The following is an 86,162-nucleotide window of genomic DNA, read 5'->3' on the forward strand; positions in this document are numbered from 1 at the left end:
CTGCCTCGTGCTGACGCGCGACATGCGCATCCTCAAAAAACAACGCTCGATGGCAAACTCCTGACAACACGCTAGAGGCAATCTGCGCGTCTGACCGCTTTGGGAGATGTTGGCGTGAGACTGAGCGTCCGGCTCACTTGCCCGGCGCGGTGTCGGTATCGAATGACTGTGCGATGGCGCCGCTGATCGGCCCGATTTGGGCACTACGATGGACGTACAGTGTGACTTTGCGTTCGAATCGCAGCGGACCGTCGATTACCGCATGTGGCCCAACGATGACGCGTGGTGTGCGTGTCGGGTTGAATGACATGCTGAAGCTTGGCTTGTTGATCGTGATCCCGCCGCCCAGATGCGCGTCATGGCCCACGGTAACGTCGCCGTTGACCGTCTCGATGCCGCGATCCAACTGCATGGCGATCACGCCGATACTGCCGTTGACGCTCTCGATCGCGCCAACGATGCGTCCGCCGCGATTGACGAAGATACCGCCGTTGACTGTTTTGATCGAGCCATCGATCTGCGCGCGTTCGTCAATGTTGATGTTGCCGTTGACTGTGGACAAGCCGTTGGTCTGGGCATTGTCGGCGACTCTGATATTGCCGTTGACCGTCTCCACGCTGCCCACGCGTGCGCCGGACTCGACACTGATGTTGCCGTTGACGATGTTTAGGTTTCCATATTGCTTGCCGGCAATGGCCTTGATGCTGCCGTTGACCTTGCTGATGTCCTCGGCCGCCAGCGCGGAATCGGCGGTGAGGGCAATGACCAACAGCACGGCCAGATGCATCGGTTTCATTATTTTCCACCTCCCCTAACACCGGCCATCCGGTTGCGATTCATCGTGGGGCGATCACAACACGCTTCGCTACAATCCACACCTGCCTGAAGTCATTGGATCCGCCCTTGTCCGCTGCCAGCTCCGTTCTCTCGCGTTCCGCCCTGTCTGGCGCGACGCATCGGTGTGTCTGGCTGCAGTCACGCAAGTTCATGCCTGTCGTGGCGATGGCGCTGCTGTGGCTGGCGACAGGCCTGGCTGCCGCACAGAACCCGCGTGACGCCGAGCGTCGCTTGGAGAAAGTGCGTGGCGAGCTGAAGAGCGTAGCCGAGGAGCGTCATCAGTTGGAGGGCAAGCGCGGCGACGCCGCGCGACAATTGCGCGATGCCGACGAAAAGGTCGCCGCTACCGGACGCAGCCTGGCACAGACCCAGCAGGCACTGCGTCAGCATCAGCAGACCCTGGCCGAACTGGAGCACAAACGCGATGCATTGCGCGCCAGATTGACCCGCCAGCACGCCGAATTGGCGCAATGGCTACGGGCCGCCTATGCCATCGGTGACAATGCACCTTTGAAACTCTTGCTGGCGCAGGATCGCGTGGCCGATGCCAACCGGCTACTGACCTATCACCGTTATCTGCAGCGCGAACGCGCGCAACGCATCGCCAGCTTGACCCACGAACTGCAGGCCCTCGAACAGGTACAGCGCGATGTCGCGCAGCAGCGGCAGCAGTTGAGCCAAGCGCAGCGTCGTCAGCAAGAGCAGGCGGCCGCATTGCAGCGTGACCGCAAGCAGCGCGCCAGCGTGGTGTTGGAACTTGATCAGCGGTATCAGGATCGCAGCGAACGCGAGAAAGCGCTTGGTCAGGACGCGAAGGCCCTGGAAACCTTGTTAGCCAATCTGCGCGCGGCTGCCGCCCGTGCCGAGGCCGAGCGGCGTGCCGCGGCCAAACGTGCCGCCGCCGAACAGGCCGCGCAGGCCAGGGCCGGCAATAACCCACACGCTGGCGGCAAGGTCCCACCTAAGGTGATGGCCTCGGGACCACCGTTGAAGGTTGGCGGGCTCGGCTGGCCGTTGTCTGGCGATTTACTCGCGCGTTACGGCGGCAGGTTGCCAGATGGGCGTACCAGCAACGGCGTGCTGATCGCCGCGCCAGCCGGCAGTACCATCACTGCGGTGGCCGACGGGACGGTGGTGTTCTCCGAGTGGATGACCGGTTACGGCATGATCCTGATCGTGGACCATGGTAACGGCTACATGAGCCTATACGCGCACAACGATACCTTGTTGCGCGATGCGGGCGACCGGGTCAAACGCGGGGATCCGGTGGCCAAGGTCGGTAACTCCGGCGGTCAGGGCCGCCCGGCGTTGTACTTCGAATTGCGTCACAACGGCCAGCCGGTGGATCCGGCGTCGTGGCTGCAGCGACGCTGAATACAGCATCGCAGTGCGGTCAACGCGTGTTTAGGGTGATTTCGCGCATAATCGTGCCCACTGTGTCATCGATGGCGCAGGCCTTCCCCAATCGGAGTGCTTCATGCGCGTAGTCCTGTCCGTTGCCTTGTTGCTTGCGCTGGCGCCGCTGCCACTGATGGCGCAGCATGCCGCCACGCAGACATCCACGGCACCTGCGGCCAGCGCCGATGATCCGGATGCAACCGAGTCGGCCACGTCGAAAGTGCCGCTGGACGAAATCCGTCGCTATGTCGCGGTCTATAACGCGGTGAAGGAAGCCTACGTCGATCCTGTCGACGACAAGAAACTGATGCAGTCTGCGATCCGTGGCCTGTTGCTCGATCTCGATCCGCACAGTACCTATTTCAGCAAGGAAGACGCCGAAGCCTTCGATGAGCAGACCAGCGGTGCCTACGATGGCATTGGCGTGGAATTGCTGCAGTTGCCGGACAACACCCTCAAGGTCGTGTCGCCGATCGATGACACCCCGGCCGCGCGTGCAGGCCTGCGCTCGGGCGATATCATCATCGCCATCGACGGCAAGCCGATCAGTGCGGTCAAGGCGATGGAACCGCTGCGTGGCAAGCCAGGTAGCAAGGTCGTGTTGACCATCGAACGCGACAAGATCGATAAACCCTTCGACGTCACGTTGACCCGGCAGACCATCCGTGTGGCCAGTGTACGTAGCCGCATGCTGGAGCCTGGCTACGGCTACATCCGCATCAGCACCTTCCAGGCCGATACCGGCGCGGATTTTCGCAAGCAGTTGCAGCAGTTGCTTGCGAAGGCCGGCGGCAAGCTGCGCGGCCTGGTGCTTGATCTGCGCAGCAATCCCGGCGGATTGCTGACCGCGGCGGTGCAGGTGGCCGACGATCTGCTCGACAAAGGGAACATCGTCAGCACACGCGGGCGTATCTCGGTCAGCGATTCCAAGTTCGATGCCACCCCAGGCGATTTGCTCAACGGCGCGCCGATGGTGGTGCTGGTGGATGCTGGATCGGCGAGCGCCTCTGAAGTGCTCGCTGGCGCGCTGCGCGACAACAAGCGCGCGCGTATCGTCGGCAGCCGTACCTTCGGCAAGGGCTCGGTACAGACTGTGTTGCCGCTGGACAACGGCGATTCGGTCAAGCTGACCACGGCGCGCTATTACACGCCCAGCGGCAAGTCGATCCAGGCCAGCGGCATCGTCCCCGACGTGGTGTTGCACCCTGAGGGCGAGGCGGAGGATGCGGACAAGCCAGCGGCGATTGCGGACTACAGCGAAGCCACATTGCCGGGTCATCTACGCGGCGACGACGAGGGGGCCGAGGGGTACAGCGCCGGCGACCCGCTGCCGGGCGATGCGCCGATCGCGCAGGCACTTGCCGAACTGAAACAGCCTGGTGCGGTGGCCAGGGCCGCCGCCGCCAAGCCGGTCAAGCCGAAAGCCAAGCCGACCGCAGTACCGATGCACAAACCGGGTACACCCTCGACCAAGTCGGCGCCGCAGACGCCTGCGCCCGGCAAGACCAAACCGGAAAAACCTGAGCCGGCAGCGGCGACGCCCGGTTCCTGAGCCAGCGGCGCTGCGTAGCCATCCCGCTGGCGTCGGTGTCTGTGCCGAATTTAGCCCAGCGTCAGCACCTCGGGATTGGCCAGATGCTGTGGCGTGCCGGCGGCGAAGGCCAGCACGTTGTCGAAGGCAGCGCCGAAGTACAGTTCGTAGCTGGCCTGCTCGACGTAGCCCAGGTGCGGTGTCGCCAGTACCTGCGGATGCCGTAGCAGCGGGTGCTGCGGGTCCAGCAGCGGCTCCTGTTCGAATACGTCCAGCGCCGCCTGGCCGGGACGTCCGGCAGCCAGCGCCGTTTGCAGTGCGCCGGGGGCGAGCAGCTCGGCACGGCTGGTATTGACCAACAGCGCATCGGGCTTCATGCGCAGCAGATCGTCCAGCACGATTTGGTGGCGGGTGGCCGCGACCAGGCGACGGTGCAGGCTGAGCACGTCGCTGTCGGCGAACAGCGCGGCGCGGCTGGCGGCGATCTCGAAACCGTCGGCGCGTGCATGCGCGCAGGTCTCCTCGCTACCCCAGACCTGCACGCGCATGCCGAATGCGCGGCCATAAGCGGCGACGCGTCGCCCGATCTTGCCGTAGCTCCACACGCCCAGGGTCAGTCCTTCCAGGCGGCGACCCAGTTCCGCAGTGCCGGTGGCCTGCCAGTGCCCAGTCAGCAACGCGTCGCGGTATGCCGGTAGGCGCCGGCTGGCCGCCATCAGGAGTGCCCAGGTCAGCTCTGCCGGCGCCACCGGTGAACCGACACTTTCGGCCACAGCGACGCCGCGTGTGGTGCACGCGGCCAAGTCGATGTGCTCGCCGATCCTGCCGGTCTGGCTGATCAGGCGCAGCGCCGGCAACCGCGCCAGCAGCGTGGCATCGATGTGGGTGCGCTCGCGGATCAGCACCAGCACCTCGGCCTCGGCAGCGTGGTGAATGAGGGTCTCTGGATCGGGCGACGGCGCGGTCAGTACCTGCACGCGATGCCCTTGCAGCCGACGGAAGCAGGGCAGGTGTCTTACCGCATCCTGATAATCGTCGGCGATCAGGATGCGCATCGGCTCAGCGGGGTTTGCCGGGCATCGGGAATGGTGTGACCACCTTCTCGCCGGTGGCAGCCTCGCGGATCGCCGACGGGCCCTTCTTTTCCACCTGTTCGATCCGCACGATGCTCTGCATCGGCAGGTGCAACGTTTGGGTGTTGCCGAACTCTTCGCGCAGGCGTTCCTCGGTGGGATCGATCACCACGCCATCGTGCAGATCGAACACCAGCGCGCCGATCTCGGTGAATCCCCACAGATGGCTGCTGCCGACGTGTTGCGCATACAGTTCGTAGACCTTGCCGTGGTTGAGGAAGATCACTTTGTAGAGATGTTTGAACATGCTCGAAGTATAAGACGCGCTGTCGTCGGACGTGGCTCAGAATCAAACGACGTTGCGCCTATCCAGGCGTAGCGCGCACGTACAACCCGTAACCGATGCCGAAGGCGAAGCCGGTCAAGTGCGCCGACCACGCCACCATGCCGAATGCTGGGCCGATGTAGGCGAACACGACCTGCAATGCGACCCAGGTGCCGATCAGTAACGCTGCCGGAGCACGGACGAACTCCAGGAACAGCCCCAGAGGCAGGACCACGCCGAGCTTGGCGCGCGGGAACAGTGCCAGATAGGTGCCGATCAAGGCCGAGACCGCGCCGCTGGCACCGATGATGACGCGATCGGGGGTGTCGATCGCGAACACGGCGGCCAGGTTGGAGATCGCACCGCCGCTCAGGAACAGCAGCAGGAAGCGCCACGGGCCCAGCACACGTTCGGCGGGCAGGCCGAAGATCAGCAGGAACACCAAGTTGCCGAGCAGGTGCGACCAATCGGCATGCAGAAACAGTGCGGTGAACAGGCGCAGCACGCTGCCGTCATGCAGGGGCGCAAGCCAATCGCGTGGGCTTGTGCCGACCGACAACGCCCCCCAGTCCAACCACAACGTGGCGCGGGTTTCATTGGGGAGATTGGTGGACCACAGGAAGGCGAGCCATATCGCTGCCAACAGCAACGGCGCGGCCCAGCGCAGCTTGGCCCGTTCGCGGGTGGGGATGGAGACGAACATGCGAATACCGGAAAGCCTCGGATGGCAAAGATACCGGCTTCATGCGGCAGGACCTAGGCGCGCTCCATACGAACCTGAACGCAGCAAATTGTTTATGCTGAATATTGTTATAGTTGAGTTAACGCAAGACGTCATACCGCATGCCGCGCCGTATGTCCGGACAGGATTCCGGGATACATCTTCGACTTCTCAGGCCGGCAATGTGCAGGTGCGAACACCGATGTCCCTTTGTCCGGAGAGAAGAACCATGCAAAACGCAACCCAGTTCGTCCGTTTCACGGCCCTGGCCGCGGCTATCGTCGGTGCACTGACCATGGGTCAGGCGCATGGCGCCGCCTTCCAACTCAAGGAAAACAGTGCAAAGGGACTTGGTCGTGCCTTCGCCGGTGCTGGGAGTGCACCGGGCGACGCTTCCATCATCGCCGTCAATCCGGCGGGCATGCGCCAACTCGATGGCACGGTGTTCCAGGCCGATATCAGCGCGATTCAATTTTCCGCCAAGTACCGTGGCAACGGCGCGACCTATGCCAACGGCGCGCCGATCTCCGGTGGTAACGGCGGCGACGCCGGCATGATCGCGCCGGTCCCGGCGGTCTACTTCCACATGCCGTTCGGCGCAGATAACAACATGCATTTCGGCGCATCGCTGACTGCGCCATTCGGTTTCAAGACCCAGTACGACCGCGATTGGTTTGGCCGCTACAACGGCGTCAAGACCGAAATGCGCACGATCGACTTGAACGCCGCCTTCTCCTACGACGTCAATCCATATGTCTCCTTCGGCGCCTCTGTGTTTGCCGAGCGCCTGAATATGGAACTGAGCAATGCGGTCGATTTCGGCAGCATCTTAGCCGCACGCCGCGTGCCGGGTTTCGCGCCAGGCAGCGCCGACGGCTTCTCGCGTATCAAGGGCGATAACACTGCGGCCGGCTTCACCCTGGGTGGCTTGTTCAGCGTCGATGAGAACACCCATATCGGCTTCAGCTATCGGTCGCAGGTAGAGCACAAGATCACCAATGGTGACGTCGATTTCACCGTCTGGGGCAGTGCCGCCACTGTGCTGGCCGTTGCCGCGCCGGGTACCTTCGTCGACACCAAGGGCCGCGCCACGGTCAAGCTGCCTGCCAGTGCCACCGCCAGCTTCACCCACAACTTCAACGAGCAGTGGACGGTGATGGCCGATGTCACCCGCACCGCCTGGAAAAAGTTCGACAAGATCACGGTCGACTTCGCTTCCAATCAGCCCGCAAACACGCTGACGTTCGGCTACCGCGATACCACCGCTGTCTCGCTTGGTACCGAATACCGCATGAGCGACACATTGACCTTGCGCGGTGGCGTGGCTTACGACGAAACCCCGACCACCGATCAGCACCGCGATGTGCGCGTGCCGGATGCAAGCCGCAAGTGGGCTTCGCTGGGTCTGAGCTGGAGGCCGTTCGAGCATGTGGAGTACAGCGTTGGCTATACCCATCTGTTCATCAACGATCCGAAAATCGCCACCACCAGTGCGACAGGGAATACGCTGGTCGGCCATTACGACGTGAACGCCAACGTGCTGGCGGCCTCGTTCAACTATAAGTTCTGATCGCAACTGTTACAGCAACGATGAAAAAGCCCCGCTCATGCGGGNCGCCGTGTGTAAGACCGATGGCGAGGGCTCAGACGCAGGCTCCGGTTGGTTGATGCGCTGCGTGATCAGTGCTGCTCGCACAGCATTCAATCGCCCAGTGTCAGCAGCGAGGCATTGCCGCCAGCGGCGGTGGTGTTGACGGTGACGACCTTCTCGGTCGCAAAGCGCAGCAAGTAATGCGGGCCGCCGGCTTTGGGACCGGTGCCGGATAAGCCCTGGCCACCGAAGGGTTGCACTCCGACCACGGCGCCGATCTGGTTGCGGTTGATGTAGACGTTGCCGACCGCCACGCGCGCGGCAATGCGCTCGATGGTTTCGTCGATGCGCGAGTGCACGCCGAGAGTCAGACCGTAGCCGGTGGCGTTGATCTGGTCGATCACCGCGTCGAGCTGGTCGGCTTTCCAGCGGATCACGTGCAGCACGGGGCCAAAGACCTCGCGCTGTAATTGCGCCAGCGATTGCAATTCGTAGGCGCGCGGAGCAAAGAAGTTACCGTGCGCGGTACTGTCATCGGTGCCAGCCACGGCAATCAGACGCGCCTCGCGGTCCATGCGTGCGGTGTGCTCGGTGAGCAGTTGCAGCGCATCGGCGTCGATGACCGGGCCGACATCGGTGGAGAGCAGGCCCGGATCGCCGATCTTCAATTCGGCCATCGCGCCCGCCAGCATGGTCATCACCTTGTCGGCAATGTCGTCCTGCACGAACAGCACGCGCGCGGCAGAACAGCGCTGGCCGGCGGAAATGAACGCGCTGGCGATCGCATCTTTGACCACCGCTTCCGGCAACGACGAGGAATCGGCGATGAACGCGTTCTGGCCGCCGGTCTCGGCGATCAGCACGCCGATGGCGGTCTCGCGCGCGGCCAGCGCACGGTTGATCGCGCGGGCTGTCTCGGTGGAGCCGGTGAAGGCGACCCCGGCCACACGCGGATCGCGAGTCAGCGCGGCACCGACGGTCGCACCATCGCCGGGCAGGAATTGCACCACGGCCTCCGGCACCCCGGCTTCGTGCAGCAACTTCACCGCCGCATGCCCGACGAGATTGGTCTGCTCGGCGGGCTTGGCGATGACGCTGTTGCCAGCGGCCAACGCCGCAGCGACCTGGCCGAGGAAGATCGCCAAGGGGAAGTTCCACGGACTGATGCACACGAACACGCCACGACCGTGCAACTGCAGTTCGTTGGATTCGCCGGTCGGCCCGGGCAGCCGCTCGGGCGCGCCGAACTGGGCGCGTGCCTGGCCAGCGTAGTAGCGCAGGAAATCCACCGCCTCGCGTACTTCGGCCACGCCATCGGGCAAGGTCTTGCCGGCTTCCTTGACGCACAGCGCCATGAACTCGGGCATGCGCGCTTCCAGCAAGTCGGCGGCGTGTTCGAGGATCGTGGCGCGGCTGGCGGCGGGAGTGCGGTTCCAGGCCGGTTGTGCGTTGACGGCATTGGCGAGCGCTTTTTCCACGCTGGCCGCATCGGCTGGCTGCCAGCGGCCGACGACCTCGCGGCGGTTGGCGGGGTTGGTCACGGGCAACGCTTCGCTGGCGATCACCGTGCCGGGCACCAGCGGCGCGGCGTGCCAGGGTTTGAGCGCGGCGTTGAGTTGATCGGCCAGTACACGCAGGTCGTTGTCGTTGGCGAGGTTGGCGCCCATGGAATTTTTCCTGTTGTGATGCTGGCTGCGCAGCAGGTCCACTGGCAGCGGAATTTTCGGATGCGGGATGGAGGCGAACGCAGACACGGCCTCGAGCGGATCGCGGATCAGATCCTCGATGGCCACGTTCTCGTCGGTAATGCGGTTGACGAAGCTGGAATTGGCGCCGTTTTCGAGCAGGCGCCGCACCAGGTACGGCAACAAATCCTCGTGCGAGCCGACCGGCGCGTACACCCGGCAGGGCACGCCCAGGCGGCCGGCGGGAATGACCTCGGCGTAGAGATCGTCGCCCATGCCATGCAGCTTCTGGTGTTCGTAGTCCCTGCCGTTGGCGATGGCGCGCACCGCCGCGATGGTCTGCGCGTTGTGCGTGGCGAACATCGGGTACAGCGCGTCGCTGTGCGCGAACAATCGCTTGGCGCAAGCCAGATAGGACACGTCGGTGTTTTGCTTGCGGGTGAACACCGGATAGCCGGGATGGCCCTCGACCTGGGCGCGCTTGATCTCCGCGTCCCAGTAAGCGCCCTTGACCAGGCGCACCGGAATACGACGACCGACGCGGCGCGCCAGATCGGCAAGGAAATCGATCGTGTACGGCGTGCGTTTCTGATACGCCTGTACCGCCAGGCCGTAGCCTTCCCAGCCGTCCAGCGAGGGATCGGAGAAGGTGGCCTCGATGAGATCCAGCGACAATTCCAGACGGTCGGCTTCTTCGGCATCGACGGTGTAGCCGATGCCGTAGGACTTTGCCAGCTGCGCCAGCTCCAGCACGCCTGGTGCCAGTTCGGCCATCACCCGTGCGCGCTTGGCGTGCTCGTAGCGAGGGTACAGCGCGGAGAGTTTGATCGAGATGCTGGGCGCGGCGAAGACCGCGTCCTTGCCGCTATCGCGCTGGGGTTGCTTGGCGAAATGCGTGCCGATGGCGTGGATTGCCTGACGATAGGCGTCCAGGTAGCGCCGCGCGTCGCGCATGGTCAGCGCGCCTTCGCCGAGCATGTCGAAGGAATAGCGGTAGTACGCGTTGTCGCCCTTCTTCGAGCGCGCCAGCGCCTCGCCGATGGTGCGACCCATGACGAATTGATGGCCCATGATCTTCATCGCCTGACGTACCGCCAGCCGGATCACCGGCTCGCCGACGCGGCCGATCAGGCGTTTGAATGCGCCAGACACGTCGGCACGTGTGAGGTCGTTGATCTGCACCAGCTTGCCGGTGAGCATCAGGCCCCAGGTGGATGCATTGACGAGGATCGAATCGCTCTCGCCCATGTGCTTTTTCCAGTCCGCATCGCCGAGTTTGTCGCGGATCAGCTTGTCGGCGGTGTCCTGATCGGGGATGCGCAGCAGCGCCTCGGCCACGCACATCAGCAGCACACCTTCCTCGCTGCCCAGATCGTATTGGCGCATGAACGCTTCGATCGCACCCTGATTCTGCGCACGCGCACGCACGCGGGTGACCAGATCGGCGGCCAGCGCCTGTACCTTGGCCTGCTCGGCGGTCGGCAGGCGTGCGTGTTCGAGCAGTTCGCGCACGTGCTCGGTTTCGTCCTTCAGCCAGGCGGCGGTGATCGCGGCGCGCAGGGCGTGCGCGGCGGGCGGAAGTTCGGGGACGAGCAGCGGCGAAGGCGAGGCCGATGGAATCGGCGAGGCAGAGCCGGCGCCAGACAGAGCGTTCATGCGGGAAAGGCCAGGGATGGAAGCGATCATTTTATGTCAGCGCCCGCGCGGGCTGCGCGGGTCCGGCGGCGTCGACGGCTGCGATGCCGCGTCGATCTGGTTGCATTGCAGCATTTTTTGTGATGTACCCGTGCTTGCCGCGGGGCAGGCCCAGGGCTACCATCCGGACGTACTCGCGACTTAAAGGCGAGGCGGTTCGGAAGCGCGGTTCGACATGATCGAAATGTTTCCGTTTTCTCCGGAGGGGTCGGGTGCGCAGCTGCGGCTGCGCCCGCCACGGGCGCTCAACGCCCGACAGTTCGTCTTGTTGTTCGCCGCGCTCGCCGGGGCGATGTGGGCCGTGGCAGGAGTTGGATGGCTCGCAGGCAATGTGTTCGCGCCTGTATTCGCCTTGTTGCACAGCATGATGGTGGCGCTTGCACTGCGCTGGTTATGGCGGGTGGGCGAGCGCGAAGAGGAGATCCGGGTGGGTCCGGCCTGCGTGGAAGTGACCCATCCAGATGCAGAAACGCCAGCGTTCCGCGCTCATCCGCATTGGGTGCGGTTGCGGATCGAAGGCGACGACAGGGTGGTGCTGGCTTCCAGCGGCAAGCAGGTTCGGGTAGGCGAGTTCCTCGGTCCCGACGAGCGCCGCGAACTGGCGCAGACCCTGCAAGGCTTGCTGGCGGCCACGACTGGCCGCAACCGATGACACGCTAAGGGGTCTAGGCAATGAAGCAATGCGGCAGATGGGTGCAACAGACAGTTAAGGCTGGAATGACACTGGCGGCGGCAGTGGCTGCGCCTCTGGCGTGGGCGCAAGCGGCCGATCCGAAGCCGTGGCAACTCAACATGGGCCGTGGCGTCACCCAGAGCGCACACAATGCCTACGATGCCCACATGCTCGCATTGTGGGTGTGCGTGGTCATTGGCGTGCTGGTGTTCGGCGCGATGGCGTATGCGCTGTTCACCTTCCGCAAGTCCAAGGGCGCGGTGCCGGCGCAGTTCACCCACAACACCAAGGCCGAGATCGTATGGACGGTGATTCCGGTGTTGATCCTGATCGTCATGGCCTGGCCGGCCACGGCCAAGCTGATCGCGATGTACGACACCCGCGATGCCGAAATGACGGTGAAGATCACCGGCTATCAGTGGATGTGGCGGTACGAATACTTGGGTGAGAACGTGTCCTTCACCAGTCGTTTGGCGCGCAGTTCCGACCGCATGCGCCAGAGCGGCGCGGTGCCGACCGTCGAACACGATCCGCACTATCTGCTGGATGTGGATAACCGCCTGGTGCTGCCAGTGAACACCAAGGTCCGTTTCCTGATTACCGCCGATGACGTGATCCACGCCTGGTGGGTGCCAGCGCTGGGCTGGAAGCAGGACGCCATTCCTGGAATCGTCAACGAGGCCTGGACCAGTATCGATACACCCGGGGTGTATCGCGGTCAGTGCGCCGTCCTCTGCGGCAAGGACCACGGCTTCATGCCAATCGTGGTCGAGGCGATGAGCAAGCAGGATTTCCGCAAGTGGCTGGCATCGCGCAAGCCGGCGCCCGCGGTTGCAGCGCCCGCGTCCGCGCCGGTGGCCGCTCCAGCAGCTGCGCCGACGGCGGCGTCCGCTCCGGACAACACGGCGGCGCCCACGGTGCCACCGCAGGCGCAACAATCGCGCCCGCGTCCTCGTCCCGGTTCGCACCTGACCGTGCAAGCCACCTGATGTCCAGCCTTCCCTTTCTGAGGTAGCCGCCATGGCCCATTCCGCAGTCGATCACCACGACGAGCACGGGCATTCGCAGAGCTTCGTCGCGCGTTGGTTGTTCTCCACCAATCACAAAGACATCGGCACGCTGTATTTGCTCTTCAGCTTCACCATGTTCGTCATCGGTGCGGCGATGAGCGTGGTGATTCGTGCCGAGTTGGCGCAGCCGGGGCTGCAGTTCGTCAAGCCCGAGTTCTTCAACCAGATGACCACCGTGCATGCGCTGGTGATGATTTTCGGCGGGGTGATGCCGGCCTTCGTCGGCCTGGCTAATTGGATGATTCCGCTGCAGATCGGTGCGCCGGACATGGCCTTGCCGCGCATGAACAATTGGTCGTTCTGGCTGTTGCCGGTGGCGTTCACCTTGCTGCTGCTGACCCTGTTCCTGCCCGGTGGCGCGCCGGCCGCCGGCTGGGCGATGTACCCGCCGTTGATGCTGCAGGGTGGTTACAACGTCGCCTTCTCGGTGTTCGCCATCCATGTGGCCGGCATCAGTTCGATCATGGGGGCGATCAACATCATCGCCACCGTGCTCAACATGCGCGCGCCGGGCATCTATCTGCTGAAGATGCCGATCTTCTGCTGGGCATGGCTGATCACCGCGTTCCTGCTGATCGCGGTGATGCCGGTGCTGGCCGGCGCGGTGACCATGCTGCTGACCGACAAGTTCTTCGGCACCTCGTTCTTCAACGCCGCCGGCGGTGGCGACCCGGTGATGTACCAGCATATTTTCTGGTTCTTCGGGCATCCGGAGGTCTACATCATGATCCTGCCGGCATTCGGCGTGATCAGCGAGATCATTCCGACTTTCAGCCGCAAGCCGCTGTTCGGCTACCAGGCGATGGTCTATGCGATTGCGGCGATCGCCTTCCTGAGTTTCATCGTCTGGGCCCACCACATGTTCACCGTGGGCATGCCGCTGGGCGGTGAGATCTACTTCATGTTCGCCACCATGCTGATCTCCATTCCCACCGGGGTGAAGGTATTCAACTGGATCAGCACCATGTGGCGAGGCTCGATGAGCTTTGAGTCGCCGATGCTGTGGGCGGTGGCGTTCGTCATCCTGTTCACCATCGGTGGTTTTTCCGGGTTGATGCTGGCAATCGTGCCGGCCGACTTCCAGTACCACGACACGTATTTCGTGGTGGCGCATTTCCACTATGTGTTGGTCACTGGCGCGGTGTTCGCGCTGATCGCGGCGGTGTACTACTGGTGGCCGAAATGGACCGGGCACATGTACAACGAGCGCTGGGCCAAGTTCCATTTCTGGTGGACGATGCTGTTCGTCAATCTGCTGTTTTTCCCGCAGCATTTCCTTGGCCTGGCCGGTATGCCTCGGCGTATTCCGGATTACAACGTGGTGTTCGCGGATTGGAACCTGGTCAGTTCGATTGGTGCCTTCGGCATGTTCGTCACCCCGTTTTTGATGGCCTCGATCCTGCTGGCGTCGCTACGCAACGGCGCCCAGGCGCATGCGCGGGTGTGGGAAGGTGCGCGTGGCCTGGAGTGGACGGTGCCATCGCCGGCCCCGGCGCATACCTTCACCCTGCCGCCGGTGCTCAAGCCTGGCGATTTGGCCCACGACGACATCGGCCACTGATGACTGCGCAACCGCCGCTCGATGAGTTGGTCCTGCGCCGCAAACGTGCGGCGCGTACCGCCTTGGTGGCCGGCTTGGTCGCGCTGGCGATCTACGTCGGCTTCATCCTCTCCGGGGTGCTGGGGCGATGAGTGCGCCGTCACCGCATGTGCCCAGTAGTGCCGGACTGTTCAAGCTGGTCGGTGTGGCGCTGGCGGTGTTCGTGCTGACTTTCTCGCTGGTGCCGTTGTACCGCATCGCCTGCGAAAAGGTGTTCGGCATTCGCCTGGAGCGCGGTCCGGGCGACGGCTCGCAGGCGAGCACGTCGCTGGTCGGCAAGCGCACGGTCAAGGTGCAGTTCGATGGCGGGGTGAATTCCAAACTGCCATGGTCGTTCCATCCGGAGCAGCTCACCATGGAGGTGGTCCCCGGCCAGCTCAATCAAGCGCTGTACTACGCGCGCAACGAGAGCGGTCATGCCATCGTCGGCAGCGCGGTGCCGTCGGTGGCGCCGGCACGCGCTTCTGGTTACTTCACCAAGACCGAGTGCTTCTGCTTCACCGCGCAGACCTTGCAGGCCGGAGAGAAGCGCGACATGCCGGTGCGCTTCATCGTCGATCCCAACCTGCCGCGCGACATCACCACCATTACCCTGTCCTACACCTTCTACAAGAACGATGCGCTGAGCGCGGAACTGGAATCGCCGAAACTGGCCGGTTCCCCGCGCGCAGCGCTCTGACTCCCGACCGGAATGCCTGCCATGGCCCAGCCCAGCACCGACGCCACCGCCTATTACGTGCCTAGCCAGAGCCGTTGGCCGTTCATCGGTTCCATCGCGATGTTCGTGACGATGATTGGCGTGGCCAGTTGGCTCAACGACGCGGCCTGGGGCATGTGGACGTTCTTCGCCGGCATCGCGATGTTGCTGGCGACGCTGTTCATGTGGTTCGGCGATGTCATCCGCGAATCCATCGCCGGACACTACAACCGCCAGGTCGACGTGTCGTTCCGGATGGGGATGGTCTGGTTCATCTTTTCCGAAGTGATGTTCTTTGGCGCGTTCTTCGGCGCGCTGTTCTATACCCGGACTTTCATCCTGCCGACGCTGGGCGGGGAAAGCTATCGCGTGATGACCAACGCGCTGCTGTGGGATGGGTATTCCGCGGCGTGGCCGACCAACGGGCCAGGGGCGATCGGTGGGCACTTCCAGACCATCGAGGCCTGGGGATTGCCATTGATCAACACGCTGATCCTGCTCAGCTCCGGGGTGACGCTGACCATTGCCCACCATGCGCTCAAGGCGGGGCAGCGCACGCGTCTTCTCGTGTTCCAGGCGTTCACCGTGTTGCTGGGGTGTACGTTCTTGTACTGCCAGGGCAAGGAATACATCCACGCCTACAAAGAGCTCAATCTCACCTTGGGGTCGGGCATCTATGGCTCCACGTTCTTCATGCTCACCGGCTTCCACGGCGCGCACGTGCTGTTGGGCACGATCATGCTGCTGGTGATGTGGCTGCGCGCGGCGCGCGGACACTTCAGTCGCGATCATCATTTCGCTTTCGAAGCCGCCGCTTGGTATTGGCACTTTGTCGATGTGGTGTGGTTGGCGCTGTTCTTGTTCGTCTATGTGCTTTGATCGCGCGCGCCGCTTTCCGTGATCTTGCGCGCATGTGCGCCATGCCGACGTTCCGGATGTTCTAGCGACTTGGGTTTGCCCAATGGCGATGCCTCGTGGCTGCACACCATTGCGAAACGGCCGTTACGGCACGGTGGTTTTGTTTGCCACATGCGTTCCTTTTTCCATCGCATCGCGTCATCGCGATGGGGTGTCGCACGGCATGGCCGCTGTTGGGCCTCTTAATTGCCCCAGCCCGTGTGGCTTGATCGCACCGGTATAGATGCCCAAGATCACCAATACGATCAGACAAACCGACAAGCCGATGCGCCAGGTCAATGCGTTCACCGTGCGCTTGCTTTGGCCGCGGTCCACCAGCAAGTAGTACAGACCGGCGCCGAGGTTCCATAGGATGACCAGCAGGAACGCGACGATCAGCAGGGTTTTCAGCGAGTCGTTCATGGGCATCTCGGCGCATGGTGTGTCCGCATTATGACTCTCGTCGCTGCCTCGCGTGCGAGTGGGCATCGGCGTATGCCGTGGTGGCTTGGCTGGAGTATTGCGCTGGTGTTGGCGTTGGGGTTTTGTGTCCTGGGGCGTTGGCAGGTGCAGCGCATGTATGAGAAGCAGGCGCTGCTCGCGCAGGCGGCGCATGTGCGTGATCGTCCGCAGGCGCTGGCCGATGCGCTACGCACAGGACGAGCTGGACGGCTGGCCTGGGTGCACGGCGCGGGCCGTTTCCTGCCTGGGCAGATTCTGCTCGACAACCAGATACGCCAGGGCCGTAGCGGGGTGAAGGTATATCAGCCGTTCTTGCCCGATGGCGTGTCGGGCCCGGTGCTGGTGGAACTGGGCTGGTTGCCGCTGCCTGCTGATCGTGCTCTGCCGAGTCCGGTACCGTTGCAAGGCCGCTACGTGCTGGCCGGCCTGCTCGGGCCGCCACCGTCGCATGGGCTGGCATTGGGCCCGGCGCTGGTCGCCGCGCCATCGCCGCAGCGTTGGTTGGCGATGCGGATCGAGCCGGCGGCGATTGGCCTGGCGCTCGGCCGCCGCGACATTTTGTCGCAGGTACTGCGTCTGGATCCGGCCCTGCCGCTGGGCTATCCGCGCGATCTGGACCTGTTGCCGAACACGCTGCCGCCCGAGCGCCACTTGGCTTACGCGGTGCAGTGGTTCGGTCTGGCGCTGCTGGTGCTGGTCACGACCGCGTTGCTCAGTTGGCGGGCATACAGGGGACGGGGCGGGCGCTGAGTGCGCGCGCATGAGAAAATCCCCGGCATGACTGCTTCCCCTCCGATTCCGCGTGAGGCGGCCGCGCGCGGCCGCTGGCCGTTGATCGCGCTGTTCGTGCTGTTTTTCGGCTCGATGCTGGCCGCTGGTGTGTTGCGCTTTTCCGGCTGGCAGCCGCCGGCGCGCCGCAATCATGGAGAACTGCTGACGCCACCGGCCGACCTGCGCGCGCTGCAACCTCGGCTGGCCGATGGCAGCCTCTATGCCTGGCGGCCGCAGCAGCGTCTGTGGCGCATCGCGCTGGCGCCGCCGGCGGAGTGTGCCAGTGTCTGCGACGCGTTGGCGCGCGAGCTGGACAAGGTCTGGCAATTGTTCGGCCACGACGCCGATCACGTGCAGATCCTGTGGATCGGCACGCCTTCGCCATGGATCCGTGCGCTACCGCCGGTACGCGTGCTGCGCGCGGACCCGGCGCTGTTGGCCGCGCTGCCGCGAGCACATGAGGCCGCAGGGGTGCCGGTCTACGTCATCGATCCGAATGGCTTCGTCGTGCTGCGCTATGCCCCCGGTTTCGACCCGGCTGGCTTGCGTAGCGATCTGGCGAAACTGTTGAAACTTCTGTGAGCCACCTGCCTATGAGCTTGTTCGCGCCGCCGGCGCTGTTCCGTCACTTCCACCGCATGGCTTGGTTGGCGGCGCTGTTCACCGCCAGCACCATCATGTTCGGCGCGTTCGTGCGCCTGTCCGATGCGGGCATGAGCTGCCCGGACTGGCCGACCTGCTACGGTCGGGTGACTTGGCCGCAGACCAGTGCCGAAGCCAACACCCACACGGCCAGCAAGATCCGTCCGCTGGAGACGCGCAAAGTCTGGCGTGAGCAGGTACACCGTTTTCTCGCCGGTGCGCTGGGGGTGGAGGTGTTGGTGTTGTCGCTGCTGGCGGCGCGTCGGCGTCGGCAGGGGATTGCCCGGATCCTCGCTGCGGCGCTGCTGGTAGCGCTGTCGATCCCGTTGTATATGTCCGGCTGGCCGGCACTGGCGATGCTCTTGGCGGTGAGCGCGGAGGGGATGCTGTTGCTGGCAGCGTGGCGCTGGTCCAATGCCGATCTCGCCCGTGTGGCGGTGCTGGCCCTGACGGTGGTGATTTTCCAGGCGTTGCTGGGCATGTGGACAGTCACCATGCTGCTCAAGCCGATCGTGGTGATGGGGCATTTGCTGGGCGCGTTGACGCTTTTTTCGTTGCTGGTGTGGATGGCCTGGCGTGCCACGCACTTGCCGATCACCTTGGCCGATGCGACCCAGTTGCAGTGGTTGTTGCGTATTGGTGTGGCGCTGTTGCTGGCGCAGATCGCGCTGGGCGGCTGGGTCAGCGCCAACTACGCGGCATTGGCCTGCGGTGGCGGTAGTTGGTCGCCAGACAATTTTCCGCGCTGCGTCAGCCAGTGGTGGCCGCCGCACGATTTCCGCGCCGGTTTCACCTTGTGGCGCGCCATCGGCGTGGACTACGAAGGCGGTGTACTCGACGGCGCGGCGCGCATCGCGATCCAGATGGCGCACCGGATGATGGCGATGGGCGTCGCCGCTTATCTGGTCTGGCTGGGCTGGCGCTTGAGCCGCTCGCCGGGCATGCGCAGCTGGGTGGTGGCGCTGCTGGCGTTGTTGGTTGCTCAGATCGGTCTTGGCATTGTCAACGTCAAGTTGGCGTTGCCGTTGCCGGTGGCGGTGTTGCACAACGCCGGGGCGGTGGCGTTGTTGTTCGTGCTGGTGTCGTTGCTGGCACGGCTGCGAGCGCCGCAATGAGTGCGCGTGGCGTCTACTGGCGCGATTACTGGGATCTGACCAAACCCAAGGTGGTGGCGCTGATCGTGTTCACCGCGCTGGTCGGTATGTGTCTGGCGATCCCGGGTCTGCCGACCTGGGCGCAGGTACGCACCGGGTTACTCGGTTTCTTTGGTATCTGGTTGGCTGCTTCGGCGGCAGCGGCAATCAACCAGTTGTTGGATGCGCGCATCGATGCGCAGATGGCCCGCACTTCCTGGCGTCCGTTGGTGGTGGGCAAGGTGTTGCCGTGGCAGGTGCTGTTGTTCGCCACGTTGCTCACCACGCTGTCGATGACGGTATTGGTGGTATGGGTCAACGTCATCACCGCGGTATTGACCTTCGCTTCGTTGATTGGCTATGCGGTGGTCTATACGGTGTTCCTGAAGCGCACCACGCCGCAGAACATCGTCATCGGCGGCCTGGCCGGCGCGGCGCCGCCGTTGCTGGGCTGGGCCGCGATCACAGGCATGCAGGGGCAGTGGGACTGGGCCTACGCCTCGTTGCTGGTGTTGATCATCTTCGTATGGACGCCGCCGCATTTCTGGGCGTTGGCGATCTTCCGTCGCGCCGATTACGCCAAGGCGGCGATTCCGATGTTGCCTATCACCCACGGTGTGGCGCACACGCGCAAGCAGATTCTGCTGTACACGCTGCTGCTGGTCGTGGCGACGTTGCTGCCGGTGGTCGTGGGGATGAGTGGTGTGTTTTATCTCGGCGGCACCCTGGTGCTGGATACGGTGTTTCTCTGGTACGCCTGGCGCATGCTCGACCCGCCAGACGAAATGTTTTCGATGCGCATGTTTGGCTATTCCATCGTGTACCTGATGGCGTTGTTTGCATTCTTGCTGGTCGATCACTGGGTGTTGCCGGCTTAGGAGGCGGCGCCGTCGGCGCCGCGTCCATCGCGACTTGCGGCTCAGCTCAGCCAGTGTTGGCAATTATCGTGGTCCTGGCGGCTGCAGTTTTGCTGCATTTTCTGCTGCAGGCGTGCCAGCACGGCGTTGCCGTTGTGTTCCTTGCTCCAGTCCTTCAGCTTCTTGCCCAAGGTGTCGAAGCGTTGCCGGTGGCGCTGAAGGTAGTCGTCGGGCTGGTGAGCCAGTTCGGCGATCATCTGCGCTGTTGCGTTCTCGATGGCGGCTGCGTTGTCCGGTTGCAGGCGGATCAGGTCATTGACGTAACGTGCATCGGAACTCAAGCGCAGGGATGGACTCTGGACGCTGTCGCGTGCCTTTTTCAGCCAATAAAGCGCGGTTTGCTTGTCGCCGCGCTCCTCGGCCAGACCGGCCAATTCGGGCATGTAGTAGTAAGGCGTCTTGCTGCGCCCGAGTTCGGCTAGCAGCAACTGTTCGCTGCCGGCTTTGTCGCCGATGGTATCGAGCAGGTCGGCGACCATGCTGATCGTGGACTGGCGTTCGGCATCGCTGTGTGCGGCCTGTTCGGCCCAGTGCACGCGTTGCCGTATTTTTTCCACCACGGCAGCCGGCAGTGCCGGAGGAGCAGGCGCCGTCGGGCCTGGGTCCGCCGGCTGCCCCTGTGCCAGCCGCGCCAGTGCGATGTCGGCATAGACAGTTTCCAGGCGATCACTGATCGGTAAGCGACTGTCGGTGTAGACCTTGTCCAGTGCCTGTGTCAGCGCGCTTGACAACGTGGCGCGCTCGGTTGCATTCGCCGCTCCGGCTTGTACCAGTTCGTGTGCCGATTCGGTCAGTGTGCTGAGGTTGGCGCGGACTTCGGCAGGATCGGACACGACGGCCTGCAGTAGGGCGCGATTGGTCGCGCGCTGTTTGGGGGTCGGCGAGGTGTCGGTTGCGTTCATGCTCAGCGCCAACAACGCGAAGCGGCGTTGCAGTGCAGGCTGTGGCGCGGCGGCAGCCAGGCGTGCGAGCACGTCAGCGGTGTGTTCGGACTTGATCAAATGCGCGCCATCTAGGCTCCACTCGTATTGGCTGAGTATGGTCCAGTCGTCGTTGCTGAGCGTGGCTGGTTCTTTCAGGGCTTGCTGCAGTAATTGCGCCGAGCTGGAAGTGCGGTTTGCGGCCACGCGCAGCGCTTCGGCCAGATGGGCGGTGTCGCTGTCGCCGGCCAGACGAGTGATTTCGCTACGGTCCGGACCCAGCACGATGATGGTCGGATAGCCCTTGATACCGAAGCGCTCGCCCCAGGCTTGCGCACTTTCCAAGTCGCCATCCAGATGCACTGCGACGAAGGCGCGAGTACGTGCGATGAATGCCGGGTCCTTGAACAGCGTGGCCTTGAGCCGATTGCAGGGTGGGCACCACACCGCGCCCCAGTAGAGCAGCAGCGGTTTGTTTTGTTCACGGGCTTCGGCGAAGGCATCGTCGAGGTCGCCTTCGCGCCATGCGATGCCGGTATTGTCTTTTGCGGGGGCTGGCGTGGCGGCCTTGGGTGTGGCGGGAGCGGGCGGTTTTTCGCAGGCGCTCAAGGCAAACAGCGTGGCCAGACTGGTGGAAAGCATGGCGGAACGGCGGAGCATACGGCTCATATGGGGCACCGGTAAGGGGAGGGAGACGCGACTGGGGCGGCCTCCTACTTTACCCAGTGACCGCTGCTGTGGCACATCACGTTTGCGTATGTGTTGATTCCACTTTGGTTGTGCTCGCGATCACGATATCGTTGACTGTGCGCCCCATTGGCTGGATCCGCGCCACGGATGCGGCGCATCCGGTTAGTGCGTGCGTGCCATCTTTGCCGCGTGTGCATAGCGTTGCGCGATCACCGCGCAGACGATCAACTGGATCTGGTGGTAAAGCATCACCGGCAGCACGATCGCGCCGAGGCTGCCACTGGCGAACAGCACCTTGGCCATCGGCACGCCAGTGGCCAGACTCTTCGCAGGCGCTCAAGGCAAACAGCGTGGCCAGACTGGTGGAAAGCATGGCGGAACGGCGGAGCATACGGCTCATATGGGGCACCGGTAAGGGGAGGGAGACGCGACTGGGGCGGCCTCCTACTTTACCCAGTGACCGCTGCTGTGGCACATCACGTTTGCGTATGTGTTGATTCCACTTTGGTTGTGCTCGCGATCACGATATCGTTGACTGTGCGCCCCATTGGCTGGATCCGCGCCACGGATGCGGCGCATCCGGTTAGTGCGTGCGTGCCATCTTTGCCGCGTGTGCATAGCGTTGCGCGATCACCGCGCAGACGATCAACTGGATCTGGTGGTAAAGCATCACCGGCAGCACGATCGCGCCGAGGCTGCCACTGGCGAACAGCACCTTGGCCATCGGCACGCCAGTGGCCAGACTCTTCTTGGAGCCGCAGAACACGATCGAAATTTCGTCCTCGCGGGAAAAACCCAGTCGCCGCGCAGCGAATGTGATCAGCAACATCGCCAGCGCCAGCAATAAGGCTCCGGTGACCGCCACACCGAGCAGTGCCGGCAGCGGCGTTTTACGCCACAAACCTTCGATCACCGCCGCACTGAATGCGGTGTACACCACCAGCAGAATCGTACCCTGGTCGGTGTAGCGCAGCAGCGCGCGGCGGCGATCGACCCAGGTGCCGATCCATGGCCGCAACAGATGACCGGCGACGAACGGCACCAATAACTGCAGCATGATCTTGCCCATCGCTTCCAGCGGATTGGCCATGGTGCTCTGTGCACCGGCCAGCATGCCCATCAGCAATGGGGTCAGAAACACGCCAAGCAGGCTCGACAGCGAGGCGCTGCACACGGCGGCCGATACGTTGCCGCCAGCCATCGATGTGAACGCGATCGACGACTGTACCGTGGATGGCAGCGCACACAGGAACAGCGCGCCAATGTACAACTCCGGGGTCAACAGTACGTGCGACAGGGGTTTGAACAGCAAGCCCAGCAGCGGAAATAGAATGAAGGTGGCGGCGAAGATGGTCAGATGCAGGCGCCAGTGCAGTGCGCCTGCCAGGATGGCCTCACGCGACAGCCGTGCACCGTGCAGGAAGAACAGTGCGGCGATGGCCAGGTCGGTGACCACGTCCATGACCCCCGCCGCAGGCCCGTACACCGGTAGCAGCGAGGCGAGCGACACCGTGCACAACAGTGCCAGGGTAAAGGGTTCGATGCGCAGGCGGGCGAGCCAGGAGCTGATCATGCGATGGGATGGTGCTATGCAGTCTGTATTGTAGGAAATGCAGTTGGTGCAGACCAATCCGGACGTGCGGCGTTGGCAACGAGCAAATGTATCGTTGCAACGCTTTTTCGGTCCAATTCACCGAGTGAAGGTGTCGGCAATGTTCGGTGAGACACTGTCATGACCTTGGCGATGCAGGCTTGTTGCAATGGCTTGTTTCAATCCATTGCAACTGGTTTTGCGCGCACTTCAACGTGCGTCGTGCGTCGATCGGATGCGCCAATCCGGATTTCGCATCCTCTGGCTCGGCTTTGCGCATCCGCAGGGTAGCGCTCAGCGCAACGTCGCAAGCACCTTCAGGAGTTCGCGCAGTTCGTACTTATCGGTCTCGTCCAGTCCTTGCGCGCGTTGTTTGGCTTGTAGTTCGTCCAGGCGTTGTTGCAAAGTCTGTTTCTCTAGTTGCGCCATGACGTCGAGTAACTCTTGACGCCAGCTCGCGCTATCGCCGGGAATCTCCTGCACCACCAGTTTCTGCAGTGCGGCCAGTTCCTCGCGTTCGTGGAAGTGTTCCAGTAGCGCGCCAGTGGTGATTTCTGGCCGCGTATGTACGATCTGCAATAGTTCGATGAGTAATTCGATGCCGGGTAGGCGCAGGCCGGCGAACGGATAGGGCGGCGGCAACTCCAGCGCCAGCGCCGGCATTTGCAGCAAACGTGCGATCGCCTCGCGGACCAGGCTGCGTTTGTGCGCCGACTGCACGGGCCTCACTGGGCTTCTGTTCGCTGATGTGGTGACGGCTGCGGCCGCGCCGATGCCGGTGAGTTCGGTCAGGCGCTGGCGCATCAGGTCGCCGAACGCGCCGTCGGGAATCTGCGCCAGCATCGGTCGCGCGCGCTCGGCCAGACGCGCCTTGCCGTCGAGTGTGCTCAGGTTGATCTCGCGGGAAAGTTCGTCGAAGAAGAATTGCGACAGCGGCGTGGCCTGAGCAAGGCGGGTGTCGAATGCCGCCGCGCCTTCCTTGCGCACGATGGTGTCCGGGTCCTCGCCGTCGGGCAGGAACAGGAAAAATGCCTGGCGTCCGTCCTTCATTCGCGGCAGGACCGATTCCAGCGCCTTCCAGCCGGCGCGGCGCCCGGCGGCGTCGCCGTCGAAGCAGAAGAACACGTCCGGCGCATTGCGGAACAGCAGTTCGGCATGCTCCGGCGTGGTGGCCGTGCCCAGTGTCGCCACCGCTTGGGTCACGCCGAACTGGAACAGCGAGACGACATCCATGTAACCCTCGACCACGATCAGCCGCTCGATCTTCTGGTTGCTTTGGCGCACCTGCCACAGCCCGTACAGCTCGCGTCCCTTGTGGAATAGCGCGGTCTCCGGCGAGTTCAGGTATTTGGGGCCATCGTCCTTGTCCAGAACGCGGCCGCCGAAGGCGATTACCCGTCCACGGCGGTCGAAGATCGGGAACATCACCCGGTCGCGGAACTTGTCGTAGATGTGGCCGCGGTCGTTCTTGGAGAACAGTCCGGCGCGGTCGAGCAACTTATGCCGACGCTCGTCGGTGCCTAGCGCATCCTTGAGCGCGCTGTAGCCGTCTGGCGCATAGCCGATCTGGAAGCGTGCGCGGTTCTCCGCGTCCACGCCACGACCATCCAGATAGCTGCGTGCTTTGTCGCTGGTGTCGAGCTGGCGTTGGAAGAATTTCGCCGCCGCTTCCAGCGCCGAGTACAGGTCGCGATGGTCTTCGCCAGCCGCTTGTGCGGCGCCGCGTTGTTGCGCGTCGCGCGGCACTTCCATTCCGGCGCGCTTTGCCAGCTCGTCCACCGCGTCGAGAAATTCGAGGCGGTCGTAGTTGATCAGGAAGCTGATCGCGGTGCCGTGCGCACCGCAGCCGAAGCAGTGATAGAACTGTTTGGTCGGGGAGACCGTGAACGAGGCCGAGCGCTCGTCGTGGAACGGGCAGCGCGCCGCGTACTCCTTGCCTTGGCGCTTCAGTGGCACGCGGGTGCCGATCACCTCGACGATGTCGGTGCGTGCGAGCAGATCGTCGATGAATGCGTCGGGGATGCGGGCCATCGGCATAGGATGCCACGCGTGTGTGTCCTCGCCACGGGTCCGGTGCTGCGCGGCGCGACGGATTCAGTGCGGTGGCACTGCGCTTATGGCGCTGGGTGGGTCGATTCCGGCGCAGTGGAGCGGGCGCGGCGAGCCTGGCGCTCGTCGATCACGGCGGTGATCAGCGCGCCGACGAAGAACACCACCGTGGCGTAATAGATCCACACCAGCAGGATCACGGGCGCACCCATGGAGCCGTAGGCGCTGCCCGGCGCGGCGGTGGCGATGTACACGCCGATCGCATAGCGCCCAATCACGAAAAGACAGGCGGTGATGGCGCCGCCGATGATCGCCTGCCGCCACGCCACGCGCCGGTCTGGCAGATAGTGGTAGAGCACGGCGAAGGCCAGCACGTAGATCGCCAGCGTGGAGGCGTAGCCCACCGCCGGCAGCAGCGATGGCATCCGTGCGAAGGCGACTTGCAGCACCGTGGTCAGGATCATCGAAATCAACAGCAGGAAACCCAGCGCGAAGACCACGCCGAAAGAGAACACGCGTTTCTTCAGCCATGGCAGGAGGCCGTCGAGCTGCTGCTTGTCGGTGCGGAAGATCAGATTCAGCGCATTTTGCAGTTGCGCGAATACCGCCGTGGCGCCGACGAACAGCAATAAGGTGCTCCATAGTCCGGCCAGCGAGCCGATGCTGGGCTGGTTCTTGGCGTTGTCGATCACCGTCTGTGCGACCTCGCGTGCGCCGTTCCCGGCCAGTTGCCCAATCTGCGCGATCAGCGTTTGCTGCGCTTGCGGATATAGCGAGGCGGTCAGCCACAGTAGCAGCACGAGCAGCGGCGCCAGCGACAGCAGCGCGTAGAAGGACAGCGAGGCGGCCTGGGTCATCAGGTCGATCTCGGCGAAGCGCCGCGCCAGTGCCGCTGGCAGGCTTTGCTGCAGGCGGTCCAGATGCGTATGCAGGCGTGCGGATGATAGGGACATGGGCGCAGGATCTTCGGCGCGCGGCGTCGGCAACGCCAGCCCCGCGCTGCGCGCGGTAAAGCGCGGGCTTGCCGGTGTTGTAGCAGCCCCGCGCGAAAAACGGGTGAAGCGTGATGCGCCGGATCAGCCGCCCAGTTGCTGCTTGACCAGGGCCGAGACCTGGCCCATGTCGGCCTTGCCGGCGATCATCGGCTTCAGTGCGCCCATTAATTTCCCGATGTCGGCCGCAGTACTGGCGCCGGTCTGTGCGATCGCGGCCTGGATCGCGGCAACGATTTCGGCCTCGTCGAGTTTGACCGGGAGATAGCGCGCAATCACCGTGATCTCTTCGCGCTCGATGCTGGCCAGATCCTCGCGGCCGGCGGCCTCGTACTGGTTCACCGAGTCCTTGCGCTGCTTGACCATCTTGTCCATCACCGCGATCACCGCAGCGTCGTCCATGTCCACGCGCTCGTCCACTTCCCTCTGCTTGATCGCCGCGTTGATCAGCCGGATCACGCCCAGGCTGTGCTTGTCGCCGGACTTCATCGCGGCCTTCATGTCGTCGGTGAGCTGCTGTTTGAGGGTCATCACGGGTTCCACAGTGAAGGAAAAAGACGGGGGCATTCTAGGCAACGCCACCGGGACAAGCCGTTGCGCATGGGAATGGCGCGGCTGGTACAACCTGGTTGCGACAATGCCTCGATTGCAGTGTGTGGCGAGGAGAGACGCAAAAAGCCGGCGACGCTTGCGCGTGCCGGCTTCGTGGGCTTACCGTAGCGTCTGACCAAACCAGCAGGCCGCGCTACCGTAGGCCGCGATCCTCAGTACAGGCGCTGGCGCTTGGTGACGTCGCGCGAGGTGCGGCGCAGTTGACGCTTCACCGCAGCAGCGGCTTTGCGCTTGCGTTCCTGGGTCGGCTTTTCGTAGAACTCGCGCTTGCGGGTTTCGGCCAGTACGCCGGCCTTTTCGCAGGTGCGCTTGAAGCGACGGAGCGCAAACTCGAAGGGCTCGTTTTCGCGGACTTTGACGCTGGGCATGGAATCTCCGGGGCACAATGGTGACCGGGTCACGCCCGGCGAGCCGCACATTATAGCGACGGATTCTCGGGCTGCAAGCGCGGGGTTTGGCCTGCCGCCGATTCGGCCCCACAATGCACGCATGAATGTGCTCGGCATCGAATCCAGTTGCGACGAAACCGGCGTCGCTGTCTACGACACCACCCGCTCCGGTGCGGCCGCGCTGCGCGCGCACGGGCTGTACAGCCAGATCGCCCTGCACGCCGAATACGGCGGGGTCGTGCCGGAACTGGCCAGTCGTGACCACGTGCGCAAGCTGCTGCCCCTGATCCGCCAGACCCTGGCCGAAGCCGATTTGCAGGTGCGCGACCTGGACGCCGTGGCCTATACCGCCGGGCCGGGTCTGGTCGGCGCGCTGCTGGTCGGCGCAGGCGTCGCCCGCGCGCTGGCCTGGGCGCTGGAAGTGCCGGCGATCGGCGTGCACCACATGGAAGGCCACTTGCTGGCGCCACTGATGGAAGACCCGGACCCGGCGCTCGGTGTGCCGGAACCGCCATTCGTGGCGCTGTTGGTGTCCGGCGGGCACACGCAGTTGATCGCGGTGGAGGCCATCGGCCGTTACCGGCTGCTCGGCGAGACCCTGGACGATGCGGCCGGCGAGGCCTTCGACAAGACCGCCAAGATGATGGGGCTACCGTATCCGGGCGGTCCGCAGTTGGCGGCGCTGGCCGCGCAGGGCACGCCGGGGCGCTTTCGTTTCGCGCGCCCGATGACCGACCGACCGGGCCTGGATTTCAGCTTTTCCGGGCTCAAGACCCAGGTGCTGCTGGCCTGGCGGGGCTGCGACCAATCCGACGCGGTGCGCGCGGATATCGCGCGCGGCTTCGAGGATGCGGTGGTGGAGACGCTGGCGATCAAGTGCGAACGCGCCTTGGAGGCGGCCGGGAGCCACACCCTCGTGGTTGCGGGCGGCGTCGGCGCCAACCTGCGCTTGCGCGCGCGCTTGCAGGAGATGGCGCAGGCGCGCGGCGGCCGCGCTTGCTTCCCGCGTCCGGCGCTGTGCACCGATAATGGCGCGATGATCGCCTTCGCTGGCGCATTGCGCTTGCAGGCCGGGCTGCACGACGCCACGGCCGCCGTGCTGGTGACTCCACGTTGGGAGATGGCGTCGCTGCCGCCGTTGGTGGCCGGGTTGCCGACGCAGGAGGCGCGCACCAACGGCCCCGGCGATGCTCCAACGGCTGTTGTTCCGGGGCGCGAATCCCAGGTTTCAGGTGATGGTAATGGATAAAGTCTTTATCGAAGGTCTGGAAATCGATGCCTTGATCGGCATCTACGATTGGGAGCGCCGGATCCGGCAGACGCTGCGTTTCGACCTGGAAATGGGTTTCGACAACCGCATCCCCGCCGCCAGCGACGATATCGCCGATACGCTGAATTACAAGGCGATCAGCAAGCGCATGGTGGAGTTGGTCGAGCAATCCGATCACGGCCTGGTGGAAACCTTGGCCGAGCGCTGTGCGGCGATGATCTTGGACGAGTTCGCGGTGCACTGGTTGCGCTTGAAGCTGAGCAAGCCCGGAGCGGTGCGCGGCGCACAGGCCGTGGGCGTGATGATCGAGCGCAGCCGTCCGTGCGGATGAAGTGGCCTGGGATGCCATCGCATCCGGCGTGCGTGCGTTGAAGCCGGATGGCGAGCGCTGCTTCGGCGATCCCCAGATCCGGCAGCGGCCAGAGCATGTGATGAACCTCGACGTGAGTGCCTGGCCTGCCGAGGCGTGTTGAGACCGCCAGTGGCGCAACGCATGACGGCGCGCTTGCAGGTGGTTGCCTGGCGTTCGCGCATCGGCGCCGATGCTGCCCGTCCTGCGCACGATCTTGCGTTGCATCCAGGCGCGCCGCTGCTGTGGGCAGTGTGTCGGGCGGTAGTGGCTCGGCAGGCCGACTGGGGTGGCGATTGGATCGTGGGGGGGGGGAGTGAAGCAATGTTCCGAACAGCGCGTGCGCTCGCCGGGATTTGCCTCATCGTCTTGCCCCAGCGCTAAACTCGACAGTTATGTAAGCGTTTTCTCAAAGGGCCTCATGGTTTCGGATCGTATTGAATCGCTCATCGCTCGCATGACCGTCGAGGAGAAGGTCGGCCAGCTCGGCGTCTTTGCCGACATGGTGCGCCCGTTCGCGCCCGACGTGAATCCGGAAGTGAACGTGAGCAATGCCGACGAGGTGATGCAGCAAGTGCGTGCCGGGCGGGTCGGGTCGCTATTCAATGGCGTGGGCGCGGAACTGGGGCGACGCATCCAGCAGGTGGCGCTGGAGGAGAGTCGCCTGGGGATTCCGGTGATCCTGGCGGCGGATGTGATCCACGGCATGCGCACGGTGTTCCCGATCCCACTCGGCGAGGCCGCCAGCTTCGAGCCGGAGTTGGCCGAGCGCACCGCGCGCGCCACCGCAATCGAAGCCACCGCTGCCGGTCTCCATTGGACCTATGCCCCGGCGGTGGATATCGCCCGTGACCAGCGCTGGGGACGAGGCGCCGAGGGCGCGGGCGAGGATGTGATGCTGGGCTGCGCGTTCGCCGCCGCGCGCGTGCGCGGTTTCCAGGGGCCGGATCTGCGTGCGTCTGATGCGTTGCTGGCCACGCCCAAGCACTTCGCCGCTTACGGCGCGGTCGCGGCGGGGATGGAATACGCCAGCGTGGACATCTCCCCGCAGACGCTGCGCGACGTGCACTTGCCACCATTCCAGGCGGCCTTCGGCGCTGGCGCGTTGACCGTGATGACGTCTTTCAACGATATCAATGGCGTGCCGGCCAGCGCCAACCACGAACTGTTGACCGAGATCCTGCGTGGGCAATGGCAGTTCCCCGGCGTGGTGATTTCCGACTACACCGCCGATATGGAATTGATCGCGCACGGCTACGCCGCCGACGAGCGCGATGCGACTAAAAAAGCCTTCCTCGCCGGCATGGACATGAGCATGCAGAGCGGTTTCTACGCCGCGCATCTGCCCTCGCTGGTGGAAGACGGCGACGTGCCGATGGCATTGCTGGATGCGGCGGTGCGCCGCGTCCTGGCGCTGAAGGAAGCCATCGGCCTGTTCGACGATCCGTATCGTTCGTTGGATCCTGCACGCGAAGCGGACCAGTCGCACCTCCCCGCACACGATGCGCTGTCGCGCGAGGCGGCGCGGCGCTCGATCGTGCTGCTCAAAAACGATGGCCCGGTGCTACCGCTGCGCAAGCGCGGGCAGAAGATCGCATTGATCGGTCCGTTCGCGCAGGACCGCGACAACATCGAAGGTTGCTGGACGTTGTTCGGCGACAAAGCGCGTTACGTGACCCTGGAGGACGGGGTGCGCGCAGCGCTGGACGATGCGCGGGCGTTGACCGTGGTGCCGGGCTGCGCGCTGGAGGCGCCGCTGGACGGCGGTATCGACGCCGCGGTGGCCGCCGCGCGCGCCGCCGACGTGGTGGTGCTGGCGCTGGGTGAGCCACAGCGCTACAGCGGCGAGGCGCAGTCGCGCACGCAGATCGTGCTGCCGCCGGCGCAGCAGGCGCTGGCCGAGGCCGTTGCCGCCACCGGTACGCCCGTGGTGGTGTTACTGCGCAATGGCCGCGCGCTGGCGCTGCAGGGCGCGGTGCGCGATGCCGCCGCCATCGTCGTGACCTGGTACCTGGGCACGCAGACCGGCCCGGCGGTGGCCGACGTGTTGTTCGGCGATTACAACCCCTCGGCGCGGTTGCCGGTGAGCTTCCCGCTCGATGCCGGGCAACAGCCGTATTTCTATAACCACCCGCGCAGCGGACGACCGGAACTGCCGACGATGCGCGAGTTCAAGGCGCGTTGGCGCGAGGTGCCGAACGCGCCGCTATATCCGTTCGGTCATGGGTTGAGCTACACCCGCTTTGCCTATGGAGTGCCGCAGCTCGATCGCACGCGGTTAGGGTGGGACGACACCCTGACCGTCACCACCCGCATCGACAACGTCGGCCAGTGCGAGGGCGAGGAAGTGGTGCAGTTGTACATCCACGACCGTGTCGCCAGCCGGGTGCGTCCGGTGCGCGAATTGAAGGCGTTCCGCAAGGTGCGTCTGGCGCCAGGGCGGGGCATGGCGGTGGTGTTCACGCTGGATCGGCATGCGCTTGCCTTCACCGGTCGCGATGGATGCCGCACCGCCGAACCGGGGCAATTCGATCTGTGGGTGTGCGCGTCGGCGACGAGCGGCGAGCCGGTAGGGTTCGAGTTGCTCGCGCAGGCGCGATGACAGCACGGTGTGCGTGACGGTCGATGGCGTCGGGATGACTGCGCACGCATGCCTGTCGCGCGATGGCGCCGCACGCGCAAGCACGTTTCATCCCGGCGTCTTGCGTGGAAAACGATAGAACAATGCGCCGACCAGCAATGCCACGCCCGCTGCGGCCAGGTTCTGCCAACTGGCGCTGAGCAGTAGCGCCACCGCCAGCAGCAGCGCGGCCAACGGAATCAGCGGCCCACCGGGAAGGCGCAGCGCGCCGGGGCGGTCGCGGTAGCGTCGTGCCAGTACCAGGACCGCCGCCGCAGTGCCGATGTAGGCGAACAAGCGCGTGACCATCGACAGCAGCGCCAGCCGCACGAACGAGCCGGAGAGCGCCAACGCCAGCGACAGCGCGCCCTGCAACAGGATTGCCGCCGCCGGGGTGTGGAAACGCGGATGCACCCGCGCCAGGAGTGCAGGGCCGTAGCCGTCCTTGGCCAGCGCGAACAAAAAGCGTGGCCCCAGCATCACCGTGTTGCTGGTGGTGCCGAGGATGGAGATGGTGGCGCCGATGGTGAGAATGAGCGCCAGCGCCTCGCCGCCGAAGCCGCTGGCGGCATCGGCCAGCGGTGTCGCCGATTGCGCGACGTTGGGCAACGTCCCCTGCGCCACCACCTGTACCGCGGCGTAGATCAGGGTGACGGTGACGATCATCGTGATCAATGCGAATGGCACGTCGCGGCGCGGATTGCGGTATTCGCCCGCAGCAGCCGGGATATTTTCGAAACCGGCATAGGCGAACAGCAACAACAAGGCCGCTTCGCCCATCGTGCCGGCATCGTGTAGGTCCGGGGTCTTGCCGGAGAAAATCCACGATGGATCCACATAAAACAGTCCGATTGCCACGAACAGCGCCAGCGGCAGCAACTTGCCGATCACCAGTGCCACGCCTGTCCGTGCTGCCGACTTCACCCCGATCACATTGATCACAGTCAGCAGACCAAGCCCGCCGACCACGATGCTCAGGCGTGCGCCGCCATGCGCGGCGGCCGGCCAGAAGCGCACCACAGCGTCTGCCAGTCCGTTGCCCAGCGCCGCCGCTGAACTGATCCGGGTCAGCCAGATCATCCAGCCGATTTCGAAGCCGACGAAGCGGCCGAACGCTTCGCGCGTATACAGATAACTACCGCCGGGTTCGTCGAAGTAGCTGGCCGCTTGCGCGTAGCACAACACCAGCAAGCCCACTGCCAGCCCGGCTAGCAGTACCGCCCACAAACTCAGTGGTCCCAGCAGTGCGGCGGCGGCAGCGGGCAGCAGATAGATGCCACTGCCGATCACATCGTTGATCGACAGGCCGACGATCTGCCAGCGGCTGACCGCACGGACCAGGGCGGGCGCGGTTGGTCGGTTCATGGCGTGGATTGTGTCGCCTGGGCTGCCCGACGCAGACGTCGCCGAGTGGAGACTCGATGCGAGGACAACACGTCGCGCGATGCCGCCATCGGGCACCGAGCGGGTGGCCGCTCCTGCACGTCGGTCGGTATGGTCGCGGCGTTGCCGGTGCTGGTTTTGTTGGGTGCGCGGCACGGATGCAGGCACAGGTGCGGTCCGCTGTTGCGTGTTGCCTGTGGAATGTCTTCGCTCATGGAATCCTCTCGGCTGCGCGGGATTGGATCGTGGCGATTATGCGCTGCGCGGTAACGGCTCCAAGCCACCAATCGCACGGATGCCTAGCCCCGGCGCATCGCTGATGTGGATCTGCGCCTCGTCGAAGCGTACACCGCCCTCTACTGGATCGAATATGCCTAACGATGGGCTATCCAGGTCTACCTTGGTGACGATGTCTGCTTTCGCCACGGCCAGGTGCGCCGCCGCAGCCACCGCAATGCTCGACTCCAGCATGCAGCCGATCATGCACGGCACGCCATACGATGCGGCGATGTCGGCGATGCGTCGCGCGTTGGCGATGCCGCCGGCTTTCATCAGTTTGATGTTGAGGATGTCCGCCGCGCGCTGTCGCAGTAGTTCGATCGCCTGCGCGGGGGTGAACACGCTTTCATCGGCCATGACCGGCGTTTGCACCCGTTCGGTGACGTACCTGAGTCCATCGAGATCGTGTGCCTTGACCGGTTGCTCCAGCAGCTCCAGAACCACGCCGGCCTGCTCCAGCGTGCGCATGGTGTGCACCGCTTGTTTCGGTGTCCAGCCTTGGTTGGCATCCAGCCGCAGTTGCGCACGGCCACCGACCGCGTCGTGGATTGCCTTGATCCGCGCGATGTCCCCGGCGATGTCCTGGCCGACCTTGATCTTCAACGCGCCGAAACCGCGCGCGATGGCCGCCTGCGCATCGCGCACCATCGTGTCGATCGTGTTGGCGCTGATGGTCAGGTCGGTGGACAGGGCCGGAGTGCCGCCGCCGAGCAAGCGATACAGTGGCGCGCCGTAGCGTTGCGCCCATAGGTCGTGGATGGCGATGTCCAGCGCGGCCTTGGCGCTGTTGTTGTGCGCGAGCGCGCCCTGGATCCGCCCGATGATCCGATTGAGATCGGCGATGTCTTCGCCGATCAGGCGTGGCGTGATGCAATGCTCGATCGCCGCGATGATCGCGCCGTGGGTGTCGCCGGTCATCGGTGGCGTAGCGGCGGCACTGCCGTAGCCGATATGGCCACTATCGGTATGCACCATCACCACGACGTCCTCGATTGCTTGCACGCTGCGCAATGCGGTTTTGAACGGGGTGTGCAGTGGCACGCGCAGCATGCCCAGGCGAATGTCGGTGATCTTCATTGGCTTGGAATCGGCTGGATGCGCTGGATCCGGGTGATGCGGTCGATGAAGGGGGTGCCGTCGGCGAGCAATAGCGATTCTAGCGGCGTGACCGAGACACCGTTCAATGGCACCTGTTGTAGTTGTCCCGCCGCGTTGCGGGCGCTGGCCGTGGTCACGTCGTGGATCACCCAGGTGTCACCGTGCTCGTGGCCGATCACCAGCATCACGTGGCCGGGGATGTACACCAAGTCGCCGACCTGCAACTGCGCGAGCACTTTTTGCCGTTGCGGCAGTGGGGCACTGGCGTTGTAGGGTACGGCGGTGAGGCTGGGGCTGCGTGCCTGATCCTGGGTATTGCGCGGCAGGAAAATGCCGAGGCTGCGGTAGACATCGCCGATGAAGCCGCTGCAGTCACGCCCATTGTAGCTGTTGCCCCAGCCATAGCGCTCGCCGAGAAACTTGAATGCCTGCTGCACTAGAACCTGCGGGGTTGCAGGCAGTGGTGCATCGTGCACATCGGCACTGCGCGGTATCAGTGCCGGTGCCAACCGCAGGTGGCCGTCAGGCGTGCGCAGCGGCAATTGCACCACGTAGGCGGCCAGCGGCGATTGGCCGTTGACGGGTTGCGATGGTGGCCATTCCTGCAGCAGCGGCAGTGTGCTGCCCATGTCCAGCGGCACCTGCGATGCGGCCGGCAGCTCTGGAGTAAAGACGGTGAAAACGCGGGTGCCGGTGACCAGCAGCCGCGGTTGTTGGCGTTGCGCATAGTCCAGCACCGTGCTGCGCTCGGCTTCGGCGACGTGGTCTCGTGCGATCCACGCGGCCTCGTTTGACGCTAGCACGAACAGCCATTGGCCATCGCGGCTGACATGCAGGATCGCCACCGCACTGCCTGGCGACAGTGCCGATTCCTGGAAGCGGTCGATGGCGCGATCGTTACGTCCGCTGAATACAGCTTGCGCGGTTGGAAAACGGCGCAGATCCGCGCGTCGCACGACCAGGCCATAACGCGGGGCGACTTGTGCGGGCAGCGTCTGCAGCGCGAGCGCGGACTGCAATGCCTGGGCGTTGCGCATAGTCCAGCACCGTGCTGCGCTCGGCTTCGGCGACGTGGTCTCGTGCGATCCACGCGGCCTCGTTTGACGCTAGCACGAACAGCCATTGGCCATCGCGGCTGACATGCAGGATCGCCACCGCACTGCCTGGCGACAGTGCCGATTCCTGGAAGCGGTCGATGGCGCGATCGTTACGTCCGCTGAATACAGCTTGCGCGGTTGGAAAACGGCGCAGATCCGCGCGTCGCACGACCAGGCCATAACGCGGGGCGACTTGTGCGGGCAGCGTCTGCAGCGCGAGCGCGGACTGCAATGCCTGCACTCGCATGGCGTCGAGCGTACCGTCTTGAGCGTCGTAAAGCGTGCGCGTCGGTGTTGCCGACACTGCCAAAATCTGCGCGCGTACCTGCGCGGCGCTTATCTGCGTCGGCAACGTGGCGAGGTCGTGCATGGAGGAGTCGTGACGCAGCAGGTGCGCATTGAAGGCACGCACCTGGTCCACATCGAGTAGTGGTTGTGGCGATGCGGGCAGGCGCGCGATCCAGTGGTCGGCCTGCAATTGCGTTGTCTGCATTTGCCAGGGCAGCACATCCGCAGCGCGTGCCGCCACCGTGCGGTGGTTCAATGCGACGGCGAACAACAGACACAGGCCGCGCATCATGGTCATGGAATTCCGTTATAGATGGAGAGAATGTTGGAATGCGGCCAATGCCGAGAGTAATGATCTTCGATTCCCGGATTTTTTCTGTCAATGTGCCTGCATTGTGATCCCTGCCGTGGTGCATCCTGCGTCTACGAAAGTTGGCGCTTCAGCGAGGCGCCGTATCGGGATTGTTAGTCGGCTAGCGTGATGCTGGTCACTGCTGCGTTTTTTCATGATTTTTACCTTTCGATGCATAAGGTTGTGCATTGCTATTGTTATGACTTTCCCATGATTCGCAAATTGACCGTGACCGCGTTCTCCACCCTGCGTCGGCTGTCGTTGTTGGCTCAGGTCTTATTGTTGGGTGCCTGCGCACATGCGCCGCCGCACAATCCGCTGGCGAAGTGGGTTCCTTCGCCCAATTACAACATGCGTGGCGCGATTTTGATCGTGATCCATTTTACTGGCGAGGATTCAGTGCAGCAAAGCTTGGATGTGCTGCGTTCGCGAAACAGTTCGGGCGAGTTGGTCAGCGCGCATTACCTGATCGGCCGCGACGGCAAACGCTATCAGTTGGTCAGCGACCAACTGCGCGCCTGGCACGCTGGCGTCGGGCGCTGGGGTACCATCACCGACGTCAATTCGGCCTCGATCGGTATCGAGTTGGACAACGACGGCAAGGCCCCGTTTGCGCAAGCGCAAATCGATAGCCTGCTGGTGTTACTCCAGGATTTATGCACACGCCTGCACATCCCGCGTACCCAGATAGTCGGGCATGAGGATTTCGCTCCGTCGCGCAAGGTCGATCCGGGTCCGTTGTTCCCGTGGAAGCAGTTGGCCGATGCCGGGTATGGTCGCTGGCCTGCCGCTGATGCGCCGCCGGCGCCGTCCGGCTTCGATCCGTGGCAGGCGCTGGCATTGATTGGTTATCCAATCGGCGACCGCGCTGCCGTCATGCGCGCGTTCCATCACCATTACCGGGGCAATGAGGCTGCCGCGTTCGATGCGGAAGATCTGCGCATTCTCTATATGCGCTGAGCCAGCCATTGCTGGCTCAGCGGTCGTCGTCGCCGCTGCCGATGGAGCATGACGAATTCTAGCGTGTCGTACTCCTTGCGCGTCTCATGCCGAGCGCGTCTCATGCCGATTGTGTATGTGGGCAGGGGCGTTTGTTTCAACGCATTCCAGATGCTGTCGCACTTGCTTCGATGTGTATGACACGCTCTAGACTGGCGTTCTTACTCACAGAGGATACGATCCGATGAACCTGCCGCTGCACTTCGGTTTGCCGGGCTCGCTGGAAGCCGGACTGATCGCGTTGGCGGTTGGATTCTTGCTATATGCGCTGTGGGATTGGCTGGGCCGGCGTCTGCGCTGGTCCGAGGGCCAGCGGCTGGGTGGCGCATGCCTGCTGGCGGTAGCGGCATCGGCAGGAGTCGATTGCTGGAACTTGTTCTATACCAGCATCGTGCGCCTGGAATCGCCACTTTATGCGCGCATTGCGCTGGGTAGCATCCACGATCCAGACGAATTGGGGTCGCGTGTGGTGTTGGAGGTTGGGGGAGCGCTTGCGGGTGTGGCGTTAGCCTGGGTCGTATTCAGCTCACGTTCAAAAGAGAATGCGGCCGATCATGATCACGAAATACGCTGAAGCATACGGTTTATTTCTACAATTTTAATACTTTCAATTTATTTATTACATTAATTTCATCTGATTTTAATCAATGTCATGACGCGTTCTTTGTGTGCGGTGGTTAATACTCCGTTTAGTGGCTTGTTTTGCAGGGGGATGGATTCAGTTTGGCGGCGGCACGGTAGCGGCGTGTTCCGGAATTCACCGGACATGATCGCTTCCCGAAAAAGCATAAGTAAGGAGGATTCATCTGTGAACATTCGCACTCGCAATCCGTTGATCGGTTCCGCTGTCCTTCTCGCCGCTACGCTGGCCTTGCCGGCTTTCGCCCAGGATGCCCATGGCGATGCGGCGGAGCAGGCTCGCTCCTCCACTAGTGCCACTGGACAGGTGACAAAATCTGGTGCGTCCGGTCAAGGCCAAACTTGGTCCGATGTCGATACCGATAAAGATGGTGCCATCAGCAAGCAGGAGGCGCAGGTCAACGCTGGTCTGAGCCAGATTTTCTCCCAGGCCGATACCGACCATAACGGCAAGCTCACCCCGGAGGAATACAAAGCCTATGTCGCCAAGCATCAGGCTGGCATGGCTGGCGGCAGCGGTAGTGATGGAAAATAAGGGTAGTTAATAAAACCACTGCGTCGCAGCCGGATGGGCGCGGGCAGTGCTCGGAATCCTCATGTGCCGTCTGTGCATTGTGTTTCCTGCGCGCTGTTCGCACCCGCCCGACAGCACTCGCGACGTTTTCTTGGCCGCTCCACTGCGCTTGGTATGCAGCATAAGTCGGCGCGGCAACTGCCACGAGCGCCCCAAGCCTGCCCTTGGGGTACAACGCACCCGTGGAGAGCTTCTTCGCTCTGCTCAAACGCGAGCGGATCAGGCGGCGGATCTATCCCGCCAAAGGTGTCGCGCGCGCCGACGCGTTCGACTATATCGAGATGTTGTACAACCCAGAACGTCGCCATGGTTCAACTGGCGACCTATCGCCTGTAGCGTTCGAGCGGCGCCATGCGCAACGAGGGGCATCAGTGTCTACGCAACCCTGGGCCGATCAGTTCAAAGCGGATACGCGGTTTGCGCATACCTGCAAACCAGGCAGGCGTTCGCTCCATGTCCCAGCGATGACGGCCCAACCGGTTGTTGCGCTCAATACGCTTGCGTGCAATCGGCACAAGTTTGTGGGAGATGCTCATCGCCGTGGAGTGGCCGCAGGCGCTGGGCGATATCGACCGGCACGCGGCGAACCTGCAGCGCGGCGCGCCGCCTGCGCATGCGTGTGCTGTCGCGCTGACAGCGGCTACGTTATGCCGCACAATTGGCGCATGCCGTTTCGTTTGCATGCTACTGGTTCGCTGCTGCTCATACTGCTGTGTGTTGTCGGCATTGCCGCAGCGCAGCCCGCATCTGTGTCGGTGTCTGCATCCGACGCTGCAGTGCCGGCCGAGATGCCCGCCAGCGGCGATGCCTGGGTCGATCGCCAGTTGCTGGATATCGATCGTTATGCCGCGCGCTATCCGGATAGTTTTCTCGACGAGGTTGCGCGCTATGCGCAGATGCCGCGCGGCTACGCCGAGGCGTTGTTGCGCCAATGCCATTGGCCCGCCCGCGATATCTACGTTGCCGCGTTCCTGGCCAAAGCGACCGGACGCCCCTACCGGGAGGTGGTGCGCGCCCGCAGTGTCGCCGGCATGCAGGTCGGTTGGGTGCGGGTGACCAGGGCATTGCAGGCGCCGCCGGGGTCGCTGGCCTACCGCGCGCTACGCCATGCCATCGTCGCCAGTGACGATCATTGGGACCGGCCGATCGTGCTGGACGCACTTTTGCGCCGCCAACTCGGCGACCGCGCCCAGCGCGAGCGCACCGTGGTACAACCGGAATGACGGCGCAGGCGCAGCATCCGATTCCCGGATTTGATCGCACGCAGCGCACGACTGGTCGTGGCGTCGTGACGGCGCGAGAATGTCCCTCCAGCCGGTCCCGCCGCCGGTGTTGCCGTCGCTCCGGAGCGCCCGATGACCACTGCCTTCGTTTCGCCCGACGTCATCCGCAGCTTGTTCGCGCGGGCCATGTCCGACATGTATCGCGCCGAGGTGCCGTTGTACGGCACGTTGATGGAGCTGGTGGCGCAGGTCAATGCGCAGACGCTGGCCGCCGATCCTGCACTTGAGGCGCAACTGCGGCGCAACGATGAACGCGCGCGGCTGGATCAGGAGCGGCATGGCGCGATTCGTGTCGGCACGGCGGAGGAGTTGGCCATGCTGCGGCGTCTGTTCGCGGTGATGGGGATGGCACCGGTCGATTACTACGATCTCTCGGTGGCGGGTGTGCCGGTGCATTCCACCGCGTTCCGTCCTTTGGATGCGGCAGCGTTGGCGCGCAATCCATTCCGCGTGTTCACCTCGTTGTTGCGACTGGAGTTGATCGAAGACCCTGCATTGCGTGCGCAGGCGGCGCAGATTCTCGCGCGGCGACGCATCTTCAGTGATGGCGCGCTGCAACTGATTGCGCGCTGCGAGCGCGATGGTGGCTTGGGCGAGGTGGACGCGCAACGCTTCGTCGTCGAGGCGCTGGAGACCTTCCGCTGGCACAGTGACGCGACCGTGTCCTTGCCGACCTACCGCGCGCTGAGCGATGCGCACAAACTGATTGCCGACGTGGTCAGCTTCCATGGTCCGCACATCAACCATTTGACTCCGCGCACGTTGGATATCGACGCGGCGCAGGCGCAGATGCTGCGGCGTGGCATCGAGGCCAAGGCGGTGATCGAGGGGCCGCCGCGTCGGCGTTGCCCGATCCTGCTACGTCAGACCAGCTTCAAGGCACTGGAGGAAACCGTGCGTTTTCCCTGCGTTGCGGGTAGTGCCGAGGCCGGCACCCACACCGCGCGTTTCGGCGAGATCGAACAACGCGGCCTGGCGCTGACGCCGAAAGGCCGCGCGCTGTACGACGCGCTGCTGGAGCGTGCGCGCGGCGCCGACGGCAGCGCCGGTGGCGACTACATGGCGCGTCTGCAGGCCGTCTTCGCCGATTTCCCCGACGATGAAGCCACGCTGCGCCGCGAGGGTTTGGGCTATTTCCGCTATGCACTCACCGACGCCGGTCGTGCTGCCGGGGCGCAGGCGCTGGCCGGCAGGCCGGCCGAGGCGTTGATCGCCGAGGGCCTGGTCAGCGCCGACCCGATCGTCTACGAGGACTTCCTGCCGGTCAGCGCCGCAGGCATCTTCCAGTCCAACCTCGGTGGCGGCGAACAGCGCGGCTATACGGCGCACGCTAACCGCGCCGCATTCGAGCAGGCGCTGGGAGCGAAGGTGCATGACGCGTTCGCCATTTACGCCGGGATCGAGTGCGATTCGCTACAGGCATTGAATCGCTGAGAGAAACGTCGGCGATTGCCTCGTGCGCAAGGCGCGTCATGTCGGCGCGCGGTCTCGTGCGCCGAGCGTAAGCCCCCTGGTTTTCCTGCAGCGGCGTGCTCTGGCTATGCGTGCACCGCGCGGCGACGGCCTATCGCGTGTAGCGCGCCTTGAGCATGGCGTAGGCCGAGCGCAACGCTAGCGCCTCGCCACCGGCCGGACGGCCTGGGCGCTCGCCGTCGTTCCAGGCGTACACGTCCAGATGCGCCCAGGGCTGCCGCGCCGGTACGAAGCGTTCCAGATACAGCGCCGCGGTCACTGCGCCGGCCATGCGCGAGCCAGCGTTGGCCAGGTCGGCCACCGAGCTGCTCAGGTAGCGCAGGTAGGGACGCCACAGCGGCATGCGCCAGACCGGATCGCGATGGCGCTCGCCGGCCTCGATCCAGGCTTGCGCCAGCGCGTCGTCGTTGCAGAACAGCGCCGGCAGGTCCGGTCCCAGGGCGATGCGCGCCGCGCCGGTCAACGTGGCGAAATCCACAATCGCGTCCGGGTTCTGCTCGCTGGCGTAGGCGAGCGCATCGCACAGCACCAGTCGGCCCTCGGCATCGGTGTTGTCGATCTCCACGGTCGTGCCCTGGCGGGTGGCGATGACGTCGCCAGGGCGGAATGCGTTCGGGCCGACCGCGTTTTCCACCGCTGGCAGCAGCACCGTCAGTCGCACTGGCAGACGTTGTGCCATCACCAACCCGGCCAGCGCCAGCGCATGCGCCGCGCCGCCCATGTCCTTCTTCATGTGGCGCATGCCGTCGGCTGGTTTCAGATCCAGGCCGCCGGTATCGAAACATACGCCTTTGCCGATCAGCGCGACGTGCGGGTGCGTGTCCTCGCCCCAGCGCAGCACCAACAGCCGTGGCGCGCGGTGGGAGGCGCGACCGACCGCGTGGATCGTCGGGAAATTCTGCTCCAGCAGTGCGTCGCCGACGATGCTCTCGAACTGCGCGCCGTGGGCTTGCGCGATCGCGTGGGCGATTGCTTCCAACTGTTCCGGTCCCATGTGTTCGGTCGGCGTGTTGATCCAGTCGCGCACGCGCACGCAGGCTTGGAGTAAATCCAGTACCTCCGCTTGCGGTGTGGCGATCAGCGACGCCGGCAAGCGTGCAGGTTGCTTGTAGCGGTCATAGCGGTAGCTGCCCAGGCCCCAGCCCAGGTGCAGCGCGGCCAATGCCTCGGCGTCCAGCGCACTGGCAAGGTGCCAGGTGCTGCCGGTCGGCAATGCGAACGGCGCGTGCGCATAGGCATAGGCATCGCCGCGATCGCCGATGCCCAGGACCGCCGCCGCGACGCCATCGGCGCCTGGCAGCAACAGCACCGTGCCGGGCGCGGCCATGAACTGCTGCGTGTCCATCCATGCCACCCACGCCGGCGATTGCGCTGAGCGCCATTCGGCCAGATGTTCGCGTTCCAGCACATACAACGGCAGTGGTGTGTGCGAGGCGTCGGTGAAGCCTGTCGGCAAAGACATGGGGAGATCCTGCTTGCGCGTGGGAGGGAAAGGGGGAATTGCTGCAGATGTGTGGCGTTGCTTATGCGTGCGCTGTGTGCAGCGGTTGCGTGGTCTCCAGCCAATCTGCCAGGCCGGTGAGCGTGTTGAATTGCAGATCCGGTGGTGTCGGCGCAGACCAGACCTGTGCCTGGCGATTGATCCAGCAGCCACGCAGGCCGGCTTGCATCGCACCGACCACGTCGATTTCGATGTGGTCGCCGACATGCAGCACCTGCGCGCAGGGCAATGCCAGACGCGCGCAGGCGGCGTGGAAGATACTCGGGTCCGGCTTGGCCGCGCCATGTTCGCCAGCGCTGAGTTGGAAGGCGAAATGCCGCTCCAGTCCGATTGTGGCCAAGTCGGCGTTACCGTTGCTCAGTGCCACCACCGGCACGCATGCGGCGATGCGTTGCAGTGCGGGCAGGCTGTCCGGGTAGCATTCCACCTGGTTGCGTGCGGCATGGAAGACGGCGTAGGCCGGCTCCGCCAGCGCTTCATCGGCACCGCTTTCACGCAGTGCCTGACGCAGGGTGAGGCGTCGTAGTGCGCTCAGGTCGTGGCGCAGATGCGGATGTGCGGCGACCACCGTGTCGCGCAACTGGCGCATGGCCGGGATCGGGAAGCGTGCAGCGGTGCGCGGACTATGTTGCAGCAACCAGTCGTGCAGCACCTGTTCGATGCGCGCTCCGATCGGTGCGAAGGGCCACAGAGTGTCGTCCAGATCCAGCGTGATCGCGCGAACGGGGAAAGTCGGGGAATGAGTCACGCGTGGATTTTACGTCATGCGCGGTAGCGCCCCAGTGTTGCCGGTAGACAGCGGGGCGATCCATCTTTCCCGAGCCGCCAACCCAGGCGTTACTCCAGCAGGCGCGCCCAGCGCTGCATGCCATCCACCCGTGCCAGCACGATCTTGATGCACACCAGCAACGGCACTGCCAACAGCAGGCCGATCATTCCCCACAGCCAGCCGAACAGCATCAGCGCCAGGATCAGCATCAGCGGTGAGATCGCCATGCGTCGGCCGAGGACGATCGGTGTCACCACCTGACCTTCCAGCAGATGCAGCGCCAGGTAAAACAGTGCGGGCAGCATTGCGCTGAGCAGGTCGCGAAACGCGACGAGGCCCATCAGCAGCATCAGCACCACGCCGATCAGCGGTCCCACGTAGGGCGCGAAGTTCAGCAGTGCCATCACCGTGCCCCACAGCAACGCTTCCTGCGGTGTGATGTTCAGCAGGATCAGAATGCCCGCGAACACCAGCCCGACCAGGGTGTTGATGACGCTGATGGTCAGCACATAGCGCGATACCTCGTGTTCGATCGAACGCAGGATGTCGGTGGTGAACTTCTGCTGCTGGCGGCTGGGCAGTAGGGCGATTGCGTGCCGTTGCAGGTTCTCGCCGAACACCATGAAGAAGAACGTCAGCAACACCACTGCCAGGGCCGAGGCGGCCAGTCGTGGGGTCCGCACCAGTGCCCGGTAGGGGTCGTCCATCTGCGTGCGGATCACCTGCACGCGGGGGCCGCCTTCGCCACCGGCGGCGCGTGCGAAACTTTCCGCTGCTTGGTTGGCCAACTGCATCGGTTTGGTCAGGTCGTGCACCTGCGTGGCGATGTGGCGCATCTGTGCAGGTGCTTGTTGCACCCAGGCGGCGGCTGGTCCGGCCAGTTGCAGGGTCAGCGCCGCCGCCAGCGCCATGCCCGAGAGCAGGACGACCAGCGCGGCCAGAAAGCGTGGCAGGTAGAGCCGTCGCAGCAGGCGCAGGATCGGGTTGCCGATCAGGGCGAAGAAGGCCGCCAGCAGGACGGGCAGGATCACCTGTTGTGCCGCCCATAGCGTGTATGCGACGGCCAGCGTCGCCAGCACCACCAGCGACACCGGGCCACGTGGCCGCGCGTTGTGTGGCGGCGGTAGGGCGTCGCGCGTCGCGTCGCGGTCGTCGGTCGCGGAATCGGGAACGTTACTCATCGCATCTGCGCTACGGTGGCCTGGCCTGCGTTGTAAGACCCGCGGCATCCGGCCTCGAAAAGGAAGCGCAGTGTAGGCCGATCCTGCCTGGCGCGGTATGACGAGCGCTTGGTTGTCGCGCGGTCGTGGGGTGTTTCAGGGCTCGGACAGCGCCGCTGTCGTGTCGGTCGGGTTGGGCGCGTCCGGTCCGTGCGCGGCAGGCGCATCGCTGTGTCGGGTCGTGCCGCTGGCGTCCGCGGGCTCAGTGTCCGCCGCCGCCTGCGTCGTGTCTGCGGTGCGCTCGGCAGCGTCTGAGCTTGTCTTGGCGGTGACCACGTTGAACAGTTTGTAGAGCGTGCTGAGCATTTGTAGCCAGCGCGTGCCGCCGATTTTGCCCCCGAGTTTGCCGAGCGCCGCGACCGGCTCGGCGCGGCCCACCAGAAAGCCGGTTCCCAGCCCGACCACGACGATGCGCAGTGGCGTCCAGCCTTCGTGCCAGCCCTGCCGTAACGTGGTCCAGTGCGTGCGCACCTGTTCCCGGCGTCCTTCCAGCACTGCTTCGGCGCGGGCGACGCGGTGTTGCAATTGATCCAGCTTCATGCGGATGCCTTGCTGGTTGGGATGGACGTGTCGTTGTGGTCCTCATCGCCGTTGCCGATCCCCAGTTTGGCAAGCTGGCGTCGGGTGGCGTCGAGTTTGCTCATCTCCATGTAGCGCAACGCCTGCCAGGCACCGAGGGCGGTCACGACGAGGCTGACCCCCGCGGTGGTCGTGATCGATGCCAGCCACGACCAGCCCATGCGATGCAGCAATGCGATCAACGCGCTCATCAACAGCATCCAGGCCGAGGCGCCGAACGCCACCGAAACGGTCAGCCACACCAACGCTCGCACCAGCGCGACGCGGGCCAAGGCCAGATCGGCGGCCACCAGCCGGTGCAGGGCACGGCCGGTATGCAGTGTGGCGTGCAAGCCTTCGCGACTGGCTGTGCTGAACATGCCCAACGCTTCCCCCAGCGAAGGCGTTGCCGCCGCTGGTTCCGCCGCAGCGCCGTCGGACGTGCCGGCACGGGCTTGCTCCTCGCCCACGCGGCTTACTTGTCGCCGCCGCTGCGCGCCAGTTTGGCGATGATCCAGCCGGCGGCGAAGGCCACCCCGAACGAGGCCAGCGGGCGCTCACGGATCAGCTCGGCGGCGCTGTCGATCAGGTCGCGGCCCTTGTCCATGAGTGCATCCACCTGTTCTTTCGCCGCCGCCCCGCCGAATTCGGCCGCTGCCAGTCCCGACAGTGCGCTGTCGGACAGTTCGGCCTTGACGTTGGCTTTGCCCAGTTTTAACTCTTCGCTGGCGGCACCGGCGGCGCCCTTGATCGCTTCGCCTGCGTAGCTGGCGGCCGACTTCAGATGCGCACCGGCTTCGCTCAGGTTGTCCTTGAGGTTATCGGTGCTCGTGGGGCTGGAATTCATCTACATGTCTCCTTCGGGGGGCGGAGCACGCCGACCGCCACTGGCGGGCGCTGCTGAAAATATAGGCGACATATAACATCGCCAAGGTATAAAAAATGTCAGCGAACCGGCACCGGCTATGCACGCGGAGAGTCGCCGCGCCGCGCGCCTGTCCCGAATGCGACCGGCTCATTGCATCATCAAATCCGCCTGCACGCCGCCGCGCACCACACGCAGCACCAGTTGCGCTGGCTTGCGCGCGAAGTTGGCGCGGTAACTGGCCAGGTCGGCAAACTCGCCAGCCGAGGCTGCGACGACGATATCGCCGCTGGCCAGGCCGTTTTGCGCCGCGCGACTGCCGCGCGCCACGTTGCCGATCAGCACACCGGAGACGCCGGACTGGCGCAGCGATTCGGGCAGATCGGTGAAGGTGGCGCCGCTCAGGCGCGGGTCCAGCGATTCGCCTTTCACCGTGCGCGGTTGTTCCTTCAGGCCGATTTTGAGCTGCAATGGTTTGCCCTCGCGGCGCACTTCCAGCGTCACCGTGCTGCCCACCGGCTGCAGACCTTCGTAGTTATGTAGCGCCTCGGCGCTGTCCAGACGTTCGCCGTTGGCACCGGTCACCACGTCGCCCGGTTGCAGTCCAGCCGCAGCGGCGGCCGAGCCCGTCAGCACTCGTGTCACCAGTGCGCCGCGCGGGGAGGGCAGGCCCAGCCCTTGCGCCATCTGCGCGGTCAGGTTCTGGGTCTCGATGCCGAACGTGCCACGGATCATCACGCCGTTGTTCTTGAGCAACTGCGCGACCACCGCGCGCGCCAGGTTCGATGGAATCGCCAAACCCAGCCCGATGTTGCCGGCCATGCTGCCCTGCGGGTTGAAGCTGGCGGTGTTGATCCCGATCAGTTCGCCGCGCAGGTCCACCAGTGCACCGCCGGAGTTGCCTGGGTTGATCGAGGCATCGGTCTGGATGAAGTTCTGATAACCCAGGCCGCGGATGCCGTTGCGTCCCATCGCCGAGACGATGCCCGAGGTCACGGTCTGGGTGAAACCGAATGGGTTGCCGATCGCCGCGACGAAATCACCCACGCGCAGTTTGTCGCTGTCGCCCAGGCGGATGTCGGTGAGATTGTCGGCTTTGATCCGGATCAAGGCGATGTCGGTGTCCGCGTCCGATCCCATGAATTCGGCTTTGAAGCTGCGTCCATCGGCCAGGGTCACTTGCACATCGTCGGCGTTTTCCACCACGTGATGGTTGGTCAGCACGTAACCGTTCTTGGCATCGATGATGACGCCCGAGCCCAGCGACTCGTTGATGCGTTCCTGCGGAATGTCCGGGAACAGGCGGCGGAAGAATGGGTCGTTGAAGAACGGGTTGCGCACCCGCACCACCTGCTTGGTATTGATGCTGACCACGCCGGGCATGACGGTTTGCAGCATCGGCGCCAGCGATGGCAGCGGGGTGCCGGCGACGGATGTCGGCAATGCGACCGTGTTCGCCACCGTTCGCGTCGCCGGTGTCGGCGCGGCATCGGCGCGATTGTCCAATTGCGCGTTGATCGCGGTGGCAGCGAAACCGCCGAAGGCAGCGGCGGCGGTCAGGGTCAGCAGCGTGGGCAGCGGGCGCATGAGTCGGATTCCGGGGAACGCGGGAGACGGATTGGGAAAATGGGCGCCTGATGGCATAAATCAAGATGAACGCACGGCGTTTAACTGTCAGTGAAAAGCCGCCACCTCGTCGGCGTGGACCGTGATCGTCATCATGCCGTCGATTGTGTGGAGGGCCGGTCTGCCCCGCGCTGGCTTGCCGCGATCTTGGTCGCTGTATCTGGAGGCAATGCGCGGCGATGGCACGGCGACCAGGGTGCTCCTCGTTGAGTGCTCGGATTCAGTCGTGCAGGCGACGTCTGCGTGCCTGCGTACGACGCAGGGCAAGGTGGTCGCCTGCCGCGATGGCGCGCGTTTGTCGACCATCCGCGACATGTCGCCCGCGTTGGCTCCCCGCTTTGCTGCAATCGGTATAGCATCGCCCGTGTGGTATCAAACACCGACAACCTGAGGAGGGTTTTATGAGCAATGGCAATGGAGTAACGGCGACGCTGACGCAAGTCGCCGAGAACATGAAAGAAACCGCCACCAACGTGGGTGAGACCATCGCGGCGACTCCCAGCGAGGCCGTCGCCAGCGTCAAGCACACCGCTGAGAACGTGCAAAAGCGTGTGCAGGACCAAGTCGCCAAGACCCGTAAGGCGGTGAAGCAGGCCGAGAAGGCCGTCGCCAAGCGTGCCGAGAAGGCCGGCAAGGCGGTCAAGAAGACCGTTGCCAATGCGCGCAAGAAGCTGGAAGCGGCCAAGGCCAGCGCCCAATCCGAAGCCGCCGCGCTGAAGAAGGCGGTCAAGAAGACCACCAAGAAGGCGGCGGTCAAAAAGGCTCCCGCAAAGAAGGCGGCGGCAAAGAAGGCCGTTGCCAAAAAGGCTCCGGCGAAGAAGGTGACCGCTAAAAAGGCCGCGCCGAAGAAGGCGGTCAAGAAGGTTGCCGCGAAGAAGGTCGCGGTCAAGAAAGCAGTGAAGAAAGTGGCCGCGAAGAAAGTCGTCGCCAAAAAGGCGGTCAAGAAGGTGGCGAAGGCGGTCAAGAAGACTGTCGCCAAGGTCGCCAAGAAGAGCGCCACGGCGAAGAAGACCGCTGTACGCAAGAGCGCGGGCAAGAAGGTCGCCGCCAGCCGGGCAAAGAAGTAAGCCGTCGTGTTGCATCCTCTCTCCCGTGCACGGGAGAGAGGGAGGTTATGGCGTGACCGGGTGACTCGGTGCGGTGAGCGCCGACGACACGATACCGTGCAGATGCGCGGCCAACGCCTTGCGGTCGCTGCCTGGCGCCAGCGCGATCGGCGTGTGGAAGGTCACTCGTACCACTGCACCGGACAGGCGCAGGAACTGCGCTACGTGTGCGCCGGCCTGCATCGTGCCGTAGAACGCATACGCATCGCGATTGCCGCCCTGTGTCAGTGGTTGGCCGTCCACGCTGCGCAGTTCCAGCGTGAACGGTTGCAAGGTCCAGCGCGGTGTGTTCGCGTCCGCGTCCAGGAATAGCGAGAACAGACTGGATTTGAACGGCGCCACGCACTCGCCGGAGGAGGTGGTGCCCTCGGCGAATAGCACCAGGTCATGGTCCGGACGCAGTTGCGCGGCGACGGAGGCGGTGACGGCGGCCGCATCCTGCCGACGACGGCTGATGAACACGGTCTGCGCCATTGCGCAAATGTGGCGCATGCCGGGCCAGCGTTCCATGTCGTTCTTGGCGATGAAGCGTGCGTGCAGCAGGCTGCCCAGCACGACGATGTCGAAGTGGGAGAGGTGGTTGCCGACAAACAAAGTGCCGCCATCGGCGCGTGCTTGGCCGACGACCTCGATGCGAAGACGCAGCGCTTGGCGCAGGCAGGTGAACCAAAGCCGTGGCAGCACGAACGCACCACGTCCACGGATGAAATGCATCAGTAACCATTGCGGCGGCATCAGCAGCAGGCTGGCCAGCACGCAGGCGGCGAGTTTGAAAGCGATGCGCACGCGCCCGAGGAGGGGGGCGGCGGTAGAGCGAAGCGGAGCGTCGGTGGGCATGGGCAAGCGGAACTCAAGGAGGCGGTCGGTCGCGCACGACCGCTGCGATGGTAGCCGACACCGACGTGCTTGCTTCGATGGCGGTGTGCCAGCTCAGGTGCGCGCGGCGTCCGCGCGTTGCTGGGTTGCTGACGTGCGCGCATGCCCGACAGCGAGTCGGGACGTTGTCTTGGCCGTGCTCAGCGCAGCATTTCGGTAAAGGCGCGGTCGGCCTCGATCACCTCGGGCAGGGCGGCGAACAGTGCGTCCAGGTCCACCTCTTCCAACAGTGGCCCAGTGACCGCTTGGCGTGCTTCGTCGGTCGCGCCGCCGTAGCGCCTCAGGGCATCGGCGACCAGCGCGGCTTGTGCGACCACGCGCGGCATCGGTTCGCCTTCTGGTGCCTGCAACGGGTGTGCCTGGTAGGCGATGGCGGTCTGGATCACCTGCGGCAACTGCCAGCGCCGCGCTAGTTCCGCGCCCACTTCGGGATAGCCGAAGCCCAGTTGGACGGTTTCGTCGGCTGCACGGCCGCTGGATGAGCTGCCCGGGTGCAGTTGTGCGGCATAGCTCGGCGCGCCGGTCTGGATCAGCAGTTCGCCGATGTTGTGCATCATCCCGCAGGTGAAGGCGGTTTCCGGGTCCAGGCCCTTCTGCCGTGCCAGCAACCGACAGACCCCGGCGACCTCGAAGCTATGCAGCCAGAACCCGCGCAGGTCGAAATGCGCGGGGGCCTGGAATGCGCCGGTCATCGAGGAGGCCAGCACCAGCGTGCGCAGGGTGTTGAAACCCAGGCGCAGCGCGGCGTCTTCCACCGTGGTCGAATCGCGTGCGCCGCGAAAACGGGCCGAATTGGCCAGACGCAGTACCTTGGCTGCGATCACCGGATCCCGCTCGATGTTGCGCGCAACCGCATCCAGGCTGGTGCCGGGGGAATCGAATTGCAGGATCAGGTCCTGCGCCACCTGGGGAATGGTCGGCAGGGTGTGCAACTGGTCGAACAGCGCCTCTAGTTTCATGTAAGCCTCAAGACGGAACGGGAAGCAGGCACTGCGCGCTGGGCGGCCGCGCCCGCCTGGTGGCGGAACTGGCGCATCCTAGACCGAATCGCTGTGGGCGGGGCGTGCATCGCCGCTGGAACCGCTCTGGCCGGTGCTGTGCATGCCTGGCCGCGCTCAGCCGGCTGGGCGCAGGCGCAGGGTGAGACCCTTCAGGAAGTTGCGCAGTAGCTGATCCCCGCACAGGCGGAAATTCTTGTGCTCCGGCTGCCGGAACAGCGCCGATAGCTCCGGCTTGGATACCGGCATGCCAGCGGCGTCGAAGATCTGGTGCATGTCCAGGTCCTTGAGTTGAAACGTCACCCGCAGCTTCTTCAGCACCACGTTGTTGGTGATGCGCGATTCCACCGGGCGCGGTGGCAGGCGCTCGTCGCGGCCACGGTAATGGAATACCAGTCCGTCAAGGAAATGCGCCAGGACCGCATCTTGGCATTCGACGAAGCCTGCTTCGTCTTCTTTCTTCAGCCAAGCGGGAATCTGTGCTTTTTCGATGGGAAACGCCGGGTTGGCGAGTTGCACGATGTCCACGATCTTCTGGTCGCTCAGATCGAGCATGTAACGGATGGAGCGCAGGATGTCGTTGTTGAGCATGGCCGATTGGGGGAGTGCCGTTGTCTTGGGTGGGGTGCGTAGTCTAGAGCGTGCGATGCAGCTTGAAGTGAGTGTGACGCTACCTGGGATGCGTCGAGGTGTGCACCGCTGTAGTGACGCGCTCCAGGTTGCCTCCCATTCAAGTGGCGTGCGCGATGCCATAGAGGTCGCGTTGCGGTGTGGCGTGATATGTTCGCAGGCACGGGTTTGCGATTGCGATCTTTTCGTCTTTGGTCCTGCTTCAGGTGGCGCGCTTGATCCGGGACGCGACCTCTTCGGAGTCGGCAATGCGTGAGACTTACGATGTCGTGGTGATCGGTGGTGGCATCAATGGCGTTGGCATCGCTCGCGATGCGGTGGGTCGGGGGCTGTCGGTGTGCCTGTGCGAGCGCGACGATCTGGCCGCACATACCTCCAGCGCCAGCACCAAGCTGATCCACGGTGGACTGCGCTATCTGGAGCAGTACGAATTCGCCCTGGTCGGCAAAGCGCTTGCAGAACGCGAGGTGTTACTCCGGCTGGCGCCGCACATTATCTGGCCGCTGCGCTTTCTGCTGCCGCATCAGCCGCATTTGCGTCCGGCGTGGATGCTGCGTGCGGGCCTGTTCCTGTACGACCATCTTGGTCGAGGTCGCCGTACCTTGCCCGGTTCGCGGCGTGTGGCGCTACGCACGCATCCGATGGGCGCGCCGTTGCGAGAGGAGTTCCGCACGGGGTTCGTCTATTCCGATGCCTGGGTGCAGGATGCGCGGCTGGTGGTGCTCAATGCGATGGATGCGGCGCAACGCGGCGCACGTATCCTCACCCGTACCCGCTGCGTCAGTGCGCGGCGCGTGGACGGTGCATGGCACGTCGGGCTGCAGTTCGCGGACGGTCGCGGTGAGCAGGTGCAGGCGCGTGCCCTGGTCAATGCCGCCGGGCCGTGGGCGGTGCAGTTTCTGGATGAGGTGGTGCAGATCGGGCACGACCATGCCTTGCGCTTGGTGAAGGGCAGCCATCTCGTGGTCCCGCGGTTGTTCGACCACGACCATGCTTACATCTTCCAGCAGCCCGACCGACGCATCGTGTTCGCCATTCCCTATGAGCAGGACTACACCTTGATCGGCACCACCGATGTGGATTACCGCGCCGATCCGGCTGCGCCGCGCATCGATGCCGAGGAGACGCATTACCTTTGCGCGGCGGCCAACCGATATTTTCGCAAGCAGATTGCCCCGGATGATGTGGTGTGGAGCTACAGCGGCGTGCGCCCGCTGCTCGACGATGCCCAGGACAACGCCGCAGAGGTCACCCGCGATTACCTGCTGGAACTGGATACGCGTGATGGTGCCGCCTTGCTTAACGTGTTCGGTGGCAAGCTCACCACCTACCGCAAGCTGGCCGAAGAAGCGGTGGACCGGCTGACCGCACACGCCGGACACAAGGCGCCAGCGTGGACCGCGCACGGCGCACCGTTACCGGGCGGCGAGCGCGCCGATATCGATGCGTTGGCGCGGGAGTTGCGCACGGCCCGGCCATGGCTGGCCGAGGCCACTGCGCAGCGGCTGGCGCGCAATTACGGCACCCGTGCCAGCGTGTTGCTCGGCGCGACGACTTCGCAGCAGCAGTTGGGCGAGCATTTCGGTGCCGATCTGTACCAGGCGGAAGTGGATTATGTGCGCGAATACGAATGGGTGGTCGAAGCCGACGACCTGCTATGGCGACGCAGCAAGCTTGGCCTGCGCATCGATGCGAGTGGCCGCCAGCGTCTGAGTGCTTATTTGCAACAGGGCCAGACCAGGCTGGCGTCAGCGCACTCATGACGCCGGTGTCGTCGCCATTGCGGGAGGGTGTGCGGTGGGAGGCGCACAGCAATGGCGAGTAAGTGCGGTTCCCACCGCAGCGCAGACATCTGAACGTCACCGTGGAGGGTGGAAAATATGAGTACATCGACAGGCAGTACATTGGCCATTCGGGAGTCGCGCGCATGAGCCGGCAATGGGTGGGCGAACTGATCTCCGAAGCGATCGCGATGCTGATCATCATCGCGTTCGGCTGCTCGGTGGCGTGTATGTACGTGCTGTACGACCCCAGTCCATATCAGCACGCCTATTGGGGTGTCTGCATCGCCTGGGGCTTGGCGGTGACCATCGCGATCTACGTTACCGGCTCGGTATCCGGTACCCACGCCAACCCGGCGGTGACGCTGGCATTGGCGCTGTTTCGTGGTTTTCCATGGCGCAAGGTCGTGCCTTACTGTGCGGCGCAGGTACTCGGTGCGTTCCTTGGCGCCGGCATCGTGTATTTGTTGTTCGCGCCAGTGATCGACCACTACAACCAGGTGCAGCATCTGACCCGTGCCGATGGTGGCGCGGCCGGCGTGTTCTTCACCGCGCCGGGCTTGGCGATCACGCCGCTGCATGCGCTGTGCGATCAGATCATCCTGACCGCGTTGCTGATATTCGGCATCTTTGCCATCACCGAGCGCTACAACGACGCTGCGCCAAGCGCCAATTCCGGCGCATTGATCATCGGCCTGCTGGTGGCGACCATCGGTGCCTCGATGGGCTATCTGGAGGCGTGGGCAATCAACCCGGCGCGTGACCTCGGACCACGCCTGTTCGCCTATTTCGCCGGCTGGGATGCCTCGGCGTTTCCTGCCGCCGGCCATTACTGGTGGATCCCGATTGTCGGCCCGTTGATCGGTGGTGTGATCGGCGGTGCCGCGTACCAGGTGTTGATCTACCCGTTCCTGCCGGCGCGGCTGAGAGCGCAGGAAGAGGATGTCGCCGCGCGCCGTCACTAGGGCCGATGCTATTTTTCGCCACGCGCCACATGCGCGATCCGTTCCCCGTCGGCGCCGCCATGCCGCGCGCCGCATGTCTTGCAGGAGTCACCGATGGAGAAGCAATTCATCCTGGCCATCGATCAAGGTACCACCAGTTCGCGCGTGATCCTGTTCGACCGCCATGGCCGCAGCGTCGCCATGGCCCAGCGTGAGTTCACGCAGATTTTTCCGCAGCCGGGCTGGGTCGAACACAACCCGCGCGAGATCATGACCAGCGTCTACACCACGATCACCGAGTTGTTGAACAACCATCAGGTGGACGCCAGTGCGATCGCCGGTATCGGCATCACCAACCAGCGTGAGACCGCGGTGGTGTGGGACCGTGCCACTGGCCAGCCGATCTACAACGCCATCGTCTGGCAGTCGCGGCAGACCAAGGACATCTGCGATCAACTCAAGGCCGATGGTCATGAGGACATGGTGCGGGCCAAGACCGGGTTGCTGATCGATGCGTATTTTTCCGGCACCAAGATCAAGTGGATCCTCGACCATGTCGAAGGCGCACGCGCACGCGCGCAGCGCGGCGAACTGGCGTTCGGCACCATCGACAGTTGGTTGATCTGGAACCTCACCGGGGGCAAGGCGCACGTGACCGATTACACCAATGCCTCGCGCACCCTGCTGTACGACATTCATGCGCTGCGCTGGGATGAAGACCTGCTGCGTATGCTCGACATCCCGGCATCGATGTTGCCGCAGGTGTGCTCGTCCAGCGAAATCTACGGCAGTACGCAGGGCCAGTATTTTTACGGCCACGCCGTGCCGATTGCGGGGATCGCCGGCGATCAACAGGCGGCATTGTTCGGCCAGGCCTGTTTCGAGCCGGGCATGGCGAAAAACACCTACGGCACCGGCTGTTTCATGCTGATGCACACGGGTGAAAAGGCCGTGGCGTCGAACAATGGCCTGCTCACCACCATCGCCTGGGGCGTGGACGGCAAGGTGGAGTACGCGTTGGAGGGGGCGATTTTCGTCGCCGGTTCGGTGGTGCAATGGTTACGCGATGGGCTGCGCATGTTCGGCAAAGCCAGCGATTCGCAGGCCTATGCCGAGCGCGTTGGTGACAACGATGGCGTGTACTTCGTACCGGCCTTCGTTGGCCTAGGGGCGCCATACTGGCGCAGCGACATCCGTGGCGCGGTGTTCGGCCTGACCCGTGGTACCACAAAAGAACACTTCATTCGTGCCGCGATCGAATCGATGGCCTACCAGACCCGCGACGTGTTGACGGCGATGCAGAGCGATGCCGGTATCAAGTTGAAGGAGCTGCGCGCCGATGGCGGTGCGATCGCCAACGATTTCATGGCCCAATTCCAGAGCGACATCCTCGATGTGCCGGTGTTGCGCCCGGAGGTGGCCGAGACCACCGCGCTGGGCGCTGCTTACCTGGCGGGCTTGGCGACGGGATTCTGGAAGGATCGCAGCGAGATCGCACAGCATTGGGCGGTGGACCGCCGCTTCGAACCGACGATGCCGGCCGAGCGTCGCGAGGCGTTGTACGCGGGCTGGCAACAGGCGGTGGAGGCGACGATGGGTTTCCGCATTCGCTGATGACTGTCTGCTGTGCGGCGCGCGTGTTGATCGTCTTTCCGATCCGATTGTGTCCCGCACCAGCAGGAGTACTGCACCATGGCCATGTCATCGTTCATCCCAGGGAGCTGCGCATGAGCGGCCGGCTACATGGTAAGCGCTGCCTGATGAGCGCCGCCGGTGCCGACTACGTTGCCAAGGGCGTACGTTGCAATGCGATTTGTCCAGGTACTATCAAGACCCCATCGCTGGGCGAGCGCGTCAAGGCATTGGGCGGCGATGAACAGGCGGTGTGGAAGCGCTTTACCGACCGTCAGCCGATGGGCCTTCTGGGTGACCCGGGCGAGATTGCGCAGTTGGTGGTCTACCTGGCTTCTGACGAATCGTCGTTCACCACTGGCCAGACCCACATCATCGATGGTGGTTGGTCCAACTGATGTTCTTTCTACATAGGACACCTGCATGAAACTTGTACGCATTGGTTCCCCAGGCCAGGAAATCCCTGGCTTGATCGATGGCGAAGGCCATATCCGCGATTTGCGCGGTGTGATTGACGATGTCGCTGGCGAGCACCTCACCCGTGCCGGCCTGGACAAGCTGCGCGCGCTGGATGTCGCGACGTTGCCGATCATCGACGGCGCACCGCGTTACGGCGCGGCGGTCGGCCGCATCGGCAAGTTCATCTGCGTCGGCCTGAACTATGCCGACCATGCCGCCGAATCCGGCATGGAAGTGCCCAAGATGCCGATCCTGTTCATGAAGGCCACCACGGCGGTGTGCGGCCCCAACGACACGGTGATCATCCCGCGCGGCTCGGTGAAGAGCGATTGGGAAGTGGAATTGGGTGTGGTGATCGGCGATGTGGCACGGGATGTCAGCGTGGAGCAGGCGCTGGATCACGTCGCTGGCTATGCGGTGATCAACGACCTGTCCGAGCGCGAGTTCCAGCTCGAACACGGCGGCCAGTGGGTCAAGGGCAAGAGTGCCGACACCTTCGGCCCGATCGGCCCATGGCTGGTCACCCGCGATGAGATCCCCAACCCGCAGAACCTGTCGATGTGGTTGGAGGTCAACGGCCACCGTTACCAAAACGGCAGCACCCGCACGATGGTGTTCGGTGTGGCCGAGCTGGTCAGTCACATCAGCCGCTACATGACGTTGATGCCTGGCGATGTGATCAGCACCGGCACGCCGCCGGGTGTGGGGTCGGGTCAGAAGCCGCCGGTCTACCTGAAGCCGGGCGACGTCATGGAACTGGGGATCGAAGGTCTGGGCCAGCAGCGCCAGCGCGTGGTCGCCCATCCGCGCGACGCCCGCTGACGCGGCTTGATGCGACATCGCCTGAATCCAGGAGCCGACCAGTCCCGACGCGCTGCTCGGTCACGCCGCGACGGTAGCGCACGCTATACGCTCACCGTTGCGTTCATCCAATGCCGTGCGCAGCAGATGGATACGCAGGTGGCGATGCAGGCGATGTGCGCGGCGGCGGCACAGATCAGTGCGATGTTAGGCGCGTCAGGCGATGCACAAACGTTGCGCCGTTGTGGATGGTGTTGGCACGGTGGTGAATCTGCCTGCGCATCACGGAAGATGTCTGGGAAGCCTGATGGACGATTCAATCGCCTGACGGTGCCCGCATGGCAACGTCGCGAGGGTCAGTGGCGTCCGACCTGAATCGTGTCCGCTTGTTCCTGCTCGATCCTGAGCGCAGTGCCGTCCACTGCCTGGTGCATCGCTTGGCGGATGCTGATCTGCCCCTTCACGGCATTGACCGACACCGGCGCCAGTGTGGTATCGCGGTAGACGATCATGCAGCCGGTGGCGTGGGCCAGTTGTTGTGAGACTTCATCGAGGCGCCCTGCGGGCAGGTCGTAGGGATGGTCGGGAACCTTGTCGCACTTGCCGGTGGCCGTAGTGCTGGGGGTTGTCGAGGACGCTGTGGTGGAGGCGTCGTTGGCGGGTTTGCAGCCGGCCAGCAGCGCCATCAGGGCAAGACCGCTACAGGCACTGCGCAGGATCACGTTCATGGGACGATTCCTGTAGGAGTGTGATTCGCAGTCTAGAGCGTCTGGCTTAACCCAGCTTGGCTTCACGGGCGAGGAATCGTCGAATGCCGCAGTGGCATTCGACGATCAGGGGCGCGGCGAACCGCGCGTGTGGTTTCAGGTACCGTCCTGGCCGCTGTTCCAGGTGTCGCGCAGCGTCACGCTGCGGTTGAACACCGGCATTTCGGCGCGGTGATCGTGGCGGTCGGCGACGAAGTAGCCGCTGCGCTCGAACTGGAACGCTTGCTCCGGTGCGGCATGTGCTGCGGCGGGTTCGACGTAGCCGCGCACGCTGCGCTTGGAGTGCGGGTTGAGGTGGTCGCGGTAGCTCTTGCCGTCGGATTCGTCGTCGGGCTTTTCCACCGAGAACAGGCGGTCGTACAGACGGATTTCGGCCTCCACCGCATGCGCGGCGCTGACCCAGTGCAGGGTGCCCTTGACCTTGCGATTGGCGCCTTCCATCCCGGGGCGCGAGTCCGGATCGAGCCAGCCGCGCAGTTCGACGATTTCGCCAGCGGCGTTCTTGATCACTTCGTCGACGCGGGCGATCCCCGCACCGCGCAGACGCACTTCGCCGCCGGGCACCAGCCGCTTCCAGCCTTTAGGCGGAACCTCGGCGAAATCCTCGCGCTCGATCCACACTTCGCGCGAGAACGGCACCTCGCGCGTACCGAAGCTATCGTCCTTGGGGTGGTTGGAGAACGTCAGGGTTTCGCGGTGGTTGTCCGGCAAGTTGCTCAGTACCAGTTTGAGCGGGTCGATCACCGCCATGCGCCGTGGGGCATGGGCGTCAAGGTCTTCGCGCAGGCAGCCTTCCAGCACCGCGAAGTCGATCACCGAGTTCTGCTTGCTGATGCCGACACGCTCCACCAGCAGGCGCAGTGCGGCGGGTGTATAGCCGCGTCGACGTAAACCCTGCAGCGTGTACATGCGCGGATCGTCCCAGCCATCGACCAGACCTTCAGTGACGAGTTGGGTGAGTTTGCGCTTGCTCATCACCGTGTAGTTGATGTTCAGGCGCGAGAACTCGATCTGCCGTGGTTTGCTCGCCTCGCGCGGCAGTCCCTTGGCCAGCAGTGGTTGCAGCAGGTCCGGGTGCCCGGCCAGATCGACCTTGTCCACGCACCAGTCGTACAGCGGCCGGTGGTCCTCGAACTCCAGCGTGCACAGCGAGTGGGTGATGCCTTCGATCGCATCGCCCAGGGCATGGGCGAAGTCGTACATCGGGTAGATCGGCCAGGCGTTGCCGGTGTTCTGGTGTTCGACGTGTTTGATTCGATATAGCGCCGGGTCGCGCAGATTGATGTTGCCGCTGGCCATGTCGATCTTGGCGCGCAGGGTGCAGGTGCCATCCGGAAATTCGCCAGCGCGCATGCGCCGGAACAGGTCCAGGTTCTCCTCGATGCTGCGCTCGCGGTAGGGCGAATGACGGCCCGGCTCGGTGAGCGTGCCGCGATACTCGCGCACTTGCTCGGCAGATAGATCGCACACGAACGCGTGGCCGTCCCCAATCAACTTCTCTGCGGCCAGGTAGTACACCTCGAAGTAGTCCGAGGCATGGCGCAGTTCGGCCCACGTGAAGCCCAGCCAGCGCACGTCGTCCTGGATCGCGGCGACGAATTCGGGATCTTCCTTGGCCGGATTGGTGTCGTCCAGGCGCAGGTTACAGCGCCCGGCGAACTCGGCGGCGATGCCGAAATCCAGGCAGATCGCCTTGGCGTGGCCGATGTGCAGGTAGCCATTGGGTTCGGGCGGGAAGCGGGTGCGGATGGAGGCGTGTTTGCCGCTGGCCAGGTCCTCGCGGACGATCTGGCGGATGAAGTCTTTCTTCTCGACCGGGGCGGTGGCGTCGGTGGTGGTGGTCTCGGACATGCGCGCTTCAGCGAATCAGTAAAGCGCAAGTTTATAAGTAAAGCGCCGCTTGAGTTGGCCTAGGCTAGCGCGGGGCTGTCTGTGCGCGTAGGCTGCGGATCAGCCCATCTGAAAGATGCCCGCATGCCGTCTTGTTCTTCTGCCGCTGGCGGCATGCTCTCCTGCGGGTCGGTATGCCTGCGCCTGCGCCCGCTACCGATCCGTCTGCCGTTGCTCCAGGTTGCCCCTGGATGCTGTCTGGACCGCTGAGGGCCGCAGATGCAGATCGCCTATCGCGCCCAGCACCTGATCGATGCGCATCTGGCCAAGCATGCGTTGGAGGATGCCGGCATCGTCGCCTTCGTATTCGGTGAAGCGCTGCTTGGCGGTGCTGGCGAGTTGCCGTTCGGCGTAGTGCAGGTGTGTGTGGCCGATGAGCTGCTCGAAAAGGCGCAGGAAGTGTTGATGGCATTGGGCCTGGGCGGGCAGGTGACGCGAGCGATGTAAGTGGGCCGAACCCACGGCAGGAGACCTGCCGCGCCTGATCCATGGCGGCGTCGGCCTGTGTGCATCTCACAGCCCGGCCATCGCGCCTTGAAAGCCACTCCCTCCAGCGCCATCCAAGTGGTATCGCCTTCTGTCAGGAGTTCGCCTCATGTTGGGAATCGGTGCCTTCAAGCAGCGCCTGCCGCGCCCGGGCGAGAGCTTGCCCGGGCGGACGGAACCGCTGCCGCTGCACAACCGTCATTTCGTCAACGCGCATCCGCTGCGCGATGTGTTCGCTGGTCTGCAGCGGGTGCAGTTCGGCCTTGGTTGCTTCTGGGGCGCCGAGCGTGCCTTCTGGTCGCTGCCAGGCGTGTTCACCACGGCGGTGGGCTATGCCGGTGGACAGACCCCGCATCCGACATACCACGAGGTGTGTTCTGGGCAGACTGGCCACACCGAGGCGGTGTTGGTGGTGTTCGATCCCCAGGTGGCGACCTTCGCGCAGTTGCTGCAGACCTTCTGGCAAAGCCACGATCCGACTCAGGGCATGCGCCAGGGCAACGACCTTGGAACGCAGTACCGCTCGGCGATCTATTGCGCCACGCAGGAACAGTACGATGCGGCAATCGCCAGTCGCGATGCCTATCAGCAGCGGCTGCATGCGGCCGGCTATGGCGCGATCACGACCGAGATTCGTGTGCCGGCGCCGCCGTTCTATTACGCCGAGGACGAACACCAGCAGTATCTGGCAAAGAATCCGGGGGGCTACTGCGGCCTGGGCGGGACCGGCGTCAGTTGTCCGCTTGATCTTGAAGTCTGAGCGTCCGCTTCATTGGTGAGCGAGGTGCGGGCTTGCGCAATGTTGGATTCGTCCTTGTGCGTCGAGCACCATCGCAATGCCGCTGGGCCTGGTCGACGACGTGGACGATGCGATCGACCGTGTTGAGCGCGAAGCAAACGGAAGTGGCGTTTGCTTCGCGCTTATCGCCCAGCGGGCAGCAGGCTCAGCCGGCCAACTTCTGCCGAATCGTCTCGCGTAGCGCTTGCAGATCCTTGGCGAAGGTGTCGATGCCGCTGGTCAGCTTCTCGGTCGCCATTGGATCGGCGGCCAGGTCCGCGGCGAAGCGTTGCGCGTCGATCAGCGATACGCTGACACCATCGGCCTGGCCGGGGGAGAGCTTGCGCGGCAGTGGCCCGTGGTCGGCGTCGAGTTTTTCCAGTAGGTCCGGCGAGATGGTCAAGCGGTCGCAACCGGCCAGCGCTTCGATCTGCGCGGTGGAACGGAACGAGGCACCCATGACCACGGTCGGCGAGCCGCGCCGTTTGAATTCGGTATAGACGCCGCGCACGAACTGCACGCCCGGGTCCTCGTCGATGCTGGCCGGGGTCTGGCCCTGGGCCACGTACCAGTCGAGGATGCGGCCGACGAAGGGCGAGATCAGGAACGCCCCGGCTTCGGCGCAGGCCAGCGCTTGGGTGCGGTTGAAGATCAGGGTCAGGTTGCAGTCGATCCCGTCCTTCTGCAATTGCCGCGCTGCTTCGATACCTTCCCAAGTGGCGGCGACCTTGATCAGGATCCGTTCCTTGGCGATGCCGCGCTCGGCATACATGGCGATGAATTTATGCGCCTTGGCGATCGTGGCGGCGGTGTCGTGGGCGAGGTCGGCGTCCACTTCGGTGGACACGCGACCGGGCACCAGCGTGCTGAGTCGGCTGCCGACGCCGATGGTCAGGCGGTCGGCGATTTCGTCGACCAGGGCGGCAGGTTCGTCATTCTGGCGGCGGGCCCAGGCCAGTGCCTCGTCGATCAGGTCGGCATAGACCGGCAGGTCCAGTGCCTTTTTCACCAGGGTTGGGTTGGTGGTGCAGTCCACCGGCTTGAGTCGCTTGATCGCGTCGTAGTCGCCGGTATCGGCCACGACCACGGACAATTCGCGCAACTGGGCCAGTTTGGAGGAAGCGGAAGAGGTCATCGGTCACTCTCGATACAAGTCAGAAGAAAGCGTATGACCTGCTACGTTAACGCGCTGCGCGGGTATTGTCGCCGGTGAAGTTCTTCATCGCGGTGACAGGCCGCGATCGCGGGCGTTTGGTGGGTGCGTCTCGGTGACGATGGCGCGACCAAAATTCAGGCTTGGCAGAGCACTATTCCGCGCGATGTTGCAGCGTGATGCGGCTGTGCGTGCGAGGTTGTTTACAGACACGTCGGCATCGATGCGATGCCAGTCTGCTGCGCGCGCGAGGCTGGCCGCTCAGGTGATGGCTTGCCGCGGTGCCGCCGCGTGCGTCTGCGGTGCCAGTACGAACAACTCCTGCGGCAACGTTTTGAACAGTTGCGCCAGTTGTTGCAGGAAATCGCTCATCGCCGAACTGCGTCGCCACAGCATGGCGATGCGGCGGCTCGGTCCACAACTGGGATCGAAATTGAGCAGGCGGATGTTGGACGGGTTGGCCACCGGCGGCTGTACCGCCAGCAACGGCAGCAGGGTCACGCCGACATTGGCGGCGACCATTTGTCGCAGCGTTTCCAGGCTGGTGGCCTGGAATTCGGCTTTTTCCGTGGCTCCGGAGAGATGGCATATGTCCAGTGCCTGATCGCGCAGGCAGTGTCCGTCTTCGAGCAACAGCAGGCGTTGCGAGTGCAGTGCATCCAGGGTGAGTGGCGCTTGTTGTTCGGCCAGTGGATGCGGGTCCGAGACTGCCAGCACGAAGGGCTCCTCGAAGAGGAATTCGGCATGCAACTGCTCATCGTGCAGTGGCAGTGCCAGCAGAGCCGCGTCCAGGCGTCCCTCGCGCAGACGGCTTAGCAGCACGTCGCTCTTTTCTTCGATCAACAGCAGTTCCAGATGCGGGAAGCGTGCGCGCACCTTCGGGATCACGTGCGGTAACAGGTACGGTCCCAGGGTCGGGAAAATGCCCAGGCGTACCGTGCCGGCCTCCGGATCCTGGCTGCGCCGCGCCGCTTCTTTCATCTGCTCGACTTCCGCGACGATGCTGCGCGCACGGCTGGCTGCCTCGCGCCCTGCCGGGGTCAGCATGACCTTGCGTGGCGCACGCTCCACGAGCGGCACGCCGAGTTCGTCTTCGAGTTTCTTGATCTGTGTGGACAGTGTCGGTTGGCTGACGAAGCAGGCGGCGGCGGCGCGACCGAAATGCTTGTGATCGGCCAGCGCTACCAGGTATTTGAGATCACGCAGGTTCATCGGCAAGTTCCTTGGGCACGCACGGCGGAGAGACGGCGCAGAGCGATAGCATAGCCCCGCGCCGTGTGGGAGGCGGTGTCAAGGCATCAAGCCGCCTCGGCGATGCCGTTGGCGACTGGAGCGCTGTGGCGGATCAGGTGGTCGAACGCACTCAGTGCCGCCTTGGAGCCTTCGCCCATGGCGATGATGATCTGCTTGTACGGCACCGTGGTCGCGTCGCCAGCGGCGAACACGCCTGGCAGCGAGGTCTGGCCGCGTTCGTCGACCACGATTTCGCCGCGTGGCGACAAGGCGACCGTGCCTTGCAGCCATTCGGTGTTGGGCAGCAACCCGATCTGCACGAAGATGCCTTCCAGCGCCACGTGATGCACCGTGTTGCCGACACGGTCTTTGTACATCAGGCCGGTGACCTTCTGGCCGTCGCCGAGCACCTCGGTGCTCTGCGCGTTGACGATGATGTCCACGTTGCCCAGGCTGCGCAGCTTGCGCTGCAGGACGTCGTCGGCGCGCAGCTTGCTGTCGAATTCGACCAGGGTGACGTGGCTGACGATGCCGGCCAGATCGATCGCCGCTTCCACGCCGGAGTTGCCACCGCCGATCACCGCGACGCGCTTGCCCTTGAATAGCGGGCCATCGCAGTGCGGGCAGTAGGCCACGCCCTTGTTGCGATACTGCTCCTCGCCCGGCACGTTCATTTGCCGCCAGCGCGCGCCGGTGGACAGGATCACCGTGCGGCTCTTCAGCGACGCGCCATTGGCCAGTTTGATCTCGACCAGGCCGTCGGCTCCGGCCGGAATCAATTGCTCGGCGCGTTGCAGGCTCATGATGTCCACGTCGTACTGGCGCACATGTTGTTCCAGTGCCGCGGCCATCTTCGGGCCTTCGGTTTCCTGCACCGAAATGAAGTTTTCGATGGCCATGGTGTCCAGCACCTGACCGCCGAACCGCTCGGCCGCCACGCCCGTGCGGATGCCCTTGCGTGCGGCGTAGATCGCCGCCGCCGCGCCGGCCGGGCCGCCGCCGACCACCAACACCTCGAATGGTGCTTTCGCCGCGATCGCCGCCGCCTCGCGCTTGGCCGCGCCGGTGTCGAGCTTGGCGACGATTTGCTCCAGGCTCATGCGGCCCTGGTCGAACACTTCGCCGTTGAGGTAGACGGTGGGCACCGACATGATCTGCCGTGCTTGGACCTCGTCCTGGAACAGCGCGCCATCGATGGCCACGTGCTGGATGTTCGGGTTCAGCACCGCGGCCAGGTTCAGCGCCTGCACGACGTCCGGGCAGTTCTGGCAGGACAGCGAGAAATAGGTTTCGAAACGGTATTGGCCAGGCAGTTGACGTACCTGCTCGATCAGCTCGGTGGTGGCCTTGGACGGATGTCCGCCGACCTGCAACAGCGCCAGTACCAGCGAGGTGAATTCATGGCCCATCGGCAGCCCGGCAAAGCGCAGGTGGATGTCCTGACCCGGGCTGTTGAGTGCGAAGGAGGGCGTGCGCTCGTCGCTGTCGCGATGCACGTCCAGGGTGATCTTGTCCGAGAGCAGCACCAGTTCTTCGAGCAGATCGAGCATCTCGCGCGATTTGGCGCCATCGTCCACCGAGGCGGCGATATGGATGGGCCGCACGACCCGCTCCAGATAGGCTTGCAACTGCGTTTTCAGATCGGTATCCAACATGGCGGACTCCTGACGTTGGGCAAAGCGAGAGGGAGACGCGACTGCCGTATGGGCAGCCGGTCGTCAGACAACTGTGAGGAGGGGTGAACCGCAGCCGACAGGCACGATGCGCTACCGTCTGCGGTTCACCCCCACCCCCGCCAGCGCGGCGGAGATGGGAGTGGACGGGTTTAGATCTTGCCGACCAGATCCAGCGACGGCTTCAAGGTCTTCTCGCCTTCCTTCCACTTGGCCGGGCACACCTCACCCGGGTGCGAGGCGACGAACTGTGCGGCCTTGAGCTTGCGCAGGGTCTCGGTGACGTCACGGGCGATGGCGTTGTCGTGGATTTCGACGGTCTTGATCACGCCTTCCGGATTGATGACGAAGGTGCCGCGCAGGGCCAAGCCTTCGTGCTCGATGTGTACACCGAAAGCGCGGGTCAGCTGGTGGGTCGGATCGCCGACCAGCGGGAAGCGGGCCTTACCCACCGCCGGGGAGGTTTCGTGCCACACCTTGTGCGAGAAATGGGTATCGGTGGTGACGATGTAGACCTCGGCGCCGATCTTCTGGAACTCGGCATAGTGTTCGGCGGCGTCTTCCACTTCGGTCGGGCAGTTGAAGGTGAAGGCGGCCGGCATGAAGATCAGGACCGACCACTTGCCCTTCAGGTCCGCGTCCGTCACTTCGATGAATTCACCGTTGCGATAGGCGTTGGCCTTGAAGGGCTGGACCTGAGTGTTGATCAAAGAAGACATGCAGTTTCCTCGTGGTTGGTGGGTGTCAGGGGCGGGGGATGGAACGAGGTCGATCATAGGAGCAAAAGATAGGCGTCTCAAATCGATTGATGAAATTGGATAGATAGGTTTATCCTATCGTTATCCCAGACGGGCTCTTTGCTGCGCTGCGGTGACGCCAGCGATGACAGATCGCACAGAGAAGGTCCCAGCACGTTGGCTTTTCCAGTCCGCTGGGTCATCGTGATACCGATGAATGCGTCCACTCCCGAGTCCCTGCTGCGCGCGGCCTGTGCTCAGATCGCGCGCGCCGATGCCGAAGCGCTGTTGATCCATGTCCTGCAGCGCGAACGCGCCTGGCTGTTCGCGCATGCGCGCGCAGCGCTGCCGGCGGAGGCCGTGGCGCGGTTCGAGGACTTACTTGCCCGGCGCGCGCAGGGCGAGCCGGTGGCCTATCTGACTGGCCGGCGCGGCTTCTGGACCCTGGATCTGGCGGTCGGCCCGGCCACCCTGATTCCGCGCGCCGATACCGAACGCCTGGTGGAACTGGCGCTGGAGCGCTTGGACATGCAGCCGGGCCGTCGCGTCGCCGACTTGGGCACCGGCAGCGGCGCAATCGCACTGGCGCTTGCCAGCGAACGCCCGCAGGCGCAGGTGCTGGCGACCGATGTCAGTGCGGCGGCGCTGGCACTGGCCGAGGCCAACGCGCAGGCGCACGGTCTGCACAATGTCGCCTTCGCGCACGGCACCTGGCTGGCGCCGCTGGCCGGGCAGCGTTTCGACCTGATCGCCAGCAATCCGCCTTACATCGCCGCTGGCGACCCGCATCTGACCCAGGGCGACCTGCGCTACGAACCGCTGAGCGCCTTGACCTCCGGCATCGATGGTTTGGACGACATCCGCCAGATCGCCGCCGCTGCGCCAGCGCACCTGCAGCCGGGCGGTTGGTTGTTACTGGAGCATGGTTGGGACCAGGGCAACGCCGTGCGCGCGCTGCTATCGGCTGCAGGCTTCATCGCGGTGGAGACTTACCAGGATCTGGAAGTCCGCGATCGGGTCACACTGGGGCGCTGGCCGCTTGCATGAGCGGCGGCAGCGGTGCGGCTTTCGTTCTGGCGTGGCCAATGCGTGGTCTGCCGACTACCGAAGACGCGTGCTGTGGCAGCGCACGCGCCGCGGCGGTCCATAGGTAGAATCGGTATTTTCCGCAGGAGTTGCCATGCGCACGTTGTATCCCAGTATCGAACCGTTCGATAGCGGCCTGCTGCCGGTGGACGCGCGGCACACCCTGTACTACGAACAGTGCGGTCATCCCGATGGCAAGCCGGTGGTGGTGCTGCATGGCGGGCCAGGTGGCGGTTGCAACGCCAAAATGCGCTGCTTCCACGATCCGGCCAAGTACCGCATCGTGTTGTTCGATCAGCGCGGTGCTGGCCGCTCCACGCCGCATGCGGATCTGGTCGACAACACCACGTGGGATTTGGTGGCCGATATCGAGCGATTGCGCGAGCACCTGCGCATCGACCGCTGGCAGGTGTTCGGCGGCAGTTGGGGCTCGACCCTGGCGTTGGCCTACGCGCAAACGCATCCGCAACGCGTGGCCGAGTTGGTGTTGCGTGGCATCTTCCTGCTGCGGCGTTGGGAGCTGGAATGGTTTTATCAGGAAGGTGCCAGTCGGCTGTTTCCCGATGCCTGGGAGCACTATGTCGGCGCGATTCCAGCGGTGGAGCGGGCCGATCTGATCTCCGCGTTCCATCGGCGTCTGACCAGTGACGACCAGGCCACTCGCCTGGCGGCGGCCAAGGCGTGGAGCGTGTGGGAAGGGGCGACCAGTTTCCTGCATGTGGACGCGGATTTCGTCGATAGCCACGAAGACCCGCACTTCGCGTTGGCCTTCGCGCGCATCGAGAATCATTACTTCGTCAACGGCGGTTTCCTGGAAGTGGAAGACCAGTTGTTGCGCGATGCGCACCGCATCGCCGATATCCCCGGGGTGATCGTGCACGGCCGCTACGATGTGGTGTGTCCGCTGACCAGTGCCTGGGATCTGTCCAAGGCATGGCCGAAGGCGCGTTTGGAAATCACCCCGGCATCGGGTCATTCGGCCTTCGAAGCGGAGAATACGGACGCGCTGGTGCGTGCGACGGATGCCTTCGCCTGAGCAGCGTCGAGGAGCATGCGGCACGGGTTCGGCAGAGCGCAGATGTCGTGGCCGCGCGGCGCTGGTGACAGCGAGCGCATGGTGTTGTCGGATGCGCCGTTTGGCGGGTCGTCGCGATGCGTATCGGGATGAGAGTGGCTAACAAAACCTCGCCAATCGCTGGCGGCTGGGTGCGGACAGCGCGCAGCCGCCGCAGTGTATAGAGCGCAGATGAGGAGTCGAGCACTGCCCGCGTCCGTCCGACAGTGACGCAGTGGTGTTGTTAGCGCCGCTTAGGCCATCGCCAGCAGTTGCGGCTGCAGTGTCGTGAGGATTTTGGCCAGGCGATGCGCCCAGGCCTGCTGTTCGGCGTTATCGGCGATCAGGTCCTGGCGGATCTCCAGTTCCGCATGCAGCAGGCCGCGGCCTTCGCCGTGCACTGGGACAGCGTAGTCGCTGCTATCGCTGACCGCATAGGGCGCGTTGTCGCCGATCACCAGATCGCCGTCTTCGCGCAGCGCTTGCAGCAGTGGATGGGCGAAGCGGGTGTCGCGGTGATACAACACGCCTGCATGCCATGGCCGCTGCATGCCGTGCATGGTCGGAGTGAAGCTGTGCATCATTATCAGCAAGCTCGGACGCGCGCTCGCGCGCCGTGCATCGAGTTCGGCGGCGATGCGCGCGTGGTAGGGCGCATGCACTGCGGCGATCCGCTGCTGCCGCTGCCCGACCGATAACCCCGCATTGGCCGGCACCACGGTGCCGTCGCTGGTTTCGGCGATCAGCGTCGGTGAAGTCAGCGGACGATTGCAGTCGATCAACAGGCGCGAATACGTTTGTTCGATCGCCCACGCGTCCAGTCGCGTGGACAGCGCGCGGGTGACGCCAGCGATGCCGATGTCCCAGCCGATGTGTCGGTCCAGTTCGTGCTGAGGCAAACCCAGGTTGGCCAAGGCGCGCGGCACGGCCTGACCGGCATGGTCGGCCAGCAGCAGGAACGGCGAGCTGCCCTGTGGGCGGTGAATCGTGAAGACGTCCGGATCGTCTGTGCCGAGCAGGGGTGGCAAGTGTGCCGATGCAGGCTCAACCACGCGCAGTGCCGTCGAGGTGATGCTCAATCATCCACAGGCCGGCCCATAGTTTCGGGTCCAGCGCATAGCCTTCGTCCATCTTCTGTACCAGCCATGCGGCCGCGCGTGCGCGCGGCACCGTGTGCACGGTGATGTCCTCGCTGGCGTCGCCGCCGCCAGCGCCAACTTTGCGTAAGCCGGTGGCGCGGACGAAGGCGATTTTTTCGCTGCTGGCACCAGAGGACGTTGGGCCGATCATCAGCACTTCGGCATGCGCGGCGGTCCAGCCGGTTTCTTCCTCCAGTTCGCGTACCGCCGAGACTTCGATCGACTCGCCAGCGTCGATGTCGCCGACCAGACCTGCTGGCATCTCGATGGTGCGCGCTTGCAGTGGTACGCGGAATTGTTCGACGAACAGCACCTCGTCGTCCGGCGTTACGGCAATGATGATCGCGGCCAGACCGCCGGCATGCACGCGTTCGGAGTATTCCCAGGTGCCGCGCACCACCATGCGTTGGTATTTGCCTTCGTAGACGATGCGGGGCGGAGAGTCTTGGCGGGTCATGGGGAGCTCGTGGATCACAGATGAATAAGGCGCCGATGCGCACGCTAGGCTGAGGCGCTTTTGTGCAGTGTAGTGCCTGATGTTGTTGCGGCGTTGCGTGTAGCAGGGTTAGTTTGACGTGGTCTCCAGGCCGGCCGCTTGCAGCAATCGGCGTCGGGTTAGCGGCCCGAAGCGCAGTGTTTCGCACAGGCCCAACAGCATGTCGGTGTCGGCTGGGCTGCGGGTGAATCCGGGTGTGGCCGTGTGCAGCGGCGCGTCCAGTGCGATGGTGGTCAACTGCCGCCATCGCAGTGCCTGCTGGTGTTGCTCGCGCAGGCGCACGGCCATCTGCGCCGCGCCGCGCAGGCGCAGGAACGCCACTTCGTCCACCCGTGCCAGCAAGGTGTCCAGGTCGCCGAAATGCGCCAGCAGGATCGCGGCGGATTTCGCGCCGATGCCGGTGACGCCGGGGATGTTGTCGATTGCATCGCCGGTCAGTGCCAGGTAGTCGGCGATTTGCTGCGCATGCACGCCATACCGTGCTTTGACTCCGGCCGCGCCCCAGCGTTGGCCGCGCCCGTAGTCCCACTGTTCGTCGCACTCCAACAGCAATTGCGACAGGTCTTTGTCGGCCGATACGATCACGCCGTGAAAACCTTCGCCGCGCACGCTGTGTAGCGCGCTGCCGATCAGGTCGTCGGCTTCGTAGTGGTGGTCCGCCAGCACGCACAGGCCCAGTGCCGCGCACAGCGCCTTGCAGTGCGCGAACTGCCGCCGCAGCGCATCCGGCGCCGGTGCGCGGTTGGCCTTGTAGGCCGGATACAGCTGATGCCGGAAGCAGGTGTCCAGGGCTTCGTCGAAAGCAACCGCGATGTGCTGCGGGCGCTCGCGTTCGAGCAGGTCGAGCAGGAACCGGGCGAAACCGTGCACGGCGTTGGTCGGCCAGCCTTGCGTGTCCTGGAATTCGTCGGGAATCGCATGCCAGGCACGGAACACGTACAGGCTGGCGTCGACCAGGTACAGCGGCCGCGAGGCGGGCGTGGATGGAGTCACGGTGTCCAGTCGCTGAGCAGCTGCCGTGGATCGGGACGCTCGCGCTCCGGCGCTTGCACCTGTGCTGTTCCGAGATGGATGAAGCCGGCGATGTGTTCGTGTTCGGCCAAGCCCAGGCGTGCGGTCACCGCGTCGTCGTAGGCCATCCAGCCCGTCAGCCACTGTGCGCCAAAGCCGTAGGCCTGCGCCGCTTGCAGCAGCGCGAAGCACACCGAGCCGGCGGTCAGCCATTGCTCGATCTCCGGCACCTTGTGTCCGCGTTGCAGGCACGCGATCACCGTGATCACCACCGGTGCATGGCTGAAACGTTGGCGGTCTTTTTCCACGACCGCGGCTGGCGTGGCGGGATCGCGCTGCAGGCTGCGCTCGGCGAGAAAATCGCCAAGCGTCAGGCGCGCTTGACCGGCAATACGCAGAAACCGGAACGGCACCAGCTTGCCGTGGTCGGGGACGCGCACAGCCGATTGCAGCATCGCCAGCAGTGTCGCCGGGTCAGGTCCTGGCTCGCCCAATTGCATGGACGGCACCGAACGCCGTGCATCCAGCGCTTGCAGCGAATGAAGTGTGCGCATCTGGTTTGGATCCGATTGAGTCGATGCAAAATTATAGTCCTGCGCCGACACCCATCAGCAGGTAGGCCCGTGACACCGATAACCGTGTTGCGTTGTCGATGCGCTGCTCGCAGACGCATGGCTGCTGATGGGATTGCATCGATTGCGACGACCGCGCGCGGCTTTGCCTGCGCCTTGGCGTGAATTCGATTGCTGCGTGTTGATGCGCGCCAATCGTCGGGGCCGTTGTTTGTGCGTCGCTGATGATGGCGTGGCTTGGTTGTCTGAAGGAGTGGGCTGTCGAGGCAGAGTGCCCGCCAGTGCAGGTCGATTCAGACAGGGCTGTCGCAGGGGCAGTCTGAAATCATGTTGGATGTCACGTTTTGAGTGAAAAATACTTCTTGTGACACAGTCGACGTTCAGATGTCCGGCCTACTATGAAGTAAGTGAAAACAGGGGGGCGTGTCCGTTTGTCTTCCGTCCTCGCTTCTGTCGAGCGCCGCTGATGGCGCGGAGCCATTGCGTAATGAGTTTCATCCCCACCCAGCACGCGTACGCCGCGCGCGACTCGCGTCTGTTGACGCAGGCGCGCGATGGCATGTTGCCTGTGCTGGACACCGCGTTTGCAGCGGCGTTGATGCGTTTCGACGATGCCTTGTTCGATCTTGCCGAAACTGGCGGTACGTCGCAGATGCTGTTTCTTGACGGTATGCGCGCATTGCGCCGCCATCGCGAAGACATCGCCGCGCGTTTCCGTACACAACTGCAGCTGGCCTGGCAGGCGCTGGAGACGGGTGAGCCGCTTTCGGCCGAGGTGGCCATGGCGGGCGACGGACACGGTTTGAGCCTGGTGTCGGAGCACGAGCTTGAGTTGCGATTGGCGGTGCGCAATCTGGCTGGCGTACTGCTGCGCGAATGCAAGTCGGTACTCGCTCGCATCGATCATCGCCTTGGCTGGATCGCCGGTGGTCTGCAACTGGATGCCGATACCAATCCGGTGGGCCCCGAACATATCGGTGTCGCCGTACACGCGGCATTCTCCAATACCGATCTGGAGCCTGAGGTCCGCCTGGTGCTGATCAAGTTGTGTGAGCGTGACCTCGCCGCCGACATTGGTCAGCTTTACCAGGAACTGGACGACCGTCTTGCCGAGGCTGGGGTCGCGCCGGAAATCCCGCGCCCACCACCGCCGCCGAAACATCCCGCGCACCACGACGAGGCTGGCGATATCGGCGACGACGAAGCGATCTACCAGCCGCCCTGGGCGAGACGTTTTGTCGAACGTTGGGCCGAGCGTCGCGACAGTGCGCGGGCCGCCACCAGCGATGGGACGGCGCACCTGCCTGAGGACGCTCAGGACGTTTTGCTGGATGCGTTGCAAGAGCTGTTGAAGCAGACCCGTAATGCGCGTGATACCGCGACCTCGGCGGCGCGCGTTGCGGTCGGCCAGCAGCGCGCACTGAGCCCACGCGAGATGATGTCGGTGTTGTCACTGTTACAGGCCACACCCAGTGCCACGCAGCGCGCAGTGGTCGGCGACGATAGCCAGTCGCTGGCGCATCGGCTCAAGAACGAGATGCTCTCCACTGTTGCTCAATGTGGCCTGGATCCGGCGGATGCGCGGTTGGATCCGGGGGATGAAGATGCGATCGACTTGGTCGGCATGCTGTTCGACGTGATGCTCGAGGAGCGTGACCTGGACGGTCGCTCGGGCGAGTTGATCGGGCGGCTGTTGGTGCCGTTCGTCAAAGTCGCGCTGCTGGATCGGCGAATGCTCGTGCAGAAGACGCATCCGGCGCGGCGCTTGCTCAACTCGTTGACAGAGGCCTGCGAGGGTAACGCTGGCGAAAGCCAGACCGAGCGCGTGCTGATGGTCAAGGTCGAGGAAATCATCGACCGGCTGCTCGCTGAGTTCAACGAGAACCTGTCGATCTTCCTGACCTTGGAAGAGGAGTTTCGCGAATTTCTGTCTCAGCATCGGCGTCGCGTCGAAATCGCCGAACGCCGTGCCGCCGAGACTCAGCGAGGCCAGGAGAAGCTGGAACTGGCGCGGCGTCGCGCCGAGGCAGAGTTGCAGACGCGCCTGCACAATCGACAGTTACCGCCGGCGCTGGAGGATTTTCTGCGGCGGCCTTGGCAGCACTACTTGACCATGGTCATGCTGCGTGAATACGAGGATAGCCCCAACGTGCGCGAGGCCATCGCGCTGGCCGATGGCATGCTGGAGGAATTGGCCGCCGCGCAACTGCATATTGTCGACAGACCTTGGTTGAAGGCTTGGCAGGAGTCGTTGCACAAGGTTTTCGCCAGTGTCGGCTTACATCCGGAGGCGGTCACGGCGGCGTTCGATGCCCTGTATGACACTCTGCGGGCGATAGCCGAGCTGCGCCCGGAACTGGAGCGTCGGTTGCCGGCACTGCCGCAGTTGGCGCTGCCGCAGCCGCCGGCACAGGAGGCGCAGCCGGTGGAAGTGGTCGCGCCGGAGACGTCGGACGATTTCGATAATGCCGACGCCGACCGTTTCCGTGCGATGGAGCTTGGCACTTGGCTGGATTTCGTTGATCGCGACAGCAATGTGCAGGCAGGCAAGTTGTCGTGGGTGAGCCCGATCTCGTCGCGGCTGTTGTTCGTCAACCGCCGCGGCGCGCGGTTATGCGTGGCCTCGCCGGAGGAGTTGGCGCTGATGGTGCGGCTCGGTCGCCTGCGCACTCATGTCGATGACGGCGCTTTCGACATTGCTTTGCAATCGGTCATCGAACGGCTTGATGCGTGTAGTGTCACGCTGCATTGAGCGAGCGTATCGATCGAGTGTGTGCCCGGTTTCCGCGATTGCCTCACTTGGAGCGTCTGCGTTTACGTGCTGTGCGCTGGCCTGCTCATGCTTCTGTCCAACCGCTGCCTTCTGTCCAACCGCTGCGATCATGCGCCGGACCCTGTAGCATCGGCACTGGACTGACGGGCAGCGCACGGGAAATCGCATGGCAGTGCAGGTTCTGGTAGTGAAGGAGTCGGCGCCGGGCGAGCGCCGCGTGGCGGCGACGCCGGAAACGGTGAAGAAATTGCTCGCGCTGGGCGCGCAAGTACGGATCGAACCGGATGCTGGTGCCTCGGCGGGCTTTGTCGATGCCGCGTATCTCGCCGCCGGTGCGCTGCTTGCCGATGCCCAGAGCCCGGCACAGGCGGATCTGCTGTTGTGCGTTCAGCCGTTGCCGGTCCAGGCGCTGGAACAACTCAAGGACGGTGCCGGTGTGGTCGGCATGCTGCAGCCGCAGGCCGATCCAGCGCGCGCTGCGGCGTTGCAGGCGCGACATCTGGTCGCGTTCCCGCTGGAGCGCTTGCCGCGCACCACGCGCGCCCAGGCGATGGATGTGCTCAGTTCGCAGGCCGGCATGGCCGGTTACAAGGCGACGCTGATCGCCGCGCAGTTGGCGCCGCGCTTCTTCCCGATGTTGACCACTGCGGCCGGCACCATCCGTCCGTCCAAGGTGCTGGTCGTCGGTGCCGGCGTGGCTGGTTTACAAGCTATCGCCACCGCCAGGCGCTTGGGCGCGCAGGTCGAAGGCTTCGATGTGCGCCCGGAGACGCGCGAGCAGATCGAATCATTGGGCGGCAAGTTTCTCGACCTCGGTGTCAGTGCTGCGGGCGAGGGCGGCTATGCGCGACAACTCAGCGATGCCGAGCGTGTCGAGCAGCAGCAGCGTCTGGCCGAACACCTCAAAGGCATCGACGTGGTGGTGTGTACCGCCGCTGTGCCGGGACGACCGGCGCCAAAGATCCTCAGTGCCGAGATGGTTGCCGGGATGCGGCCCGGCAGCGTGGTGGTGGATCTGGCCGCCGAGACAGGCGGCAACTGTGCATTGACCCGCCCTGGCGAGACCGTCGAACACGGCGGGGTCATCGTCGCCGGGCCGCTGCATCTGGCCAGCATGGGCGCCGTGCATGCCAGCGAGATGTATGCGCGCAACGTCTACAACTTCGTTGCGCTGTTCCTCAAGGACGGGGAGATCGCCTACGACTGGGACGACGAGTTGCTGGCGAAGACGCGCTGGCATCCGGCCTGAGTGCCGGCTATGGAAGCGGGCGTGTGGGATCGGGCATAGGCGCGCTCGCACCGATGTTGGCTTTGATCCAGGCCGTGCGCTGTGCCGGGGTCATCGCGTCAAGGCGCTCGCGCAGCGTCTTGCGCTGTTCTGGCGGTAGCGTGCGCATGTAGGCGAATAGTGCCTGTGCTTCCTGGCGTTGTTGCGGGGTCATGGCTTCGTAGCGGCGTGCGCCTTCGTGCGCGTGCGCGCGCTGCTCCGGGGTCATCGATTGCCAGCGTTGGGCGTGCTCGAACATCCGCTGCCGCTGTGAGGGGGCATCGTTCCAGCGTTGGCGCAGCGGTGCGATCAACAGTTCGCGCTGTTGCCGACTCAGGTGTTCCCAGTCCGGTAAGGCAGAGTCAGGCTGGGCATCGACGACGGCGGGAGGCTGTGGCGCTGACGCTGGAGCTGGAGCGCAGACGGCGGGTGTCACGCTGCTGGCCAGTAGCGTCAGCGCCAGGGAAAAACGGATCGGGCGATTCATCGAATTTATTCCATTGCCAATGCGGTATCGGAGCCCAACCACAGGTACAGGTCGGGGTTTTCGTCCAGCATGCCGGGGGGCGCGGTCTCGTCGGCGTCGCTCGTCACGGTGGCGAACGTCGTCGGTGTCGTTGCCGTTGCGCTGATCGTTGTGGCGGACGTCGCTTCCGCTGCCGATGGTGGCTGCAAGAACTGCTGCATGCCCAGTACGGCGCCGAGTAGGGCCGGCGCCGCCGCCAGCAGCCAACCCAGGCGCCAGCCAGGTGCGCGATTGGCTTGGTCGAGCCGACCGGCCTGCTGGCGCGCAGCGCGCAGGCGCGCCAGGGTCGGTGCCGGCAGGGCCTGCAGGCCAGCGTGATGGATCGCGCGCATCCGTGCGTCGAAGTGGGTGGGGTCGGATGTCATCGCAGATCCTCAAGATGTTTCTGCAGCGCTTCGCGGGCGCGCGACAGATGGGTTTTGACCGAGCCTTCGGAACAGCCCATCGCATGGGCGGTGGTGGTCACATCCAGCTCTTCCAGTACGCGCAAGGTGAAGGCTTCGCGCTGTCGTGCCGGTAGTGTGCGCAATGCGGCCACCAGTCGCGCATGGGTTTGTCGTTGCTCGTGCTGTTGGGCCGGATTGGGGCTGTCGTCGGCCCACTCCGGAATGCTGTCCGCGTCGCGGTCGCTGGTCGGTGCCCAGAAGCGCAAGCGAAAATTGCGACGACGCTGCAGGTCGATGATACGCCTGCGCAGGATGCTCCAGAACAGCGGCGTCCATTCCTGTGCCGGCCGCGTGCGGTAGCTCAGCAGTTTGATCATCGCATCCTGTACTGCGTCCAGTGCATCCTCGCGTTGGCGCAGGCCAGCCTCGGCGAACCGGAACGCGCGTGGCCCGATGTCGGCCAGAAACGCGTCCAGCGATGCCGATGACGGGCGCGTGGCGGCATCGTCGGCTCCGGGCAGCGGCGGTAGTGGGGCAGGGGGACTCACCAGCACAGCTTAGCTTCCTGGCGCAGGGATGCCTTGGTAAACGCATCGCAGCGGTCACGGTTGACCGCGCGATGTCCTCGCCGACGTCATCGCACAACGGTTCAGCAGATGGTTATGATGCGGTCGATGGGCATGGCGCCCGGGAGAGCGAATGCGATGAACGATGGGTTCGTGGCCTTGTATATCTTCATGCTGGCGGCGATTGCCGGGCATGTGATCATCTCGCGGGTGCCGGTGATCCTGCACACCCCGTTGATGTCCGGTTCCAACTTCATCCATGGCATCGTGCTGATCGGTGCGATGGTGGTGCTGGGTCATGCCAATACGCCATTGGAAAAAGTGCTCGGCTTTGTCGCGGTACTGCTTGGCGCAGGCAATGCCGCTGGTGGCTACGTCGTCACCGAACGCATGCTTGATATGTTCAAGTCCAGTAAGCCGGATCGGCACAAGACCAAAGCGCAGGATTGATGTGCGGCGCCTGTGCATCGCCGCGGCGCGGGTCGTGGGCGTACACGCGCCGCTGTTGCTTGGTGTCGTGCCGGACCGGTTTCCTTGCTTGCTGCCGTTCGCGCAGATGTCCTTCTCCTGAGAGTAAATACTGATGGAACTGTTGCCGATCCTGATCAAGAGCAGCTACCTGGTGGCTGCCACACTGTTTTTGCTCGGCCTGCAGCGGATGGCTTCACCCAGGACCGCGCGCAGCGGCATCCACTGGGCGGGCAGTGGCATGCTGTTGGCGACCGCCGCGACCTTCCTGCTGCCGGGTCTGCATAATTTGCCGTTGATCGTACTGGCGATCGTGCTCGGTACCGGCGCGGCATGGATTTCGGCGAAGAAGGTGGCGATCACCGACATGCCGCAGATGGTGGCCTTGTACAACGGCATGGGCGGCGGCTCGGCGGCGGCGATCGGTGCGGTGGAATTGTTGCGCTTTGCGTTCCTGATGCACCGCGACACCACGTACTGGAGCGCGGATGCGATCGCCGCATTGGCCGCGCGTCATCCCGGTGCGATCACGTTGATGCTGGCGGTGGTCGGCTCGGCGATTGGCGCGGTGTCGCTGTCCGGCTCGATCGTCGCTTGGGCCAAGCTCGATGGACGCCTGGACAAGCGCGTCGTCTTCCCCGCGCAGCAGCCGTTCAATCTGTTGGTCCTGGTGGCGATGCTGGGCGTGGGCGGATGGGCGGTGGTGAGCCTGAGTCCGCTGGCGATCCTGGTCTTTTTCGTGCTGGCGCTGGCGCTGGGCGTGTTGATGACGCTGCCGATCGGCGGTGCCGACATGCCGGTGGTGATTTCGTTGTACAACGCCTTCACCGGCCTGGCGGTGGCGTTCGAAGGCAATGTGCTCGGCAACGAGGCGTTGATCATCGCCGGCATGATGGTCGGTGCGGCGGGTATCTTGCTGACCCGGTTGATGGCCAAGGCGATGAACCGGCCGATCCGCGGTGTGCTCTTCTCCCACTTCGGCGGTGGCGGCCAGACGCAGGCGATTGGCGGGAGTCAGAAACCGATCGAGGCCGACGACGTGGCCGCGATGATGGCCTACGCCGAACGCGTGGTGATCGTGCCCGGTTATGGCATGGCGGTGGCGCAAGCTCAGCACAAGATCTGGGAGCTGGCGCAGCGGCTGAGCGAGCGCGGGGTCAAGGTGAAGTTCGCGATCCATCCGGTGGCCGGGCGCATGCCCGGGCATATGAACGTGCTGCTGGCCGAGGCCGGCGTGCCTTACGACCTGATCGCCGATATGGACGACATCAACCCGGAGTTCGCCAGCACCGACGTATCGCTGGTCATCGGCGCCAACGACGTGGTCAACCCGGTCGCCAAGACCGATCCGGCCAGTCCCATCTACGGCATGCCGATCCTGGACGTGATCGCTTCCAAGCACGTCATCGTGATCAAGCGCGGCAAAGGGACTGGCTTCGCCGGCATCGAAAATGCGCTGTTCTACGCCGACAACACGCGCATGTTGTACGGCGACGGTGCAGAGGCGGCGGGTGCGCTGGTCAGTGCACTGAAGACGCTGGATGGCGGCGGACACTGAGCGTCGTCGGCACCGCGCCAGCGCGGACGCGGGCGGCGCATCGGCCCTGGCGGCGCAATGGCGTCAGGCCATCATCACGCCCGCTGCAGCCAGCGCGTTCTGCCGCGTTCGCCCTCAGCGCGCGCTGAAATAGGCCGTCCCCACGCCGATGCACAGCCACAGCAGGTCGCCGGGGCGATTGGCAAGTACGGTCAGTGTCCAGGCGAACTGCGCGCCCATCCTGAGCGAGGAATCCCACATGTTCAGGCCCAACGCCGCGCCCATCTGCGCGGAGGCGATGCCCCAGTTGGCGGCAACGATCACCAGCACGGTGGCGATCACCGCCACGGCGGCGCGCAGCGTGCCGCCCGGTAGCGTGCCAGCGCGCAGCATCCAGGCGATCTCCAGCGCGACCAGGACCGCCATCCATCCGGCCTGATGGCCCAGCGACAATGCCGCCACCAGCCAGGCGATCAGGGCGGTAAAGCAGCCCAAGCCGAGCAGCAAGGGCCACAGCCAGTGCGCGGGCCTGGCTGGCGTTGAGGAAGGCGGCATGGGGGGATCCTGAAGAATCCATACAGGATACTCTTCGGCGTGTGCACCGCGTGCTCAGATACACTGCACGACTTGCAGCGGCGGGCTCGGTCCCCATATTTCCACCATGTACTCACGCAGTAGCGAACCTGTCCAATTCGAACGCGATTGTGCGGCGGTGATGGTGCCGCAGGGCGACGCGGTGACCCTGCCCGCGGGCAGCTATGGCTACATCACCCAGGCGCTGGGTGGCAGTTACACGGTCTTCGTGGAAGGCAACCTGTTCCGCATCGCGGGCAAGGACGGCGACGCTATCGGCAAGGAGCCGCCACCGGGCCTGGAATTGCCCGAGGACGCGGGCGACGAACAGGTCGAGAGGCTGATTTGGCAGCAGTTGCGGACCTGCTTCGATCCTGAGATCCCATTCAACATCGTTGATCTGGGATTGATCTACGATGTGGCGATGCACCCGCGCGAGGATGGCAAGCGCACCGTGGAGGTCAAGATGACTTTGACCGCACCGGGGTGCGGCATGGGCGAGATCCTGATCGATGACGTGCGTAGCAAGTTGGAGATGATCCCGACCGTGGCGCAGGCCGACGTCGAGCTGGTCTTCGATCCACCCTGGGGCCGGCATATGATGTCCGAGGCCGCGCGTCTGGAAACCGGCATGTTTTGACCTGTGCAGGACGCGTTGCGTCATGCTCCTGTGCTTGGATAAGTTATCGCCGTTGCCGATCGCACCATGCACAGGTCATGGCCGTTACTCGACTACCAATAGGAATTCCCGGTGCCCGCTCCCGAGCCGTCCATGCACTTTCGCCTGACTCTGTCCACCGCCGCACGCAGCGCCGAGGAGCGCGCGCGCATTCTCGCCGCGCCCGGGTTCGGTCAGTTCTTCACCGACCACATGGTCGCCATCGCATGGACCCGCGAGCAGGGCTGGCACGACGCCCAGGTCCGCGCCTACGGCCCGCTGGCGCTGGATCCGGCGGCCTCGGTGCTGCACTACGGCCAGGAGATTTTCGAAGGCATCAAAGCCTACCGGCATGCCGATGGTTCGATCTGGACCTTCCGCCCGGAGGCCAACGGCAAGCGTCTGCAGCGTTCGGCGCAGCGTCTGGCGTTGCCGGAATTGCCAGTGGAACTGTTTGTCGAATCGCTGCGACAGTTGATCGCGGTCGACGCGGCGTGGGTGCCTTCGGCACCGGAAACGAGTCTGTATTTACGACCGTTCATGATCGCCGACGAGGCGTTCCTGGGCGTGCGTGCCGCGCACAAGGTCAGCTACTACGTCATCGCCAGCCCGGCTGGCGCCTATTTCGCCAAGGGCGTGGCGCCAGTGGCGATCTGGCTGTCCACCGACTACGCGCGCGCGGCCAGGGGCGGCACCGGTGCGGCCAAGTGTGGCGGTAACTACGCCGCCTCGCTGCTGCCGCAGCAACAGGCGCAGACGCAGGGCTGCTCGCAGGTGCTGTTTCTGGATCCGGTCCAGGGCAAGTATCTGGAGGAGCTCGGCGGCATGAACGTGTTCCTGGTGATGCGTGATGGCAGCTTGGTCACGCCGGCGCTGTCGGGCAGCATCCTCGACGGCATCACCCGTGACAGCATCCTGCAATTGGCGCGCGACCGTGGCATGCCGGTGGTGGAGCGCCAGGTGAGCATCGACGAATGGCGGCAGGGCGTGGCATCCGGTGAGATCGCCGAGATCTTCGCCTGCGGCACCGCTGCGGTGGTGACGCCGATCGGACAGTTGAAAGGCAAGGACTTTTCGGTCGGCGATCTGAGTGCTCCGGCCGGCCCGGTGACCTTGTCGTTGCGCCAGGAGTTGACCGATATTCAGTACGGTCGCGTGGCCGATCGTCACGGCTGGTTGTTCCGGCTGGACTGACGCGCCTGCGGGCGCAGGCGACGTCGGGGCCGCGATCAGCTTGCCCTAGGCGTTCTCAGTCACCGGTCGCCTCGGATTTTTTGCCGGCGCATGCGCGCGATCCGGCGCGCTGATTGCGTCGATGGCTTTTGGATATCGCGGTTGTTCAAATGGCTTCGAAGCGATTTGCAGCCACGTTCTTGCGGACCTTTTGTGGATCCCAGATCTGCCCGTTCATGGCGATGTAGACCCCCGGCGGTAGTGATTGCACCGCGCCGACCGCGCAACCGATGTTGAATTCGGCGTCCGAGCCGCGAAAGCGCGCTGGATTCAGCGCACCGGTCATCACGATGGTTTTGTTCTGGAGCGTCTGCAATGCCTTGCCGGTCTGCACCATCGAATCGGTGCCGTGGGTGATGAGCACGTGGCGGGCCGATTGTGCGGCCACGGTGGCGCGGATCAGTTCGCGGTCGGCATCGGTGATGTGCAGCGAATCCTTGCGTAGGATCGGAATCACGCTGAAACGGAAGGTCACGCCCAGCTCCTTGAGGATCTGACCGATCTGCGGGTCGCCGATCTGATAATCGGACTTATCGTCGAAGTAGATCTTATCGATCGTGCCGCCAGTGGTGACGATCAGGAGTTCTTCCATTGCCGTTCCTCACGCATGTCCGAGCGCGTTCGCTGTCGCGCGGGCCGTCATGATAATGGGTGTGCCGATGCGCTCGCTCAGGTGCCTTTGTCGCGCTGTGCAGTCGCAGCGCGTTTGTGCGTCAAGCGTGCGCGGATGCCTGGTGCACTGGACAGGCCCACCACGAGCAATGCCAGCGACAGTTCGATCCAGCCGAAGCTGCGCTGCGTCGGCTGGCTCCAGGCAGTCATGACGCCATGGCTGAACCACAGCAGCGCCGCCACGCCGCTCCAGAACCGCGCCAGCGCTTTGCCGCGCAGCACGCCGATCAGCAGCAGCAACGGTGGCAGCACGAAGACCACGCATGCCGCGACACGTTGGCGATCGTCGTGGAACCAGACCACGAACAGCGTCGCCAGCGCCAACAGCGCCGCGCTCAGTGCCAGATGCAGGCGCAGCGTGCTCACGCGCCGCTCAACCGCTGGGCGATATCGGCCAGACGTCGGCCGAGCGCACGCGCCAAGTGCGCTTCTTCTTCGCTGGGTTGCGGATCGTCGTCGGCGCCGGCGACATGGCTGGCGCCATAGGGCGTGCCGCCGCTGCGCGTGCTGCTGAGCAGGGGTTCGGTATAGGGAATCCCGACGATCAGGCAACCATGGTGCAGCAGCGGCAGGTGCATCGACAGCAGGGTCGCCTCCTGGCCGCCGTGCTGCGAGGCGGTGGAGGTGAACACCGCCGCGGGCTTACCGGTCAGCGTGGCGCTGGCCCACTCGGCGCCGAGTCCATCGATGAAGTGCTTGATCGGTGCGGCCATGTTGCCGAAACGGGTCGGGCTGCCCAGCGCCAGACCCACGCACTCGCGCAGGTCGTTGGCGTCCACGTAGGGCGCGCCGCTGTCGGGGACCGGTGGCGCGCTGGTCTGGGTGACCGCGGCCACTGGCGGCACCGTGCGCAGACGCGCGGCCATGCCGGGGACTTCGTCCACACCACGCGCGATGTGCCGGGCCAGGCGCGCCACCGAGCCGCCACGGCTGTAGTACAGGACCAGGATCTCGGCCATGCGGCCCTCCCATGCGTCAGAACGGACGTCAGTATCGACGATGCCGGCGTCCGCGCGCATCGGGTACCCTTGCCCGATGCAGCCATTGGACACTGTCAACCTCTGGGCCGAACGCGTCCGCGACCGCGCGCGCATGCGCAGCTTCGCTGCTTTCCTGTGGCGGCGCTTCCTCGACGATCGCCTGTTCCAGGCGGCGGCCTCGCTGGCCTACACCACCATTTTTGCGCTGGTCCCGTTGGCGGTGGTGGTCTTCGGGGTGCTCTCGGCATTCCCGGTGTTCAACGAATGGAGCGACCAGCTCAGCGATTATATTTTTTCCCATTTCGTCCCCGTCGCGGCGCGCTCGGTGGAGGCATATCTGCGCCAGTTCTCCGCCAGCGCCGGGCAACTGACCGCCGCCGGCGTGATCGCATTGATGGTGTCGTTGCTGATCACCCTGCACAGCGTCGAGCAGACGTTCAACCAAATCTGGCGCGTGGTGTCGGCTCGGCCACAGTTGAGCCGCTTCCTGGTGTACTGGACGGTGCTGACCCTGGGCGCGCTGCTCGCTGCGGCGTCGCTGGCGGTGTCGGCGCGGTTCTTCGCACTGCCCTTGTTCAAGACCAGCGAAGGGCAGTGGCTGGCGCAACTGGTGCTGAGCGTGGCGCCGGTGTTGATCGAGTGCGTTTGCATCACCTTGGTGTACCGGGTAGTGCCACACCACACGGTCAGATTGCGCCATGCGCTGCCGGGCGCGTTGTTGGCAGTGGTGTTGCTGGAGCTGGTGAAATGGGGGCTGAGTCTGTATTTAGGCGGTTTTCAGTCGTACCAGCGCATCTACGGCACCGTTGCGTTCGTGCCGATTTTCCTGTTGTGGATCTACATGAGCTGGATTGCGATCCTGCTTGGCGCGTCGGTGTCCTCCTCGATTTCCGCATTTCGCTATCAGCCGGCGTCGATGCGGCTGCCCGCTGGCTACGAGATCTACGGTTTACTGCGCTTGCTCGGACGTTTTGTGCAGGCGCGCAAGCAGGGCCTTGGCTTGCAGCAAGAACGGATTTTGGAACTGGAGCCGATGCTCACCGATGCGTTGGTGCAGCAACTGTTGGGCGCGCTGGAACGCATTCGTCTGCTCAGCCGTACCGAACAGGGGGACTGGATCCTCGCCCGCGATCTGGACGAAGTGCCGTTGACCGAGCTATACGAGCATTGCCAGTTACGCATCCCCATTGTCGAAGCCTATCTGCCGTGCCGCGACGACGCCCTCGGGCAGGCTGCCTGTTGTGCGCTGGACCAACTACGGCTGCCACTGCGCGAAACGCTCAAGCGCCGTGTCGGCGACCTTTATCCCGATATAGGAGACCTTGCATGACTGCATTGCGCATCTTGTTTCCGCTGTTCGCCACCGCCGTATTGTTGACCGGTTGCAATCGGCAGCCGGCGCCAGCGCGGACCGATGACCACCCCACCAGCGCATCTGCCTCGCCGTCGACCTCATCTGCCGCACCGCCGGTGGCCGGGCCGGAGGTGGTGCAGCAGACCCGTGCCCAGCCGAGGCTGAAGATGATGGCGGTGGACGGCCACGAATACGATTTGGCCGCGCATCGCGGGCAATGGGTGGTGGTGAATTTCTGGGCCACCTGGTGCGCGCCGTGCTTGAAGGAGATGCCGGAGTTGTCGGCGTTGCACGTGATGCGCGACAACATCAAGGTTGTCGGGTTGGCTTACGAAGACATCGAGCCGGCGCAGATGCAAGCATTTCTGAAGCAGCATCCGGTGGCGTATCCGATCGTCATCGTCGACACCTATAAGCCGCCGGCCGATTTCGCCACGCCACGCGGACTGCCGATGACCTATCTGATCGGCCCCGATGGCAAGCTCGCCAAACAATTCCTGGGGCCGGTCACCGCGCACGACATCGAGGCCGCGATTGCCGCCGCCGGTGGGCCGCCGCCGGGCAAGGCTGCGGGTTGACGATCCCAGTAGCCGCGGATTTTTTCTTGCCGTGCCGCTGTAGAGCGATGGGCTGCGGATGGCATGATCCGCTCCTTGCACCGCTCGCGCGCATTTGTTTATTTGCCGCTGCTGCGCTTGCCGATGCCGGCCATACTGCGTGCCACTTCCAGCAGCGCGGCCTGCTGGCGGGTGTCGAGGTTGCGGAAGGCCTGCAATAGATCGTGCTCGCCACGGGTGCGAGCCGGGTCGAGTTGGCTGGCTAGCTCGCCGAGCAGCGCGCCAGCAGGCACACCGAAGGTGCGGGCCAGCGCATTGAGCTGCGTGCGACCGGGCATCTTCTCGCCCGTCATCCACGCTTTCACGGTGGTTGCGCCAGCGCGCGGAATGGCGGCGGCGATGTCTGCGGCGCTCATGCCGCTGGCTTTGGCGAGCAGGCGTAACGTGGTATCCAGAGGCATGCGGGTCTCCAGGTCATTCCTTCAGCCGCGGGCGTAGCGTGGCCAGGTTGCAAGGACGTGTGCGGGCATCCAGTTGCGCGGCGATGATCTTGTCCCAGGCGGTGCGGCAGGCCGAAGTGGAGCCTGGCAGGCAGAACAGGAAGGTGGCATTGGCCAGGCCAGCGAAGGCGCGCGATTGTAGCGAGGAGGTGCCGATTTCTTCCACGCTGATTGCACGGAACAACTCGCCGAAGCCGGGCATTTGTTTGTCCAGCAGCGGTAGTAGCGCTTCGGGCGTGGAGTCGCGGCCAGTGAAGCCGGTGCCACCAGTGACCAGGATGCCATCGACGTGCGGATCGGCGATCCAGGCCGACACGACAGCACGGATCTGGTAACGCTCATCCGGGAGCAGTTCGCGTGCGTACAGGCGATGGCCTGCTGCGTCGAGTGCCGACACGAGATAGTCGCCTGAGCTGTCCTCGGCCAACGTGCGCGTGTCCGATATCGTGAGCACGCAAAGGTGCAATGGGATGAAATTGGTGTTCGCGCTCATGTCCGCAGCCTAGCGGTTCGCCTGGTTGGCGTACAGCCTGAGGGCGGAGTTTTCGTCTGCATGCCGTGCATCTGCTGGGATGCACATTGGCGGCGATTTCCTTGTTGGCCTGCTGTGGCGGCTGTGCAACCGCGCGTCGGCTCCGGGAAAATTTTTGGATTGGCGTCTGCAGTGTAGATCGATGTGATCTGTTGTGCCCAAGCACGAACGGCAGCGTCGCTAGACGCTGCCGTTCGCTGTCACCACACAGTACGTGGTGACGGTGTTGCATTAGCTGATGAAATCAACGGCTGGCGCAGAAGCCGAACTCGGCCATGGCACCAGGCGCCAGGGTCTTGTTCCAATCCATGCCCGTGGCGCTGAGCGTGCTGTCGGACTGCTTCCAAACGGCATTCCACAGGTTGTTGATTGTGCCGCTGACCGTCACGGCGGTTGACCAGTTGCCAGTGCTGGTACCGGTGTTGGTCACCTGCACGCGCTCGCAATAGCCGACATGCCAGTCGCTGTCGACAATGGTACGCGTGCTGAAGCTCGGACTGCTCGTGGAGCCGCCACCGCCGGTCGAGCCGCCACCGCCAGTCGAGCCGCCACCGCCAGTCGAGCCGCCACCGCCAGTCGAGCCGCCACCACCAGTCGGATTGGCGTCTGCAGTGTAGATCGATGTGATCTGTTGTGCCCAAGCACGAACGGCAGCGTCGCTAGACGCTGCCGTTCGCTGTCACCACACAGTACGTGGTGACGGTGTTGCATTAGCTGATGAAATCAACGGCTGGCGCAGAAGCCGAACTCGGCCATGGCACCAGGCGCCAGGGTCTTGTTCCAATCCATGCCCGTGGCGCTGAGCGTGCTGTCGGACTGCTTCCAAACGGCATTCCACAGGTTGTTGATTGTGCCGCTGACCGTCACGGCGGTTGACCAGTTGCCAGTGCTGGTACCGGTGTTGGTCACCTGCACGCGCTCGCAATAGCCGACATGCCAGTCGCTGTCGACAATGGTACGCGTGCTGAAGCTCGGACTGCTCGTGGAGCCGCCACCGCCGGTCGAGCCGCCACCGCCAGTCGAGCCGCCACCGCCAGTCGAGCCGCCACCGCCAGTCGAGCCGCCACCGCCGGT

General features: G+C 64.3%; 83 protein-coding genes, 1 other RNA gene and 6 pseudogenes. 41 read left to right on the forward strand and 49 right to left on the reverse strand.

The window, feature by feature from the left end; genetic code table 11:
* Positions 1–91, reverse strand: a pseudogene (locus tag XANALMUS060_RS22065) (methylglyoxal synthase); the annotation flags it as partial.
* A 42-nt stretch (positions 92–133) separates the two neighbouring features.
* Positions 134–796, reverse strand: a complete 663-nt coding sequence (locus tag XANALMUS060_RS11955) for a hypothetical protein (RefSeq protein ID WP_045738614.1) — start codon at positions 794–796, stop codon at positions 134–136.
* Positions 797–987: 191 nt separating this feature from the next.
* On the opposite strand from XANALMUS060_RS11955, the gene XANALMUS060_RS11960 reads away from it, so the two are divergent.
* Together XANALMUS060_RS11960 and XANALMUS060_RS11965 are read left to right on the forward strand one after the other, a co-directional pair.
* Positions 988–2,211 (forward strand): peptidoglycan DD-metalloendopeptidase family protein, encoded by a 1,224-nt coding sequence (locus XANALMUS060_RS11960; RefSeq protein WP_045738615.1) that lies wholly within the window; start codon positions 988–990, stop codon positions 2,209–2,211.
* 103 nt (positions 2,212–2,314) lie between these two features.
* Complete coding sequence (locus tag XANALMUS060_RS11965) at positions 2,315–3,787, forward strand: S41 family peptidase (RefSeq protein WP_045738616.1); 1,473 nt, start codon at positions 2,315–2,317, stop codon at positions 3,785–3,787.
* Positions 3,788–3,837: 50 nt separating this feature from the next.
* Here the strand turns inward: XANALMUS060_RS11965 and XANALMUS060_RS11970 are convergent, their stop codons facing one another.
* The 3 genes from XANALMUS060_RS11970 to XANALMUS060_RS11980 are packed head-to-tail and all read right to left on the reverse strand — an operon-like array spanning position 3,838 to position 5,867.
* Complete coding sequence (locus tag XANALMUS060_RS11970; RefSeq protein WP_045738617.1) at positions 3,838–4,821, reverse strand: D-2-hydroxyacid dehydrogenase family protein; 984 nt, start codon at positions 4,819–4,821, stop codon at positions 3,838–3,840.
* A gap of 4 nt (positions 4,822–4,825) precedes the next feature.
* Positions 4,826–5,146: a DUF1820 family protein gene (locus XANALMUS060_RS11975; protein ID WP_045726801.1), complete on the reverse strand. Its 321-nt coding sequence runs from the start codon at positions 5,144–5,146 to the stop codon at positions 4,826–4,828.
* A 58-nt stretch (positions 5,147–5,204) separates the two neighbouring features.
* Positions 5,205–5,867: a rhomboid family intramembrane serine protease gene (locus XANALMUS060_RS11980; protein WP_045738618.1), complete on the reverse strand. Its 663-nt coding sequence runs from the start codon at positions 5,865–5,867 to the stop codon at positions 5,205–5,207.
* 313 nt (positions 5,868–6,180) lie between these two features.
* Between XANALMUS060_RS11980 and XANALMUS060_RS11985 the strand changes: the two genes are divergently transcribed.
* Positions 6,181–7,455: an outer membrane protein transport protein gene (locus tag XANALMUS060_RS11985; protein ID WP_235430474.1), complete on the forward strand. Its 1,275-nt coding sequence runs from the start codon at positions 6,181–6,183 to the stop codon at positions 7,453–7,455.
* Between the two features lie 131 nt (positions 7,456–7,586).
* Here XANALMUS060_RS11985 and putA read toward each other — a convergent pair whose 3' ends face one another.
* On the reverse strand, positions 7,587–10,817 hold the full coding sequence (gene putA, locus XANALMUS060_RS11990) for a bifunctional proline dehydrogenase/L-glutamate gamma-semialdehyde dehydrogenase PutA (protein WP_045738620.1): 3,231 nt from the start codon (positions 10,815–10,817) through the stop codon (positions 7,587–7,589).
* Between the two features lie 214 nt (positions 10,818–11,031).
* Between putA and XANALMUS060_RS11995 the strand changes: the two genes are divergently transcribed.
* Genes XANALMUS060_RS11995 through XANALMUS060_RS12015 form a run of 6 tightly spaced genes read left to right on the forward strand, consistent with a single transcriptional unit; the run spans position 11,032 to position 15,775 of the window.
* Positions 11,032–11,508 (forward strand): DUF2244 domain-containing protein, encoded by a 477-nt coding sequence (locus XANALMUS060_RS11995; protein ID WP_045738621.1) that lies wholly within the window; start codon positions 11,032–11,034, stop codon positions 11,506–11,508.
* Positions 11,509–11,528: 20 nt separating this feature from the next.
* Complete coding sequence (coxB, locus tag XANALMUS060_RS12000; protein ID WP_045738622.1) at positions 11,529–12,518, forward strand: cytochrome c oxidase subunit II; 990 nt, start codon at positions 11,529–11,531, stop codon at positions 12,516–12,518.
* A gap of 31 nt (positions 12,519–12,549) precedes the next feature.
* Complete coding sequence (gene ctaD, locus XANALMUS060_RS12005; RefSeq protein WP_045738623.1) at positions 12,550–14,160, forward strand: cytochrome c oxidase subunit I; 1,611 nt, start codon at positions 12,550–12,552, stop codon at positions 14,158–14,160.
* Positions 14,160–14,291 carry a hypothetical protein gene (locus XANALMUS060_RS22680; RefSeq protein ID WP_255352371.1) on the forward strand — a complete coding sequence of 44 codons (132 nt, stop codon included), beginning with the start codon at positions 14,160–14,162 and terminating at the stop codon, positions 14,289–14,291. Before ctaD ends, XANALMUS060_RS22680 begins: the two co-directional genes overlap by 1 nt.
* On the forward strand, positions 14,288–14,878 hold the full coding sequence (locus XANALMUS060_RS12010; protein WP_045738624.1) for a cytochrome c oxidase assembly protein: 591 nt from the start codon (positions 14,288–14,290) through the stop codon (positions 14,876–14,878). The genes XANALMUS060_RS22680 and XANALMUS060_RS12010 overlap by 4 nt, the downstream gene beginning before the upstream one ends.
* Before the next feature lie 21 nt (positions 14,879–14,899).
* A complete protein-coding gene (locus XANALMUS060_RS12015) occupies positions 14,900–15,775 on the forward strand; it encodes a cytochrome c oxidase subunit 3 (protein ID WP_045738625.1) in 876 nt (291 codons plus the stop codon).
* A gap of 177 nt (positions 15,776–15,952) precedes the next feature.
* On the opposite strand, the gene XANALMUS060_RS12020 is transcribed toward XANALMUS060_RS12015, so the two are convergent.
* Positions 15,953–16,216, reverse strand: a complete 264-nt coding sequence (locus XANALMUS060_RS12020) for a twin transmembrane helix small protein (protein ID WP_045738626.1) — start codon at positions 16,214–16,216, stop codon at positions 15,953–15,955.
* A 30-nt stretch (positions 16,217–16,246) separates the two neighbouring features.
* Here XANALMUS060_RS12020 and XANALMUS060_RS12025 point away from each other — a divergent pair, with 30 nt between their 5' ends.
* The 4 genes from XANALMUS060_RS12025 to cyoE are packed head-to-tail and all read left to right on the forward strand — an operon-like array spanning position 16,247 to position 19,679.
* Positions 16,247–17,005 (forward strand): SURF1 family protein, encoded by a 759-nt coding sequence (locus tag XANALMUS060_RS12025; protein WP_045738627.1) that lies wholly within the window; start codon positions 16,247–16,249, stop codon positions 17,003–17,005.
* 27 nt (positions 17,006–17,032) lie between these two features.
* Positions 17,033–17,608, forward strand: a complete 576-nt coding sequence (locus XANALMUS060_RS12030; RefSeq protein WP_045738628.1) for a hypothetical protein — start codon at positions 17,033–17,035, stop codon at positions 17,606–17,608.
* A gap of 11 nt (positions 17,609–17,619) precedes the next feature.
* A complete protein-coding gene (locus tag XANALMUS060_RS12035; RefSeq protein ID WP_045738629.1) occupies positions 17,620–18,783 on the forward strand; it encodes a COX15/CtaA family protein in 1,164 nt (387 codons plus the stop codon).
* Positions 18,780–19,679, forward strand: coding sequence for a heme o synthase (gene cyoE / locus XANALMUS060_RS12040; protein WP_045738630.1), 900 nt, complete (start codon positions 18,780–18,782; stop codon positions 19,677–19,679). The genes XANALMUS060_RS12035 and cyoE overlap by 4 nt, the downstream gene beginning before the upstream one ends.
* Before the next feature lie 41 nt (positions 19,680–19,720).
* Here the strand turns inward: cyoE and XANALMUS060_RS12045 are convergent, their stop codons facing one another.
* The 7 genes and pseudogenes from XANALMUS060_RS12045 to rpsU form a co-directional block, all read right to left on the reverse strand.
* Positions 19,721–21,307 (reverse strand): thioredoxin family protein, encoded by a 1,587-nt coding sequence (locus XANALMUS060_RS12045; RefSeq protein WP_045738631.1) that lies wholly within the window; start codon positions 21,305–21,307, stop codon positions 19,721–19,723.
* A gap of 183 nt (positions 21,308–21,490) precedes the next feature.
* Positions 21,491–21,755, reverse strand: a pseudogene (locus XANALMUS060_RS22070) (bile acid:sodium symporter); the annotation flags it as partial.
* Between the two features lie 156 nt (positions 21,756–21,911).
* A complete protein-coding gene (locus XANALMUS060_RS12050) occupies positions 21,912–22,901 on the reverse strand; it encodes a bile acid:sodium symporter family protein (protein WP_045738632.1) in 990 nt (329 codons plus the stop codon).
* 312 nt (positions 22,902–23,213) lie between these two features.
* On the reverse strand, positions 23,214–24,950 hold the full coding sequence (dnaG, locus tag XANALMUS060_RS12055; protein ID WP_045738685.1) for a DNA primase: 1,737 nt from the start codon (positions 24,948–24,950) through the stop codon (positions 23,214–23,216).
* An 83-nt stretch (positions 24,951–25,033) separates the two neighbouring features.
* A complete protein-coding gene (locus tag XANALMUS060_RS12060) occupies positions 25,034–25,921 on the reverse strand; it encodes a YihY/virulence factor BrkB family protein (protein WP_045738633.1) in 888 nt (295 codons plus the stop codon).
* 123 nt (positions 25,922–26,044) lie between these two features.
* Positions 26,045–26,491: a GatB/YqeY domain-containing protein gene (locus tag XANALMUS060_RS12065; protein ID WP_045738634.1), complete on the reverse strand. Its 447-nt coding sequence runs from the start codon at positions 26,489–26,491 to the stop codon at positions 26,045–26,047.
* 233 nt (positions 26,492–26,724) lie between these two features.
* Positions 26,725–26,940: a 30S ribosomal protein S21 gene (gene rpsU / locus XANALMUS060_RS12070; protein ID WP_003465342.1), complete on the reverse strand. Its 216-nt coding sequence runs from the start codon at positions 26,938–26,940 to the stop codon at positions 26,725–26,727.
* Between the two features lie 121 nt (positions 26,941–27,061).
* Between rpsU and tsaD the strand changes: the two genes are divergently transcribed.
* From tsaD to XANALMUS060_RS12090, 3 genes are all read left to right on the forward strand, one after another.
* The gene (gene tsaD, locus XANALMUS060_RS12075) at positions 27,062–28,210 is read left to right on the forward strand and encodes a tRNA (adenosine(37)-N6)-threonylcarbamoyltransferase complex transferase subunit TsaD (RefSeq protein WP_045738635.1); all 1,149 of its coding nucleotides are present in this window, start codon (positions 27,062–27,064) and stop codon (positions 28,208–28,210) included.
* Complete coding sequence (gene folB / locus XANALMUS060_RS12080; RefSeq protein ID WP_045738636.1) at positions 28,203–28,562, forward strand: dihydroneopterin aldolase; 360 nt, start codon at positions 28,203–28,205, stop codon at positions 28,560–28,562. The genes tsaD and folB overlap by 8 nt, the downstream gene beginning before the upstream one ends.
* A 439-nt stretch (positions 28,563–29,001) precedes the next feature.
* A complete protein-coding gene (locus tag XANALMUS060_RS12090) occupies positions 29,002–31,182 on the forward strand; it encodes a glycoside hydrolase family 3 N-terminal domain-containing protein (RefSeq protein ID WP_045738638.1) in 2,181 nt (726 codons plus the stop codon).
* An 87-nt stretch (positions 31,183–31,269) separates the two neighbouring features.
* Here XANALMUS060_RS12090 and XANALMUS060_RS12095 read toward each other — a convergent pair whose 3' ends face one another.
* The 4 genes and pseudogenes from XANALMUS060_RS12095 to XANALMUS060_RS23055 form a co-directional block, all read right to left on the reverse strand.
* The gene (locus XANALMUS060_RS12095; protein WP_045738639.1) at positions 31,270–32,565 is read right to left on the reverse strand and encodes an APC family permease; all 1,296 of its coding nucleotides are present in this window, start codon (positions 32,563–32,565) and stop codon (positions 31,270–31,272) included.
* 270 nt (positions 32,566–32,835) lie between these two features.
* Positions 32,836–33,939 (reverse strand): dipeptide epimerase, encoded by a 1,104-nt coding sequence (locus XANALMUS060_RS12100; RefSeq protein WP_045738640.1) that lies wholly within the window; start codon positions 33,937–33,939, stop codon positions 32,836–32,838.
* Positions 33,936–34,982: pseudogene (locus XANALMUS060_RS12105) on the reverse strand (SH3 domain-containing protein); the annotation flags it as partial. The pseudogene XANALMUS060_RS12105 and the gene XANALMUS060_RS12100, both read right to left, overlap by 4 nt.
* Before the next feature lie 73 nt (positions 34,983–35,055).
* A pseudogene (locus XANALMUS060_RS23055) lies at positions 35,056–35,643 on the reverse strand (SH3 domain-containing protein); the annotation flags it as partial.
* A 330-nt stretch (positions 35,644–35,973) separates the two neighbouring features.
* Between XANALMUS060_RS23055 and XANALMUS060_RS12115 the strand changes: the two are divergent.
* From XANALMUS060_RS12115 to XANALMUS060_RS12135, 7 genes and pseudogenes are all read left to right on the forward strand, one after another.
* Positions 35,974–36,648, forward strand: a pseudogene (locus XANALMUS060_RS12115) (N-acetylmuramoyl-L-alanine amidase); the annotation flags it as partial.
* Between the two features lie 232 nt (positions 36,649–36,880).
* Complete coding sequence (locus tag XANALMUS060_RS12120) at positions 36,881–37,270, forward strand: hypothetical protein (RefSeq protein ID WP_045738641.1); 390 nt, start codon at positions 36,881–36,883, stop codon at positions 37,268–37,270.
* 234 nt (positions 37,271–37,504) lie between these two features.
* Entirely contained in the window at positions 37,505–37,870 is a 366-nt protein-coding gene (locus tag XANALMUS060_RS12125; protein WP_045738642.1) for an EF-hand domain-containing protein, read from the forward strand.
* A 61-nt stretch (positions 37,871–37,931) separates the two neighbouring features.
* Positions 37,932–38,006, forward strand: a non-coding RNA gene (locus tag XANALMUS060_RS18660) — sX9 sRNA.
* A 12-nt stretch (positions 38,007–38,018) separates the two neighbouring features.
* Positions 38,019–38,277, forward strand: a pseudogene (locus XANALMUS060_RS19885) (IS3 family transposase); the annotation flags it as partial.
* A 387-nt stretch (positions 38,278–38,664) separates the two neighbouring features.
* On the forward strand, positions 38,665–39,132 hold the full coding sequence (locus tag XANALMUS060_RS19890; protein WP_343122977.1) for a hypothetical protein: 468 nt from the start codon (positions 38,665–38,667) through the stop codon (positions 39,130–39,132).
* A gap of 132 nt (positions 39,133–39,264) precedes the next feature.
* The gene (locus tag XANALMUS060_RS12135; RefSeq protein WP_045738643.1) at positions 39,265–40,626 is read left to right on the forward strand and encodes a VOC family protein; all 1,362 of its coding nucleotides are present in this window, start codon (positions 39,265–39,267) and stop codon (positions 40,624–40,626) included.
* A 130-nt stretch (positions 40,627–40,756) separates the two neighbouring features.
* Here XANALMUS060_RS12135 and XANALMUS060_RS12140 read toward each other — a convergent pair whose 3' ends face one another.
* The 7 genes from XANALMUS060_RS12140 to XANALMUS060_RS12170 form a co-directional block, all read right to left on the reverse strand.
* Positions 40,757–42,127: a M17 family metallopeptidase gene (locus XANALMUS060_RS12140; RefSeq protein WP_045738644.1), complete on the reverse strand. Its 1,371-nt coding sequence runs from the start codon at positions 42,125–42,127 to the stop codon at positions 40,757–40,759.
* Between the two features lie 61 nt (positions 42,128–42,188).
* Positions 42,189–42,914, reverse strand: a complete 726-nt coding sequence (locus XANALMUS060_RS12145; RefSeq protein ID WP_045738645.1) for an HAD-IA family hydrolase — start codon at positions 42,912–42,914, stop codon at positions 42,189–42,191.
* Positions 42,915–43,003: 89 nt separating this feature from the next.
* The gene (locus XANALMUS060_RS12150) at positions 43,004–44,116 is read right to left on the reverse strand and encodes an AI-2E family transporter (protein ID WP_045738646.1); all 1,113 of its coding nucleotides are present in this window, start codon (positions 44,114–44,116) and stop codon (positions 43,004–43,006) included.
* Positions 44,117–44,251: 135 nt separating this feature from the next.
* Positions 44,252–44,695: a hypothetical protein gene (locus XANALMUS060_RS12155; RefSeq protein ID WP_045738647.1), complete on the reverse strand. Its 444-nt coding sequence runs from the start codon at positions 44,693–44,695 to the stop codon at positions 44,252–44,254.
* A complete protein-coding gene (locus XANALMUS060_RS12160; RefSeq protein ID WP_045738648.1) occupies positions 44,692–45,183 on the reverse strand; it encodes a hypothetical protein in 492 nt (163 codons plus the stop codon). The genes XANALMUS060_RS12155 and XANALMUS060_RS12160 overlap by 4 nt, the downstream gene beginning before the upstream one ends.
* Before the next feature lie 5 nt (positions 45,184–45,188).
* Positions 45,189–45,560 carry a hypothetical protein gene (locus XANALMUS060_RS12165; RefSeq protein ID WP_045726830.1) on the reverse strand — a complete coding sequence of 124 codons (372 nt, stop codon included), beginning with the start codon at positions 45,558–45,560 and terminating at the stop codon, positions 45,189–45,191.
* A 168-nt stretch (positions 45,561–45,728) separates the two neighbouring features.
* Positions 45,729–47,165, reverse strand: a complete 1,437-nt coding sequence (locus tag XANALMUS060_RS12170; protein ID WP_045738649.1) for a Do family serine endopeptidase — start codon at positions 47,163–47,165, stop codon at positions 45,729–45,731.
* Between the two features lie 440 nt (positions 47,166–47,605).
* Here XANALMUS060_RS12170 and XANALMUS060_RS12180 point away from each other — a divergent pair, with 440 nt between their 5' ends.
* Positions 47,606–48,271 (forward strand): hypothetical protein, encoded by a 666-nt coding sequence (locus XANALMUS060_RS12180; RefSeq protein ID WP_045738651.1) that lies wholly within the window; start codon positions 47,606–47,608, stop codon positions 48,269–48,271.
* A 45-nt stretch (positions 48,272–48,316) separates the two neighbouring features.
* On the opposite strand, the gene XANALMUS060_RS12185 is transcribed toward XANALMUS060_RS12180, so the two are convergent.
* The 3 genes from XANALMUS060_RS12185 to XANALMUS060_RS12195 form a co-directional block, all read right to left on the reverse strand.
* Positions 48,317–49,147: a lysophospholipid acyltransferase family protein gene (locus XANALMUS060_RS12185; RefSeq protein ID WP_045738652.1), complete on the reverse strand. Its 831-nt coding sequence runs from the start codon at positions 49,145–49,147 to the stop codon at positions 48,317–48,319.
* Positions 49,148–49,326: 179 nt separating this feature from the next.
* Positions 49,327–50,145, reverse strand: a complete 819-nt coding sequence (locus XANALMUS060_RS12190) for an HDOD domain-containing protein (protein WP_045738653.1) — start codon at positions 50,143–50,145, stop codon at positions 49,327–49,329.
* Between the two features lie 156 nt (positions 50,146–50,301).
* On the reverse strand, positions 50,302–50,775 hold the full coding sequence (locus XANALMUS060_RS12195; RefSeq protein WP_045738654.1) for a DUF1456 family protein: 474 nt from the start codon (positions 50,773–50,775) through the stop codon (positions 50,302–50,304).
* Positions 50,776–51,062: 287 nt separating this feature from the next.
* Between XANALMUS060_RS12195 and glpD the strand changes: the two genes are divergently transcribed.
* The 5 genes from glpD (at position 51,063) to XANALMUS060_RS12220 (ending at position 56,452) form a co-directional block, all read left to right on the forward strand.
* Positions 51,063–52,577: a glycerol-3-phosphate dehydrogenase gene (glpD, locus tag XANALMUS060_RS12200; protein WP_045738689.1), complete on the forward strand. Its 1,515-nt coding sequence runs from the start codon at positions 51,063–51,065 to the stop codon at positions 52,575–52,577.
* A 164-nt stretch (positions 52,578–52,741) separates the two neighbouring features.
* The gene (locus XANALMUS060_RS12205; protein WP_045738655.1) at positions 52,742–53,560 is read left to right on the forward strand and encodes an MIP/aquaporin family protein; all 819 of its coding nucleotides are present in this window, start codon (positions 52,742–52,744) and stop codon (positions 53,558–53,560) included.
* Positions 53,561–53,653: 93 nt separating this feature from the next.
* Entirely contained in the window at positions 53,654–55,153 is a 1,500-nt protein-coding gene (gene glpK, locus XANALMUS060_RS12210) for a glycerol kinase GlpK (RefSeq protein WP_045738656.1), read from the forward strand.
* 113 nt (positions 55,154–55,266) lie between these two features.
* Complete coding sequence (locus XANALMUS060_RS12215; protein WP_255352372.1) at positions 55,267–55,569, forward strand: SDR family oxidoreductase; 303 nt, start codon at positions 55,267–55,269, stop codon at positions 55,567–55,569.
* A gap of 25 nt (positions 55,570–55,594) precedes the next feature.
* Positions 55,595–56,452 (forward strand): fumarylacetoacetate hydrolase family protein, encoded by an 858-nt coding sequence (locus XANALMUS060_RS12220; RefSeq protein ID WP_045738657.1) that lies wholly within the window; start codon positions 55,595–55,597, stop codon positions 56,450–56,452.
* A 335-nt stretch (positions 56,453–56,787) separates the two neighbouring features.
* Here XANALMUS060_RS12220 and XANALMUS060_RS12225 read toward each other — a convergent pair whose 3' ends face one another.
* The gene (locus tag XANALMUS060_RS12225) at positions 56,788–57,159 is read right to left on the reverse strand and encodes a hypothetical protein (RefSeq protein ID WP_045738658.1); all 372 of its coding nucleotides are present in this window, start codon (positions 57,157–57,159) and stop codon (positions 56,788–56,790) included.
* 135 nt (positions 57,160–57,294) lie between these two features.
* Entirely contained in the window at positions 57,295–59,049 is a 1,755-nt protein-coding gene (locus XANALMUS060_RS12230) for a glutamine--tRNA ligase/YqeY domain fusion protein (protein WP_045738659.1), read from the reverse strand.
* A gap of 258 nt (positions 59,050–59,307) precedes the next feature.
* Here XANALMUS060_RS12230 and XANALMUS060_RS12235 point away from each other — a divergent pair, with 258 nt between their 5' ends.
* Together XANALMUS060_RS12235 and msrA are read left to right on the forward strand one after the other, a co-directional pair.
* Positions 59,308–59,535, forward strand: coding sequence for a DUF2007 domain-containing protein (locus tag XANALMUS060_RS12235; protein WP_045726842.1), 228 nt, complete (start codon positions 59,308–59,310; stop codon positions 59,533–59,535).
* A 148-nt stretch (positions 59,536–59,683) separates the two neighbouring features.
* Positions 59,684–60,334 carry a peptide-methionine (S)-S-oxide reductase MsrA gene (msrA, locus tag XANALMUS060_RS12240; protein WP_045738660.1) on the forward strand — a complete coding sequence of 217 codons (651 nt, stop codon included), beginning with the start codon at positions 59,684–59,686 and terminating at the stop codon, positions 60,332–60,334.
* Positions 60,335–60,518: 184 nt separating this feature from the next.
* Here msrA and XANALMUS060_RS12245 read toward each other — a convergent pair whose 3' ends face one another.
* The 4 genes from XANALMUS060_RS12245 to ahpC form a co-directional block, all read right to left on the reverse strand.
* A complete protein-coding gene (locus tag XANALMUS060_RS12245) occupies positions 60,519–61,487 on the reverse strand; it encodes a transaldolase (RefSeq protein ID WP_045738661.1) in 969 nt (322 codons plus the stop codon).
* A 279-nt stretch (positions 61,488–61,766) separates the two neighbouring features.
* The gene (locus XANALMUS060_RS12250) at positions 61,767–62,717 is read right to left on the reverse strand and encodes a LysR substrate-binding domain-containing protein (protein ID WP_045738662.1); all 951 of its coding nucleotides are present in this window, start codon (positions 62,715–62,717) and stop codon (positions 61,767–61,769) included.
* Positions 62,718–62,803: 86 nt separating this feature from the next.
* Positions 62,804–64,393 carry an alkyl hydroperoxide reductase subunit F gene (ahpF, locus tag XANALMUS060_RS12255; protein WP_045738663.1) on the reverse strand — a complete coding sequence of 530 codons (1,590 nt, stop codon included), beginning with the start codon at positions 64,391–64,393 and terminating at the stop codon, positions 62,804–62,806.
* 170 nt (positions 64,394–64,563) lie between these two features.
* Positions 64,564–65,130 (reverse strand): alkyl hydroperoxide reductase subunit C, encoded by a 567-nt coding sequence (gene ahpC / locus XANALMUS060_RS12260; protein WP_012915011.1) that lies wholly within the window; start codon positions 65,128–65,130, stop codon positions 64,564–64,566.
* Positions 65,131–65,361: 231 nt separating this feature from the next.
* Between ahpC and prmC the strand changes: the two genes are divergently transcribed.
* Both prmC and pip read left to right on the forward strand, forming a co-directional pair.
* A complete protein-coding gene (prmC, locus tag XANALMUS060_RS12265) occupies positions 65,362–66,195 on the forward strand; it encodes a peptide chain release factor N(5)-glutamine methyltransferase (RefSeq protein ID WP_045738664.1) in 834 nt (277 codons plus the stop codon).
* 133 nt (positions 66,196–66,328) lie between these two features.
* Positions 66,329–67,270: a prolyl aminopeptidase gene (pip, locus tag XANALMUS060_RS12270; protein ID WP_045726848.1), complete on the forward strand. Its 942-nt coding sequence runs from the start codon at positions 66,329–66,331 to the stop codon at positions 67,268–67,270.
* Positions 67,271–67,542: 272 nt separating this feature from the next.
* Here pip and XANALMUS060_RS12275 read toward each other — a convergent pair whose 3' ends face one another.
* The 4 genes from XANALMUS060_RS12275 to XANALMUS060_RS12290 all read right to left on the reverse strand — a co-directional run bounded on the left by XANALMUS060_RS12275 (position 67,543) and on the right by XANALMUS060_RS12290 (position 70,488).
* Complete coding sequence (locus tag XANALMUS060_RS12275) at positions 67,543–68,316, reverse strand: N-formylglutamate amidohydrolase (RefSeq protein ID WP_045738665.1); 774 nt, start codon at positions 68,314–68,316, stop codon at positions 67,543–67,545.
* Between the two features lie 16 nt (positions 68,317–68,332).
* Positions 68,333–68,884 carry an NUDIX hydrolase gene (locus XANALMUS060_RS12280; RefSeq protein ID WP_045738666.1) on the reverse strand — a complete coding sequence of 184 codons (552 nt, stop codon included), beginning with the start codon at positions 68,882–68,884 and terminating at the stop codon, positions 68,333–68,335.
* Positions 68,885–68,992: 108 nt separating this feature from the next.
* On the reverse strand, positions 68,993–69,925 hold the full coding sequence (locus XANALMUS060_RS12285; protein ID WP_045738691.1) for a 5'-3' exonuclease H3TH domain-containing protein: 933 nt from the start codon (positions 69,923–69,925) through the stop codon (positions 68,993–68,995).
* Positions 69,913–70,488: a nitroreductase gene (locus XANALMUS060_RS12290; RefSeq protein ID WP_045738667.1), complete on the reverse strand. Its 576-nt coding sequence runs from the start codon at positions 70,486–70,488 to the stop codon at positions 69,913–69,915. The genes XANALMUS060_RS12285 and XANALMUS060_RS12290 overlap by 13 nt, the downstream gene beginning before the upstream one ends.
* A 505-nt stretch (positions 70,489–70,993) precedes the next feature.
* Here XANALMUS060_RS12290 and XANALMUS060_RS12295 point away from each other — a divergent pair.
* Together XANALMUS060_RS12295 and XANALMUS060_RS12300 are read left to right on the forward strand one after the other, a co-directional pair.
* Complete coding sequence (locus XANALMUS060_RS12295; protein ID WP_045738668.1) at positions 70,994–73,258, forward strand: DUF1631 domain-containing protein; 2,265 nt, start codon at positions 70,994–70,996, stop codon at positions 73,256–73,258.
* A 187-nt stretch (positions 73,259–73,445) separates the two neighbouring features.
* Entirely contained in the window at positions 73,446–74,528 is a 1,083-nt protein-coding gene (locus XANALMUS060_RS12300; RefSeq protein ID WP_045738669.1) for an NAD(P) transhydrogenase subunit alpha, read from the forward strand.
* A 7-nt stretch (positions 74,529–74,535) separates the two neighbouring features.
* On the opposite strand, the gene XANALMUS060_RS12305 is transcribed toward XANALMUS060_RS12300, so the two are convergent.
* Genes XANALMUS060_RS12305 through XANALMUS060_RS12315 form a run of 3 tightly spaced genes read right to left on the reverse strand, consistent with a single transcriptional unit; the run spans position 74,536 to position 76,012 of the window.
* The gene (locus XANALMUS060_RS12305; protein ID WP_045738670.1) at positions 74,536–75,033 is read right to left on the reverse strand and encodes a DUF3106 domain-containing protein; all 498 of its coding nucleotides are present in this window, start codon (positions 75,031–75,033) and stop codon (positions 74,536–74,538) included.
* A gap of 5 nt (positions 75,034–75,038) precedes the next feature.
* The gene (locus tag XANALMUS060_RS12310) at positions 75,039–75,437 is read right to left on the reverse strand and encodes a hypothetical protein (RefSeq protein ID WP_045738671.1); all 399 of its coding nucleotides are present in this window, start codon (positions 75,435–75,437) and stop codon (positions 75,039–75,041) included.
* Positions 75,434–76,012 (reverse strand): RNA polymerase sigma factor, encoded by a 579-nt coding sequence (locus XANALMUS060_RS12315; protein WP_045738672.1) that lies wholly within the window; start codon positions 76,010–76,012, stop codon positions 75,434–75,436. Before XANALMUS060_RS12315 ends, XANALMUS060_RS12310 begins: the two co-directional genes overlap by 4 nt.
* A gap of 150 nt (positions 76,013–76,162) precedes the next feature.
* On the opposite strand from XANALMUS060_RS12315, the gene XANALMUS060_RS12320 reads away from it, so the two are divergent.
* Together XANALMUS060_RS12320 and XANALMUS060_RS12325 are read left to right on the forward strand one after the other, a co-directional pair.
* Positions 76,163–76,474, forward strand: coding sequence for an NAD(P) transhydrogenase subunit alpha (locus XANALMUS060_RS12320; RefSeq protein ID WP_045738673.1), 312 nt, complete (start codon positions 76,163–76,165; stop codon positions 76,472–76,474).
* A 133-nt stretch (positions 76,475–76,607) separates the two neighbouring features.
* On the forward strand, positions 76,608–78,050 hold the full coding sequence (locus XANALMUS060_RS12325) for an NAD(P)(+) transhydrogenase (Re/Si-specific) subunit beta (protein ID WP_045738674.1): 1,443 nt from the start codon (positions 76,608–76,610) through the stop codon (positions 78,048–78,050).
* A 114-nt stretch (positions 78,051–78,164) separates the two neighbouring features.
* Here the strand turns inward: XANALMUS060_RS12325 and XANALMUS060_RS12330 are convergent, their stop codons facing one another.
* Positions 78,165–78,584, reverse strand: a complete 420-nt coding sequence (locus XANALMUS060_RS12330; protein ID WP_045738675.1) for a hypothetical protein — start codon at positions 78,582–78,584, stop codon at positions 78,165–78,167.
* Between the two features lie 106 nt (positions 78,585–78,690).
* On the opposite strand from XANALMUS060_RS12330, the gene sufT reads away from it, so the two are divergent.
* A complete protein-coding gene (gene sufT / locus XANALMUS060_RS12335; RefSeq protein WP_045738676.1) occupies positions 78,691–79,242 on the forward strand; it encodes a putative Fe-S cluster assembly protein SufT in 552 nt (183 codons plus the stop codon).
* 132 nt (positions 79,243–79,374) lie between these two features.
* On the forward strand, positions 79,375–80,454 hold the full coding sequence (locus XANALMUS060_RS12340; protein ID WP_045738677.1) for a branched-chain amino acid aminotransferase: 1,080 nt from the start codon (positions 79,375–79,377) through the stop codon (positions 80,452–80,454).
* Positions 80,455–80,599: 145 nt separating this feature from the next.
* Here XANALMUS060_RS12340 and XANALMUS060_RS12345 read toward each other — a convergent pair whose 3' ends face one another.
* From XANALMUS060_RS12345 to wrbA, 3 genes are all read right to left on the reverse strand, one after another.
* Complete coding sequence (locus XANALMUS060_RS12345; protein WP_045738678.1) at positions 80,600–81,085, reverse strand: asparaginase domain-containing protein; 486 nt, start codon at positions 81,083–81,085, stop codon at positions 80,600–80,602.
* Positions 81,086–81,162: 77 nt separating this feature from the next.
* Positions 81,163–81,531 (reverse strand): DUF2069 domain-containing protein, encoded by a 369-nt coding sequence (locus XANALMUS060_RS12350; protein ID WP_045738679.1) that lies wholly within the window; start codon positions 81,529–81,531, stop codon positions 81,163–81,165.
* On the reverse strand, positions 81,528–82,124 hold the full coding sequence (gene wrbA / locus XANALMUS060_RS12355) for an NAD(P)H:quinone oxidoreductase (RefSeq protein ID WP_045738692.1): 597 nt from the start codon (positions 82,122–82,124) through the stop codon (positions 81,528–81,530). The genes XANALMUS060_RS12350 and wrbA overlap by 4 nt, the downstream gene beginning before the upstream one ends.
* 76 nt (positions 82,125–82,200) lie before the next feature.
* Here wrbA and XANALMUS060_RS12360 point away from each other — a divergent pair, with 76 nt between their 5' ends.
* Both XANALMUS060_RS12360 and XANALMUS060_RS12365 read left to right on the forward strand, forming a co-directional pair.
* Entirely contained in the window at positions 82,201–83,475 is a 1,275-nt protein-coding gene (locus XANALMUS060_RS12360; protein ID WP_045738680.1) for a YihY family inner membrane protein, read from the forward strand.
* Positions 83,476–83,516: 41 nt separating this feature from the next.
* Entirely contained in the window at positions 83,517–84,077 is a 561-nt protein-coding gene (locus XANALMUS060_RS12365) for a TlpA disulfide reductase family protein (protein WP_235430475.1), read from the forward strand.
* 98 nt (positions 84,078–84,175) lie between these two features.
* Here the strand turns inward: XANALMUS060_RS12365 and XANALMUS060_RS12370 are convergent, their stop codons facing one another.
* The 4 genes from XANALMUS060_RS12370 to XANALMUS060_RS12385 form a co-directional block, all read right to left on the reverse strand.
* Positions 84,176–84,517, reverse strand: coding sequence for a helix-turn-helix domain-containing protein (locus XANALMUS060_RS12370; RefSeq protein WP_045738681.1), 342 nt, complete (start codon positions 84,515–84,517; stop codon positions 84,176–84,178).
* A 13-nt stretch (positions 84,518–84,530) separates the two neighbouring features.
* Positions 84,531–85,049: a molybdenum cofactor biosynthesis protein B gene (gene moaB / locus XANALMUS060_RS12375; RefSeq protein WP_045738682.1), complete on the reverse strand. Its 519-nt coding sequence runs from the start codon at positions 85,047–85,049 to the stop codon at positions 84,531–84,533.
* Positions 85,050–85,332: 283 nt separating this feature from the next.
* Complete coding sequence (locus tag XANALMUS060_RS23060) at positions 85,333–85,716, reverse strand: cellulose binding domain-containing protein (RefSeq protein ID WP_082065109.1); 384 nt, start codon at positions 85,714–85,716, stop codon at positions 85,333–85,335.
* Positions 85,717–85,811: 95 nt separating this feature from the next.
* A partial coding sequence (locus XANALMUS060_RS12385) for a cellulose binding domain-containing protein (RefSeq protein ID WP_045738684.1) occupies positions 85,812–86,162 on the reverse strand: 351 nt, incomplete at its 5' end.

Origin of the sequence: Xanthomonas sp. MUS 060, from assembly GCF_000963215.1 — a bacterium.
In the GTDB taxonomy this organism is placed as follows: Bacteria; Pseudomonadota; Gammaproteobacteria; order Xanthomonadales; family Xanthomonadaceae; genus Xanthomonas_A.

Bases quoted from the DNA above. Each gene is read 5' to 3' on its own strand.
- XANALMUS060_RS12360 (WP_045738680.1), top strand. From the start codon at position 82,201: ATGCAGCCATTGGACACTGTCAACCTCTGGGCCGAACGCGTCCGCGAC.
- XANALMUS060_RS12140 (WP_045738644.1), bottom strand. From the start codon at position 42,127: ATGTCTTTGCCGACAGGCTTCACCGACGCCTCGCACACACCACTGCCG.
- XANALMUS060_RS12035 (WP_045738629.1), top strand. From the start codon at position 17,620: ATGAGCTTGTTCGCGCCGCCGGCGCTGTTCCGTCACTTCCACCGCATG.
- XANALMUS060_RS12290 (WP_045738667.1), bottom strand. From the start codon at position 70,488: ATGCGCACACTTCATTCGCTGCAAGCGCTGGATGCACGGCGTTCGGTG.
- cyoE (WP_045738630.1), top strand. From the start codon at position 18,780: ATGAGTGCGCGTGGCGTCTACTGGCGCGATTACTGGGATCTGACCAAA.
- XANALMUS060_RS12345 (WP_045738678.1), bottom strand. From the start codon at position 81,085: ATGGAAGAACTCCTGATCGTCACCACTGGCGGCACGATCGATAAGATC.
- XANALMUS060_RS12245 (WP_045738661.1), bottom strand. From the start codon at position 61,487: ATGACCTCTTCCGCTTCCTCCAAACTGGCCCAGTTGCGCGAATTGTCC.
- XANALMUS060_RS12135 (WP_045738643.1), top strand. From the start codon at position 39,265: ATGACCACTGCCTTCGTTTCGCCCGACGTCATCCGCAGCTTGTTCGCG.
- coxB (WP_045738622.1), top strand. From the start codon at position 11,529: ATGAAGCAATGCGGCAGATGGGTGCAACAGACAGTTAAGGCTGGAATG.
- XANALMUS060_RS11965 (WP_045738616.1), top strand. From the start codon at position 2,315: ATGCGCGTAGTCCTGTCCGTTGCCTTGTTGCTTGCGCTGGCGCCGCTG.
- sufT (WP_045738676.1), top strand. From the start codon at position 78,691: ATGTACTCACGCAGTAGCGAACCTGTCCAATTCGAACGCGATTGTGCG.
- XANALMUS060_RS12305 (WP_045738670.1), bottom strand. From the start codon at position 75,033: ATGAATCGCCCGATCCGTTTTTCCCTGGCGCTGACGCTACTGGCCAGC.
- XANALMUS060_RS12015 (WP_045738625.1), top strand. From the start codon at position 14,900: ATGGCCCAGCCCAGCACCGACGCCACCGCCTATTACGTGCCTAGCCAG.
- XANALMUS060_RS12310 (WP_045738671.1), bottom strand. From the start codon at position 75,437: ATGACATCCGACCCCACCCACTTCGACGCACGGATGCGCGCGATCCAT.
- XANALMUS060_RS22680 (WP_255352371.1), top strand. From the start codon at position 14,160: ATGACTGCGCAACCGCCGCTCGATGAGTTGGTCCTGCGCCGCAAACGT.
- XANALMUS060_RS12225 (WP_045738658.1), bottom strand. From the start codon at position 57,159: ATGAACGTGATCCTGCGCAGTGCCTGTAGCGGTCTTGCCCTGATGGCG.
- XANALMUS060_RS12050 (WP_045738632.1), bottom strand. From the start codon at position 22,901: ATGATCAGCTCCTGGCTCGCCCGCCTGCGCATCGAACCCTTTACCCTG.
- XANALMUS060_RS12340 (WP_045738677.1), top strand. From the start codon at position 79,375: ATGCACTTTCGCCTGACTCTGTCCACCGCCGCACGCAGCGCCGAGGAG.
- XANALMUS060_RS12090 (WP_045738638.1), top strand. From the start codon at position 29,002: ATGGTTTCGGATCGTATTGAATCGCTCATCGCTCGCATGACCGTCGAG.
- XANALMUS060_RS11970 (WP_045738617.1), bottom strand. From the start codon at position 4,821: ATGCGCATCCTGATCGCCGACGATTATCAGGATGCGGTAAGACACCTG.
- XANALMUS060_RS12235 (WP_045726842.1), top strand. From the start codon at position 59,308: ATGCAGATCGCCTATCGCGCCCAGCACCTGATCGATGCGCATCTGGCC.
- XANALMUS060_RS12215 (WP_255352372.1), top strand. From the start codon at position 55,267: ATGAGCGGCCGGCTACATGGTAAGCGCTGCCTGATGAGCGCCGCCGGT.
- moaB (WP_045738682.1), bottom strand. From the start codon at position 85,049: ATGAGCGCGAACACCAATTTCATCCCATTGCACCTTTGCGTGCTCACG.
- XANALMUS060_RS12025 (WP_045738627.1), top strand. From the start codon at position 16,247: ATGACTCTCGTCGCTGCCTCGCGTGCGAGTGGGCATCGGCGTATGCCG.
- XANALMUS060_RS12150 (WP_045738646.1), bottom strand. From the start codon at position 44,116: ATGAGTAACGTTCCCGATTCCGCGACCGACGACCGCGACGCGACGCGC.
- XANALMUS060_RS11975 (WP_045726801.1), bottom strand. From the start codon at position 5,146: ATGTTCAAACATCTCTACAAAGTGATCTTCCTCAACCACGGCAAGGTC.
- XANALMUS060_RS12030 (WP_045738628.1), top strand. From the start codon at position 17,033: ATGACTGCTTCCCCTCCGATTCCGCGTGAGGCGGCCGCGCGCGGCCGC.
- prmC (WP_045738664.1), top strand. From the start codon at position 65,362: ATGAATGCGTCCACTCCCGAGTCCCTGCTGCGCGCGGCCTGTGCTCAG.
- XANALMUS060_RS12185 (WP_045738652.1), bottom strand. From the start codon at position 49,147: ATGCCCACCGACGCTCCGCTTCGCTCTACCGCCGCCCCCCTCCTCGGG.
- XANALMUS060_RS12065 (WP_045738634.1), bottom strand. From the start codon at position 26,491: ATGACCCTCAAACAGCAGCTCACCGACGACATGAAGGCCGCGATGAAG.
- XANALMUS060_RS12165 (WP_045726830.1), bottom strand. From the start codon at position 45,560: ATGAATTCCAGCCCCACGAGCACCGATAACCTCAAGGACAACCTGAGC.
- msrA (WP_045738660.1), top strand. From the start codon at position 59,684: ATGTTGGGAATCGGTGCCTTCAAGCAGCGCCTGCCGCGCCCGGGCGAG.
- XANALMUS060_RS12205 (WP_045738655.1), top strand. From the start codon at position 52,742: ATGAGCCGGCAATGGGTGGGCGAACTGATCTCCGAAGCGATCGCGATG.
- XANALMUS060_RS12230 (WP_045738659.1), bottom strand. From the start codon at position 59,049: ATGTCCGAGACCACCACCACCGACGCCACCGCCCCGGTCGAGAAGAAA.
- glpK (WP_045738656.1), top strand. From the start codon at position 53,654: ATGGAGAAGCAATTCATCCTGGCCATCGATCAAGGTACCACCAGTTCG.
- XANALMUS060_RS12020 (WP_045738626.1), bottom strand. From the start codon at position 16,216: ATGAACGACTCGCTGAAAACCCTGCTGATCGTCGCGTTCCTGCTGGTC.
- XANALMUS060_RS12045 (WP_045738631.1), bottom strand. From the start codon at position 21,307: ATGAGCCGTATGCTCCGCCGTTCCGCCATGCTTTCCACCAGTCTGGCC.
- tsaD (WP_045738635.1), top strand. From the start codon at position 27,062: ATGAATGTGCTCGGCATCGAATCCAGTTGCGACGAAACCGGCGTCGCT.
- folB (WP_045738636.1), top strand. From the start codon at position 28,203: ATGGATAAAGTCTTTATCGAAGGTCTGGAAATCGATGCCTTGATCGGC.
- XANALMUS060_RS12195 (WP_045738654.1), bottom strand. From the start codon at position 50,775: ATGCTCAACAACGACATCCTGCGCTCCATCCGTTACATGCTCGATCTG.
- rpsU (WP_003465342.1), bottom strand. From the start codon at position 26,940: ATGCCCAGCGTCAAAGTCCGCGAAAACGAGCCCTTCGAGTTTGCGCTC.
- XANALMUS060_RS11985 (WP_235430474.1), top strand. From the start codon at position 6,181: ATGGGTCAGGCGCATGGCGCCGCCTTCCAACTCAAGGAAAACAGTGCA.
- XANALMUS060_RS12095 (WP_045738639.1), bottom strand. From the start codon at position 32,565: ATGAACCGACCAACCGCGCCCGCCCTGGTCCGTGCGGTCAGCCGCTGG.
- wrbA (WP_045738692.1), bottom strand. From the start codon at position 82,124: ATGGCCGAGATCCTGGTCCTGTACTACAGCCGTGGCGGCTCGGTGGCG.
- XANALMUS060_RS12295 (WP_045738668.1), top strand. From the start codon at position 70,994: ATGAGTTTCATCCCCACCCAGCACGCGTACGCCGCGCGCGACTCGCGT.
- XANALMUS060_RS12190 (WP_045738653.1), bottom strand. From the start codon at position 50,145: ATGAAACTAGAGGCGCTGTTCGACCAGTTGCACACCCTGCCGACCATT.
- XANALMUS060_RS12180 (WP_045738651.1), top strand. From the start codon at position 47,606: ATGAGCAATGGCAATGGAGTAACGGCGACGCTGACGCAAGTCGCCGAG.
- XANALMUS060_RS12320 (WP_045738673.1), top strand. From the start codon at position 76,163: ATGAACGATGGGTTCGTGGCCTTGTATATCTTCATGCTGGCGGCGATT.
- XANALMUS060_RS11995 (WP_045738621.1), top strand. From the start codon at position 11,032: ATGATCGAAATGTTTCCGTTTTCTCCGGAGGGGTCGGGTGCGCAGCTG.
- XANALMUS060_RS12250 (WP_045738662.1), bottom strand. From the start codon at position 62,717: ATGAACCTGCGTGATCTCAAATACCTGGTAGCGCTGGCCGATCACAAG.
- XANALMUS060_RS12155 (WP_045738647.1), bottom strand. From the start codon at position 44,695: ATGAAGCTGGATCAATTGCAACACCGCGTCGCCCGCGCCGAAGCAGTG.
- putA (WP_045738620.1), bottom strand. From the start codon at position 10,817: ATGAACGCTCTGTCTGGCGCCGGCTCTGCCTCGCCGATTCCATCGGCC.
- XANALMUS060_RS12010 (WP_045738624.1), top strand. From the start codon at position 14,288: ATGAGTGCGCCGTCACCGCATGTGCCCAGTAGTGCCGGACTGTTCAAG.
- ctaD (WP_045738623.1), top strand. From the start codon at position 12,550: ATGGCCCATTCCGCAGTCGATCACCACGACGAGCACGGGCATTCGCAG.
- XANALMUS060_RS12330 (WP_045738675.1), bottom strand. From the start codon at position 78,584: ATGCCGCCTTCCTCAACGCCAGCCAGGCCCGCGCACTGGCTGTGGCCC.
- dnaG (WP_045738685.1), bottom strand. From the start codon at position 24,950: ATGGCCCGCATCCCCGACGCATTCATCGACGATCTGCTCGCACGCACC.
- ahpF (WP_045738663.1), bottom strand. From the start codon at position 64,393: ATGTTGGATACCGATCTGAAAACGCAGTTGCAAGCCTATCTGGAGCGG.
- XANALMUS060_RS12100 (WP_045738640.1), bottom strand. From the start codon at position 33,939: ATGAAGATCACCGACATTCGCCTGGGCATGCTGCGCGTGCCACTGCAC.
- XANALMUS060_RS11960 (WP_045738615.1), top strand. From the start codon at position 988: ATGCCTGTCGTGGCGATGGCGCTGCTGTGGCTGGCGACAGGCCTGGCT.
- XANALMUS060_RS12170 (WP_045738649.1), bottom strand. From the start codon at position 47,165: ATGCGCCCGCTGCCCACGCTGCTGACCCTGACCGCCGCCGCTGCCTTC.
- XANALMUS060_RS12120 (WP_045738641.1), top strand. From the start codon at position 36,881: ATGAACCTGCCGCTGCACTTCGGTTTGCCGGGCTCGCTGGAAGCCGGA.
- XANALMUS060_RS12220 (WP_045738657.1), top strand. From the start codon at position 55,595: ATGAAACTTGTACGCATTGGTTCCCCAGGCCAGGAAATCCCTGGCTTG.
- XANALMUS060_RS11980 (WP_045738618.1), bottom strand. From the start codon at position 5,867: ATGTTCGTCTCCATCCCCACCCGCGAACGGGCCAAGCTGCGCTGGGCC.
- XANALMUS060_RS11955 (WP_045738614.1), bottom strand. From the start codon at position 796: ATGAAACCGATGCATCTGGCCGTGCTGTTGGTCATTGCCCTCACCGCC.
- XANALMUS060_RS12280 (WP_045738666.1), bottom strand. From the start codon at position 68,884: ATGACCCGCCAAGACTCTCCGCCCCGCATCGTCTACGAAGGCAAATAC.
- pip (WP_045726848.1), top strand. From the start codon at position 66,329: ATGCGCACGTTGTATCCCAGTATCGAACCGTTCGATAGCGGCCTGCTG.
- XANALMUS060_RS12060 (WP_045738633.1), bottom strand. From the start codon at position 25,921: ATGTCCCTATCATCCGCACGCCTGCATACGCATCTGGACCGCCTGCAG.
- glpD (WP_045738689.1), top strand. From the start codon at position 51,063: ATGCGTGAGACTTACGATGTCGTGGTGATCGGTGGTGGCATCAATGGC.
- XANALMUS060_RS12325 (WP_045738674.1), top strand. From the start codon at position 76,608: ATGGAACTGTTGCCGATCCTGATCAAGAGCAGCTACCTGGTGGCTGCC.
- XANALMUS060_RS12300 (WP_045738669.1), top strand. From the start codon at position 73,446: ATGGCAGTGCAGGTTCTGGTAGTGAAGGAGTCGGCGCCGGGCGAGCGC.
- XANALMUS060_RS12370 (WP_045738681.1), bottom strand. From the start codon at position 84,517: ATGCCTCTGGATACCACGTTACGCCTGCTCGCCAAAGCCAGCGGCATG.
- ahpC (WP_012915011.1), bottom strand. From the start codon at position 65,130: ATGTCTTCTTTGATCAACACTCAGGTCCAGCCCTTCAAGGCCAACGCC.